Genomic DNA, 115343 nt, shown 5'->3' with positions numbered 1-115343 from the left:
AATATGGTGGGATCTTTTTATCAGCCTCAAGCTGTATTTTATGACTTGAATTTTCTTGAGTCCCTTCCTCCAAAAGAGGTGCGCTCAGGATTTGCAGAAGTAATAAAGCATAGCTTGATACATGATATGAGCTTTTATTTGAGTCTTAAAGACAACATCCGCTCGCTTGATGGGCTTCCTTCTGATGAATTAAGCGGGATGCTTACAAAGGGGATAGAAATCAAAGGCATGATCGTTGCTGAGGACGAAAAGGAAGCTGGTGTTCGTGCATTCTTGAATTTGGGCCATACATTGGGTCATGCAATCGAAGCAGAAAAAGGCTATGGAGTATGGACACATGGAGAATCTGTTGCAGTAGGGATGCTATTCGCACTCCATTTAAGTAAAAAATTGCTTGATCTGCGATTTGATGTTAATGAATTCCGGTGCTGGCTTGATCAGCTTGGCTACAAAACGGATCTCCCGGAAGATTTATCACATTCAAAACTGCTGGAACGGATGAAGCAGGATAAAAAATCAGAAGGCCAGAATGTCCGCTTTGTTCTTTTAAAAGAAGTGGGCAAGCCCGTTATACACCAGGTTTCTGATGATTTTATTCTGCAGGAGCTCGAAATATTTTTAAAATAAGCAAGGAACACTTTATTACCAAGAGATAAAAAGGCTGGTGAATCAGCTTTGGGAGGTGCTGCAAGTGATTCGAGGGGTGAGGGGAGCCGTCACCGTAGATAAGAATCGTGAATCTGAGATATTAGAGGCAACTGAGCTGCTGATCAGACAAATGATTTTGGAGAATAAGATTAATTCTGAGGATGTTGCTTCTGTATTCATATCCGTTACGGAAGAATTAACAGCAGCCTTTCCCGCAAAGGCAATGCGTTCAATAGAGGGCTGGACTTATGTTCCTGTCATGTGCATGAGGGAAATACCTGTTGAAGGGTCACTTCGTAATTGTATTAGGGTAATGATGCATGTGAATATAGATGTCCCTCAGCAGAATATCTGCCATATTTATTTGCGTGAAGCCATCCAGCTCCGGCCAGATCTAAAGACCACAGACTCTCCTTAATGGAGAGTTTTGTGATAATATAGGAGCAGATCAAATAATACTTTAATACGATAATAAGTAAAAGTGATGACAAAGAGGTGGATTTTAATGAAATGGAAGGAACAGCTGTTGAATTTAACTCCTTACCAGCCGGGAAAGTCAATTGATCAAGTAAAAAAGGAATACGGTCTGGATAAAATAGTTAAGCTTGCTTCAAATGAAAATCCGTTTGGGTGCTCTGAAAAAGTTCTTTTTACTATGAATCAGTCACCATCATTTTTTGCGCTGTATCCCGATGGCTATGCTTCTGAACTGCGGACGGCTCTGGCTGGACACCTAAGTATACAGGAAGATCAGCTGATTTTTGGCAACGGCTCGGATGAAATTATTCAAATGATATCCAGAGCTTTATTAAGTCCAGAAACAAATACTGTTATGGCTGCGCCAACATTCCCTCAATATAGGCATAATGCTGTAGTAGAAGGGGCAGAGATCAGGGAAATTCCATTAGTTGATGGGGGACATGATCTTGATGGAATGCTGGCTGCTATTGATGAAAATACAGCTGTAGTATGGGTTTGCAGTCCAAACAATCCGACAGGCAACTATGTTAATGAATCTTCATTGCTTTCCTTCCTGCAAAAGGTGCCTCGTGATGTATTGATTGTCCTTGATGAAGCTTATTATGAATATGTTATTGCTGAGGATTACTACAATGCATTGGATTTGATCCGGAAATTCGAAAATTTGATTGTCCTACGGACATTTTCGAAAATTTATGGCTTAGCAAGCCTTCGGGTAGGCTATGGAATTGCAAACCCTCAAACTATCAAAGCTCTTGAGCCGGTTAGGGAGCCATTCAATGTAAACAAGTTTGCTCAGGCTGCAGCTGCTGCAGCCATAGAGGATCAGAACTTTATCGAAGAGTGCAGACAGAAAAATCGGAAAGGTCTGGAACAATTCTATGCTTTCTGTGAAGCACATGGACTGGAATACTATCCTTCACAGGGAAATTTCATTTTAATCAACTTTAATGCCGATTCAAATGAAGTGTTTCAATTTTTGCTTGAAAAAGGGTATATCGTCCGTTCCGGCAAAGCACTTGGCTTCCAGGGGTATGTCCGTGTCACAGTAGGTTCCAAGGAACAGAATGATGGAGTGCTTGCCGCCATGGATCAATACCTTGCAAAGCAGGCTGCAGCATTGTAGGCAATATGGGTTCTTAGTATTAATACTTTTTGATATCCATTCAGAGGCATATAGATGCCTCTGAATTATTTTTAATAAGGCGGTGAGAGGATGAGAGGGAAAATCTTTATTATCGGTCTTGGTTTGATCGGCGGTTCTTTGGCATTATCGATAAAAAGAAGCCATAGTGAAAGCATGGTCATCGGCTTTGATGTAAATAAAGAGCAGGGACGCCTTGCTGAAATGCTTGGGGTCGCAGATGGAGTTTCTGCTACAATTGAGGATGGGGCAAGGGACGCCGATTTAATTTTAATAGCTGCACCTGTGCAGGAAACACAAAAAATTATACATATATTAAAAGAGTGTGAATTAAAAAGCACGGTTATCATCTCGGATGCAGGAAGCACTAAAAAGGAAATTGTCAGCTGCGCTAAGGTACTGAAGGAAAAAGGAATTACGTTTATCGGAGGACACCCGATGGCTGGCTCTCATAAGAGCGGTGTTACTGCAGCAAAAGAATTGCTTTTTGAAAATGCCTTTTATCTGCTCACTCCCGAAGAGCACATTTCCCCGGCAGAGGTTGAAAGCTTAAAAGAATGGCTCAGAGGGACGAAAGCAAAATTTCTAACCTTATCGCCTGAAGAACATGATTATATAACTGGTGTTGTGAGTCATTTCCCGCACTTGGTGGCTGCTTCTCTGGTGCATCAGGCAGAAAAAACAAGCCGTTCACAAAAGCTGATTCCAAGACTGGCAGCTGGCGGATTCAGGGATATTACCAGGATTGCCTCGAGCAGCCCTGCAATGTGGAGAGATATCCTGCTTCAGAATAAAGAAGTGCTTCTTAAGTTAATGGAGGATTGGCAGGAGGAAATGGAGAATGTTAAATCAATCCTCAGGCAAGAAAACAGCGAGGGCATTTTTGAGTATTTTTTCCGTGCGAAATTGTTCAGGGATGAACTGCCCCAAAAAGAAAAAGGCGCAATCCCGGCATTTTATGATCTCTTCGTGGATGTGCCGGATTACCCTGGTGTCATTTCAGAAATCACTGGATATTTAGCCAAGGAAGAAATCAGCATTACGAATATCAGAATTCTGGAAACAAGAGAAGAAATTAATGGAGTTCTGGTTATCAGCTTTCAAACTGAAGAGGACCGGGAACGGGCCATTAATTGCTTAGAACGATATACAAGCTATGAAACAACCATCGGTCTATAGTCAGGAGGAAAGACCTTTATAAACCAGCAAAGGATGATTAATATGATTCCGGCAAATTTGAAGACGAATCTTAAAGGATTAAGCGGAGAAATTGCGGTACCAGGTGATAAATCCATATCTCATCGATCTGTAATGTTTGGATCAATTGCAAAGGGAAAGACTGTTGTAACCAATTTTCTGCTTGGTGAGGACTGCTTAAGTACGATAGCCTGCTTTCGAAAGCTGGGAGTATCTATTGAACAGGAAGGCAATAAAGTTACAATTATGGGGCAGGGGATGGATGGATTACAGGAACCCGAAGATATTCTGGATGTTGGCAATTCCGGTACCACCATACGCCTTATGATGGGGATCCTGGCTGGCCGTCCATTCCATTCAGTCCTTGTCGGGGATGAATCAATTGCAAAAAGGCCAATGACAAGAGTTACCGCACCGCTTAGTTTATTTGGAGCGAAGATTAATGGCAGGAGGAATGGAGAATTTACCCCTTTATCAGTAATTGGCGGACCATTGGCCGGGGCAGCGTATGAGCTTCCCGTAGCGAGCGCACAGGTAAAATCATCGCTGCTCTTTGCCGGCCTGCAGGCCAGTGGGGAAACAGTCATTATTGAACCTATGAAGACGCGTGATCATACCGAAAGAATGATTAAGCAATTTGGCGGGGAAGTTATGTCAGATGGGCATACGATTCGGATTAAAGGTGGACAAACGCTAACAGGGACGGAAATTCATGTACCAGGCGATATATCTTCTGCTGCCTTCTTCCTGGCTGCAGGAGCCATTGTACCTAACAGTGAGATTAAGTTGAAAAACGTTGGGCTCAATCCTACAAGAACCGGAATCATTGAAGTATTGCAGCAGATGGGTGCAAATATTAGCATTGAGCCATATGAAAATGGCTCAGCCGAGCCCGCGGGAGATATTACGATTAGAACATCCGCCCTTAAAGGAACCGTTATCGAAGGGGCGCTCATTCCCCGGCTTATCGATGAAATTCCGATTATAGCCCTGCTCGCAACACAGGCAGAGGGAGAAACAGTAATCAAGGATGCAGAAGAACTTAAAGTCAAGGAAACGAATCGCATTGATACCGTTGTCAAGGAACTGTCAAAGCTTGGAGCCGATATTACGGCTACGGAGGATGGAATGGTAATCAAAGGGAGGTCATCCCTTTCAGGAGGTACTGTTTCAAGCCATGGGGACCATCGAATCGGCATGATGCTTGCAGTTGCCGCTGCCATCTCAAAGGAGGAAGTTCAGCTTCATCAGAAAGAAGCTATTTCTGTATCCTATCCGTCGTTTTTTGAGCATTTTGAAAGCCTGATTTCAGAGTCGTAAGAATAGCACAAGCGCCTTGCCTGCGAAGGAACGCAGACTAAGAACACCGCGTCCTGTGGCAACGTCTGCATGACTCCCATCCTGGGGGCCTCACCTCGGGGAGGTAGGCTGCATGCGTCAGGCAGTTATCTAACTTTAAAAGTTGTACATTTAAAAAAAGAGCTGTTTTCCTGCAGCTCTTTTTCTATTCAATCAGTCATATTTGTGTGAAAAATTCATAGCTTGTCATAAGACCGTTTTAGAGGGTGGTTTTATGACTTATATTATTGAGAATGCAAATATTTTAAAGGAAGACAAGCTGAAAAAAACATCACTGCTGATCAAGAATAATGAGATTTCACTGATGCAGGCAGAAATGAAAAGGTTTCAATATGCCAGAATGGATGCTGATGCATTTATTATGGCTGCAGGATTTGTGGTTCTGGATACATCTATACCGCTGGGAAAGCCTTTTTTTGAACTTAAAAAGTATTATATAAGGGAGTTCCTATTAAAAGGCTGTACAGCCTTCCTGACAGCCGCACCTGTAAAACATGAATATTCCATGAAGAGTGACCTGAAATGCTTTAAGGCAAGTTTGTTAAGCAGCCCAATCGATTATATTATTGGTGTTAAGATTCCTGTCCGCCTCCTCACACCTTCTTTTATAAGAAGATGCAAGAGGGAAAGGGTTCCTGTTGTCTTTGTTGAAATTCAGGATGCAATGGAGCTTGAAGCTGTACCTTGGGGATGGCTGCGGGAAGCCATGTTTCCTTATAATTGCCCGCTTGCCCCTATCTTTGCAAGCAGGAATGAAAAGGAGAAAAGCAGAATTAATACATTGTGGAAAAAATTGATGCAGGAGCAGAAAATCCCTTCCATGCCAAATGAGCTGATCGAACACGAACCGCTATCCCGGTCAGTCCTATCCAAAGCAGGAATTTACCCATTAAAAGGAAATATCCATCAGGGTGGTGAAATCAGCTATAATTTATATGAAAAACCTGGTGAAGGTCTTACCGTTGAAGAATCACAGCTGTTTCATTATCATAGAGATAAACTTGCTGTCTCTGTACTGAGAGGGAAAGTGATACGTGCCGGGCAAGAAGTGGTTTTTCGTTCAGGGTCCGGCGAACATGTTAAAATCAGTACACCAGCTTACTTTAAAATAGCCGATTAGCATTCGAAAGGAATTTAGTATGGATAAAGTAAATAAAATCATTACTCTTTTAGAAAACGGTCATCACGAAGAAGCATTAGAGAGCTATCAGCTAATACTGCTGGATGGTTCACATGAAGAAAGATTCCTGCTGGCAGAAGAACTGTTCCAGTATGGGTTCCTTGAGGAATCAAAAGCATTATATGAACGTCTTCTGGAAGCATATCCGGAAGAAGGGGAACTGCTCGTTCTGTTAGCTGAAACACATATTGATCTGGGAAATGAAGAGGAAGCCATCCTCGTCCTTGAAAGAATAAATGAGCATGATCCAAGCTTTCCGCAGTCACTTCTCCTATTAGCAGACCTTTATCAAATGGATGGTCTATTTGAGGTCAGCGAACAAAAGCTGCTGAAAGCAAAAGAAATATTGCCTGATGAAGTAATTGTAGATTTTGCTTTGGGAGAACTTTATGCAGAGCAGGGAAGATTCCTGGAAGCAAAACGGATTTATGAAAATGTTCTCGGGAAAGAGGAAGTCATTGCGGGGATAAATGTAAATCAGAGAATGGCGGATGTTCTCAGCGCAGGAGGAGCATTTGAAGAAGCTCTTCCATATTATGAAAAAGCCCTTGATGATAAACTAGAGATTAATACCCTTTTCAGCTATGCTTTTACAGCGCTGCAAGCGGGCTTTAACCGTACAGCAATTGATAAGTTGACAGAACTGAAGGAATTGGACCCCGAGTATCATTCATTGTATTTATATCTTGCCCAGGCATACGAGAGGGAGGAAGAGGCAGGAAAAGGACTTGAAGCGGTAAAGGAAGGCATAAAACAGGACGAATTTAACAAAGAACTGTTCTTCTATGGCGGTAAGCTTGCCCTGAAAAATGGCAATGAGAAAGAGGCTGAAGATATGTTTAGACAGGCTCTTGCACTTGATCCCGAATATGTACAGGCTGCCATTTATATAAATAGACTGCTTCTCCAGCAGGAAAGATATGAAGATGTACTCGAGATCACTGATATTTTGAACGAGCTTGAAGAGCCGCAGCTTATATGGGATTCAGCTGTCGCATTTCAGCATACTGAAGAATATTCAGAGGCATTAAACAAATACCAGCTTGCATATACTTTCTTTAAACAGCAGCCTGATTTTCTTTCAGATTACGGATATTTTTTAGCAGAGGAAGGAAAAAGGGAAGAGGCTGCCGAAATTTTTAATACATTAATCAAACTGGAGCCAGGCAATGAAGAGTACCTCGATGTTCTGGAAAGACTCACTGATGATTTTCTTGCTTAAATAAGGAAGCCGTTTTTAATAAGCATATGGTGCCCTTATTGTAATTTCAGTTAGGCCAAATTTGTCTGTAAGCAGAGGAGGGAATCAAAAATGGCGACCCCTGTATCTGTCAACGAGAAGAAAGATTTTATCCGCTGGTTTTTAAACCATTATCAGCTCAAAAGAAGAGAATGCGTATGGATTCTCAATTATTTAATGAGCCATGACCAGCTTATGGAGAAAGTGCATTTTGTGGAGCAGGCTCAGTATTGTCCAAGAGGCCTGATCATGTCCGCCCACTGTGTGGATGAAGTTCCTTTCCGTTTTTATAAAGAGAATGTAATGACCACAGATGCGGAGAAGTCCTTCCATGATATCCGATTAAACAGGGATGAAGAGATTTACATTCAGCTTAATTTCCATGCTTCCAACAAGGCCCATCAGTATGCAGCTGTCATGGAGGAAAATCCGTTTATGCCTAAAACACTTCAGATTAATGAGAAGGACCGGCTGATCGCGGAAAGGTTCCTGACAGAAAGCCTGGAGAAGTTCAGAAGAGAAAAACTGCTTGAGCTGATTGATGAGGCACTGGATAAGCAGGATAAAAAAGCTTTCAACATATTGACTCAGCAGCTGAATAAATTAGAAACAACCTAAGCCTTGCTTTTATAAAAGCAGGGCTCTTATTTTGTCTGCGCCCTTATAGCTTAATCTGATTTGAAGCACTCTAATCATTAATGATATATTAAGGAGGCAAATATATGTAATGGAGTGAATGATATGAAATGGGTATCACAGGATATCGAAATGTTCCTTAAAGAAAAGCAATATGTAGACACTGCAGTTCTGCCGCTCCTTCCAGTATCATTTGGCGATGACATCAAACAGTCTGTAGCAATGACTGAATTTATATCGCTTCTAAGTGTCCAGCTTGAACGGCAATTCAGAGGCCGTCTGATCATGCTTCCTGGATTTGCCTATCTGAGATCAGCAGGGGAAGACAGTCTGCTCAGCGGCTTGGGCAAATGGGAAACAGAATTGAAGGCACAGGGATTTAAGCACATATTCCTTCTAACTTCAGATAGCATGTGGAAATCCCTTGAAGACCGCTTGGAAGGAGGTTTGATTTGGCTGCCATCCCTGCCTCTTGAGCATATGGATGAAAACTATCGAAATTCCATTCTGGATGACCAGGTGAAGCAGCTGTTGAATTTATTCGTGCAAAAGTGGCAAAATGGTGAATAGTGTGAATGTTGAGTCTCCCTATTTACATGTTTCGCCAAAGGATTATATTGACCTTACATAAAGATTGATATATCATTGTTATGTCCTAGTTTTATATTGTGTTGAATTTTGTCCGTTGGACTTAACTTCATAATAGAGGGGGGAAAAGTATGAGCAAAAATCGAGTTTCTAGACGTCAATTCCTAAACTATACACTTACTGGTGTAGGCGGTTTCATGGCAGCTGGCATGCTGATGCCGATGGTTCGTTTTGCGGTCGATCCTGTATTGCAGGCAGCTGGTGAGAGTGATTTTATCCCAACAAAGCAAAAAGTGGCTGAAGTTACTGAAACGCCAACTAGGGTTGATTACACATTTGAACAGCAGGATGCTTGGTACACATCCGAAGTTACCGGCACTGCTTGGGTTTATAAGGATGAAAAAGGTGAAATTGTAGCGTTGTCTCCAGTATGTAAGCATTTAGGGTGCGTAGTTGACTGGAATACTGACAAATCAAACCCTGATCATTTCTATTGTCCTTGTCATGGCGGCCTTTATACAAAGGATGGGACAAACGTTCCAGGTACACCGCCTGCTGCACCATTGGATGTGTATCCTTACACTGAAAAAGACGGCTTTTTGTATTTAGGTAAAGCTGAACCGCGAAAGGAGGCGTAATAATTGTTAAACAAAATTTATGATTGGGTAGATGAGCGTTTAGATATTACGCCAATCTGGCGGGATATTGCTGACCATGAAGTGCCTGAGCATGTAAACCCTGCGCATCATTTTTCTGCGTTTGTTTACTGTTTTGGCGGTTTGACGTTCTTCGTTACAGTAATTCAAATTTTATCCGGTATGTTCCTGACAATGTACTACGTTCCGGATATTAAAAATGCATGGGAATCTGTGTATTATCTTCAAAACCACGTAGCATTCGGACAGATTGTCCGCGGAATGCACCACTGGGGAGCAAGTTTGGTAATCGTAATGATGTTCCTACATACGTTACGTGTTTTCTTCCAGGGAGCTTATAAGAAGCCACGTGAACTTAACTGGATTGTCGGAGTGCTTATTTTCTTCATCATGCTAGCACTTGGACTAACAGGTTACTTATTGCCATGGGATATGAAAGCCCTATTTGCAACTAAAGTTACAATGCAGATTATTGAATCTACACCGTTAATTGGCGATTATTTGAAAATACTGATTGCCGGTTCTTCTGATATTGTTGGTGCCCAAACCATTGCCCGATTCTTTGCAATCCATGTTTTCTTCTTGCCGGCTGCACTATTCGGATTAATGGCTGCTCACTTTATTATGATTCGTAAACAGGGTATTTCAGGACCGTTGTAAGAAATAATTTTTTGATCATTGCAAAAGGAGGGGAAATCGCCCAATGCATCGTGGTAAAGGTATGAAATTCGTAGGTGACTCTCGTGTTCCTGCAGAACGTAAACCGAATATCCCGAAAGATTATTCGGAATATCCAGGAAAAACAGAAGCATTCTGGCCAAACTTCCTGTTAAAGGAATGGATGGTAGGGGCTGTATTCCTTATCGGTTTCCTATGCTTGACAATTGCGCATGAGCCGCCATTAGAAAAAATTGCTGATCCTAGTGATACAGCTTATATCCCGCTGCCAGACTGGTACTTCCTGTTCTTGTACCAGCTTCTGAAATACAGCTATGCTTCTGGACCTTATAATGCTATCGGTGCTTTCATTATTCCGGGTCTTGCATTCGGAGCTTTGCTGCTTGCACCATTCATTGACCGCGGACCTGAACGCCGTCCGTCTAAGCGTCCTTTAGCGACTGGCTTCATGTTATTGGCTTTAGCCGGCATTACTTTCCTAACTTGGGAATCTGTTGCACACCATGACTGGGAAGCTGCGGCACAGCAAGGTAAGATTGTTGCTGAAGTAGAGTTTGATAAAGAGGACGAAGGCTACAAGATTTTTGAAGCGAATGGCTGTATTTCCTGCCACGGAGGCGACCTTCAGGGTGGTGCAGGTTCTCCTGCGCTTGTTGACACTGGGTTAACACCTGAAGAAGTTGCTGAAATTGCTAAAAATGGTAGAGGCGCTATGCCTGCAGGAATGTTCAAAGGCACTGATGAAGAACTTCAAAAGCTTGCTGAGTTTATTTCTGGCCTTGAAAGCAAATAATTTGTAAAGAAGCTGGCATTGCCAGCTTCTTTTTTATGTACATAAATTATTCGTTTTTTTTACAGGCATGTGGTGTGGTAAAATAATGAAATAATCCTGTACATAGAGAAGGAGAACAAAATATGAAATGGATCTATCCTTTACTAGGCAGCAAAGCTATGCTGATACTGCTTCTGATTATTAACACGGCAGGTACAATTTATGGGTATATATGGTATAAGTGGCAGCTTGTCGATACACCGCTGATTTTTTTGCCTTTCGTACCGGACAGTCCTACAGCGAGCCTGTTTTTTATGTTTGTGCTAATCGCCTTCCTATTGGGCAAAAATTGGCCGCTGTTTGAAGCATTAGCTATTGTAACCCTTATTAAATACGGAATTTGGGCTGTGGTTATGAATTTGCTTGTTTTTCAGGTGACAGGTGAATTGGATCCTGTAGCTCTCATGCTGATCTTCTCGCATGGTGCCATGGCAGTCCAGGGTGCTCTGTATGCGCCATTCTACCGTTTTAAACTATGGCATCTGGTTTTAACAGGGATTTGGACTCTTCATAATGATATAATTGATTATGTCTTTTTCATGCTGCCGCGCTATCCTATTTTAGATCTTTACACACCGCAAATTGGCTATTTTACATTTTGGCTCAGTATTTTTTCATTAGGAACCGCTTATTACTTCGTCTTAAGAAAGAATCGGTTCAGTTTGGATATAGTGAGTTAGTGCTCCGAATATCTTAATTCAAACCGTTAAGTGTTTTGATTTGAAAGAAATAACCTGGCTGGCTGAATTATTTTCTGGTCTAACCTTGTCCCTCTTTTCATATTTATCTAATAGTAATTTGAGGGGGGACAAGGTTAATGAGGCGAAAAGTAATCGCATTCTTATTCATTATTATGTTATTGCCTGGAATGGTGTCTGCAGATAAGACAACACAAATAGATAAATTAGATCAATTATCTAATGAAGCCTTACAGATGGTTAAGCTCCATAGGTATGAGGATGCCAAGAAGCTTTTGGAGTATTTTTCCGAGCAGTTTGTTGCTGTGAATGGCAAGGAAAGGCCATTTACAATGGACGAACTCCGGATAATTACAGTCTCTCATGATGATGCTGTACAAGCTGCTGTCAATACATCAATGAGCCATGAAGAACGGCTGAATCATGCAACTAAATTCCGCCTGGTTATGGATGCAATCTCTTCAAAATATCAGCCTTTATGGACTGAAATGGAGAAGCCGATTATGACGGTATTTGGAGAAGTTAAGGAAGCCGCATACAGAGGCAATAACGAGAACTTTCATTCACATTTGAATTCCTTTTTATCTTTATATGAGATTATTTATCCCAGTTTAAAAATTGATGTTGATGCCGAAAAGGTACAAAAACTGAACGCACGCATTAATTTTATCGATCATTATCGGCCGCAGGTGCTTTCTCAGCAGGCAAGCCAGCAGGAACTTGCTGCATTGGAAAATGATCTGCAGACAATCTTTGATGAAATGACAGAAGATGAAACGGACCCGTCCCTATGGTGGGTAATCATTTCAACAGGGAGTATTATCATCATTACATTATCTTACGTAGGCTGGAGAAAATATAAGGGCGACAGGGCAAGACAAAAAAACAGATCGTGATAAGAAAGCGGAAGCACATACGAAGGACGCAGACTAAGAACGCCACGTCCTGCGGCAACGTCTGCAAGAACCCATCCTTGTGACCTCAAGGGGGTAGGTGCTGGAGCTAGGCTGTCCTCGAAGTTCAAAAAACTCTACACCTTTATTGAACAAAAAGAATAATTGAGCGTCTTTCCCGTTTTGCAATAAAGGAAAGCGGGAACAAGATAGCTAGAACTACTCGTATGCTGGAGATAAGAAAGACAGCGGTTAAAATTCAACATGATCAGCTTGATGGGAGGTAATAAAATGGGAGGATATCTCATTTATTTTGCAATAATTATTCTTGTTCCGCTCTGGGCGCAAATGAAAGTAAAGGGAGCTTACAGCAAATATTCAAAAATTCCTTCATCTACGCAGATGAGAGGTGCTGAAGTAGCCAGAAGAATTCTGGATGAAAATGGATTATTTAACGTTGCCGTAGAGGAAACCAGGGGACATTTAACGGATCATTATGATCCGCGTTCTAAGACGGTCAGGCTTTCAGCAGCAAATTATCAAGGCCATTCAGTGGCAGCAGCTGCCATTGCGGCCCATGAGGTTGGCCATGCAATTCAGGATAATCAGGATTACGCTTTTCTGCGTTTTCGCCATGCGCTGGTGCCTGTTGCGAATCTTGGTTCAAACTTCTCCTGGATTCTGATCATGATCGGTTTTTTTGCAGGGTTGAGCGGAATGGTGCTGCTGGGAATTATCTTTATGGCAGCTGCAGTGGTATTCCAGGTCATCACTTTACCGGTGGAGTTCAATGCTTCTAATCGTGCGATGGATCAGGTAGTGTCCCTCGGAATTATCAGAAACGATGAAGAACGGGAAACAAAAAAAGTTTTAAATGCAGCTGCATTGACATATGTCGCGGCAGCAGCTGTTGCTGTGCTGGAATTGCTGCGTTTAATCCTTATTTACACAGGTATGACAAGATCGGAGTAAGAAAAGCCTTTAACGCGTGAAGCCAGATAGTTATTTAAAAAAAGCCGGCTAGCTGGCTTTTTTTGCTGAAAAAAAGAGATGTCTTTTATGACACCTCCTGGATCTATTCTTTAGCGTTCAACCGGCTTTTTATTTTCATCTAAAGTAAAGCCTTCCCCCAGTACATCATGGACAGCTGTCACCGATACAAATGCATGCGGATCAACAGCTATGATGACATTTTTTAAACGCACAATTTCATTACGGCCTACAACACAATAGAGCACTTCCCGCTCTAACTTGGTGAAGGAGCCGTGGCCTTTTAACACAGTGACACCCCGGTCCATTTCTTTCATGATTTTATCGGCGATCGCTTCGTTTTGTTCTGAAATGATCATCGCTCCCCTTGCTGCATAGGCGCCCTCTTGCATAAAATCAATCACTTTGGCACCGACAAAAACAGCAACAAGAGTATACATTGCCTCCCTGTAATCCAAATATGTAATTAAAGAAAGTGCTATAACAAAAAAGTCAAAAATGAACATCGTTTTTCCCATGCTGACGCCTGCGTACTTATGGGTAAGCCTCGCGATGATATCCACTCCGCCTGTTGTGCCCCCATACCTGAAAATGGTCCCAAGGCCAATCCCGATAAAGACTCCGGCGAAAAGAGAAGCAAGAGTTAAATCCTCTTTTAAAGGCATTTCAATCTGGTACCGCTGAAAAATCCATAAGAAAATGGATACACCGACAGTTCCGATGATCGTGTAAACAAAAACATTCCTGCCAAGAAGTTTCCACCCTATAAAGAAAAGGGGTATATTCAGCAGCAAGTTTGTATAAGAAGGGTCCCACTTGAACAGGAAATATAAGAGCAGCGTTATCCCGGTGAATCCGCCTTCAGCCAAATTATTCTGCATATTAAAATGAACAAGGCCCCACGAAAAAATGGCCGCACCAAGCAAAATGAAAAAAATATTCTTAAACTTTAATCCAAAATGCATATTATCCCTCCACTGCCTGAATATCACAATACCAAAGCGTATCTAATTATATAAGATACAGAATATAAGAGCAATGACCTTTCCAAGGACAGGAAGGCACAGGTGAATCAATTAGGCTCGATGATAAAAAATATTTGTAAAATAGCCGATCTTTAGCTTAACATGAAAAGTGATAATCTCCGTATATAGATGCACCTATTAAAAAAAGAGGTGAAATAAATGCAAACAGCAAAATCAATGAAAGATATGCAAACAGAAGTAGACACATACATAAGCCAATTTAAAGAAGGCTATTTCAGTCCATTGGCCATGCTTGCAAGAATGACTGAAGAACTTGGAGAACTATCCAGGGAAGTGAACCATTACTATGGTGAAAAACCCAAAAAATCCACTGAGGAAGAAAAGGCGATTGAAGAAGAGCTTGGAGATATGCTTTTTGTTCTAATATGCTTTGCTAATTCCTTAAATATTGACCTGGAAGAAGCGCACGATCGTGTTATGAAAAAATTCAGCACACGAGATAAAGACAGATGGACAAGAATTGAAGAATAGAAGGAGAGAAGACAATGGATAAAGTTAAAATTGTTATAGCGGGACCGAGGGGACGAATGGGAAGTGAAGCCGTCCAGCTTGTTAATCGTACAGAAAACTTTGAAATAGCTGCTGTGATCGACCATAAAAATGGGGGAGGCTTTCTTGGTGATTTTGAAGGATTCTCACAGTTTGGCCAAATTCCGGTTTACACAGATCTTGCCTTATGCTTTCAGGAACTAAAACCGGATGTGCTTATCGATTTGACCACTCCGGAAGTAGGAATGTTCCACACAAAAACAGCCTTGGAGTATGGTGTAAGGCCAGTCGTTGGAACAACAGGCTTTTCGAAGGAAAATTTAAAAGAGCTTGAAGAACTTTGCCAGGAAAAAGGAATCGGCTGCATTATTGCCCCAAACTTTGCACTTGGTGCTGTATTAATGATGAAATTCTCACAATTAGCAGGAAGATATTTTAATGATGTGGAAATTATAGAGCTGCACCATGACCAAAAATTGGATGCTCCATCTGGAACTGCAGTGAAAACAGCAGAAATGATTGCTGATGTAAGAGCGAAAAAAGAGCAGGGCCACTCACAGGAGAAGGAAACGATTCCTGGTGCAAGAGGCGCGAATTTTGATGGCATGCATATACACTCTGTACGGCTTCCAGGCCTGATTGCTCATCAGCAGGTTATGTTCGGTTCGGAGGGACAAACATTGACCATCCGTCATGACTCTTTTAACAGGGCTTCCTTTATGTCTGGAGTAAAGCTTGCTGTCGATACAGTTTTAAAAATTGATACTCTCGTCTACGGCCTCGAAAATATTATTGATTAGAAAGGGGTGCCAACATGAATATTGCCTTAATTGCCCATGATAAGAAAAAGGATGATATTGTAAGATTTGCAATCGCCTATAAATCAATTCTTGCTGAACATACCCTTTACGCTACCGGAACGACTGGTTCACGTATCATGAAAGAAACTGGCCTTTCCATGCATCGCTTTCAGTCTGGACCACTTGGCGGGGACCAGGAAATTGGTGCTTTAATTGCCAACAATAAAATGGATGTTGTATTTTTCTTCAGAGATCCTCTGACTGTTCAGCCTCATGAGCCTGATGTTTCCGCTTTGGTGCGCCTCTGTGATGTATATGCCGTCCCATTGGCGACTAATATGGGCACTGCTGAAATTATTATAAAAGGCCTGGAACGAAATGATTTATCATGGAGGAATATTGTAAGTGAAAAAGGTGACATAAATGAACCTGGAAAATCTTGATATTTTGGCATTTGGTGCGCATGCTGATGATGTTGAAATCGGCATGGGAGGCACAATTGCCAAATTTGCCTCTATCGGAAAAAAAATTGGAATATGCGACTTGACCCGGGCCGAGCTTTCTTCTAATGGGACGGTTGAAATCCGTAAAGAGGAATCATTGAAAGCAGCTGATATACTGGGGGTTAGTGTGCGGGAGACTCTTAGTCTGCCTGACAGGGGTTTATATTATAATCAAGAATACATAAAAAAGATTGCGGAAATGATCCGTAAATACAAGCCTGTTCTTGTGTTTGCACCTTACATGGAGGACAGGCATCCTGACCATGGACATTGTGCCCGGCTGGTGGAAGAAGCCGTCTTTTCGGCCGGAATCAGGAAATATGAAACAGGGGGTAATTTTGCTCCGCATAAGGTGAAAAGCCTTCACTTTTACATGATAAATGGTTTCCATAAGCCTGACTTCCTAATCGATATCTCATCTTTTATGGATAAAAAAGCTGAAGGACTGCAGTCTTATCAAAGTCAATTTGCAAAAAAACCTGGTTCATTTGATACTCCGCTTGTCAACGGTTATATTGAAACTGTTGCAGCGAGGGAAGGCCTATTTGGGAAACAGGCAGGGGTGGAATATGCAGAGGGCTTTAAAGTCAATAAACCCTTAATGGTAAATCTGGATATATTCGGTGGAGAATTATGAGAAAAAAATTAAAAATAGGTATCACCTGCTATCCCACGGTGGGAGGATCAGGTGTTGTTGCAACAGAACTGGGTAAAATGCTGGCTGAAAAAGGCCATGAAATACATTTTATTTCATCAAGCCTCCCTTTTAGACTGAAAAGGATGTACCCAAATATTTTTTATCACCAGGTAGATGTAAATCAATACTCCGTGTTCCAATATGCTCCTTACGATATCGCGCTCGCAAGTAAAATGGCAGAAGTGATAAAACGCGAAGGACTTGACCTTCTTCATGTGCATTATGCAATCCCGCATGCAGTTTGTGCGATTCTGGCTAAGCAGATGAGCGGCACGGATATTAAGATTGTTACCACCCTTCATGGAACAGATATTACAGTTCTCGGGTATGATCCATCCCTGACAGATGCGATCCGTTTTGGAATCGAAAAGTCTGATGGCGTGACAGCGGTATCCAATGCGCTCATTTCGCAAACTTATGACCTGATAAAACCTGATAAATCAATAAAAGCAGTTTATAACTTTATAGATGAAAGAATATACAAGAAAACCGACTCTGCTTATCTTAAAGAAGAATATGGCATAAAACCGGATGAGAAGGTTATCATCCATGTTTCCAATTTCCGCGGTGTAAAGCGGGTGCCTGATGTTGTTATGGCTTTTGCAAAAATCACGGAAGAAGTTCCTTCAAAGCTGCTATTAGTAGGAGACGGACCCGAAATGACCGTTATATGCAGGCTGGTGAATGATCTGCAGCTTAAAGATAAGGTCTTGTTTCTGGGAAAACAGGATAATCTGGAGGAGCTATACAGCATCAGTGATTTAATGCTCTTATTATCCGAAAAGGAAAGCTTTGGACTTGTTGCTCTCGAGGCAATGGCATGCGGAGTGCCATGCATCGGCACTAATACTGGGGGAATTCCAGAAGTAATCAGCGACGGTGAGACAGGTTATATTTGTAATCTGGGGGATATAACTGATATCTCAAAAAAAGCAATTAAACTGCTTAATGATGAGCCCCTGCTTGAAAGGTTTGCTTCCCAATCCATTTCACTCGCAAAAGGAAGATTCAGTGCCAGTCAGATTGTCATTCAATATGAAGAATTTTATTATGAACTTTTGGAAAAAGGTGACCTTCGATGAATGAAGCTTTTTTAAAGGCAGTTCCTGTCCTCGAGAATATAGAAGCGGCAGGTTATGAGGCTTATTTTGTAGGAGGCTCTGTCAGGGATTATATCCTTGGCAAGGAAATTGCGGACGTCGATATAGCCACTTCCGCTGCTCCTGAGGAAGTCAAAACCATATTCCCAAGAACACTTGATGTGGGCATCGAGCATGGTACTGTGGTTGTTCTGCATAATGGCATACCCTATGAAATTACAACATTCAGGTCAGAGGCTGAATATCTGGATTTTAGGAGGCCTTCAAAAGTTCAATTTATCAGATCTCTGGAAGAAGATTTGAAAAGAAGAGACTTTACAATGAACGCGATTGCCATGGATAAGGAAGGGCATCTTATTGATCCTTTTAACGGCAGGGGAGCAATAGAAGAGAAAAGAATCTGCACCGTTGGACAGCCTGCTGAAAGATTTACTGAAGATGCACTTCGAATGATGAGAGCAGTCCGTTTTTTTAGTCAGCTTGCATTTGAAATTGAAAAAAAAACTTATAATGCTTTAGCATCTTTGGCTCATTTACTTGAAAATATTGCAGTAGAAAGAAAGCTGGCAGAATTCGAAAAACTATTAGCAGGAACCAGCCGGATGAAAGCCCTTAAGGTCATTGGGGAAACCGGCTTGTCTAAGTATCTGCCAAATATGTCTGGCTTCCAAAAGGAATTAATGAAGGCAGAAGATTATAATGCAGCTGAACTGACGGTGGATGAAATGTGGGCCTTTCTTGCATGCATCTTTGATTTGGACGAGTCGAAGGCGGGAGCCTTTTTTAAAAGCTGGAAACTGCCTGTAAAGAAAATAAAAAAGTTATTGGCAATTAATAAATGGATTCGGTATAGAGCCAAAAACAAGTGGGATGCCTATTCCCTTTACCAGGCAGGATGCATTTCACTAAACGCCGAGCGGGTCCTCAACGTAATCGTGCACGAGGACTCAAGCAGGGGGATCGATATCCTGGTGAGTCAATATAATTCCCTGCCGATTAAAGAGAGAAGCGATCTTCAGCTTACAGGAGATAACCTGATGAATTGGTTTGGCAAACCTCCTGGCCCCTGGATCAAAGCAGAGCTTGAAAAAACGGAGAAGGCTGTCTTGGGTGGCGAGTTGAATAATAGCAATGAATCCATAAGGGAGTGGCTCATAAATTGCAATCAGAAATTAGGAAAAAATTGATTGATGCTTTTACGAAAAGCAAGGGGGAATATCTTTCAGGCCAGTATTTAGCCGACCTGATAGGCTGTTCAAGAACGGCTGTATGGAAGCATATTGAAGAGCTGAGGAAAGAAGGTTTTGAACTGGAAGCGGTCAGAAGAAAGGGATATCGGATTACGAAAACACCTGAAAAGGTTACTCCTGATGAAATCAGGCTGGGTCTGCAGACTGAAACACTTGGCCGTCAAATTCATCATGAAGAAAGTGTTGACTCAACACAGAAGATTGCCCACCGCCTTGCGTACGAAGGTGCGCAGGAAGGAACGGTTGTAATCGCGGAGGAACAGCTGTCAGGCAGGGGAAGAATGGACAGGAGATGGCATTCTCCAAAATCAACAGGCGTATGGATGAGTGTAATCCTAAGGCCGAATATTCCACCTCCCAAAGCACCGCAGCTAACGCTCATTACAGCAGTGGCTGTTGTACAGGCGATTGAAGTTCTGACAGATTTAACACCGCAAATTAAATGGCCGAATGATATACTAATGAATGGGAAGAAAGTTACGGGAATCCTGACTGAACTGCAGGCTGATGCAGACCGCATTATTTCAATAATCATCGGCATCGGAATCAATGTTAACCAGGAGCTTGATGATTACCCAGATGAACTTAAAGACATTGCCACTTCTATATCCATTGAAAAAGGAGAAAACCTTTCAAGAGCGGAGCTGATTAGAGTATTGCTGGGCAAACTGGAAAACCTTTATAAACTATATTTAGATAAAGGCTTCTATCCGATTAAGCTTCTTTGGGAAAGTTATGCTGTCAGCATTGGTAAAAACCTTACTGCAAGAACTATTACCGGCAGTATATATGGCAAGGCTCTTGGAATTACAGAAGATGGAGTCCTGATGATTGAAGACAGCAGTGGAAAGGTCCATCACGTCTATTCTGCGGATATTGAGCTGGATGTCTAAATTGCCCGCCTAAAATTTTTATAGCCAATTCTTTCGCCTTTTTGATATACTTTTTATGGGCAGTATCCTTAAAAGAACTGCACCTTTTTTGAAAGAACCATAAAATAAATAGATATCTGCCTAGATCCAAAAAAATGGACCGGGACAGAGGGATGAACTGATATATGAGCTATTGCAAAATCCTTCTGCCTTCAGAAGGATTTTTTTGATGTTCTGTTTTTTAACTCATTTGGAAGTTTTATTGCCTCTTCCTGCATAAGGAGGACGAATGATGAAGCAAACAACTGATTTTCTAAAAATGAAGGAAAGTGAAGAGAAAATTGTAATGCTGACAGCTTATGATTTCCCTGCTGCCAAACAGGCTGAAATGGCCAATGTGGACATGATTCTTGTGGGGGACTCACTTGGAATGGTAGTGCTGGGCTATGATTCAACTGTTCCAGTTACAATGGAGGACATGATTCATCATGGAAAAGCTGTTAAACGAGGAGCAAAAAATACATTCATTGTGATTGATATGCCGTTTATGAGCTATCACTTGTCCGCAAAAGATACACTTATAAATGGAGCAAGGCTCATTCAGGAAACAGGGGCACATGCTGTTAAGCTTGAAGGCGGTGATGAAGTCGCACAACAAATTGGAGCGTTAACAAAAGCAGGCATTCCTGTTGTTGCCCACCTGGGCCTGACACCACAATCTGTGGGGGTCCTGGGCGGATATAAAGTCCAGGGGAAAAACGCTGAAGCAGCCAGAAAGCTGATTGATGATGCCAGGGAATGTGAGAGTGCTGGAGCTTTCGCTCTTGTCCTTGAGTGTGTTCCAAAACAGCTGGCAAAGCAGATCACTGAGGAATTGACGATTCCTGTCATTGGGATCGGTGCCGGCAAGGATACAGATGGACAGGTTCTTGTTTACCATGATGTATTGGGATACGGTGTAGAGCGTGTTCCCAAGTTTGTGAAACAGTATGAAAACCTGAACCCTATTATCGGCGATAGTCTTGCTGCTTATTCTGCAGAAGTGAAGAACGGATCGTTTCCTGATGATTCCCATTCTTTCAAGATGAAAGAGGAAGAGCTGCTGAGCTTGTATGGAGGAAAAGCATGAGAACAATTACTGATATAAGAGAAATGCAAAGTATTGCTATACAGCTTAAGAGGGAAGGAAAGACAATCGGCTTCGTCCCGACTATGGGTTATTTGCACGAAGGCCATCTCTCCTTATTAAGTGCCGCCAGAAAAGAAAATGATGTGACAGTGGTAAGCATCTTTGTCAATCCGCTTCAATTCGGTCCTAAAGAAGATTTAGCGACATATCCCAGGGATTTCGAGCGTGACAGCAGCCTTGCAGAGAAAGAGGGGAATGACTACATCTTCTTTCCTTCAGCAGACGAAATGTATCCTGAAACTCCGTCTGTAACAGCCAAAGTGCAGGACCGTACAGATGTGTTATGCGGAAAATCCAGACCGGGACATTTCGATGGTGTTGCAACGGTCCTTATAAAACTTTTTAACATTGTACAGCCTGATAAAGTATATTTTGGGATGAAGGATGCTCAGCAGGTGGCCGTTGTTGATGGGCTAGTAAGAGATTTCAATATTCCAGTGGAAATTGTTCCTGTTCAGACGGTCAGGGAAGAAGATGGTCTGGCTAAGAGCTCAAGGAACGTGCACCTTCTTCCTGCAGAACGCGACCAGGCAACAGCTCTCCATCAAAGTCTCAAGATGGCGGAGTCCGCTATAGATGAAGGGGAACAGGATCCTCAGAAGATTCTAGCCCGCATGAAGGAATTCATTAAAAAAAATACAAGCGGGGAAATAGATTATATTGAAATTCTATCTTATCCCAATCTTAAACAGATTTCCCGCCTGGAAGGTAAAATCATCATCGCAATGGCCGTTAAATTCTCAAAGACCCGTTTAATAGATAACGCTATAATATCCGTAAAAAAAGAAAGCTAAGGGAGGAAGGCAGCATGTTCCGCACCATGATGAATGGTAAGATCCATCGTGCAACAGTAACAGAAGCCAATCTTAATTATGTTGGCAGCATCACTATCGATACAGACATTATTGAAGCAGTAGGAATGGCTCCCAATGAGAAAGTGCAAATCGTTAATAATAACAATGGGGCAAGATTTGAAACCTATATTATACCCGGTGAAAGAGGGAGCGGCGTTATCTGCGTTAATGGTGCAGCTGCACGCCTTGTACAGGAAGGGGATATTGTCATTATCATTTCATATGCTCTCGTTCCTGATGAAAAGGTGCCTTATCATGAACCAAAGGTAGCGATAATGGACAGCAGCAATCGGATCGCTGACATGATACATGCAGAGCCGGAAAGTACAGTATTATAAATAGAGTTTTATAAAGTGCTGAACTCCTTTGGAGATTCGGCTCTTTTTTATAAACAGCCTGAATAACGGCATGGTTCAAGTGGAAGAAAAATTATAAGGGGAAAAGCTATTTACCTTTTTCTTTTTCCGTTTTTATGATACCGTTTGAATGACTGAATATAGAGGTGTTAGCCATGGGTAATAAATATGTTGTAGTGGATTTGGAAACAACCGGGAACGCCCCGAAAAAAGGCGATAAAATGATACAGTTTGCTGCTGTGGTGATTGAAAACGGAAAAATCACAGAGGAATACTCCTCCCTTGTAAACCCGGAGCAATCCATCCCCCCTTTCATAGAAGAACTGACAGGATTGTCAGATGAAATGGTCGAGAATGCCCCGCTCTTTTCGGAAATTGCCCCTAAAGTCTTGACTTTGCTTGAGGGTGCTTATTTTGTGGCTCATAATGTTTTATTTGATTTATCTTTTTTACAGGAAGAATTGATTGAGGCAGGATATAACGGGTTTTACGGTCCTGTTCTTGATACAGTTGAGATGGCCCGTATTCTTTTTCCGACTGCAGATAGCTTCAAATTATCTGATCTTGCACTCCGTGAAGGACTTAATCATGAACGTCCCCATCAGGCAGACAGTGATGCGTATGTGACCGCTGAGCTCCTGTTAATATTATTAAACAAGCTTAAAAACCTGCCCCATAACACCATTGAGCTGCTGCATAAGCTGTCTGGAGGCTTAAAGAGTGATCTTGATTTATTATTGGACGAGCTTATTGCGGTTAATGAAAGTAAAATTGGTTTGCTAGCTGATGGTATTGAAGTACATAGAGGGATTGCCCTGAAAAAAGAAATGAAACCACGGGAATTTGAAGGGGCCGAATTTCAGGGCTTTCCTTTCCGTGAAGAGGAAAAGCAGGAAATGTTCATTAAAGCCTTCCCTTCTTATGAAAAAAGGGAAGGCCAGCTTATCATGATGGATTCGGTTTATGGAGCGTTCAAAAATAAACAGCATGCATTAATAGAGGCAGGCACGGGTGTTGGGAAGTCCTTGGCATATCTTGTTCCATCAGCTGTTTATGCAAAGGAAAGAGGAAGAACTGTCATTATCAGTACATATACAACACAGCTTCAGGAGCAGCTGCTCAGGAAGGATGTTCCTCTTCTTCAAAAAATGCTTCCATTCCCGCTTAAAGCTGTATTGCTGAAGGGAAGAAGCCACTATATCAGCCTTGCGAAGTTCGTTCAAACGTTAAGCGATGATGAAGATAATTATGATACAACCCTCAGTAAAATGCAGATTCTTGTCTGGCTGCTGGAGACTGACACTGGTGATATTGATGAGTTGAACCTATCAAGCGGCGGAATGATTTACTGGAGCAGGATAAAGAATGATGAAACAGCTTTTTTGCAGGATAAGTCCTGGATTTCCAGAGATTTTTATCTGAGGGCAAGAAAGGATGCTCAAAAGGCAGATATCATTATTACGAATCACTCCCTGCTTTTAACGGATCTAACAGCTGATAATGTTATTTTGCCTGAATTCAGCCACGTGGTTATCGATGAGGGACATCATTTTGTTAAGGCCTCCGGGAAACATTTTGGCAATAAGCTTGATTATCTATCAGTGCGGCTGATGCTTGGGCAAATCGGATTATTTGAACAGAAGCAGCTATATTATAAGCTTGAAAAGCTGGTGGAAGAGAAAGCAGCGACTCCGGAGGATTTCATGCATTCATTTGAAATCAACCAAATAATAGCTGGCATTATTCATGAAATGGATGAGTTGTTTAGGGTTATAGCGATTTATGCTAAGAAATATACAAAAGCAAAAAAAAGCGTAAATCGAATTACGGTCCGATTTAATAAGATTGCTGCCAACAAGGAAACGAATGCTGTATTAGCGAGTGCCGAACGTTTTGGATTCATGCTTAAGGAATTGATTCAGGGCCTGGACAGCCGTATAGGCGCAGTTTCAAATATTAAATCAACTCTATCGCTTGACGAGAAGGCATTAATGGAGGAAGTGGCTTCCATTCTGGATGATTTGAGGGGAATGTGTGAGGATGTAAACCATATCTTTCACTTGCCATCCCGGGAATTCGTTGTCTGGATTGAAATGGATACGCGCTCTGCACAAAATGCCACAACTGTTTATGCACAGCCTGTATCAGTTTCTGAATATCTTAATGAACAATTCTTCAGCCAAAAGGAAAGTGCGGTCATTACATCTGCCACTTTATCTGTAAAAAATTCTTTCAGTTTTATCCTAAAGGAACTAGGCCTTGAGGAACAGCAATGCACTTTGAAGCAAATTCAATCTCCTTTTGATTATAAGAGGCAGGTTAAGCTCGTGGTTTCTGATGATTTGCCTGAAGTTAATGCAGTACCGCTCGAGGAGTATGTGGCATCTATTACCGAGCATATAATTTCAATTGCGGAAGCAGCGAAAGGAAGAATGCTGATTCTTTTTACTTCGCATGAAATGTTAAGAAGGACCTATGAGCTTATAAAGGAGTCAGGGTTCCTGGAGGACTATGCTCTCATTGCCCAGGGCGTTACAAGTGGAAGCCGATCAAGACTTACGAGGAATTTTCAGCGATTTGATAAAGCCATTCTTTTAGGGACAAGCAGCTTTTGGGAAGGTGTGGATATACCAGGTGAGGATCTTTCCTGTCTTGTAATTGTCAGGCTGCCATTTTCACCGCCAGATGAACCGATGGCACAGGCGAAAAATGAGCAAATTGCAAATGAAGGGAAAAACCCGTTTTCCGAGTATTCATTGCCCGAAGCAGTTATCCGCTTTAAGCAAGGTGTCGGGAGATTAATCAGAACAAGTTCGGATAGAGGAGTCATCGTAATATTTGACCGGAGAATTATCACCGCAAGGTATGGAAAGGCATTTCTGGATTCCATTCCGCCTATTCCTGTCCAGAAAAGTAATATTGATGAAATTGTCGAATTAATTTATACTTGGCTGTAAAAAATCCGGGGATTTACACCGGAATCCTTCTATGATGAACAAGGCATCTGGTTTTTATAGGATAAATTTAGATGATTAACGCATTATAAATTTGTTGGGTTTTTTATTATAAATCCTCAGTCTGCTTTTGTTCATATGTAGGAGGAATGGGAAGATGAACGTGCTGTTCGCCTTTATGCTACTGTTCACAAATTGGTATTACATACCTAAGGATTCACCAGCTGTTCCTGTCAAAGTGGAAAGCATTGACCTAAAACTAAAAAGTGATGAGCTGGCTTTTACGTTTTTTTCCTTATCTGATGGCGAGGCTTCCTTGATTCATCATGGAAATGACGAAAAAGTCCTTATTAACACCGGCGGTCCAGGAACAGAGAATGAGTTAAAGAAGCTTCTTGAATTATATGGCGTTAACCGGATTTCAGCAATTATCCTGACAGATGAGGAATTATATAACATGGCCAGTCTTAAATGGCTGATAGAAGATTTTGGGGTTAAAGAAATTATAGCGAATGATTCTGCAGTTTCTGAGTTGAAGGGTGAGGACGGAATCGATCTTAATCTGCATGCCTGGAACCAAGATTTTAAGCAGCAGCTTTTTCCGGGGTTGCTTGCAGAAGTTCTTTACGCAGGTAAAGAATCGGGGGAAGGAATGGATATTTCCTTTACATTTGCAAGGCATCGAGTATTATTTATGAACTCGACAAGTCCAAAATCTAAAGATTTTCTCATGGAAAAAAAGTTATCCAATGTTAATATTGTAAAGCTTCCTGCGTTTGGCAGGCACGATTCCATATCCGAAGAGATGATCAAACATTTGGATCCTCAGATCGCCATTCTTTTTTATAAACCATCCATAAAACATGATTCGAATCTGTTCGGGCTGTTAAATGATGCCTGGGTTGATGTATATTATACAAGAAAGCACGGAACCGTTACCATTAAATTTACAGACATTAACTATGAATTATTCACAATTTTCCAGGGCGAGGAGTTCAAATAAACATACACCTTCACCATAATTTCAAAGGGAAATATTTTGTGAAAGTAATTAATATTTGAGGGGAAGTTTATCACTTTCAATGGGCCAAATAATAGGCAAATAAATATTCAAAATTTAAATGCCTAATGAAGAAAGCTGCGCTTGCGGCGCAGCTTGACGTGTTGGACCAGAAGAAAATTTGTAGTTGTTTTAATACCAGTTAATCAATTCTGCTGTTATACTGTTACTGTGATTTATTTCTTTGTAAAATTAGTTTAACCTTAACGGTCGGGTATATAAGTAACAAATATTGTAGAGGCTGAGGAGGAATTCCAGAATGGAAAGCAAAATTGAGGTTTTATCTACCGTGAAGATCCAGCAAAGCCCGGATCTGTATAAAATTGTTGATGCACTGAACAGAACTTTAAAAGAAAAAGATTTGATGTTCGGTTTGGCGCTTGATCAGGAAGACCAAAATAAAGCGATTTTTACAATTTATCGTACATAAAAGAGTGAGTGAGACATGAAAAAAGCAATATGGGGTATCATTATTCTGCTTGTCATATGCATTGGAGCAGGCTCTTTAATTTATTTCAACAGCATGAAGCCCGTTAGAGCGGCAGAATCAAAGGCTGTAGAGCTTGCGAAAAAGGAAACAGATCTTGCTGAAACTGAAGATTTCTATTTATATCATGGCACTGAGACCTACTATGTTATCGAGGGTAAAGACCAAGAGGGGACAGGCATATATGTGTGGGTTCCAGAAAAAAAAGGGAAAATCGTTACACTGAACCAATCTGATGGAATTTCCAGAAATGAAGCCATTTCCAGACTTAAGCAGGAGAAAAATGCTGCTGAAATCATGTCTGTGCGGCTTGGAATGGAAAAAAATATTCCATTATGGGAAATTCATTACCGTTCCGGCAGTGATTTAATAAATTATTATTATATAGATTTTAAAACAGGAGAATGGCTAAAAAAAATTGAAAATCTATAGCCTGAGGCATTACAGCGCCTTAGTGCGGGAAAATCGGGAGGAAGCAAGCAAATGGAGATTCAACTGGCACAAAGAGTAAAAGCGTTGACACCTTCAACAACTCTGGCAATCACAGCAAAAGCAAAAGAGCTAAAAGCCCAGGGACATGATGTTATAGGATTGGGAGCAGGCGAGCCGGATTTTAATACGCCGCAGCATATTATCGATGCAGCAGTGAAATCAATGAATGAGGGACATACAAAATATACACCTTCAGCAGGTCTTCCAGCATTAAAGAAAGAAATCGCAAACAAGTTTAAAAAAGCCCAGGGACTTGATTATGACGCTTCAGAAATCATCGTTACCAATGGTGCAAAGCATGGCTTATATACACTGTTCCAGGTTTTGCTCAATGAAGGGGATGAAGTCATTATCCCGACTCCATATTGGGTCAGCTATCCTGAACAGGTTAAACTGGCAGAGGGTATTCCTGTTTATGCAGAGGGAAGAGAAGAGAATGATTTTAAGATCACACCAGAACAGCTGGCTAAAAGCATAACTGACAAAACCAAGGCAGTGATCATTAACTCACCAAGCAACCCGACGGGCATGCTTTATTCGGCGGACGAATTAAAGGAGCTTGGGGAGGTTTGTTTAAAGCATAATGTCCTTATCATTTCTGATGAGATCTATGAAAAACTGGTATATGGCGGCCATAAGCATACTTCGATTGCCGAAATTTCACCTGAACTTAAGGAACAAACCATTATCATTAATGGGGTATCCAAGTCTCATTCCATGACAGGGTGGAGAATTGGATATGCCGCAGGTAATAAGAATATTATTAAGGCCATGACCAACCTTGCCAGCCATAGTACATCCAACCCGACAACAACAGCACAATATGGTTCAATCGCTGCATATGCCGGACCACAGGATACACTGGAGGAAATGAGAGAAGCATTCGAACATCGGCTAAATGTTATCTATGATAAATTAATCAGCATTCCAGGCTTTACTTGTGTAAAACCACAAGGAGCATTTTACCTGTTTCCTAATGTGAAAAAGGCAGCAGAATTGACTGGATTTGAAAGTGTCGATGAATTTGTGAAGGCGCTTCTTGAGGAAGCGATGGTTGCAGTAATTCCAGGTTCTGGTTTTGGCTCTCCGGATAACATCCGTTTATCATATGCAACTTCTCTTGAATTATTAGAAAAGGCTGTGGAACGGATGCATGGTTTTGTAGAAAAGAACATGAAGTAAAGAAAAGCGGAAACGCCTTGCCCACCCCCGACACCTCGAGGGGGTAGGCTGTTTGCACTATTCAGTTATCGACGTTCAAAATTTTGAACTTTCTTATTTTGTGAAACAGGAGCGCTGGGATTATATCCGGCCTCCTTCTGTATTTATTATCTATATAAGAGCGCTTAAAATATTACTAATATTGCTTGTCAATGTCCTTGAAGGTATAATATATAGCGATACATAAGAAGTGAGTGCTTAGATTTTTTTGGAGGGACCATAAATTGATAAAAACAACAATTTCTCAAGTTCATAAATATGTTGATCAGGAAGTTACGATTGGAGCTTGGATAGCCAACAAGCGCTCAAGCGGAAAGATTGCATTTTTGCAGCTGCGCGATGGAACTGGTTTTATTCAAGGTGTTGTAGTGAAAGCGGAAGTGCCGGAAGAGATTTTCCAGGGTGCAAAATCGGTTACTCAGGAATCTTCCGTTTATGTTACTGGTAAGATTCAAAAGGATGAGCGTTCTCCATTCGGATTTGAAATGCTGGTTACAGGCCTGGAAGTTATTCATCAGGCTGTTGATTATCCGATTACACCTAAAGAGCATGGAACTGAATTCCTGATGGACAATCGTCACTTATGGCTGCGTTCCCGCCGGCAGCATGCAGTCATGAAAATCAGAAATGAAATTATCCGGGCAACTTATGAGTTTTTCAATGAACAAGGTTTTTCCAAGGTTGACCCGCCAATTCTGACGGGAAGTGCCCCAGAAGGTACTTCGGAACTTTTTGCGACAAAGTATTTTGATGAAGATGCTTATTTATCACAAAGCGGCCAGCTTTATATGGAAGCAGCTGCTATGGCACTTGGAAAAGTATTTTCATTCGGGCCGACCTTCCGTGCTGAAAAATCCAAAACTCGCCGTCATTTAATCGAATTTTGGATGATTGAACCTGAAATGGCTTTCTGTGAGTTCGATGAAAACTTAAAAATACAGGAAGAATATGTCGCTCATATTGTACAATCTGTTCTTAAGAACTGTCCAATTGAACTTAAAACACTTGGCCGTGATACGGAGAAGCTTGAAAAAATCACAGCACCATTCCCGCGCATCACGTATGATGAAGCAATTAAGTTTCTTCAGGAAAAAGGCTTTGATGATATCCAGTGGGGAGACGACTTTGGTGCACCGCATGAGACAGCAATTGCAGAAAGCTATGATAAGCCAGTCTTTATCACACACTATCCAACTTCACTGAAGCCATTCTATATGCAGCCTGATCCATCAAGAGAAGACGTTGTATTATGTGCCGACTTGATTGCACCTGAAGGATATGGAGAGATCATCGGAGGCTCTGAGCGTATTCACGACTTTGACCTTCTCAAGCAGCGCCTTGATGAACATAAGTTAGATATGGATGCTTACAAATGGTACCTGGAGCTTCGCCAATATGGGTCAGTACCGCATTCCGGATTTGGTCTTGGGCTTGAAAGAACAGTTGCCTGGATAAGCGGCGTCGAGCATGTACGTGAAACAATTCCGTTTCCTCGTTTATTAAACCGTCTATATCCATAATTTAAAAAAGAATTGATAGATAAAGCAAAAATCCGCCTTCCGCGGATTTTTTGCTTCTTCCGATCTCCGCAACATCTTCCAGAGGAGAGCAGTCAAGCTGAATCTTTATGGAAAAGTTACCGGTTATTCATCTCACTTTGGCCACTATGTTCATGATATACTGAGAAGGAGGTGTCCCGAATGTCTAAAAATAGTTTATTAAAATGGCTTCAGGAAGGAAATATTTCAATACCTGGAGTCCTGCTTTCACAATATAAAGAAATGAATTTGAATGAGCATGAACTCGTCTTAATTCTTCATGTAATTTCCTATATTGAAAATGGGAATGAATTTCCCACCCCTGTAGAATTATCTTCCCGCATGACCATTTCTGTGGCTGAATGTACGGATATGCTAAGAAAACTAATCCAAAAAGGATTTTTTGATATTAAAGATAGCTACTCTGCTGATGGCATCAGATATGAAAAATACCATCTTGATCCGCTTTGGGAGAAGCTTATTGACCAGTTTCTGCTCAGCGGCAAGAAAGAGGAAGCTATTAAGATACAGCAGGAGGAAACAGATCTTTATACTTGCTTTGAAAGGGAATTTGGCAGGCCGCTTTCACCTTTTGAATGCGAAACACTTGCGCTCTGGATGGATGATGATCACCATGATCCCCATATTATAAAAGCCGCATTAAGAGAATCTGTCCTGTCCGGCAAACTGAATTTTAGATATATAGACAGGATTCTTTTTGAATGGAAAAAGAATGGCATAAAGACGATTGAACAGGCTAAAAGCTATGGAAAAAAATTCAGGCAGAACCAGGCACAGCAAAGGACAAAAAGGGAAGACACTCCGTCACAGACGACGAAATCTGTTCCCTTTTATAATTGGCTTGAACAATAAGAAGGCTAAAACAGCACTTAAAATATAGAAGACAGTAAGTTGGTGATTTCTTTGTTAAATAAAACACAAATAAGATACTGCCTTGATGCAATGGGGGAGATGTTCCCGGAAGCACATTGTGAATTAAATCATTCCAATCCATTTGAATTAGTCGTAGCTGTAGCACTATCGGCACAATGTACTGATGCACTGGTAAACAAAGTGACAAAAAACCTGTTCCAGAAGTATAAAACACCCCAGGATTACCTCGATGTTTCCCTTGAGGAACTGCAGGAGGATATCCGCTCAATTGGTCTTTTTCGCAACAAAGCTAAAAATATCCAAAAGCTGTGCAGATTGCTTCTGGATGAATATGAGGGTGTAGTGCCGCGCGACAGAGATGAGCTGACAAAACTTCCTGGGGTAGGACGCAAAACTGCCAATGTCGTTGTCTCAGTGGCTTACGGAGTGCCTGCTATTGCAGTCGATACTCATGTTGAACGAGTAAGCAAAAGGCTTGGCTTCTGCCGCTGGAAGGACTCTGTACTGGAAGTTGAAAAGACATTAATGAAGAAAGTGCCGATGGATGAATGGTCAATTACCCATCATCGTATGATCTTTTTTGGAAGATATCACTGTAAGGCACAGAATCCTCAATGTGAGGTTTGCCCTCTGCTGGATTTATGCCGTGAAGGCAAAAAACGAATGAAGGTGAAGCAAGCAAAATGACCGGGGAGATAGCCATACCTGTTTCAGAACAATTATGCCATTCCCTGTTTTACAAAATGAATGATTCATTGGCTGTAAAAGAAGGATCCCTTTCCGCTTATCAGCCTCTCCCGCCATTTTTATATGAAGCGGCTTTTTATGCGGGGATTCATGCTGTAAGGCCTTGGGAAACCAGCGATAAATATATTCCGGTCTTAATGAATGAGTGGGCAGGGCAGAAACATCTTCTGGGTATCCACTTTTCAAATCGGGACCAGAAGGCAGCCTTAGATCCGATGAAAGTATCTTTGGCAGTATTTTTACAGCTGTTGTATTGGGCAAACAGCAAGCCGGTAAACCTTCAGTCAAATCCTGGAGAATTGCCGGTTAAGCCAGTGAATCTTAAAGAACGGCTTAATTTCATTTTTGCACGACCTGCTTTTTATCATTCTTACATACAGCTATCTGAACTAATGGCTGAAATGGAAAAACAATATAGGAAGCTGCTTGCATTGGAAAAAATGAAGAGAAAGCGCCTTTAAATGATAGGCGCTTTTTTCTATGGCTAGAGAAAAAGTTCATCAGACTCAATAGGGCCGCACGTACTACAAGTCCCGCGCAAAATCCTATTAAGCCGCGCAAAAGGAAGGAAAGCGCGCGCAAAAGACCGAGACCCGCGCATCCAAAGTCCAGCGCAGACCCAAAAGGATCGCGCACAACTCCAAAGAATCCAAGCGTAAAAGGAGAAAGTATGCCTGCAATCACGAATAACCCGACACAAATGAACTAGTACCGCTGATTCCGTAAAAGCTCACGCAGGACAAAGACAAAAAAGAGCTGACTCAACACCGAGCCAGCTCTTCATTTTATTTAGTTATGTGCCAGATCCATTTCCGGAACCGCTCGATCCGGGAGTGCCACTGCCAGTGCCGTTTCCGCCGCTGTCAGTGCCTCCAGTACCTCCAGTACCTCCAGTACCTCCAGTACCTCCAGCACCAGTTCCATTTCCTTCTCCAGTACCGGTATCCCCATCACCGGAACCATCACCATTACCTTCACCGTTTCCGGAATCATCACTATTTCCGGTGCCGTCTTCGGAACCATCACCATTTCCAGAACCGTCGCCACCTTGGTTTCCGTCCTGGCTGTCTTCACCATTTTGTCCTTCTTGACCTTCCTGTCCTTCTCCGCCAGTTCCATCTTGTCCGTCACCTTCAGTTTCATCTTCTTCGATGACGCTTGGATCAGGGATTTTTACTTTTACAGAAGCAGGATCACTTTGCTGATCACCATTAAATGCTGTTACTTTAAAGGTATAAACAGCTCCTGGCTGAGGGTTGGCAATTTTTAAGCCTTTTTCAGAAGTGACGCTAAGCTGCTGATCTCCGCCTTCATTTACGGATACAGTGACTTCAAATTGGGTGCCTTTTGCATCTTCTGGATATTCCCATGATAATGTAATTTCATTTGTCTCCTGGTCAAAGTTCGCTGACAGGCCAGAAGGGGAGTCGAGTTTATCAAACTTCTCAGACACCTGTGTCGGAGCATTGCCTTTTACAGCATACTCATAAATGATTTGATCCTTAGGTGTATATTGGCTTGCCCGTTTGGCAGGGTTGCTTCCTTTTTCAATGGCAACCTCCTCCACAGAGTTAGGGACCTTGAAGTCTTCAGTTTCTTTTCCTTCTGAAACATGTGCCATTAGGCTGCTGAATAGTCTTTGCGCAATTTTTTGCTCATCGCCTGCAGGGATATAGTTTTTTCTATCCTGATAACCGGTCCAGACAGCTGCTGTATAGTTCGTCGTATAACCTGCAAACCATGCATCAGGCACAGCACCACCAGGAATTCCCCATTCCTGTTCCTGTTCATCAGTGTAGTTTGTAGTTCCTGTTTTTCCAGCTACAGGCAATCCTTGAACATCTGCCTGTCGGCCAGTTCCATATGAAGATTTGACTACACTTTTCAGCATGTCACTAATCATAAATGCTGTATAATCTTTCATCACTACTTCAGACTCTGGTTTCAAGTCAAGCTTCGTCCCGTCACGCATTTCAATTTGCTTGATGGCATGAGGCTCAGTGTAAAAGCCATTATTTCCAAATGCACTGTATGCGCCGGCTACCTGCAGAGAGGAAACCTCATATGCGCCGATAGAATACGACTCATACATTTCTTCCATTGGGATGCCTAATTTATTGGTAAATTCCAAAGCTTTATCAGTTCCTACTTCCTGAAGTGTTTTCAGGGCCGGGATATTACGCGAACGGGCGAGGGCTTCACGCATGGACATAGGGCCCATATGTTTTCCGTCCCAGTTATTGATTTTTGTTCCGCCGGAGTATGTGTGGGGTTCATCAACAATAGTATGGTAGGTTCCCCATTTAAGATACTCGATTGCTGGTCCATAATCGACAATTGGTTTAAAAGTTGAACCAGCATGTCTTTTTTGATCTACAGCATAGTTAAAGCCGCGTTTTACTTCCTGGTTGCGACCGCCGCCAATTGCTCTTATTTCGCCAGTTTTTGTATCCAGCAGAGTGATTCCTGCCTGGAATTCGTCATCTGGATACGCTACCGCTGCATCAGTGTTTAAGATGTCTTCTACGTGCTTCTGTGCATCCGGATCCAGGGTCGTATAAATTTTTAGTCCATCAGAATATGGGTTAAGATCCGGGTATTTCTTCTCTACTTCATCCAAGACAACATCGATGAAAGAATCATATTTTGATTCGTTTGTTTCTCTTTTCTCTTCAGCCACAAGTGTAGATTCCACAGGAACTTTTTGGGCCGCTTCCATTTGTTCTTTTGTAATGAAACCATGCTGATTCATCAGTGAAAGGACAATATTTCTTCTTTTCTCTGCCTTGTCAGGATGATCAAAAGGATTATAATTGTTCGGACTTTGCGGCATGCCGGCTAAAAGGGCGGCTTCATGCAGCTCCAGCTCATCCAGTTCTTTATCGAAAAAGATTTTCGATGCCGTTAAAACTCCATGCCCCTCTGACATGTAAATCTTGTTCACATACATCTCAAAGATTTCCTGTTTTGTATACTTGCGTTCAAGCTGGAATGCGAGCCAGGCTTCCTGGGCCTTCCTGCTTAGCGTTTTTTCATTATTTAAGAAGGAGTTCTTTACCACCTGCTGGGTAATCGTACTCGCCCCTTCAGAACCAAATCCGCGAGTTACGTTGGCTATTACTGCACCGCCTAATCGTATTAAGTCCATGCCATTATGTTTGTAAAAGCGAACATCCTCAGTTGCCAAAAAAGCATCTTCCACTAGTTTGGGTATGTCTTCATAGGCGACATAATCACGGTTTTCGGAGCCTACATCTGTAATGAATTCGCCCTCCATATCGTAAATCTGTGAAGAAATTGGATCCTTCAGCAATTTTTCATCAAGTTTTGGCGCGTCTTTCACCATAAAAGCAAAAGCGCCTGCTCCTATAAGCATTCCAGCAATTCCGAGGGCAATTAAAATAAGGAAAATACGTTTAAAAGTGCCTGTGCCTTTTTTTCTGCCCTTCTTTTTAGGCTTGGATTGCTGTTTGCGGCGCTCCTCTCTTGATTGATATTTTTCAGTCATATCTATGTTCATCCTTTCTTGACAATGGAACTGTAAAAAACTTATTTAAGGGTATAAAGATAATCTATTATCTTAATATAGTCAATTCTGGGCTGAAATCCAAGCGGAATGTGGTGGCCATGCATTTCGATTTCACCCTTGGTAATTGATTTTCTTCCCCCGGCCTTCATTCTCTCCCAGTATGAGAGCAAATAATGTGCCTCAAAAAGAAAAACTTCTTCGGTGGCAGAAAAGCGGAGAAGAACAAAACATATCCCTTGCTGGGCTAATACCTTCTCCATGTGCTTCACCTGGTGTTCATGAAAATTCTTTAGAGGGAAGGAGGTAGTATTCTGAGTTTCTTTTGCTTCAAAATCAATATATCTCCCTTTATACACACCATTATAATCGGTTGTTGATGCTTGTTTGAAATATGCTTCTTTAATAACGGCCGCACTTCTCTTTGGATAATCGACCTGGACGATTTGAACAGGCGTTGGCTTTTTATGAATAGTGGCTATTCCATGTTCCAGATAGAATTCATTGGTTTCGTTTATATCTTCCTCCAGTGTCATTCCGCGATTGCTGTAGGTCCATTTCTTCTCTGGTGTTAATTTTTTGGCGCTATTAGCAGGTGGAGTATATCTCCTGCCATTAGGATAATGGAAATTCATGCATTCACCTCGTTTTAAACTACTCCCTATAATAACAAAAGTAAGCATGATTTGGTTGAATAAAAAGTTCTAAATAACAAAGTATATAGGTAACTTCATTCGAGCGATACTTTCCGGTTTTATTCGTTTTACAGAGTCATTTGGCGTGTCTGCCTGCTGGCCAAAAACAGACCATTCATTTTCTGAGGTGAAATGCGATGTTTCTTCCTGGGAAATTCTTGAACAGCCATGAGAAAAAGGAACAGGCAATAATGAATCATATTATGAAGATGACAGCAAAATATAACCTGGACAATATTTCAAGAACGGAAGCATATTTCCGGTTTTATAAAAAGCATCCTGAGATACGCTGGGCGTTTCTTGCCTCCATGGTGTCTCGAAATGCCGGCTGGAATATGTGTGATCTTGAAGGAAGCTGTTTTCCTAAATTGATAGGAAAGAAATTACGGGACATGCTTTATATTACATATGAAAGGGCCAATTGGCTGATTTTTCAGGATGCATTTCCACAATTGCTCCTCTATCATTATTCGACGAAAATAAATAGGCCAATGTTTCATTTATTAAAGATTTTTCGTGTATCAGCATTTATGGAACAGGAATGGTATTCTTTCTGGAAAAATAGAAATGAAAAGAGGTTAATGATTTCCCTGATTATTAATGAACAAAATGTTATCCAAGAACCTGTAATGGAACATGAAATTTATAAGAATAAAGTTTTTCAGACATTGCTTTTTTCCTTTCAGGACTATCTTCATTTTAGTTCTGTAATCTTCCCTACTTGTAAAGGGGAATTATACGGGGCAAGTGTAAATGGTTTCCGCTCGGTGTCCAAAAGAATTGATCTTGGAAAACGGCTGGCAGAAATCTTATTTGACACCAGCTATTATGGGGACGTGTATGAATTTGCTTCAGGCACAATTCATACTGGTTCAAGGCATGATTATGAGAAATACTTTAAGGGAAGACAACGGAGAACGACCCCTTTCTTACGCTGTACATACCCGATAATCACACATCACATTCATCATTTTAATGATTGGTCTTCAAAAAAACGCATTAAGAGTAAATGGGCATCAGAATCTATTGTCCTAAAACACCCTGTCCATATTACAACATGGTATTTGCATAAGCAGAAACAGCTTAATACTGCTGCGAAGCTGGGAAAGTTAATTCGCTTGCTTTGTTAGCAAAACAGTGAAAAAAAGCAAGGAGCCCCTTGCTTTTTACATTTTAAGTTGAAGGGCGGTCAGGACCTTCAAGCTTCTTATTGCCATAGCCTGTTTTTGTTTCTTCCAGCTTTTTTGGCTGTGCTTTATTTTGTTTTTCTTTTTTTGCCATTACTCTACACCTCCGTTAATTAGTTTGTTCAATGACGCTATTTTCATTCTTCCAGGGGCTGTCGAAACCATGTTGTTCCCATGCAAATAAGTACTTTCTTTGACGAAACACTTCTAGTTTTGTCATGCATGGAGGAAACCTACAAGCGAAATAGAATTATGTAGGCACAAAGCAAAATTTTCACTGTATCCTTCGTCGTATTTATTGCAGGAAGCAAGAAAAAAAATCGGGAGGTCTTTTGTATGCAGGGAAAAATGGTAGAAAAAGATGAATTGCTGGCCATGCTTACAGAAATATATGATCAGCTGGAAGAGCTTGAAAATGTACTGGAGTCTAATTTGTCGGGACTTCGCCAGGATTGGTATTATGAACAGTCAGAAAAACTGGAGGTTTGCGAGAGCAGGCTGGAAGCGATTGAAGAGGATATGACGGTAATCAAGTCTGAGGCAGACAATATAGAAGACGCAAAAAGGTCAGCGGGAATGAAGCTTGAACTTGGCTTCTAAGTGGCATAGAATAGCAGTATCCTTCAGTAGCTAATGTTGACTAGCTACTTTTATTTTAAATAAAGCGTATAATCTGAAGTTAGATAACTGTCTAGCTCCAGGCGCCATCGGCTCTCGGGTCTAAGCCAATCCGTCCAAAAGGTTAAAGAACAACCTTTCCGCCGGCTCGTCTTATGCTTGAGGCCCACAGGACGTGGCGTTTTTAGTCTGCGTGCCTTCATTAAGCGGGCGCCTTCCGCTTTTCTAATTGGAGTTGATGTTGAATGGTTCATGAAAATTCCCTGCTGCAAATGACAGAACAGCTGCTTGAATGGGTGGAAATCTCAGACAGCAGGTTTAAAAAGGTTAAGGAATCAGGTGAAAAGGGTGATTTTTATAATGAAGTTAAACCTTTTGCTGATGATGTTAAATCCATAAATGATAAATGGAAAGAAGAAGCCCTTGAGTGGATTGGCATTCATAAACCCCGAAATCTTTATCCTCATCAGATTGAATCTGCTGCTGAACATATTGAAATGGTTTCCATTCAGGCATTTTTCCCTGAAACAAGCAAAACCAGATTCATTAATTATGTTAATTCCGCCGTGTATGTCCTAAAGCAATTGATAAAATTAGTAGGTGAAGAAAAAAAGGGAACCTGAATAGGGTCCCTTTTTTAAAAAATTCTTATGCATTTACTGAATCCTGGAGGGTGTTATCTTTGTAGCTTTCAGGAACGGCCGCTCCTTGAGCTTCAAGCTCACGAACGAGATTTCGATAATCTGTACTGGAAATTTCATTATGGATATAAGCCTTTTTAGCAAAATCCAATAATTCATTAACATTTTCAGGAGTATACTCCCTCAGTTGATGAAACTTCATTTTTAGTTCGTGAACATTCATGATATTGCCTCCTCTGAATATAGATTCGCGGAGAAATACTTTCCCCGCAGCCCGGTAAATGAAAAGGGGGACAAGAAACTGTTTTGTTTTTTATATCCTAACATGAAAATCTGTTTTTCATCGTTTTTAAAAAAATCAAACTTCCGACACCATTCTTCATAGTTAGACAAAAACGGAAACCGCTTCCATTTTTAAAATTAATTGATTCTTTCACATTCTGGGCAAATCTTTCATATATTATATTGGTGATAATTAGAAGGCTCTTGCCTGGAATTATTGCTAATATACTTATATTTTTTGAATGGGGAGGATGTTTGCCCATGTTTGGCCGATTAATGAATAGAGCGAGCCATCTGCAGCCATACGGCCATTTAAATCAAAGTATATACATGGATCCATTTTATATGGGGGCGAATGGCCAATTTTATATGAGGCAGCAGCCAATGCAGAATTATACTAATTCTGCCGGACAGTACAGCCCTTATTATTTGCCTTATAATATGGGGTATCATCAGCCGCCTCAGATGACAGGATTGCAGCAGCAAAATTATTCACCACATCCTTATCCGCAGCATAACTATGACCAAGGATATTACGCAAAGACCGGTTCGAAAAATGCTGGTGTTTTTCAAAATCCATTAGAATCTGAAGATTATTACGGAACTCAGGCCAGCAACTCCGCGGCGCAGCAGATGCCGTATATGAATCCGTATCCTAAACAATCATTCATTCCTAAACAGCCTTCCGGAGTGCAAAGCATTATGAATTCCTTTAAAGCCCAGGATGGTTCGTTCGATCTTAATAAAATGGTGGACACCGCAGGTCAGATGATGTCAGCTGTAACGCAAGTGTCATCAATGGTAAAAGGGATTGGCGGAATATTTAAAGCTTAATTGCTCATGGCCGAATAGGCCTTTTTTTTGTCTCTTATTTTAATGGCATGAAACGTTTTTTAAAAATCAGACTTGAAAAAAAATTAAATATATTCGAAAATAAAATAGCCAGTCTATTTTTTGGCGACTCCCTTTGTATAGGCATTATTATCCAGGGAAATTTAAACGTACGATTGACAAAATTTAGATAAAAGTGAAAAAATAGAAAAATGACTCATGGTCATTAAAGGGGGATTTGTATGGTTCGTGCTCTTCAGCAAATATTTATCATATTTATATTAATTTTGCTTCTTGCGGCAGTGCCAAAAATTATTTCTGTTGATCCATCAAGCGGGAGTCTTGATTGGAGCTTTGAAAGTTTACCGCAGATTTATGGAGATTTTATTAAAGAATTAAGCGGAGGCAGCCTGGGTTCCTATCAGCTCGGCCGGCAAACTCGTCCTATAGCCGGGGATATTGCTGATAACTTTACTACCAGTCTGCTAATTGTATTGATTGCTGTGAATGCTTCCTTAGTTATAAGTCTTATTTTCGGGTTATTTATCAGCCGTTTCAAGCTTACTAAGCTTTTTGGGGCATTCTTGAATATCCTTGCGTCCATTCCCGATTTTATTATCATTGTAATGTCTATGATTCTCGCCGTTAAAATATATAAAATGACGGGAATCCGAGTGATTTCACTAAGGCCGGATGGTGGAGCACTTAACATCTGGTTTCCAACAGTGCTCGCAAGCTTAGCTCCAACTCTATATCTATTTAAGCTTGTTTCGGTAAAATATTATCAAACAAGCGGGGAGGACTATATTAAGACTGCAGTTGCTAAAGGAATGAGCTTGAATTACATAAATTTTCAGCATGTATTTAAAAATTTGGAGCCATTTATTAAATCTGAGCTAATCAAAGTGATTTCCCTGGCTATTGGCAATCTCTTCATTATTGAACATATTATGAATGTCTCCGGTATAACAAAATTTATTTTTCAGAGCACTGAGGTCCAGCCGATCGCAATTGGCTTGTTTGCCATGCTTTTGATTTCTCTAATTGTCTATATTTCTAACAGACTCATATTCTATCTGTTTAAACGGGGTTTTATCTATGAATAAGCTGCTAAAAATAAATTACTCCTTGATTATCGGAATTCTTATGGTTGCAGGCTTGCTTTTTTTCAGCATATTTGGGCCTTATCTTGCACCGCATTCATTGACTTCAGCACTGGAAACACAATACACAAACGGGAAGGTTTTGGCCCCTCCATTGGAGCCCTTTGAATCACCCTCCTATCCGCTGGGGACAGACAAATGGGGCTACGACCTTTTTTCCATGATTTTAAATGGATTAAGGTACACTGTTTTTATTGCAGCTGCTGTTACGATGATTAAAATGGCTTTCGGAGCAATCATCGGTTTGTATGCTGGCACATTGAAACGGACACCAGGCTGGCTGATTGCTTTTGAAAATGCATGGAGCTATGTTCCGCTGTTTCTGATCCTGTATTTTTTTCTGGCGCCAATAAGCTTCAACAGCAGCCTTAAGCAAAATGTATTAATAGCCTACTTTATAGTTATTGCGTCAATCATCAGTATTCCTAGCATCGTGTCATCTGTAAGGCTTAAAACCGCTGAATTATATAAGTCCGTTTATGTTGAAGCGGCCAAAGCCCTGGGAGCTGGAAAACACCGTGTGATTTGGAAGCATATATTCCCTCAGTTAAAGGAAACTTTCCTTGTTATGTTTATACTTGAAATTGTGTATGTGATCGCTCTTATGGGCCAGCTGGCGCTTTTGAATATTTTTGTCGGCGGAACCATTATGAGATTTGACCCCATCATATACCTATCAGCAACAAAAGAGCTCTCAGGTCTTGTTGGGCAGGCAAGATTGAATATCTATGGGAACACTCATATATTAGTTGCGCCACTTGCGGTCCTTTTATATACAACAGTATCCTTCAGCCTGCTGGCAAATGGATTGAAGAATCGATTTCAGTCAAATTATCAGCGTACACCATGGATCAGGACAGGGCATGAACCATTTATTCAGCCTTCCAGAAAACAATATGGCCGAAAAAAGAAATTTTGGTCATTTTCTGCCCAAAAAGCAGCCTTTTCTGCATTAGTTATTGCTTTTGCTGGTGCTGGAATCTATGTAATTGCAGCAAAAGATGCCAATATTGGCGTTAAAAGCGGCAGCCGCGCGGATTATAACATTGATCTGAAAATGAATGGCGATGGCTATTTCACTGCCAATGCTAATATCCAAGTAAAAAACCAATCAAATAAAGAATGGGAAGAGCTTGTATTTTATTTCATTCCAAACGTTTTTGCAGATGGACATACATTTGATTCCGTCGAGGGCACATCTGAGGCAGTTATCGGGAAGGTGACAGTGAACGGGCAAAAAGCGTCCTTTAAGCTAAAGGGTGATACGTTAACCATAAAGTTAAAACCTGAAATGAAAGATAAAAGCAGACATAATGTAAAGATCGAATATGGATTTACAGTCCCTGACAAAGGCAGCCGTTTTTCAAAAGTAGACACAAACTATTATCTTGCTCAATGGTACCCTATGGCTGCAGTTTATCAAAAAGGCAAATGGAATAAAGAGCCTTATATGGAGGGACTGGAAACATTTCATACAGGCTTCTCAAATTTCAAAGTTTCCTATAAGCTTCCGAAAGGATATACCTTGGCTTCTACAGCTGACAAAGATCCTGCAGAAGGGAAGAATGAAGGGCATATTAAAGCCAAGAAGGTCAGGGACTTCTTCATTGCTGTCATGAAGGATATGGAAGTTCATGAAACGGAAGCCAGAGACGGCGTGAAGATCAGATTATTCTCAAAAAGCAATCATGACAAAGACCCTGAAGCTTCATTGACACTGGCCAAAAATGCATTAACATTCTATCAGGATCATATTGGAGACTACCCGCATGAGCAGCTTGACATCGTTTTGGATGATGGACAATTTATGGAATACCCCGGTATTGTAACCATTAATCCTTATGGTGATGATAAGAGGTTTTATGATATATCTATTGTTCATGAAATTGCTCATCAGTATTTTTATGGAGTAGTGGCAAATGACCCTTACAATAATGCGTGGATTGATGAAGGAATTACTGAATTTGCCACCTCTATGTATTTCTATGCAGGTCAAAATCAGGCTGAAAGACAGGCATTTGGCCTTTCCCATTTTCGAATGGAGGCGATTGAAGAAGCTGGCCTTGGCAGGCATTATTCAAATGTGCCGGTTAATGAGGTAAAACATTCAGGCTATATCTATGGGCAGCCTGCTCTGGAGATTTTAAAGATGATTCAGGAAAAATATACCCTAAAAGGGGAATCCCCTAAAGAAGTGGGGATGCAGTTCCTGTCAGATTATTATCAAAATTTCCGTTATAAAGAGGTCGATACCAAGGAGTTTATATCCTACACAAAAGATTACTTCAGTGTTCCGACCGGCTATTTCAATAATTGGATTGATACATCTAAACTAAACAGCTAATAAGCACCTTGGTTTCATTCAAACAAAAACAAGCAGCCATTGATACTGCTTGTTTTTGTTTAACCAGACCGTATTAGTGAGTTAATTTTACCCGGCTTGCAGGCAGGATCAGCTTTCATCGATTACGATTCTTTTTCCCTGCTGCTTTGGCACTGTGATTTGCAGAAGGCCATTTTGGTAAACTGCCTTTACTTTCTTTTCATTAACTGGCTGGGGAAGAGGAACGGTCCGGCTGGAACGCTGCATGCTTTGCTGTCTTCCAAAAATTTTATTTTTCTCATCCTCTTCTGTCACTATCTCAGAGGACTTGACAGAAATGGTTATATAATTGTCCAGGATGTCAATTTGTATTTGCTCTCTATTTATTCCTGGAAGTTCTGCACTAATGATATGTTCTTTTTCGGTTTCCGCAACATCGACATGAAAGGAAGAAGAAATTGGGAAGGGATTCTTAAAGAAATCATCCATGGTCTGCAGAAATCCTCTAACGGGTTTTTCATGAAAAAGCTGATTCATCGATTTCATTAAATCACCAAAAGGCTCATTTCGGTTTTTTTTCTTTGGATCCTCCATATATACATCCATCCCCTCTCAAACAGGATTTTTCAACATATCCTATGCTGCCCATTGGGTGGATGTTCCTTTTGAGCAAATAAGGTCACAGAAAACAGAAGCTCATTCGGGACTTGTTCCTGTGAAAAACCTGCAAGGAAGCTTTCCTTGGTGCTCACGACCGACACATCGAGGGAACAGGCGCTGGAGCTAGACAAAGAAAAAACCGCATAGGCGGTTTTTAAAAGATTGTCTCTAAGAGCTGATCAGGGTTTATGATTAAATGTCCATCCTGATCTGTTTCAATTAACTTTTCTTTTTTCATTTTTGTTAAAGTCCTGCTGACTGTTTCCCTTGTAGTGCCAATCATATTGGCAAGGTCTTTATTGGTGAAGTCCCCTTTTAAAAGAAAGCTGCCGTTTTCAAGCGTTTTTCCATGCATTTTGGCTAGACGGACAAGCAATTTGATAATTTGTTCATAAGTATTGTTTAAAATTTGCGCTTCCAGCCGTTCCTGCAGATCGACAATCTTCTCGCCCAGAACTTTAAACACCTTAATGCATAGCTCGGGATTCTCAATTAGTACCTTTTCAAATTGCGAAATTGGCACAACGACGAGCTGAGCATTTTCAAGCACCTCCGAAAAAGCCGGATACCCCCCTTTTCTGAAAAATCCTACATGAGGGAACATCTCGCCTTTTGTTAAGATGGCAACAATCTGCTCTTTACCATTAATATCACTTCTGTATATCTTAACTCTGCCGTTGTTAATGAAATAAACATTATCCAGCGGGTCGTCCTGAAGAAAGACATGACTTCCTTTTTTCCATTCCCGTGAAATTGATATCTCTACCACTTTATCCAGCTCTTCATTGTTCAGTTCTTTAAAAAGAGAGAACTGGCAAAGAACTCCCTTAATTTCTTCTGCTCTCATAATCCACCTCTTGCGTCTGTCCTATTAAGCTTATTGTAACAAAAAACATTCATAACGTTTAGATTAAGAAAAGCTTATTTTGAAATCAGGCACTTAAAGAGGCGGGCTGGAACAGCTAAATATATCGGACCTTCTTGGTGAAAAATGTCTTTAATCCCTGAGCGAATATATTAAAAGTTAAGATGGCGCAGGTCATTGCAAATGCTGGAAAGAATGGAATCCAAATCGGGCCTCTTATATCCTCAAAGGCTTTCATTAGCATCATAGGCCAAGAAATCGAATTATTGACCAATTGCCAATCTCCTCCCATGGATAGAACCAAACCCTGGGAAATAAAAATGCCGACAAACCCTAATTGACCAAGTAAAAACATGACTTTTCCAAGGTCTGTAACCATATATACAAGAAGCTTACTAAATAGAAAAGGCAGATAGTATGTTCTGAAAAGCCTGTAAGGTGAGGCTCCGGCAGCAATCCCTCCATATATATATTCCTTAGAAGAAATCTGATCAAATTCCAGCTTTACCATTTCTGCAGCACGAGGCATTTCTGCCAGACTTATAATTAGGAGCAGGAATATGGGACGGTGTTCAGTTAACAAAAATGGCGGAAGCATGGAAAAAAGCATGACAATGATGAGGGTTGGAATATATGACAGCATTCCATTAAGCCATTTAAGGAAGAGGTGAGTACCCATCCATTTTTTGTGCGCAAGAAAGGAGAGCGGAATGGCTAGTGCATATCGCAGGACAGTTATACAGGCGACCAGCATAATGGTTTCTTTTGCTCCCAATATAATCAGGCTGAGTAAATCCCTTCCGCTTTTGTCAGTGCCGAATATGTAATCCTCTGATGGCGGATAAGGCGGTATAACGGGCCTTTTATCCTCATTAAGGATGTAAGTAATCTTTGATAACTCGCGGTCTACAAAAGGTAGATAAGGTCCGGCAAACGTTATTGCCAATAATATCATTAGAAAAAATGTTCCTGTGCAGAATAAGGTATGTCTCCTAAACCATATAAAAAAGCGCATACTCCATCACGGCCTTCCTTTTAGTCTGCCAATTATTGAAAAGCTGGCTGGCTATAATGGGGCAGGCAAAGAGCTTCTATTCAGCATTACATCTAATGATGAAATTAAGGCACTGTCCCTGATGCTCCCTTTCCTCTTTATCATGTTTATCACTATTATCCTTTCACAGATAGCAAAAATCTGGCTGGTGCGGATAAGATATAGAGCATCACCAGCTGCGCCTGATTCAAAATGGGGGACCAGCAATTCCAGAGCATATGCAGGAGTGCTTTAAGGTCTCCAAGCCCTTTTGCATAGGTTGTGCGCACATACTCTTCGCCCATTTCATTTTCAAGTGCAGCCGAGGTAAAACGAGACATGTGAAGAAATGGAAACACGGATAAAGACAAGAGAGGCAGTAAAAAGCTATACCAATGTTCATGCCCATATAGTTTAAAGTGCGGAAGCCCTTGCTGCATCAACAGAATCAGAAGATATTGAATGGCAATAAAAAGAAAAAAATCTGGTATGGAAGAGAACAGCCAGGAAAGAAAGTTCTGCAGCTTCCCGGTAAACTTTTTTCTCCTGTAAAATTGGAGTGCACCCATCAGTGTGCCGAGCAGCATACTTACCATGAAGGCTGGTAAAATTATCTTAATGCTACGCAAAACAAATATCGCTGATTCCTCCCTGACTGTGCGTCCGCTCCTTGCATCACCCAAACCTTTTTCAGTTAATATATAATTAGTGAAATCTCGTATTCTCTTTTTATATAATTCAAAGCTAAAGGGATAATCAGCTTCAACATGAAACGCCGAAAAAACAGTTATTTCCTGTTCCCGGGGAAGAAGAAGAATCAGGACAAATCCGACTAGAATTAACAAAAACACTGCTGCAGATTTTAAAATGCTGTGCAGCATGGCTTCACCTCTTTTTATAATAAATGAAAAATATATATAATATTGTCCTATATTTAGAACTTTCAGTCAATTTTTCCCATGAAGTCTGGTTAAGTGGAAATGCGGTCGAAGGATCTTAAAGTTTAATAGAATATTTCCATAAAAAGTTAATGAGATTTAAGAGTTTGCTCTGTTAGAACGAACGTTTATTCGCTAGAATAGGTGTATGAGGTGAAATAGATGAAAGTGCGCAAAAATCTGCCTGAAATCATGAAAGAACTTATATCTGAACAGAAATATAAAGATAATATTGTCCATTGGCATACAATAGAAGAAAAAGAGGCTAAGACTGCCGGCCTTCCGGAAGACATACATCCATCTTTAATAGAGGCATTTCAAAAGAGGGGCATTACAAGGCTTTATACACATCAAAAAACATCCTATCGGACAGCCATGAATGGGGACAGTCTTGTAGCAGTTACTCCAACAGCCTCTGGAAAAACACTTTGCTACAACCTTCCAGTCCTGCAGACGATTGTCAATGATCCAGATGCAAGGGCGCTTTATATGTTTCCGACAAAAGCCTTGGCTCAGGACCAAAAAAGCGAAATCAATGAAATCATCCAGGAGTCGGGATTGGATATCAATTCCTATACATACGATGGGGATACACCAGCAAACATTCGGCAAAAGGTACGCAGGGCTGGGCAAGTGGTTATAACAAACCCGGATATGCTTCATTCTGCAATATTGCCCCATCATACAAAATGGGTGTCTTTGTTTGAAAATTTGAAGTATGTGGTCATAGATGAACTTCATATTTACAGAGGGGTATTTGGAAGCCATGTAGCCAATGTCATACGCCGCCTTAGACGCATTTGCCGTTTTTACGGGAGTGACCCCATTTTTATATGTACTTCTGCAACAATTGCAAATCCATTGGAGCTCGCAGAAAAGCTTACAGAAAAGCCGATGAAACTCGTAGATAATAATGGAGCCCCGAGCGGGAAAAAACATTTTGTATTTTACAATCCACCTATTGTCAATAAACCGCTGAATATTAGAAGAAGCGCTACTCTAGAAGCGAGAAAACTCGCAGGTGAACTTCTGAAAAATAAAATCCAGACCATTGTGTTTGCAAGAAGCAGAGTCAGAGTCGAGATTCTGCTGACCTACCTCCAGGAGCTTGTAAAGCATAAATTGGGACCTAAAGCCATTCGGGGTTATAGAGGCGGTTATCTGCCAACCCAGAGGCGGGAAATTGAAAAAGGACTTCGTTCAGGGGAGATTTATGGAGTTGTCAGCACAAATGCGCTTGAGCTCGGAGTGGACATCGGACAGCTGCAGGTTTGTATCATGACCGGATACCCTGGTACAATTGCCAGCTCATGGCAGCAGGCTGGACGTGCAGGCAGAAGGCATGGTGAATCGCTTGTCATCATGGTGGCAAGCTCCAGTCCGCTCGACCAATATGTTATTCAAAACCCTGACTACTTTTTTAATAAAAGTCCTGAAACAGCCAGAATTAATCCAGATAATCTTATTATTCTGGTGGATCATATCAAGTGTGCAGCCTATGAGCTTCCTTTTAATGCCGGGGAGCGTTTTGGCACCTTTGAAACTGAAGAGGTATTGGAATACCTGGCAGAAGAAAGGGTCCTGCATCAAAATGGAGATAAATTTTATTGGATGAAAGACTCATTTCCTGCCCACAACATCAGCCTCCGTTCAGCATCACAGGAAAATGTCGTTATAATCGATCAATCAGATACCGCGAATGTGAAAGTTATTGGCGAAATGGACCGCTTTTCAGCTATGACTCTTCTGCATGAAGAAGCAATCTATCTCCACCAGGGAACCCAGTTTCAGGTGGAGATGCTTGATTGGGAAGAGAAAAAAGCCTTTGTCCGCGAAGTGGACGTAGACTATTTTACAGATGCTAACCTGGCAGTTGAGCTGAAGGTGCTGGAACAGGATAAACTCAGAACATCTACCATTGGGGAAGTAGGGTTTGGTGATGTAAGTGTGGTGGCAATGGCTACGATCTTTAAGAAAATTAAGTTTGAAACACATGAAAATATCGGATCCGGTCCAATAACACTTCCGGAAGAAGAACTTCATACAAGCTCAACTTGGCTTTCGTTTAACAAGGAATCCTTAAATTATAAGCAAGACCGGCTTGAGCAGGGACTAATCGGAACCGCACATGCGCTTAAACATATTGTACCGCTATTTGTTATGTGTGATCCCCAGGATGTTCATGTTGTCCCTCAGGTAAAAGCGGCCCATAATGAAAAGCCGACGATCTTTTTTTATGACAGGTATCCCGGCGGGGTAGGGCTAAGCGAGAAAATTTTTGGGGGAATAGAACATATCATGCACGAAACGATGGAAATGGTCAGCAGATGTTCATGTGAGCATGGGTGTCCTTCCTGCATTGGAACTGATACCTCTTCAGAAACGGGGAAAAAAGACGTACTCAGGATTCTCGGCTCTTTTAAAAATGGAGTTAATCAAGCAGGTGATAAATTTGTCCATTAAAAACAAGCTGAACAGGCTAAAGGGCCATCTCGGTACAGAGAAGGATAAACAGCCAACACCCGCTAAGGTGTCAAAGAATAATATCAATGTGCCATTCAAAGAAGTATGGGAAGCCGAAAGTGTCTATCCATATTATTTTGAAGACTCCTATTGCCTTGTAAGGGAAAAGGAATATAGCCTTGATCAAATGCATGGAATCTACTCTTTTGGACAGTTTACAGCGGCGGTGGAGGCCTGGAATTCTTCAGACATCAAGCATCCGCTGTCTGCTGCCGGGCATCGGCCGGAAAATCTTTTCTTCTTTGATACAGAAACAACAGGCTTGGGCGGAGGGACTGGAAACACTATTTTCCTGCTTGGCCAAGCCAGTCTGCACGGAAATAAAATAAAGCTGAAGCAGCATATCCTTCCTCATCCTGGAGCCGAGGTTCCATTGTATAAAAGCTTTCTTGAAAGCATTGATTATTCAACAATGGTGACATACAACGGTAAGGCTTTCGACTGGCCGCAGGTAAAAACGAGGCATACTCTTCTGAGGGAGCATGTCCCAAAACTTCCTCCATTTGGCCATTTTGATTTGTATCATGCAGCAAGGAGAATGTGGAAGCACAAACTCGAGAGGATAAAACTTGCTGCAGTAGAAAAAGATGTTTTAGGGATTGAAAGAAAGGATGATATTCCAGGTTTTCTGGCACCGATGATCTATTTTGATTTTGTGGAAAGAAAAAATCCTGAAGGAATGCTGGGAATCATTAAACATAATGAAATAGATATTTTATCCCTGATCAGTCTGTATACACACCTTTCTTTCCAAATAATGCAGCTGGATAAAAAACAGACTCCCCGTGAGGTCTATGAAGTAGGAAGGTGGCTATCAACACTGGGAGAATCTTCACAAGCGAAGACAGCCTTTAATAAAATATCAGAAGGAGAGTCTTCTGAAGCTCTGGATGCCAGGTTTGCACTGGCTTTTGAGCATAAGAAACATAAAAACTGGGATGAGGCGGCAAAATTATGGAAGGATATAGCTGAAAAAGGCTTGATGAATATGAAGTTAATATCATGCATTGAACTGGCCAAGATCTATGAGCATCGGTTAAAGGATATAGGCCAGGCTATTATGTATGCGAAAAAAGCTTCTAACATGATGAAAGATAACTCAGGTGGCGAAACAGAAAAGCTAAAAATAAAACAGGAAGACTTGCATCGGCGGATTGTACGGCTTGAAAGAAAGTTTAATCGAAATTAAATTCCCCTGTAACATAATTTTAATATACCAGACAAAAAAATCCACTATTTCCTAGTTGTATGTACTTCTTCTAACAGGTAAAATTATAACTTGTGTGGTACTTTTTTAGGAATTTTATATAGTGAGGCTGGTAAAATGTATAAAGCAATCTTATTTTTATTCTTCCTTGTGATTTTCACTACAGCAATCGTTTTCTCCAATTTAAAAGACAGTTTCTACAGCATGCTCTAAGGCTAGTACCTAAAAAATAGGTATTTTCATTAGTACAAGATTACTCTTTCTCACATAGGTTGTTAATGTAAAAACAATTTAGAAAGGGGATCTTTACATGTATTGCAGACCAAGACCTTCGCAGGTGATGCCTGCTGTTGTTCATCCGACAAAATGCTGTGTAACTCATTCGTTCCAGAACATTGTGGTTCCACACATTCATCCTACACATCATACTCATGTAAACCACATTAACTATGAGAATCAGCATTCTTTCCCGCAAACGCAGTCAAATGTGAACCAGGTGACACAATCGAATGTTAATATGGGGCCAAGACCGGGCGTGGCAGGTGCATATAGCCCAGGAATGGGACCAGGAATGGGAATGGGACCAGGAATGGGAATGGGACCAGGAATGGGAATGGGTCCTGGATATGGCGGACCAGGTACTGGCGTAGCAGGAGCATCAACCGGCATGGGTCCAAAACAAGGGCCGAGTTTCTCCGGCAGATAATCAACAAGGGCTTTATGCCCTTGTTTTATTTATATAAATATCAAATGGAAACTTAATGAGTCCCGGCCAGATTTCTTTAAGGAGTTTTTGCAATTGACAAAAGTAGCAGTTATTTCAGGGTATAAGCCTTTTGAAGTAGGGATTTTTAAAAATGATGATCCGGCAGCTGGCTATATAAAAACCGCCATAAGAAAAAGCCTGCTTTCGCTGATGGATGATGGGCTCGAATGGGTAATCATCAGCGGGCAGCTGGGTGCCGAGCTTTGGGCTGCTGAAGTTGTATCTGACCTTAAGCAGGAAGGTTACGAAGACCTGAAGCTTGCATTCATAACTCCTTTTCTGGAGCAGGAAGCGTCCTGGAAGGATGTGAACAAAGAGTGGTATGAATCCATACTGCTTCAGGCTGATTTTGTTGATTCAGTATCAAAAAAACCTTATGAAAGTCCTCAGCAATTCAGGGTGAAAAATCACTTTTTTGTAAGCAAAAGTGATGTGCTGCTTCTTTTTTATGATTTGGAAAAAGAGGGAAGCCCTAAATATTTGTATGAAACCGCAAAAAAATATCAGGAAGAAAATGAATATGACATTAGACTAATCACCTTTTATGATTTACAATTGATTGTAGAAGAAGAACAATTCTCTCAGAGAGACATATTTGAATAATGCTCAGATAAATTGACAAATGTACATATCTCTGGAAAAATAGTATTAATTATGATTGGCGATATACTGAGGTGAGTATCATGCTATCCGATAAAATTAAATTAACTGCAAAAGATATTTTGGAAAAAGAGTTTAAGACAGCTATGAGAGGCTATAAGCCTGAAGATGTTGATAAGTTCTTAGATTTGGTCATTAAAGATTATGAAGCGTTCCATCAGGAAATTGAAGATCTTCAGCAGGAAAATATGAGATTGAAAAAACAGGTTGACGAAGCGTCACGAAGACCCGCAGCACAAACTGCAGGTACAACCAATTTTGATATTCTAAAAAGATTATCAAATCTTGAAAAACACGTTTTTGGCAGTAAATTGTATGATTGACAGGAATTATCACTTTTTCCTGTTTAAAACCATTGCTATTCCATCACAGATTACATATAATATTCTTTGTGATCATTAATAGCGTTCGGGTAATCGCTGCAATATCTTTTATATTGTAGAGGAAAGTCCATGCTCGCACAGGCTGAGATGCCTGTAGTGTTCGTGCCTAGCGAATTCATAAGCTAGGGCAGTCTGAGCTAGCTCGGGCTGACGGCAGGGAAAATGCCTAAGTCCTTCTGGATATGGCATGAATACCTTGAAAGTGCCACAGTGACGTAGCCTTTTCAGAAATGAAAAGGGTGGAACGAGGTAAACCCCGCGAGCGAGAAACCCAAATGATGGTAGGGGCACTTTCCCTGAGGAAATGAACAACGGGAAGGACAGGCATATGCCTGTAGATAGATGATTACCACCTGAGTACGAGACATTTGTCGCTTGCAGTACTACGGTACAAAACATGGCTTACAGAACGTTATTAGTGAGACAGTATGAGTGTTATAAATTCAAGCTCTCCTTTTTGGGAGAGCTTTTTTACTTTGCTGCATGCTGGTACAAAATAAGGAACCTAACATGCCTTCGTTGCGGCTAAGCATATAAACAGATATACTTTATGTGTTGTTGCCAAGCAGAGATAGGGGAATACATAAAAGAAATAAGAATTAGGTTAGGGTGAAAATATGTCTAAATACGATTTAATCGCCACTACGGCCATGGGGCTTGAAGCACTCGCTGCCAAAGAAGTGCGCGATCTCGGATATGAATGTGAAGTTGAAAACGGCAGAATAACATTTAAAGGCGATGAAGCTGCGATTGTCCGGTCGAATTTATGGCTGAGAACTGCAGACAGAATTCGCATAAAAGTGGGAGAATTTAAAGCAACAAGTTTTGATGAGCTTTTTGAGAAAACTAAATCGCTGCCCTGGGAAAAGTATATGCCTGAAAATGCTGAATTTCCTGTTTCAGGAAAGTCTGTGAAGTCCAAACTTTTTTCAGTTTCTGATTGTCAGGCTATTGTCAAGAAAGCAATAGTGGAACGCATGAGAACAAAGTATCATAAGACTGGCTGGCTCGAAGAAAATGGGCCGTTATTTAAAATAGAAGTTGCTCTTCATAAAGATGTAGCCCTTTTGACCATCGATGCCAGCGGAAGCGGACTCCATAAACGGGGATATCGTGCAGGGCAGGGGGAAGCACCCCTAAAGGAAACCCTTGCAGCTGCCCTGGTTATGCTGACTAATTGGAACCCGGATAAGCCATTTGCAGATCCTTTCTGTGGATCTGGCACTATTCCGATAGAAGCAGCGTTAATCGGCCAGAATATTGCACCAGGTTTTAATCGTGAATTCGTTTCAGAAGGATGGTCATGGATTCCTGAAAAAGTCTGGGAAGATGCAAGAAATGAAGCTGAAGATCTGGCGAACTATGATCAGCCTCTGGATATCACAGGTGCTGACATTGATCACAGGATGGTGAAAATAGCTGAAGAAAATGCTTTTGAAGCTGGATTGGGAGATTTAATAAACTTCAAACAAATGCAAGTGCGCGATTTTACGACTGCTAAGGAATATGGTGTCATTGTCGGAAATCCTCCATATGGGGAGAGACTTGGTGAGAAAGCTGCGGTACAGCGAATGTACGCTGAAATGGGGAGGGCCTTGGCCCCCCTTGACACGTGGTCCATTTATATTCTGACTTCAGACGAAGAATTTGAAACTCACTTTGGAAAAAAAGCAACTAAAAAACGCAAGCTCTTCAATGGTTTTATTCGCACAGACTATTACCAGTACTGGGGCAAAAGATCTCCAAGAAATAATTAGTATTTAAAAACAAAAGCATAATTCCTCCTGAAACTGTATAGAATATTTCTATCTGATTCTTTTTCAGGAGGGGTGGCAATGAAACATTCAAGCATCGATTTTAATAAAATTTCCCAGGCGCTTAATGGAACACTTGAAGCAATACAGGGAGATGGTGATCCATCAGCAGAAGCACTGGAGAGTCTAAAAAATGCACAGGACGAATTGCAGCAGGCATTGTCATTTTCTATGTCACGTGTCAACTAAACGTCAATATTGAGCAGGGGCTGCCTTTAATAGCACCCCTGTTTTTTTATATTTGATTTTTTATAAATCTTGACAGTTGCAGTATTTGAGATAAAATTATATGATGTTCATTTGATTATTAACAATCTAAATATGAAATAATGATATAACTGAAATCAAAGCGTCTGGCTAAAAAGGCGCTTTAACTTTTTAATTACGGAGGGGTAGCATGTCTAACCGAATGCCTTTTGCCGTATCCAAGAGCGAATCTTTTTACGAAAAGCTGAGCGAGTGGATCGGAGATGTTTTTTACGATATATTGCCTGAAGCAGGATTTGAAATTCGGGATGAGCAAATATTTATGGCCTTTCAGCTGGAGAAGGCATTTAAAGACAGAAGTGTTATTTTTGCTGAGGCTGGTGTAGGGACGGGGAAAACGATTGTTTACCTTTTATATGCAATTAGCTATGCAAGGTACATAAACAAACCTGCTATTATCGCCTGTGCGGATGAGACATTAATCGAGCAGCTTGTGAAAAAGGAAGGAGATATTGCCAAACTGGAGAAAGCATTAGGGTTGAATATTGATGTCAGGCTGGCAAAATCACGTGATCAGTACCTATGCTTAAATAAGCTGGATAAGCTCGTAGCGAATGATGTTCATGATCATTATAACCGTATTTTTGATGATCTTCCGGATTTTGTTCAAACAGGCTCTTCCATGCAAAAGTTTGAGAGATATGGTGACCGGAAAGATTATCCTGATTTGCCGGATGAGCATTGGAAGAATGTCTCGTGGGATTCAATCCAGGATTGTTTTACTTGTGAGAAGCGCCATCGCTGCGGTCAAACCCTCCATAGGGAATACTACCGAAGCGCAAAAGATTTGATTATTTGTTCGCATGATTTTTATATGGAACATATCTGGACAAAGGAATCAAGAAAACGTGAAGGGCAGCTGCCTTTGCTTCCTGAGAGCTCCTGTGTGGTTTTTGATGAAGGCCATTTGTTGGAATATGCATCCCAAAAGGCTCTGACTTATCGTTTTACTGAGCAGATACTGGAATCCATTTTAACAAGGCTCATGGCTAATGATGTTCGTGAAAAAACGTTAAATATAATTGAGGATGCTATTTACCAGAATGAGCATTTCTTTTTAACGCTTGCCATGTCTGCTTCTGGTGACGCAGGCTCTGACAAGAAAACGATTGAAAAAACTGCTGATGTAATGAGAGAAGGCCGTAAACTGCAGAGCTTAATCAATACACTTGAGGAAGAATTGGTGTTTGATAGCGAAATGTACGTTATTAATGAATATGACTTAAAAATTGTCGAAGAATATCTTGAGCAAATCGCATACTCACTTTCGCTGTTCCTAAAGGATTTAAAAGGGATTACCTGGTTTGAAGAAACGAATGGTGAAAGAACCCTGGTCATCATGCCAAGAATGGTGGAAGATATTATGCGGGAAGAAGTATTTTCCCAGAAGAAGCCGTTTGTATTCTCTTCAGCAACATTGTCAGAGAATAAATCCTTTGATTATATGGCAAAGAGCCTTGGAGTAGATAATTATTTATCTTTTAACGTAGATTCTCCGTTCGACTATGAAGAAAATATGGTTATTCGCATGCCGGAATTTGAAGAGGAATCAGCCACAGCGAAGATGGAATATATTCTTGAACAAATTATTCTGACAGAAGGCAGGGCTTTAGTATTATTCAATAGCGCTTCTGAATTGGCAGAATTTAAAGCCTTTGCATCAGGAAAATGGAATGTGCCAGTCTTTTTTGAAGGGGATGCAGAAATAAGTACCCTCGTGTCAAATTTCCAAAATGATGAGCATTCAGTCCTCTGTTCTGTCCATTTATGGGAAGGTCTAGATATACCGGGAAGATCTCTGGAAAATGTGCTTATTTTTGGTTTGCCATTTCCTCCTCACGATCCGGTCTTTACAGCAAAAAGGGAAGGTTCATCTGATCCTTTCAGAGAGGTTGATCTGCCATATATGATTCTGCGGTTAAGGCAGGGCATTGGGAGATTAATTAGGACACATGAAGATAAGGGTACAGTTCACATTCTAATGAATAAAAATGAAAACCAAGAAGTGCGCGAAACGATAAAAAAGGTTCTGCCGGCAGAGCCATCCATAAAAAGTTAAACAAAGGCAGTGCTCCAAGCGGGCACTGCCTTTGTGTTAACCTCTCAAAAGCTGGTTTGCTTCAGGTGTCATACGTGCAGGGGTCCATGCAGGCTCCCAGACAAGGTTAACCTCAACAGCAGAAAATTGCTTCAGATCTTCAATGCAATATTTCACTCCGCTGATGATACTGTCATGGAGCGGACATCCGGGTGTTGTCAGGGTCATGGTAATAACTGCCTTGCCATCCTCGGAAAAATCAATATCGTAAATAAGTCCTAAATCAACCACGTTTATATTTAATTCAGGATCCATAACTCTTTTTAGATTGCTGAGAACTAATTCTTCTGGATTCATGTTCATTCCTCCTATTTTTTTATAACAGAAATAATTAAATAACAGAAAACAAGGCTTGCGCCAACCGTTAAAATCTGGCCGGATAGGAACATGACCATGTGTTCATTTGCAATGGAGACTGTCATACTGAGTATACCGAGAATGAAAGCGGAAAGAACCGGAATGGATGCCTTGTCATTCATCATTTCCTTGAGCGAAGGTACATTGCGTTTGCCGATCTCTTTGCTGTATTTCCAAGTCCACCATAAGAATGGAATAATTTTAAATAAATAACCCATAATGCTCAATGCTACCCAAAGCAGGAGGTATGCAAATGCCAGATATCCAATAGTACTTTCAAAGCTGCCGGTAAGAGAGCATAAGAAAGCTCCCAGGTGGATGGCCAGTCCTGCAGGTATTGCGAGGAGAGCAAAGCGGAATGAATAATCAAGCTTTTTCTTTACTCTTCTCTTCAGGATTTGCAGCATGTGCCAGGTGAAGAATGCAAATCCGCCTGCCAGAAACATTAATGCAATGGTAAGAAGCGAGTTTTTTTCTGTGAAAAAAGAAATAACTGCCGCAGACAGCCCTGCTGCATAAAACGTAAAGACGTATTTGGCCGGCTTCATGCTGTAGCCATGAGACAAGGAAAACATGGGAACCATTTTATAGGAAAATCCAAAAATCAAGAGGGTAAACCAGCCCGCTGTTCCGAGCAGTATGTGGCTTTTAAAGACTGCTTGATAATAATCAGAAATAAATCCGGTTTTCATGCTGAAGACCATAATGATTCCCAATAGAATTGCAGTTAACAGGCTAATTAGTGCAGTTCCCACGAAAAGAGTCAATACATTGGGCTTCGCCTGTTTCCTTAAAGTCATGAACATTTGCAGCAGAAACATTAAGATCCCTGTTAAAGTAATAAGCCCAGGCACCAGTGCGCTCTCTGGATTATGAAATAAACTATGAGCAAAAAATAATATTCCAAAGGCAGTAACTGCAAATTGGATAAAGCCAAACCTTTCATTCCATATTGGTGTTAGAAAGGCCACTGGAACGAGCTGATACATGGCTCCCATTGCTGTCATCAGCGCCCATCCCAATATAAACAGATGAGCGGCTGACCAAATTGCGGGTACACGAAATTGGCTGTTAATGATGGAATCCCCTTGAAAAAGAATGAGGGCCATAGAACCTATTAAACAGAGCAGGCTGAAAAGTATAAATGAAAATGGAAGTTTGATATTGGTCTCATTTTTTGTATTGCCGAGCATTGGGATCACCTGCTTATTTCTTAATTTCTATTAAAAAGCTTCCATCTTCCTGTTCGGCAGTTATATGCCTGCAGCCCATTTCATCCAGTTGTTCATAAAGAAACATGGGCCGCCTGTCATTAATGATTGATAAGGTTTCTCCTTCTGGAAGGCTTTCAAGAGCTGCAAGTGTTCTGAGCATCGGCTGCGGCGGCTCCAGCCCCCGGTTATCCAGCTTCATTTTGACGCCCCTCTCTTAGTAAAGATCACTTTCCAATGCTTCTTGTCAATTTCTTCAGCTTTATATTCAAACCCTTTTGCCGTTAATATTCCAAAAAGAGGGATGGGCTTAAATGGGGCATGCAGAATAAAAACATCTTCGGCATCCAGTCCCGATACCGCAGACATGATTTTCTGAAACGGCTCCAATTTGTTTTTTATATCTTCTCTTACATCAAGTTCAACGACTTTGTTTTCCATTTTGATCTCTCCTTTAATTGGCTGATAGATTAAATTAGTTGCCAATAACAGTGAATCAATTGCAGTGAGAATAGTTATTAATTGCTTTAAGTTTAACAGCGGCATCTTTTCAAATAAGTGATATATATCATATTTGGAAGAACATTTTTCATAAGGCATTATAAAGTTATAAAAAATTCATTGGAACAAAAAAATCCGCAGATGCTTACTCTGCGGATTCTTCCTGTTCTTCAATACATTTAAAACAGATTGTTTCATTTTTTTCGTTTTGGACTCCGTTGAAGAATCCATCAAGGCAGAATAGGTCTTTGCCGCAAACAGAGCAGCTGCCAACAAATTCTTTCATTTTCGGTCACTCCTGGCTCTTTAATAATTGGGAACTTCGCTTTTTAAAGTATATGAACATCCCGCATACCGTTAGCAGTAAAAGTGCTGCGGCGATCAAGAAACCTATATTGAAAGTTACTCCCAATAAACCTAATAGGGTGGAGCCAGCTACAACGCCTAACGAAAAAAAGGCATAGAAGAGGCCAAACGCCTTTCCTCTTGTTTTTTCAGTTGTATGGCTGGCTATAAGGGCATTAATGGAAGGGAATAAAAGAGCAAACCCGGTGCCGTATAGAACCATGCATAAAAACATGAATGCAAGAGAATAAGCTGAGCTCAGCAGAATGAGAGCAATTCCAATAATCAGCATTCCTGAAAGCATGCTATTGTGATGTTTATATGTATCAAAAATTTTATTAATGGGCAGCAGAAAAATAAGGATTGCAGTTATTCCAAATGTGCTTAATAAGATCCCGCTGTACATCGAATCAAATTGCAGAGCTTCTACCTGAAGGGGAAGAAGATAAGCAAGTGCTCCCTGGGCAAACATGAGTGAAAAAGCTCCTAAATAGCTTGCTGCGAGCATAGGACTCTTTAATAATGAAAGCATTTTTTCAGAATGAGAGCTTTCTTCTTTAACTTTTTTCAGATTCCCTGAGGGCAAAAACACAAAGGCGAGGACTGCACTGCTGATCATCGTTGCTGCTATAATTAAAAAGACCCAGTTAATGCTGTAATTGGAAGCAACCACAGCGCCAAAAGCAGGCCCGATAATGGCAGAACAGCCAACCGCAGCGCCTGATACAGCCATTTTCTTGCCTTGTTTGTCTGATTTTCCGCGGTCTGCGATGACTGTAAAAGCTGCAGGTACCAGAAAGCCGCCAAATAACCCATGAAAAAATCTTACTGTAATTAAATGCAAAGGTGTCTCAGCAAATACATACAGGACTAAAATGGTGCCAGTTAAGGAAAGGCCCGAGACCAAAACTTTTTTTGCTCCGTTTTTATCAATCCAATAGCCGGCTAAAATATTGCCTATCATATTCGAGAAGGAATACATCCCAACAACTAATCCCACAAAGGCTGGTGAAGAGTCAAAGGTTTTGGCAAAAGGGCTCATTATAGGAAGCTGGGAAAAGGTATCAATAAATGCTGCAATTATGATGAAGTAAATCAAATATTTCATGCTATCTCACTTTCTCGCGTCCAACGGGCAGTAAGACCTTCACTTTATGACTCAGAGGAATCAAAAGAGGATAAGTGGGGGCCAACTGCCCGTAAGGGCCCGATAAGTTCAACTAACAATCAGCGGGGTAAAGCGCCCCGCTAATTGAAGTTTCACTTTATGGTTAGTTCACTTTCCACCATTATAACTCTTTGGCCGGCAGGTTAAAAAGAAAAACAGCAAAGGGAAAAGGATTATGTTGACTGCCTTTTCAGAAAAATATGATAAAATGATAATGTAAAAGATTTATATAGGGGGGTAAAATTGTGGCAGAATCATTTAAACAGACAGAACAGCAATTCCTTGATTATGTCAAAAAAATGACGGCATATAATGAAGCCATCGGGCTGATGTATTGGGATATGCGGACAGGGGCACCCAAGCAGGGTCTGGAACAGCGTTCCGAAGTGATTGGAATGATCTCTTCAGAAGTATTCAAAATGTCTACTTCTGAGGAAATGGCTGCATACATAGCGAAACTTTCAGGCCAGGAAAATCTTACAGAAGTGACATTGAAAACTCTTGAAGAATGCAAAAAGGATTATGATCGGAATAAAAAAATTCCTGCAGAGGAATATACGGAATATGTCATCCTGCAATCCAAATCTGAAAGCATTTGGGAAGATGCAAAGTCAAGATCGGATTTCGAGATGTTCCAGCCATATTTGGAAAAGCTTGTTGAAATGAATAAACGATTCATTTCTTATTGGGGATATGGAGGTAACAAATATAATACTCTGCTGGATATGTATGAACCTGGTGTTACTGTTGAAACACTTGATCAGGTTTTTGGGCAGCTGAGGGAAAAAATTGTCCCTCTGGTTCACCAAATTTCCGAATCACAAAATAAACCGGACACCAGCTTTTTATTTGAACACTTTGCCAAGGACAAACAGCGGGATTTCAGCCTTAAAGTACTTGAACAAATGGGCTATAACTTTAAAGCAGGACGCCTGGATGAGACTGTTCATCCTTTTGCAACCGGTTTAAATCCTGGTGATGTCCGGGTGACAACCAAATATGATGAAACAGATTTCCGAACTGCTGTATTTGGCACGATTCATGAAGGCGGGCATGCTTTGTATGAACAAAATATTTCTCCCGACCTGGTGGGAACCCCGCTATGCTCTGGAACATCCATGGGAATTCATGAATCACAGTCATTATTTTATGAAAACTTTGTTGGAAGACATTTTTCTTTCTGGAAAAGGAATTATGACCTTCTTAAAGAATATGCCAGCGGTCAATTTGATGATGTGCCAATAGATGCCTTTTATCGTGCCATTAATGAATCAAAGCCTTCTTTAATCCGTATTGAAGCAGATGAACTAACATATCCTCTTCATATCATCATCCGATATGAAATTGAAAAGGGCTTGTTCAATGATGAAATTGAAGTTAAAGACCTTCCTGCAATCTGGAATGAAAAATATGAACAATACCTGGGAGTAAAGCCTGAAAATGACGGAGCAGGAATTCTGCAGGATGTTCATTGGGCCGGAGGAAGCTTCGGTTATTTCCCTTCCTACGCTTTAGGGTATATGTACGCAGCACAGCTTAAAAACACCATGTTAAGGGATTTGCCAAACTATGATGAATTACTTGAAGAGGGCAATTTGCTTCCAATCAAAGAGTGGTTTACCCAAAATGTGCACCAGTTCGGCAAAATGAAAAAACCGCTTGAAATCTTAAATGACGTAACTGGGGAAGGATTGAATGCCCAGCATTTAATTGACTATCTGTATGATAAGTACGGTAAGGTGTATCAGCTGAAATAGATAGTTTTTAATAATTTGAGTAAGAGGGTGGCCTCAGCCATCCTCTTACTTCTTGGAGAGAAATAATGAAGAAAATACTTCCATTCATAATGATTGCTTTAGGAGCAAGTCTATGGGGAATTATTGCTGTATTTGTTAAAGGGCTCGGAGAATATGGATTGACGGCTATGGAAATTGTGGCCGCGAGAGTTTTCTTTGCAGCAATATTTCTTGTCCTTATAGGAATTATGCGTTTCCGGAACTGCTTTAAATTGGAATCTGCCTCTGACATCAGACTTTTTGCCGGAACCGGAATACTAAGCATTGTCTTTTTTAATTATTGTTATTTCACAGCAATGAACCAAATCAGCATATCAATGGCTGTCGTTTTGCTTTACACAGCTCCAGCATTTGTTACTATATTATCTTACTTGTTTTTAAAGGAAGGAATAAATCTGGGAAAGATTGCAGCTGTGGCAGGCACAATTTTAGGCTGCATTCTAATTGCCGGAGTAACAGCAGGCAGTAGTGATATCACTTTGTTTGGAATTCTGACGGGATTGGGTTCTGGGTTTGGCTATGCGCTTTATACGGTATTCGGAAAATTTGCATTAAGAAAATATCATCCGTTTACAGTTACGCTTTATACATTCCTGATTGCATCGGTATTTCTAATCCCGGTAACCAGACTATGGACAAAAGCTGAAATCTTTTTAAACACTGAGGTTTTGCTTCTTAGTATAGGTCTTGGATTTGTGCCTACGGTTCTCGCCTATTTTGTATATACATGGGGACTAGAAAAAACGGATGGAAGTAAAGCGGCTGTTATCGCTACAGTTGAACCAGTCGTGGCCATGCTTCTGGGAGTAACACTCTATGGGGAAAGTCTCGGTGCAGTCCAGATTGCTGGTGCTTTGCTGATACTCAGTTCGGTAATTATTGTGAATTTGCCTGCAAGAAGGAAAAATGCGGGAATGGTTGATGACTCAAGCAAGCTTGAACACTAAAACACTCCGTCCTTCTCGTAACGGAGTGTTATTTTCTTAAAATAAGTCCAGCGCCTACCCCCTCGAGGTCACAAGCTTGACTAGTTGAGGCTCCCAGGGACTCGAGACATAAGGCGATATCTTCCAGAAGGAAAGTGCACCTTCTTGCAGGGCTCATCTTATGCTTGTCGTCCCTGGGCAATCGCCTCCCAAAAAGGCAAAGAACGCCTTTCCGAAAGGCCCGTCTTGTGCTTGAGGCCACAGGACAAGGAAGGCTTCGTTAGCATAAACATCACACGACCGAAAGCGACAGCTTTTGGGAGGATGTGGGTCATGCAGACGTTGCCACAGGAGGTGGCGTTCTCAGTCTGTGCTCCTTCATGGGCAAGGCGCTTCCGATTTTCCTTTCTACCAAAGCTTATATCCTTTAGCCCCGGGAGGTGCATTTTGAATTAAATCTATAAATGGAATGGTGTAGGCAAATAGAATAAGAACAACCGTAATTCCAAGCCAAAGCTTCCAATTTTCAAATACCATTGGAGCTTTTTCGGCTTCATCAGCAGCTTCTCCGACAGGGAATTCCTGCTCTCCCTTTGGTGCGAAAAAGGCAAGGTTTATGAAGATATAAAGCATTAAGATGATGCCTATAAATAGGATAGTACCGCCGATTGCCTGTGCAACCTGGTATGGAATCCATTCTGCTGCTTGTGCTGCTCCGCCATATTCAGAGTATGATGAACGGCGCGGAGCTCCCAGAAGACCGGCAGCATGCATGGCACCAGACATGAATGTCATTCCGATTGCCCAGATAACTGCTTGGATGATCCCTAATTTATTCATCGCTTTTGTTAATGTTCTTCCTGTAAGATGAGGGATCAGCCAGTAAGAAACTCCAAAGAATGTAAGTACTACAGATGTTGCCACTGTTAAGTGAAAGTGGCCGGTTACCCAAATCGTATTATGAACAACCTGGTTCATCTGGTGGGACGCATTAACGATACCGCCTGCACCCGCTGGGATAAAGGCAACCATCCCGATGAAAGGAACAGTAAATCGCGCATCTCCCCAAGGCAGTTTTTTTACCCAGCCGAATAATCCTGTGGCTCCTTTGGAACGTCCAAAGCTTTCAAAAGTGGCAAAAAGAGAAAATGCAGTCATAAGAGATGGAATGACCACCAGGAATGTTAGGATAACCTGTAAGAATTTCCATGCTGGGTCAATTCCCGGCTCCATTAATTGATGGTGAAATCCGACAGGGATTGAGAACAGCAGGAATAAAATGAAAGACATTCGTGCCAATGAATCAGAAAAAATCTTTCCGCCGATGACTTTAGGAATTACAACGTACCAGGCCATGTAAGCGGGCAATAGCCAAAAGTAAACAAGCGGATGTCCGAAATACCAGAATAGAGTACGGCTGACTCCGATATTTACTGTTTCTACAAACCCCAATGACCAAGGAAGAAGCTGGAAAAGAACAGTAGACGCTACACCAATTGTTGCCACAATCCACATCATCGTGTTGACCAATGACATAAAGGTTAATAGCGGACTTGGCTGCCCCGGATTTTTTCTTCTCCATTCTGCATACTTCATAATGATGGCTGCCCCGTCAATCCAGCTTCCCACTATAACAAGTGTTAAACCAATATAGTACAATGCATGTGCCTGAAGAGGGGCATAGAAAGTATAAAGAACAGTAGCTTCATTCAACAGGATCATGACAGCTGCAAGAACAGTTCCTGCTGTCATCAGCCAAAAACCGGTCCAGCCGGCAATTCGCTGTTTATTGGTAAGGGTTCCTGATGTTTTGCTTGTTGCTGCTATTTGGAAGCCCATTATAAAAAAGGTAGTTAGTACAAGTCCCAGTACAACACCGTGAACCGTGAGAATTTGGTAATACCCGATGCCTGCTGGAAGCTCAAATTTACCGGAGCGGACCAAAGTCTGCAATAAACCAGCAAGGCCGCCTATTGCTAAAGCTGTAAATGCTACGAAAAAGTGAGCCATTGCCAATTTTCCGTCACGGCGGTCAACTTTTAATTTTGCTGAAGGATTAAACATTATTCCACCACCTTAATTTTAGACGACATCATGTGGTGACCAACACCGCAATATTCATTACATACAATTAAGTATTCGCCTGTTTTATCAAATGTTGTAACATGTTCACTGATATATCCGGGTTCAAGCATCATGTTAATATTTGATCCTGCAACTTCGAAACCGTGGACAACGTCTTTGGTTGTTGTGATAATTTTCACTTTAGCACCATATGGAACCTCCACTTCAGCTGGGCTATAGGAAAACGCAGATGCTACGTATACCAATTCGTAATCCCAATCTTTCCCTTCTACTTTTTTCAGTCCCGGCTCATTAAATGGAGCGGTAGTATCGACCTTTTCAGGGTCGATTGTTGCCAAACAGCTTGGGGGCTGATTGCCCAGGTAAAATGCGCTGACTCCCAAGACTGTTAAAAAAACAAGCAGCGATCCGATTCCAAAAGTGAGCCAGGCCTTTTCAAATTTATGCATATGCATGGCTATTTCCCCTTTCTAACTCTAAAAGCGGCTGATAAATAATGAATAAACACCTACCCATGTAATGATCAGGAAGAATCCTAATAAGAAAACGGAAGCTAGCGTTCCCTTTAAGGAAGAGCTATCCTCTATTTCAGTTTTTGTTTTTCGGCTGAGTTCCGTTTTCGCCATTGTCCTTCACTCCTTTCGAATATTTGGAAAAAGTAAATGATTACACTTTCATAATACAAAACATTTAGGAAGATTCTAGATGCTTTCAGTGAGTTCACAAATTGTTCATTCGTAACTTAAACACTATGATAATAGTGAAAAATTGATATTTAAGTGATTTATGTCACAAAAAACTCCTGTAAATTGTGAAAAAACTGTGAAGGTTTAATTGAGCCTCAGAAGAAAGGCTAATTATTTGCATGAAACATACGGAAGAGGGTGAATTATCAGATTAGCGAACAATTTTCTGATAATATATTGTTTAGTTCGTATTTAGTTAAAGTTTTGATTGAAGTATTAGTAAATGATGTTATAATGTTAATAAATTAATAACATTCACTCATATAATCGCGAGGATATGGCTCGCAAGTTTCTACCGGGTTACCGTAAATGATCCGACTATGAGTGAGCAATGTACAGGACGTTTTTAGTCATCCTTGTTTGCCTGCAGCTTAGTTCATTAGCCTGAAGGCCATTGCTTCACTCATTTTTATGTTGTGAATGCGATGGGCTTCAGGCTTTTTATATGGCTGGAATGAGTAATTGAAGGCTATCTATCATAGAGGAGGATGCAAAATGGATATGCTTATAGAAAAAATAAAGAGCGAAGGGGTTGTTTTATCACCGACAGTTTTAAAAGTGGATTCTTTTTTGAACCACCAAATAGATCCTCAGCTAATGCATGAAGTCGGCAAAGAATTTGCAGATAGATTCTCCAGCAGCGGAATTACAAAAATATTGACTCTGGAATCTTCGGGGATTGCGCCAGCTGTAATGGCGGGGCTCCATCTGAATGTCCCAGTTGTGTTTGCGAGAAAAAGAAAATCTCTCACTCTGGTAAATGATCTGATTACAGCCTCTGTCTATTCTTTTACTAAGGAAGAAACTAGTGAAATCTCTGTTTCAAAGAAATATCTATCAGAAAAAGATAATATTCTTATAATAGATGATTTTCTCGCGAATGGACAGGCTGCACTAGGTCTTGCAGATATAGCAAAAAAAGCGGGATCAGGAATTGCAGGGATTGGAATCGTTATCGAAAAAGGCTTTCAAAATGGCGGTCAGCTGTTAAGGGAAAGGGGATTCCGGGTCGAGTCCTTAGCTATTATTGACTCACTTGAAAAAGGCACCATCAGCTTTGATAAAACAGCAAAGAATATGGAGGAATTGATACGATGAATCAGAATCCGCTTAAAATTGCATCTTTGGGAATTCAGCATGTCCTTGCCATGTATGCAGGTGCGGTAATTGTACCGTTGATTGTAGGAGGTGCACTTGGCTTAACAGGTGAACAGCTTACTTATCTAGTTTCCATAGATATATTCATGTGCGGAATTGCAACACTTCTTCAAGTATGGCGCAGCAAATTTTTTGGGATTGGCCTTCCTGTTGTTCTGGGCTGCACATTTACGGCCGTTGGACCGATGATTGCGATCGGAGGTCAGTATGGAATACCTGCTATCTATGGGTCTATTCTGGTTTCTGGTATTTTCGTTGTAGCTGTTTCAAAGTATTTTGGAAAACTAGTTAAATTTTTTCCGCCTGTTGTAACAGGATCTGTAGTTACCATTATAGGGATTACGTTAATTCCTGTTGCAATGAATAATATGGCTGGAGGTGAGGGAAGCCCTGACTTTGGTTCCCTGACGAACATAGCATTGGCTTTTGGAACTTTGCTGTTCATCATAGTACTATTCCGATTCTTTAAAGGCTTTGTTCGAGCGATTGCCATTTTGCTGGGGCTGGCTGCCGGCACCATTACGGCGTTTTTCATGGGCATGGTAGATTTCTCTGCTGTTGGGGAAGCTTCCTGGTTTCATATGCCATCCCCTTTCTATTTTGGCATGCCGACATTTGAGGTGACAGCGATCCTTACTATGATTCTCGTAGCAATGGTCAGTTTAGTTGAATCTACAGGCGTATATTTTGCCCTTGGTGACATCTGTGAAGAAAAATTGGAAGAAAAAGATCTGTCAAATGGTTATCGTGCCGAAGGAATTGCAATCATCCTTGGTGCTGTTTTTAATGCTTTTCCATATACAACATATTCGCAAAACGTCGGACTTCTTCAGATGTCTGGTGTTAAAACAAAAAATGTCATTTATACAGCAGGAGCTTTTCTTGTACTGCTTGGGCTGGTTCCGAAAATCGGTGCATTGACAACCATTATTCCAACTCCCGTTTTAGGAGGCGCAATGGTAGCCATGTTCGGTATGGTAGTCGCCTATGGAATAAAAATGCTCAGCAAAGTAGAGTTCTCATCTCAGGAAAATTTATTAATCATTGCCTGCTCTGTCGGGATGGGATTGGGAGTAACAGCGGTTCCTGAACTATTCGCGCAAATGCCTTCCAGTGTACGCATCCTGACTGATAACGGTATAGTGGCTGGCAGTGTGACGGCAATTCTTTTAAATATCGTATTTAATGTTGCTAAAGGAAAAAAAGCAGTACATCCTGCATCTTTTGCGGAGCAGAAGGCTTCATAATTCTTCTTGCGGCAATCACAATAATTCAGGCAATCAATATAATATTCTATCGGTATTTTACATTTCCGAAGCGATTGTTTCTCGCAAGAAAGAGAGTGGAATGTGATGGAGAAATATTATTGTGATAACTGCCGGCTTTTATATAATGAAGAAGAGGTTTGTACTGCTTGCGGTATCCTGGTTACGAAAAAAATATTTATAGAAGTACAAAAGCATCACAAAACCAATATTGGATTGGATGCATCAGAATAACTATGCCATGGGCCAGCCCTTTTTTTAAAAGGGCCCTAGAGCTAATTGGAAAAGATTTAGTAATGCTATTCATTTAGCTATTCCTTTATAATAAAGAGGCACAACAACTCCTTCAAAACACATTGCTTCCTCCTAATGGGGGAAGCTTTTTTTTTGCTTGATTATCCAATTTTGAAACATAAATTGCTTTTTTTTGGAAAAAATAAAAGAAAGCAAGCGGAGGAGAGTCATGTATGCCAGCAATTGTATCAGTTGCAGAAGCAATACCTGAACATGTTCTGACACAGGATCAGGTAATGGATTTTGCCAGAGATTTATTCTCAGAGTCCTTTAAGGATATTGAACGCCTATTGAAAGCTTTCCACAACGGCCAAATTGAAAAGCGCCACTTCGCAAAGGGACTTGAATGGTTTAAAACAGATAAATCATTTGAAGATCGAAACAATGCTTACATTGAACAGGCTATTGAACTGGGAACAAAGGCAATAAAATGCTGTCTGGAGAATGACATTTTCCTGAGCAAGAATCTCCAATACGAAGAAATCGATGCCATCTTTACTATCTCAAGCTCAGGAATCGCCACACCGAGCCTTGAAGCAAGAATCATGAATAATCTTCCATTTTCTGAACATACGAAGCGAATACCGATGTGGGGACTGGGTTGTGCAGGCGGCGCATCAGGCCTTTCAAGAGCCTATGAATATTGCCTGGCTTTCCCAGAAGCTAAAGTACTGGTTTTAACCATAGAATTATGCAGTTTGACCTTTCAGCGCAATGACAGGTCAAAGAGCAATCTTATCGGGACCTCACTTTTTGCTGACGGTGCAGCATGTGCGCTGATAACGGGTGATGAAGTCCAAAGGGATTTTCAAAAGGTGTCATCCATTCCAAGAATTTTGGGAACCCAATCAACAACGATGCGCAATTCATTGGATGTAATGGGATGGGAAGTGAAGAATGAGGGTTTATATGTGGTTTTCTCAAAGGATATACCATCCATAATAGAGGGCTGGCTGAAGCCGAATGTAACGGAATTTCTAAGGGGAAAGGGCATGGAAATGGAAAAAATAAGCCATTTTGTTGCCCATCCTGGCGGGAAAAAAGTCATTGATGCTTATCAGAAAGCATTGCAATTCGATCCTGATATGACAAAAATTTCACTTGATGTATTAAAGGAGTTCGGGAATATGTCATCAGCAACCATTCTTTACGTGCTGAAAAGGTTTATGGAGATCGGCAGAAAGGGAGATACCGGGCTTGCAACAGCCCTCGGCCCTGGATTTAGCTCCGAATTACTGCTGCTGGAATGGGAGTGAAAATATGCTGTTCAAACTATTTATTTCCATCATTATTTTGCAGAGGGCAGCAGAGCTTGCTATAGCTCGAAATAATGAAAAGTGGATGAAAGGCCGGGGCGCACTGGAATTTGGCCAGCGGCACTATCCCTGGATCGTTGCAGTTCACGCTTCCTTTTTTATTTGCTATCTGCTTGAAGTATCCATCTTTGAAAAAGGCCCGTCCCCTATTTGGCCCATTCTTCTGATTCTTTTCATTCTTACCCAGACAGGAAGAGTATGGGCACTGTTCTCTTTAGGGAAATACTGGAATACCAAAATTATTGTCTTGCCGGGGGCCAAGGTCGTCAGAAGGGGGCCATACCGCTTTATAAAGCATCCTAATTATGTAATTGTAGCTGCTGAATTTCTCGTGATACCTTTAATGTTTCAGGCTTACATCACAGCCGCTGTATATACCCTGCTAAACATAATGGTACTTTCGGTCAGGATACCAGCCGAAGAAAAAGCACTGAAAGAATTGACAGAATACGAAGAAGCTTTTTTACGAATAAGACCTGGTCTGAATAGAGATATTAAAAAAGTTTGACAATATTTATATCCCTATTGAAAATGATTATCGTTCGTGATAAACTTCTAATTGAATTTGAAAATTATTCTCAATATCATTCCAACAGGAAGGTGTTGCTACATATGACAATTCTATTTGTTGCAGGTACAATTGCTGCCTACTCGCTTGTTATGAAACATGTATTAAATAACGTAGCTAAACCACATACAAGATAATAGTCATTTTTGAAACCAGGCGCGGGATGCCTGGTTTTTGTTTTATTAACGACTGTTTAAAGAAGGATTGTTTCTTAGAGGCTAAAAATATTTATGCACTGAGCTGATTGTAACTGCGGGAAATATTATGAATTAAAAAAATTGAGGTGAGAACTAATAAATTAATCATAAAATATTAGTAAGCTAAAACCTAAATAGATTAATTTCCTTTGAGAAATATTAGAAAAATCAAAGAATAAACCATCTTATATAGGAAAATAAACGAAAATCATTTAAAATAGGAAGTAAATTAAAGTTACAAGGGGATTATTGGAAATGGCTGACACGATTTTGCAACCAGGATTGCAGCAAACTGAATTAATGAACAGAATAACTGCTATATATACATTCGCCCAGAGAAATGGGGATAGCCAGACAGCTAAAAGAGCTAAAGATCTCTTAATTAAGCTAAGAGACCAGGAATTTGCCATTGCTTTTTGCGGACATTTTTCTGCTGGGAAATCGAGCATGATTAACAAGCTTGCAGGAGAGGACCTTCTTCCATCCTCGCCGATTCCAACAAGTGCCAACCTGGTAAAAGTCAAATCAGGTGAGGAAGATTATGCAAAAGTAATTTTTAAGGAAGGAAAGCCAAGGCTTTATCCTGCTCCTTATGATTACGGACAGGTAAAATCCTATTGCAAGGATGGCGATTCAATTCATTCCATTGAAATAAGTCATTCCGCCACCAGTTTGCCCAGGAAGGCAGTAATTATGGATACACCTGGAATCGATTCTACAGATGATGCGCATAGAATTGCTACGGAGTCTGCTCTTCATTTGGCTGACCTCATTTTTTATGTTATGGATTATAATCATGTCCAGTCGGAATTAAATTTTCTTTTTACAAAAGAACTGGCGGCTGCAGGAAAAGAAGTTTATCTTGTTATCAATCAAATTGATAAACATCGGGATGAAGAGCTCAGCTTTGAACAATTTAAAGAAAGCGTAAAGGAATCATTTGCATCCTGGGGAGTAAAGCCTGCGCGGATTTTTTACACCACCTTAAAAGACGAAAATCACCAGGCAAACGATTTTAAGGCACTTCAGGATTTTATAAACAGCAGCATTGATAACCGTGAAGAGCTTCTGCCACAATCTGTTTTTAACTCTTTAAAGAAATTAACAGAGGATCATCTGGCCTTTTTAGGAGACGCACATGCAGCTGAAAAAGATAAATGGGAAGAAAAACTGGCTGATTTAAATCAGGATGAACGGGATCAGCTCGGAAACAGGCTGCAAGAGTTAGAGAAGCAGTTGAGTAAGCTAAAGTCTTCCATACATGAAGCAGATATTGAGTTAACCGGAAAGATTGATGAGATTTTAAAAAACGCTTATTTAATGCCTTTCCAGACGAGGGAACTGGCTGAATCTTATCTTGAGTCGTGCCAGCCTTCGTTTAAAATTGGCCTATTTTTCAGCAAGCAGAAAACGGAGCAGGAAAGGTCCGTGCGACTTGACCGCTTTTATCAGGATTTTTCCGAAAAGGTTAAGTCTCAGCTGGAATGGCATATAAAAGAGCTGTTTTTACAGCAGTTCAAGCAGCATAATATCCATGACTCAGAAATTCTGGCACAAGTTCAGAGCTTCAAGCTTTCCTTTGAACCAGCCGTTTTAGCCGAAACAGTAAAGCCCGGCGCCATGGTTTCAGGAGATTATGTACTTCAGTATACGAACGATACCGCAGAGGCTGTAAAGAGAATTGCCAAAAAGAACGCAGCTTTCCTGAAAGATGCACTTCTGGAAGCGCTTGAAGAAAATAACAGCCAGGATCAAACGGTATTGGAAAATGAAATTCGCAAGCTTACTGCCTATGCTGAAGCCTTTAATGCAATTAAAGCTCTCAGTGAAAAATTAATTAAGGCATCTGCCGAGATGAAAGTCTATCTGACAGGTAACTTTGCTTATGATGAGTTTCAGGAGCAAGCCAAAATGCTTGCAGCGGAAGATGCCGATGAAGCTGAAGTTGTTTTCCTGCATGAAGATAAAATTGAGAAGGAAAAGGTGATCAAGAAACCTGAAAAATCTGCTGAGGAAGAGCAGACAGGGGAAACTGTTCCTGCGGTTTCCGTTCAGCCTGTTATTCAAAAGCTTCAATTCACCGCTAATGAAGTAAAAGATATCCCAGGTTTCAGAAAGCTTGCAGCTGATTTGGCAGATAAAGCTTCAAGGCTTGAGAGCAAAGAATTCACAGTTGCCCTTTTTGGTGCATTCAGTGCAGGGAAGTCCTCTTTTGCCAATGCTTTAATCGGGAATAAACTGCTTCCGGTTTCACCAAATCCGACGACAGCTGCAATCAACAAAATTAAACCTGTTACGGCAGAAAATGTGCATGGAACCGTTCTTGTAAAAGTAAAGGATTCACAGACTCTCTTAAATGATATCAATCATTCATTGAAGGTCTTTGATTATTCTGCAGGAAACTTCAGCGATGCTGCTGCAGCGATTAAGAAGATCACTGGGGAAAACCAGGATTTCGATGCGAATGAGAAGACACACTTTGCATTTCTTAAAGCATTTATGAGAGGTTTTGATTTCTTCACAGATCAGCTTGGGAAAGTCATAAAAGCTGATTTGGAAGAGTTTCGGGATTATGTTGCCAATGAGGAAAAATCATGCTTCGTTGAGACGATAGAGGTTTACTTTGATTGTGAACTGACAAGGCAGGGAATTACCCTGGTTGACACACCTGGGGCAGATTCGATTAATGCAAGGCATACCGGGGTCGCATTTGAATATATAAAAAATTCGGATGCAATCCTTTTTGTCACTTATTATAATCACGCCTTTTCGAAAGCCGATAGAGAGTTTCTTATTCAGCTTGGAAGGGTCAAGGATACCTTCTCCCTTGATAAAATGTTCTTTATCGTCAATGCCATTGACCTTGCCAACAATGAAGAAGAAAAGGATTCGGTATTAGAGTACGTTGAAGAGCAGCTGGTGCAATACGGAATCCGCCGGCCGCATCTGTCTGGCATTTCAAGCCTTCAGGCTCTGGCTGAGAAGCTGGATAACAGCAAAGAGGAAGTTTCCAATATCAGCTCATTTGAAAAAAGCTTTTACTCCTTTATAAATCAAGAACTGCTAAATATTTCCATTTCATCAGCAGAAACAGAGTGGAGGCGCCTATTAGCCCAGCTGAGGTCTTACATTTCTTCCTCACAGGAAAATAAAGAGGTCAGGTTTGAAAAGCTGAAACAGCTTGAGGAAGAGCATCAAATGGTTGCTGAGATTATCCGTGGACAAAAATCCGAACTGCTGTCCCAAAGGCTTGAACAGGAAACGGATGAGCTTGTCTTTTACATCAAGCAAAGAGTATTTCTGCGTTTCTTTGACTTTGTCAAGGAGGCTTTCAACCCTTCAGTCCTGAAGGATGATGGCCGGAATTTAAAGAAAATGCTTAAAATTGCTCTTGAAGAATTCCTTGCCAGCTTTGGATTTGATTTTGCCCAGGAGCTTCGTGCAACAACGCTAAGGCTTGAATCCTATATATCCAAGCTGATCGGTCAGCAGCAGGAGGCTATTTCGAAAAGAGCTGCCAATGTGAATAGTGATTTGTCTTTTAGCTCATATGAGCCGCTAAAAATGGAAAGTATTGAATTTGATTCAGCCTTTTCCAATGCAGACCCGAATCAATTTAAAAATGCTCTATCCTACTTCAAAAATCCAAAAACGTTTTTTGAAAAGAATGAACGCAAGCATTTAGCGGATGAACTGGAGAGGAACCTGCAGGAGCCTGCAGACCGTTACCTGCAAGCCGAAAGCACCAGGCTAAAATTCCATTACAGCAGCCTGCTGAAGGCTGAATTTGAGCGGCTGCTCAATTCATTGAATGAACAGAATAATGAATATTATGAAGGAATTACGGCTGCTTTAAAAGATGATTTCCCAATTGAAGAGCTGAAAGAGATTGAGAGGAACATTGCACAGTACGAATAATAGGTATTGAAAGGTTGCTGCTTTTCTTATGGAAAAATGGCTTTCCGCTGCTGAAGAAAAATACAATATTGACATCCTTTTTGCATGTGAAGCAGGAAGCAGGGCCTGGGGGACAGATGATGCGGAATCAGATTATGATATCCGCTTTATCTTTAAACATAAGGATCTGAAAGCATATCTTTCCCTTGAACGTGCAAAAGAGGTTATTGATGCAGATACCCCTTATGATGTTCATGGCTGGGATATTTTTAAAGCATTTGACCTTATGCAAAAATCCAATCCAAGTATTTTCGAATGGGCATACTCACCCATTATCTACAAGGATAAGGATGGCTTTTCAAATAGGCTAAGGAGTATCGCAGAAAAAGAGTTCTCACGATATAAGTTATTCCAGCATTACACCCAGCTATTTTCCCGCAATCTTGGGGAAGCGGCTAAAAAAGAGGGAATTACAATTAAGAAACAGAAGCTGCTAATTCAAGCGGTAAGAGCCTGCCTCATTTCAAGGCAGCTGCTTCAGCAAAGCAGTATAAACGGAGACTTTTTGTATACAGGTCTCTTTTGCTTAAAGGAAGAGGATGAAATTGCCCGCTTTTATCAGGCCCTGGCTCATGCAAAACAAAGCGGGGATCTTATTCAGGAGCATTCAGCAAAACAAATAGCTGAGACACTGGAGTCAGAAAGGGAAGTCCTTTATACAGCCGGTGAATCAATGCCTAAAGGAAAAGGTAAAGTATCCGGACTGAATGAATGGCTTTGGGAACTGCTGAAAGTTTAAAATCATTCTGAGAAGAAAAGGGAGAGCTATGGGAAAAAATTCTTTTCATGCATGTGCAACCTGCGTAAACTTCCAGCCTGAGAGGCGTAAAGAAGGAATGGTTTATTTTTGCAGCAGACTGGGCTATGAAACAAAACCTGACTATCAATTTAACTGCTGGACACCAAAGGAACATATAAAACGCCTGATGGAAAAGAGAAAAGGGGAGAACCTTAAATGAAGTATCAAGTAGAAAAGGAATGGGTATTAACCAAACTGGATGATCCCAATATCCGAATTGCCGACTGCCGTTTTAAACTTGGGTCACCGGAAGAAGGGCGCAGCTTATTTAATCTCAGCCATATTCCCAATGCCGTGTATTTTGATTTAGAGAAGGATCTGTCAGGCCCTGTGAGAGAACATGGGGGCAGGCACCCGCTTCCAGATCCCTCTCAATTTAGTGAAGTACTTAAGAAAGCTGGTATCAGCAGAGATACCACAGTAATTGCCTATGATGGAGGAGAAGGGGCTTTTGCTGCAAGGTTCTGGTGGCTGCTCAGGTATTTGGGACATGAAAAAGTTTATGTATTGAACGGCGGATATAAAGAATGGGCTGAAAGCGGCTATCCTTTGAATAATAAGGTTCAAAGCTTCGGGCCAGCTGAATTTAAAATCGAACTGCAGCCTGACATCCTTGCTTCATACGAAGAAGTTAAAGAATTTACAGATCATCAGGATACTGCTGTAATAATTGATTCGAGAGAGGCAAAGAGATACCTGGGACTGGAGGAGCCAATTGATAAAAAAGCCGGCCATATCCCGGGAGCAATCAATAGAGTTTGGCTTGAGGCGTATAAAAACGGCAGATTTAAAGAAGCAGAGGAACAGGAAAAACGGTTTGCAGACATCGATAAGAATAAACCTGTAATTGTTTACTGTGGATCTGGGGTAACAGCAGCACCTAATTTCCTGGCATTAAAGGAAGCTGGCTTCCCTAATGTTAAATTATATGCTGGAAGCTTCAGTGATTGGATCTCTTATGACGGGAATAAAATAGAAACTGTCGAAAAATAGAGAAATCCCTTTTCAAAAAAGGGATTTTTTTACTGTTTAAATTATTATATAATTTAAAAGGTTTGATAGATTTTGAAAATGGAGGGGTTAAATGAATACTTCGGGCTACACGATAACAAAAAAACAAAGAACTGATACAAAACAAATATTGGTAACGACTGCAATCATTCTAATATTGTCAGCAATTTTTATTCCTATATTTTTACTTTCGCCATTTCAGGCACAATTTTACAGACCTGAAGGGACCTGGGTTTTTGAAGCTCCTAAAGATGCTTATGTTACATTTAGCATAGCGCTGGCATCGATGGGGATTTTTATCTTAGCTGGAGTTTGGCTGCACAGTGCTGAAAAATTCGGCAGGATTGCGAAGTTTATTACAGGAGCATGTTTCTTTTTTTCACTGGCAACAGTGATTCTCAGTTTTGATTATTACCACTATATTGATAAGAATGGAGTCCATTTTAATACATTATTCAGTTTGAAGGAGAAGCATTATGATTGGCCGGAAATCAAACAAGCCAGGCAAACAGTCATAAACAAAATGGGTGTTATGTCTGATGGTGAATTAATCTTCACCTTTAAAGATGGAAGTACATATGCGTATCCATTAAATACTAATATCCGTAATGCGCGAATCGCTACTTACTATGAACTGGAAGAACATGGAGTTGAATTAATAAGGGAAACAGAATAAGGCTGTAAATCTTTTCAAGAGAAACGGAGAGTTTCCCATGTTATAATAGTAGTTATGATTATAATCAGGAGGCGAAAAAATGAACGAGAATAAACCCTCACTGCTGCTGGTTGACGGAATGGCTCTGCTGTTCAGGGCGTATTTTGCAACAGCAATGTCCGGTCAATTTATGATAAATTCAAAAGGAATACCTACAAATGGAGTTTACGGATTTGTAAAACACTTCTTAACGGCTGTTTCTTCCTTTAACCCGACACATGTTGCCGTATGCTGGGATATGGGAAGCAAAACCTTCCGTACGGAAATGTTTGATGCTTATAAAGCAAATCGTCCTGAAGCTCCGATTGAACTTGTGCCTCAATTCGATCTGGTAAAAGAAGTCGTTGAAGCTTTTGATGTTCCAAATATTGGCCTTGAAGGATATGAAGCTGATGACTGCATTGGCACCATTGCAAGAAAAGCAAGCCAGGAAGCGGAAGTCCTGATCCTTACTGGCGATCAGGATATTCTGCAGCTTCTGGATGACAATATTTCTGTTATTTTGCTGCAAAAAGGCTACGGCAATTATCTTGTGCATACGACAGAAACCTTTTATGAAGAAAAGGGAATAACACCAAAGCAGATGATTGATTTGAAAGCCTTCATGGGGGATACAAGTGATAATTATCCTGGAGTAAAAGGGATTGGCGAAAAAACAGCTCTTAAGCTCCTGCAGCAATTTGAGCATATTGAAGGTGTATTAAAAAACCTGGAACAGCTCACAAAAGGACAGCGTACTAAAATCGAACAGGATCTTGAAATGCTGCACTTGAGCAGACAGCTCGCTGAAATAAAATGCGATGTACCTGTTGAATGCCCTCTAGACCTGGCGCAATTCACAATGAACCGTGAAAAGGTCATGGAGAAATTCACTGAAATTGAATTCCGCGGCCTTCACAGATTTCTTGATTTTAAAAAGGAATATGCATAATAGAAGCTCCAGGCGGCTGCCTGGGGTTTTTTTATTGTTTTCATGATTAAACAACCCCGTCTGACCCGCGGGTGAAAAAAAAGACTGAGCGCATAAAACGAGAAAGCCGCACGAAAAAAGTTTTGGTGCGACCATATACAATCCCTGCGTGCATAAGAGAGAGAAACCCGCGCGCACAAGGAACAAGCGCGCACATCCTCGTCAATCCCGCGCAGAAAGAATGAGCACACAAACAAGAGAAATCAAATCGCACACACACGGAACACGCGCGCAAAACCGAAGAAAACCCGCGCACATCCTCGCCAATCCCGCGCAGAAAAGGAAAGACTGCGCGCACGAACAAGAGAAACCCGCGCACACAAAGAACACGCGCGCAAAACCGAAGAAAACCCGCGCACATCCTCGCCAATCCCGCGCAGAAAAGGAAAGACTGCGCGCACGAACAAGAGAAACCCGCGCACACAAAGAACACTCACGCAAAACCGAAGAAAACCCACGCACATCCTCGCCAATCCCGCGCAGAAAAGGAAAGACTGCGCGCACGAACAAGAGAAACCCGCGCACACAAAGAACACTCACGCAAAACCGAAGAAACCCCGCGCATATCTTCGCCAATCCCCCGCTGAAAAGGAAAGACTGCGCGCACGAGCAAGAAAAACCCGCGCAAAACCGAAGAAAAACCCGCGCATATCCTCGTCATACCGCACAGAAAAGGAAAGTATGCAAGCGCAAATAAGAAAAACCCAAGCCCAGAAGGTTTATGCACGCATAACCGAAGTGAAATGAAGCATCCCGAGCTTTCCCCTAAACAAATCATTAAAGCCGCCCTATAGGCGGCATCCAATTTATTTAGTATTCTTCTTCTTCGCTGCATTCTCCAGTTTGCTTTTAGGCTCTTCTGAAAATTCAGCATCCTGCCCGTATCCTTGAGGGTTTACGCCAGGTGCTTTTTTTCCTCTGCTTGTATGTCCATTTTTGCTCATGTGATTCACCTCCCCAGTCAGCAATTTCTCCGTTGATAACCTTATTATTGTTAAAGTCTTTGGGTTTTAATCATGTCCATCGAGGGTACAATTTAGCAACTGATGCGGTGAATTTTACTTCTGTTTTGGGTTTAATTACTCCATTTAGACAAGCCTAATTGGCATTTGAAGGAGGAATAATAAGAGTCTGCATACTTCACAATAAAGAAGAGGTGAGTTGTTATGAATAAGGGAGTTTATATCGCTCTTTTAAGTATAGGGCTGGCACAGGGCCTGAAAATCCCCATCCATTATGTGAAAAAGGGAGAACTTCGTCCGGATTTGTTTTTCCAGACAGGGGGTATGCCGAGTTCTCATTCGGCAGGTGTTTCGTCTTTAACTACTTTTATAGCTTTAAAGCGCGGAGTACCGACGGTCGACTTTGCACTATCGCTGGTCTATGGCCTGATTGTTATGTATGATGCTCAGGGAATTAGGCGCCAGACCGGTGAGCTTACCCTAAAGGTAAACAGCCTTGGGGAGCTGGTAGATAAAATTCACAAAGATGAGACAGTAAAGTTTGAGGAGGAAGGCCCAAAGAAGCTGAAGGAAATGCTCGGCCACCAGCCTGCTGAAGTACTGGGCGGAGCTATCCTCGGTGTATTAACCGGAACAATTGGCTACCTTCTAACTAAGAAGAAATAATTGATGTAATTGAGCTTACAACTCCCCTGTTTCATGCAGAAAAAGGTAGATAATTGTCGAAAAATCAGGTAAGATTTAGGAGAACGCAGGAGGGAGCAGGGGAAGAGGGTAAGTGAAATGAAGACAGTTGAAGAGTATTTGCACTTTTTGCAAAGTAAAGGTTTTCAATTTCGGGAAGACGCGATTGGCTTCATTTACTTTGGCAAAAATTATACCAATGCTTCTGACGAGCTTGCCAATGCAGCAATAGAACTCACATTAAAAGCTCAGAAATCATTTGACGGCAGTTTTTACGTATCATTGCTTGAAACATTGGTTTCAAAGAATATTACCAGCAGGCGGGAAGCAATAAAATTTGTAAAAGAAAAAGAAATCATTTAAAAGGCGTGTCTTTTTAGAGAACACGCCTTTTTCTAATTATTAAGCTGTTTTTTTCCTAAAGATCGACAATGTTTTCTTAGCAGGTATTTCTGCAAAGATCATACCTGCAAAAATAAGCAGACAGCCAGTCAGAGCACTAAAGGAAAGTCTCTCATTCGCCCACATAAATCCTGCAGCAGCTGCAAACACAGGTTCCATGGCAAATATGAGGGCCACTCTTGTTGGTGTTGTGTATTTTTGAAAAGCCGTCTGTGCAAAAAATGCGAGCGCGGTCGCAAATAGTGAAGTTACAATAAGAGCAGTCACCACATTGGTCTTAAATAATACCCCAGTTTCAAATGCATGCTGCCAATTTTCTGTAAAAAACGCAAAAATGCCTGATAGTAATGCCACGGTACCTACTTGAATAATCGTTAATAGCAGGGCCGGATATTTGCTGCTGTATTTCCCTGTGAAAATAATATGAAGGGCAAAACCGACTGCACAGATTAATACATATGCATCACCGATATTCAGCGAGACTTTATCGGTCATTGTAAGAAAGTACAATCCCGCTGTTGCAATTGATACACCTATAATAGCATTGAATCCCGGCTTAATTTTTAAAAGCATAAAAGATAGGACCGGGACCATTACTACACTTAACCCCGTAATAAAGCCAGCTTTTGAAGAAGTTGTATAAAGCAGTCCGATTGTCTGGAGAGCATATCCTAAAAATAGAAACAGGCCCAAAATAACTCCAGAAATCAAAAGCTTTTTGTTAATTTTCTTTAACTGTTCTCTTTCAAAAATAACAAGCCAGCCTCCCAGTAAGAAAGCGGCCATGAAAAAGCGTACGCCATTAAAAGAAAATGGCTCAAGAAAAGCGATGGCGTTTTGGACAAGCACAAAGGTGGTTCCCCATACAAAGGCTACCAGCAAAAGGCTTACATCTGCAAATATAACCGATCTATTCATTATCTCATTGACCTTTCGTTCTATTTTTGCGAATGGCAGCTCTGGCTAATTCATCAGCGCCTTTGTTTTCCGAGCTGGGCACCCATTTCATAAAAAACAAATCAAATTGACTTGTAAGCTCCAAAGCATTTTCAAGCAAGGGAGCAAACTTTTTATTTTTAACGAATTCCTTTTCAACGGCCCGGTTAACCAGCTGTGAATCCGTTCGAAAGGAAACTGTTTTGTATCCCTTTTCTATACATATTTCCAGAGCATGAATAAATGCACGGTATTCGGCTTCGTGATTTTCCATATTCCCTAAAGGAATGGAATAGCGTTCAACTTGGCCATTATTTTTAATGAATATGCCTGCACCGCTGGGACCCGGGTTTCCGGCACTTGCTCCATCGATATATACTTCAATCAATTAAACTGCCTCCTGTTTTTAACCGCATAATAGGGTAAACTAAGTGTAGTTTATCATAAAAATATTCGATAAAGTGAAACTTCAATCAGTGGGGGCGCTTTCCCCCACTAATTGTTAGTTGAACCAATCGGGCCTTTTCGGGCAGTTGGATCCCCACTTATCCTCCATTGATACCTCTGAGTCTTGAATTGGGAGGACTTACTGCCCGTTAGACTGTGATAAAGCAGAAAAGGATACCAAAACGGCATCCTAATCTTTTACTGGAAAACGTTTAGCGATATAGCCAAACGGGGTATCAAGTATAGCTACTATAAATTTCAGCAAATAAGTCGTGATGAATATCTGAATCCATTCTTCCATTGGAAATACACCGAGGAAAGCAATGCTTGTAAAAACAAGGGTATCCAATAGCTGGCTGATCATGGTGCTGCCATTATTTCTGATCCAAAAATGGCCATCTTTTGGGAATTTCTTTTTTAAATAGGTAAAGATATAAACATCGGTAAATTGGCTGACTAAATAGGCAGCGAGGCTTCCGGCAGCAATCCGCGGAAGAATCGAAAAAAGAGTGCTGAGGGGCTCCTGTGCAAAATCTGTTTCATGCGGTTTAAATAATAGGACCATCTGCATGATGAGAGTCATGGAGAGAAGAGTAAAGAAACCAAGCCATACAGCTTTTTTTGCTTCTTCTTTTCCGTACTTTTCATTTAGGATATCCGTAACGAGAAAAGCGGTACCGTACATAGCGTTTCCTAAAGTAGCCGTCAGGCCGAACATTTCAATGGTTTTTACGACTTGAAGATTGGCCATGACAGTGGAGAAGCCAATCCACACGAATAAACCAGTCTTTCCGAACATGCGGTACATAGCCAATACTAATGTGAAATTAATAATTGCAAAGAGCAATCCAAACCATTCATTAAACATCATATTCCTCCTAGTTTTGTTAATGCGGGAGTTTGCGAACCGCAGGAGATATAAAATTGTCATTGACCATTATACCTTGAAATATACTCAGTTAGTAATAAACTAAGTAAAGTATAATAAGTTCAACTATTGCAAACAGTTCTAATAATGATGACCAGCTAATAAAGTACAGAAAGGCTGACCTTGATGAAATATAAATTGGAATGGAAATATAAACTTAAAGGTAATGAGGATATATTATTTTCTTCAGACTGGATTGACGGTGAATCGGCCATGCAGGCTGGTGAAGATATTGAAAAATCAGGGAAGGGCAAAGAAGTAATTTACTATGATGAAGCTGGCACTTCATGGAGCACAAAGGAAATGAGAAAACTTCTAATGGAAGTTGAAGAGGATCCCCACGATATTACCGTATTTTTTGATGGGGGATTTAATATAGAAACCAGTCAGGCAGGGCTCGGAGCGGTAATATATTTTAAACAGGGCAAAAAAAAGTATCGTGTTCGGGCAAATGAGCTCTTTGATGAGATGGATAATAATAATGAGGCAGAATATGCGGCCATTTATTACACTCTCAACCTGCTCGAAGAAATGGGCGTTCATCATATGACCTGTGAATTCAAAGGTGATTCCCAGGTAGTATTGAAACAGCTTGAAGGTGAATGGCCATGTTATGAAGAAAATTTAAACCGCTGGCTTGACCGAATTGAAGAAAAAATTAAAAAGCTTGGCATTCTTCCAAGATATAAACCCATTCCGCGCAATGAAAATAAAGAAGCAGATAAATTGGCAGGCCAGGCACTGCAGGGGAAGTTTATTAACAGCAAAATGCAGATCATATAATCGGGTATAAGGAGGCGTGAATCGTTTGAGCAGAAAGGAAATTATTAATGAAGTGGAGGAGCTGATGATCAGTTACTGCAAAGACTGCTTCCTTCATAAGCATCATAAAGAGGAAAGAGGGCGCAGATATGCCCATCGATTTTGCATTACAGAGTGCACTGTAGGTGAGAAAATTAAATCAATCGGCAGCAAGCTTTCATAAATTCAGGACAAAAATAAAAGGCTGGCAGGTGCCAGCCTTTTTATCGTTATATTTGAATTATAGTTTTACAACGTTTGCAGCTTGAGGTCCGCGGTTTCCTTCAACGATTTCAAAAGAAACTTCCTGGCCTTCTTCTAAAGATTTGAAACCTTCACCTTGGATAGCAGTGAAGTGAACGAATACATCGTCTCCGCCTTCAACTTCGATGAAACCGAAACCTTTTTCATTGTTGAACCATTTTACTTTACCGTTTTGCATGTTTACTTTTCCTCCTAAGCCTGTCAAGACACATCTTGTGCCTTAGATGAATATTACCACCTAACAAAACATAGAGCAGATATTTTTATCTAATAACGGAAATATATTCTGTTAAATGATGATTATAATATACACGAATGGGCACTTTCCGTCAAGGAATTGAAACGCTTTTTTACAAAAAACAATAAAATATTTTAAATATTTTAACTTTTGTTTATTTGAAGGCGTAATACAATGTTTTCGAGTGAATTGATAACATAAATTATAGATTTTCTCATATTAATTATTAATTATCTTGTTGCCAAAGGGTGAGGAAAATGTATCGGTTTTCCATTGAGAATCAAGATTGGATCTTGAGGTTTTCACCCAACATCCAAATAGAAGCAGAAGAGAAGCAGGCCATCATCAGCTCGATCCTGCAGCTTGGCAAGGACCTCCCTCTATACTCACATGGAGAGTCATTTCTTATTATGAATGACCAATTAGGCATCATTGTATTTAATGTTGAGAAAATTCCATCCATGATTTTGACGGTCTCTAACATTGTCACAGAAAATAAATGGTACATCCAAAAAAACCTTACAATAAAGCGCTATCTTAAAGAATGATCGGCAAAAGCCGATTTTTTTTTTGAAGGATAAAAAAGTATAAAATTATGAACATTGATAACTGTAAAGCTCCACAAGGAATGCCACGACAGCTTTATCAACGCACGACTTAATAGCGTTAGCTTATAAGGCCTGCCACCTCGAGGTCACAAGCCTGTCTAGCTGCGGCTCCTAGGGAAGAAATACTAGCCAATCCCTGCAAGAAGGAAAGTGTACACCATATTGCAGGGCTCGTCTTATACTTGTCGTCCCTGTGAAGTCGCCTCCACATTGGGGGCAACCCTCCCAAAAAGGTTTTCTGTGCGACCGTCTTATGCTTGAGGCCCACAGGACAAGGAAGGCTTGATCAGCATTAACATCGCACGACCGAAAGCGGCAGCTTTTGGGAGGACGTGGCATATTAGTCTGCTTCCTTTGAGGGCAAGGCCCTTGCGCTTTTCTTATTGCAAGCAGGTATGATAGGTAAAAATTCACAGGGTCTTCCGCCTTATGCAAACGCTTTCCTTTATGGATTAATATATAATTGCAGGAATCTTTAAATAATTTACGAAGGAGGACTTAGGTTGAAACGGTATAAACAGTATATTTTTCTGGCCGCTGCCATAATATTGGCGGCATCCAATTTTTTATCCCCATTTATGCAAACGATTGCATCGGCCGAAAAAACGACAACAAGGATCGATCAGACTACAGCGGTCACTATCCATTATCAGCCTGCAGAGGGCAATACGAAGGATTGGAATTTATGGGTATGGCCTAAAGATGGCGAAGGGCAGGCTTTTGAATTCACTGGTGAAGATGAATTTGGACTTACTGCAGAGGTTGTACTCCCGGGAATCCATGATGAAGTTGGCTTCATTGTCCGCACTGACAGCTGGGAGAAGGATGGGGGAGACCGATTCATCAATGTACAGAGCGGCAATGATGAAGTATGGGTGAAAGCTGGCGATGAACATACATATATATCACCGCCTGATGGTGAATACAGGGACTTTCCGGCATTTGAAAGGGTGAAGGTAAAACTCCACTACTTTCGATATGACGGTAATTATGAAGGCTGGAATTTATGGACTTGGCCAGAAGGCAAGGATGGAAAAAGAGTTGATTTTACAGCAGAAGATGATTTTGGGAAAGTTGCTGAATTTGAGCTTGAAAATCCGGAAAGTATGAAAAAGGCCGGATTCATAGTCAGGAAGAGCACGGAAGGAAATGATTGGGCCGGCAAGGAATTTGGTGATCGCTTTATTACAAGGTTCGATGAAAATGGGAATGCAGAAGTATGGATTGTTCAGGGAACAGAAAGAATTTATTACAATCCAGCCTATATTGAAAAAGATCCAAAAATAGTGAATGCTTCTATGGATACTTTTAATCAGATTACGCTCGAAACCAATTTTCCTTTCCAGTGGAGGGATTGGGAATCCATAATTGAAATTGACAATGCAGATATTAAAGAAGTTGTTCCTTATGACGGGGACGAGGAAAAGGATTTTATAAATAAAGTAAGAGTGATAACTGAAGATAAACTGGATTTCAGGCAATCATATAAAATCTCTGCAGTTTCATTCGGAGAGGCAGAGGTGAAGATTGGGAATATTATCAGATCAAAGGAATTTGATGATGCTTTCTATTATGATGGGAGGCTGGGAAACCAGTATACGAAAAATCAAACCTCCTTCAGACTCTGGGCCCCTACAGCAAGTGAAGCATCGATAGTGCTTTATGACAGCTGGGATGATCAGACCGCTGAAGAACTTCCGCTTAAAAGAGGTGAAAAAGGAACCTGGACAACTGTTCTAAAAGGTAATCAAAATGGGCTGATTTACAATTATAAAGTTAAAATCGGAGGGAAATGGACAGAAGCGACTGATCCCTATGTACGGGCTGTAACAGTGAATGGCGACAGGGGCGTTGTGATGGATCTGGATTCAACCGACCCTGAAAAGTGGAATAAACAGAAGCCGAAGTTAAAGAATCCAGAGGACTCCATCATTTATGAAGTTCATATACGGGACCTTTCGATTCATGAGGACAGCGGCATTAAGCATAAGGGGAAGTTCATTGGGGCTGCTGAGAAAAGCACTTTAAATTCAAAAGGTGAAAAAACAGGTTTAAATCATATAAAAGATCTTGGAGTCACACATGTTCAGTTCCTTCCGATTTATGACTACCGGACAGTTGACGAAACAAAACTGGACGAACCACAATATAACTGGGGCTATGATCCTAAAAACTATAATGTGCCGGAAGGCTCGTATTCTACTGATCCTTATGATCCAGCTGCAAGAATTACAGAATTGAAGACAATGATTCAGGAATACCATAATGAGCAGCTGCGGGTTGTAATGGATGTTGTGTATAATCATGTGTTTGCAGTAAATGAATCCAGTTTCCATAAGCTTGTTCCAGGCTACTATTTCCGCTATAACGAAGATGGAACACTTGCCAATGGCACAGGAGTCGGCAATGATACAGCTTCGGAAAGAAAAATGATGCAGAAATTTATTGTCGACTCTGTTGCATATTGGGCTGAGGAATATAATCTTGATGGATTCCGCTTTGATCTGATGGGCATTCATGACACTGAAACAATGAATAAAGTAAGAAAGGCATTGGATAAAATTGATCCTGCTATCATTATCATTGGGGAGGGATGGGATTTAAACACACCACTGGCAGCTGAAAGAAAGGCCAATCAGAAAAATGCAGAAGATATGCCTGGCATTGGCCATTTCAACGATGGCATCCGGGATGGTTTAAAAGGCAGTGTGTTTGATGAACTGGATAAAGGTTTTGTAAATGGCAAACAAGGCATGGAAAACTTTGTTCAGCAAGGAATTGCAGCAGGATTGGATTATCCGGGCACAATGGCCACATACAAAGATCCTGAACAGGCGGTTACATATGCCGAGGCACATGATAACCACACTCTTTGGGATAAGCTTGAACTGACCAATCCAGATGCAACGGAGGAAGCAAGAAAAAAAATGCATAAATTGGCTTCTTCCCTTATACTCACATCCCAAGGAATCAGTTTTGTTCACGCAGGCCAGGAATTCATGCGGACAAAATACGGGGATCACAACAGCTATAAATCCCCTGACAGTGTAAATCAGTTAGACTGGAACCGCCGAACTGAATTCAGCGGGGAAGTAGACTATTTTAAAGGTCTGATTAAGCTCAGAAAGCATTATAAATCGTTTAGAATGACAACAGCTGAGGATATTCAATCAAAGCTTGAATTTATGAATGCCCCAGATAATACGGTGGCTTATAGACTGGATGCAAAAGGCCTAAAAGATAGAGCGAAAGAGATTGTTGTAATCCATAATGCAAATACAGAATCAGCAAAAATAACCCTTCCAGCCAGGGGACCTTGGCATTTGCTTGCAGACGGAAAACAGGCAGGGATAAGAACCCTAAAGATATATCAGTCAAAAACAATTGAAGTACCCGCCCAAACAAGCTTTATTCTTAAAAGATAAGTAACGGAGGAGAATCCTGTCAGGGGGTTCTTCTTTTGTTTTGCTTGCGGAACACGATTGTTTTAAAAATTTCATAACTATATAGGTATTTTAACTCCCTTTGCTAAATTTTTAGGTTAATATTAAAATAGATGTCTACAATTTGTTCTAAATGCAAAGGGAGCTAAAGTATGAAACTGATAATCGCGGAAAAACCCGATCAGGGTATGACGCTGGCTTCTATTTTTAAAATGAAGAAACACCAGGGATATATTGAGATCCTTCCGAACGATATATTTCCCCAAGGGGCTCATGTTACTTGGGCTATAGGCCACCTATGCCAGCTGTCTGCCCCTGAAAAATACAATAAGGATTGGAAAAAATGGTCATTGGATACATTGCCCATAATTCCCGAGCAATTTCAATATGAAGTGACAAAGGATAAAGCAAAACAATTTAATATAATCAAACAGCTTGCTTCTAATCCAAAATTAACAGAAATTATCCATGCTGGTGATGCAGGGAGAGAAGGCGAGCTTATCATCCGGAATATTCTGAGGCTTACCGGTACAGTAGTGCCCATGAAAAGGCTCTGGATCTCTTCCTTGACTCCTAAAGCTATAAAGGAAGGGTTTCTTGCCCTGCTGGATGAAAGTGACACAAGGAACTTATATTATGAAGCCTATACGAGAGCATGTGCCGACTGGATCGTTGGCATGAATGCTTCCCGATTGTACAGTCTTCTTCTGCAGCAGAAAGGCTTCTCGGATGTTTTTTCAGTAGGAAGGGTTCAGACTCCCACTTTAGCTTTAATCGTAAAAAGAGAACAGGAGATCCAGAATTTTGTTTCCGAACCTTTCTGGGAGGTAACTGCACAGTTTAAAGTAAACGGGAAAAAATATATCGGCAAGTGGGAAAAAGATGGGGAGTCAAGAATTAAGACGAAAGAGCTTGCCGAAAAGATTGCGGCATTCTGCAGGGACAAAGATGCACAGGTAGAAGAAGTGCAGGCCGAAAAAAAAGAATTCCTGCCGCCCATGCTTTATAACCTTTCTGCACTGCAGGCAGAAGCCAACCGCAGATTCAAATTTCCGCCAAAAAAAACACTTGATGTAATGCAGAAGCTTTATCAAAAAGGAATCGTATCATATCCTCGTTCAGATTCCAGGCATGTAACAGAAGGAGAAGCGGAAATGTTTCCGGAGATTCTCAGAAAAATAGAAACAAAAGATGAGTATAAGGAATTTTTCCCTCTGCCTTCAAGCTCGATTTTGAAGAATAAACGGTATGTGAATGATAAAAAGGTAACTGATCACTATGCCATTATTCCGACCGAACAGGTGCCCGACCTGGTAAGATTATCTTCGGATGAAAAAATTCTCTATGACCTGATCGTAAGGAGCTTAATAGCTGCACATTATGGAAAAGCTGTAACAGAATATACAACTATTAAGACCCTTGCAGATGGAAGAGCTTTGTTTTTATCCAAGGGAAAAGTACAGCTTGAAGAAGGCTGGAGAAAAGTGATTCCGCAGCAGGAGAAGGAAAAAGAACCGATTCTGCCTTTATTGCAGGCGGGTGATCAAGGTACAGTGATAAAGGCGGATGTAAAAGAAAGCAAAACCCAGCCGCCCAAAAGGTATACTGAAGGCCAGCTGATTACACTGATGAAAACGGCCGGGAAGCAAATCGAAGATAAGGAACTTGAGAAGGTCCTGATGAAGACGGAAGGCCTTGGAACGGAAGCCACAAGGGCGGGAATCATCACAATGCTGAAGGAGCGCAAATACATTGATATAAAGAAGAATCTTGTATATGCAAACTCAAAAGCAAAAATCCTGATAGAGGCAATAGGCACAGAAATACTGGCTTCTCCAGAAATGACGGCCAAATGGGAACAGCGGCTGAAGGATATTTCGGATGGTCAGGCATCCCCCAAACAATTCATGGAGCAAACCAATAAAATGGTTGGCCATTTGATTTCCGCCTCCATTGAACATGCGGGAAAGTGGACATTTTCTGAAGAAGATAAAGAGGGGTTCACGCCGGGGAAATTCAAGCAAAAAAGAGCAGCCAATCTGGGCAAATGCATGCTGTGTGATGGTAAAGTTATTGATAAGGGGAGCTTTTATGGCTGCTCCAATTATAATAAAACAAAATGCACCTTTACTATTTCCAAAAGCATTATGGGCAGGACGATGACTCAGAAACTGATCAAACAGCTATTAAAGGATGGGGAAACAGAATTAGTTGAAGGTTTTACAAGCAAAGGAAAGGATAAAACATTTTCAGCTAAATTAACCTGGGACCGACAGGAGAATAGAGTCAAATTTCTCTTCCCGCAAAAGACCTGAATTTGCTTGCTGCAGCGTATTTCCTTGTCTCCATTTTCCAACTGTAGTAAAATCGTTAAAGTCTTATAATTATTTATAAATGATATAAAGTGGACATGGCGCTCTGCGCTTTTATAATTGGCAGGAGGTTGCGTAATGCCAACACCAAGTATGGAAGATTACATTGAACAAATATATATGTTAATTGAAGACAAGGGATATGCCAGAGTTTCTGATATTGCCGAGGCTCTCTCTGTTCATCCCTCTTCAGTGACAAAAATGGTTCAGAAGCTTGATAAGGATGAGTATCTGGTTTATGAAAAGTATCGAGGGCTTATTTTAACGCCAAAAGGGAAAAAAATCGGCAAGAGGCTTGTATATCGGCATGAACTTTTAGAACAGCTCCTGCGTATTATTGGAGTTAAAGAAGAAAATATTTATGAAGACGTGGAAGGCATTGAACATCACCTGAGCTGGGATGCCATTGACAGGGTTGGCGACTTGGTTCAGTTTTTTGAAGAAGATGAAAGCCGCATTGGAGTGCTGAGGGAAATCCAGCGTAAAAATGAAGAAGAACAGTAAAAACCTGACCGCTTTGCGTCAGGTTTTTTTCATGTACTGGCACTATTTTAATAGAAGCTGGGAAAATCATCAAAAGATGGCGCAAAGGAAGGATTCAGATACATAGAACCATCTTCGTTTTCATAAATTTGAATACCCTCAATCAAGCCCTCTTCAGCCTCCAATAGTGCTTTCCGATAAGAAATGATTCTTCCACCGGAAGTCTGGAATGAAATAATCTCATCATTGTTGTTTCGGTAGACTGCTGTCAGCTGTTCGCCGTTCATATAAACTCTCCTTATTCATTTTCTATCAATATTGTTGACTTTTTTAACATTTTATAATCAGAGGTATTTATGATAATCTTAGCGAATTTAAAATATTGGGAACTTTTTTTAATGAACAATCGTATGCATACACGGGGGGATATGATGAGCACTTTTAACTGGTCTGCAGAAGCAGAGAAGCTTTGGGATGAAAATTCGGAATCATGGAATGCAAAGAGCGCAGCAATGTGGGAGGAAGGGAGCCGGAAGGATATCATCTCCTTCTTCGAAAAGCATGTCAAAAAGGGATCTGCCGTATGTGACCTTGGATGCGGAGATGGGTATGGTTCATACAAACTTGCTTTGGCTGGATATAGGGTTATCGGGATTGATGTCTCTGAAGAAATGATACATAAAGCAGAAAAATTGAACGAAAAAACAGGTGTGGTATTTAAGAAAGAAGACATATCAGATCTTACCTTTGAAGAGAATGCACTTGATGCGGTCCTTGCCATCAATTCACTGGAATGGACAGAGAGCCCGCTGGATGTTTTAAAAGAAATTCGGAGAACTGTTAAACCGGGCGGAAGGGCGTGTATAGGCATTCTTGGTCCAACAGCTGCACCCCGGGCTAACAGCTACCGCAGACTATATAAGGAAAAAGTTATCTGTAATACCATGATGCCGTGGGAATTTGAACGGCTTGCAAAAGAAAACGGATGGTTAAAGATTGATGAACTTGGTGTTTATAAAAAAGCATCAGACCAGCTTTCAAAAGGCTCGCTCACGGATGAGCTAAAGCAATCATTATCTTTTATGTGGATCTTTATGCTTGAAAACAAGAAAAATGAAGGGATGGGAAAAGAATGAGCAGATATTCAATTGAAGAGTTTGTAAATCAGACAAAACAGCAGGATAAAGGAGAAGGGTTATTTGAACTTGAAACACCAAGGATGCTCGAAATTAATTTAACCAGCCAGGTTTGGGCTAAAGCTGGCGGGATGGTCTCCTACCGCGGCCAAATTAAGTTTGAACGCGAAGGGATACTCGAGCATGGCTTAGGAAAAATGTTCAAAAAGGCACTTACTGGAGAAGGGGCAGCTTTAATGAAAGCTACGGGCAACGGAAAGCTGTACCTTGCAGACCAGGGAAAGAAAATTTCAATCCTGAATCTAGATGGAGATGCCATCTTTGTAAATGGGAATGATCTGCTTGCATTTGAGCCTTCCATCAGCTGGGACATTAAGTTAATGAAGAGGATGGCGGGCATGCTCGCAGGAGGTTTGTTCAACGTCCGTTTAGAAGGAACAGGAATGGTGGCTATCACTTCTCACTATGAGCCGCTGACACTCTTGGTTACTCCTGATAATCCGGTATATACCGATCCGAATGCGACAGTTGCATGGTCAGGTACACTGCAGCCCGAATTTGTGACAGATATCTCTTTTAAAACGTTCCTTGGAAGAGGAAGCGGAGAGTCAATCCAAATGAAGTTTTCAGGTAACGGTTTTGTAGTAGTTCAGCCATTTGAAGAAGTGTATTATGCTCAGCAATCATAAGGAAAAGCGGAAGCGCCTTGCCCACCCCTGACCTCGAGGGGGTAGGGGCCGCAGTTAGACAGTAATCGAAGTTCAAAATTTTATACTTTCTTATTTAAAGGATAAGCCGGTTTTTGAGTGGGGAACTCCTCTCAAAGACCGGGCTTTTTTCATGCTTTTTGCTGCAAATTAAGTTATCCGTTCACTGCACTATTAATCCCAATCATAAGGTGTTTCCTGGTAAACATAGTAGTTCAGCCAGTTGGAAAACATTAGATGGGCATGTGACCGCCATTTATTATGGGGGTTTCTGCCGGGATCATCATTCGGGAAATAGTGTTTTGGCACGGGAACCTGAAGGCCTCTGTTTCTGTCTCTAGAGTATTCTTCCGCAAGTGTGCCTGCTTCATATTCCAGGTGTCCTGTTACCATGATTTGTCTTCCGCGGTTCGCACTCATAATGAAAGGACCCGCTTCCTCAGATGATGACAGGAGCTTGACTTCCGGGTGTTCAATCAATTGCTCTTTATAAACATCCGTATTGCGCGAATGCGGAGCAAAGTAGATGTCATCGAATCCTCTCAATAATTTTTCGCTTCGGTCATGGACTTCATGAAGATAAACACCAGAGCATTTTTCAGGCAGCTCATATTTTCCGATCCCAAAGTGATAAAATAAAGCTGCCTGTGCCCCCCAGCATATATGCAGGGTGGAAGTAACATTGGTTTTCGTCCACTCCATGATTACGGTTAGTTCCTCCCAATAGTCCACTTCCTTAAAGTCGAGAAGCTCTACAGGTGCTCCAGTTATGATCATCCCGTCAAATTTACGGTTTCGAACTTGCTCAAATGTAGTATAGAATTGTTCGAGATGCATAGGACTGGTATTTTTTGATTGATGTGTGGCCGTTTTTAAAAACGAGATATTCACCTGTAAAGGTGTATTTCCAAGGAGTCTTAAAAGGTGTGCTTCGGTTTTTTCTTTTTCAGGCATCAAATTCAGGATGAGGATATTTAGTGGGCGAATATCCTGCTGTTTGGCACGGTCCTCATCCATGATAAAAATATTTTCTTCCTCTAAGATCTCCCTTGCAGGAAGCAGCTTAGGAATTTTTATTGGCAAGTGATCATCTCCCTGTGCAAAAATTCAATTAAACTTATTATAAAGACGATTCGAAATTGTATCAATGCTTTACTGTGTGAAAATGCGAAAATATCAAAAGTAAATGACAATATTTCGATTCAGGGATGGTACAATATAGCTGTAAGGAACCTATACATATTGGATTCTAGGGGGATAAAAATGAATGTGAAACCGATTGTGAAATCAGACATTGAAATTGCCCAGGCATCTGCAATGAAGCCCATTGCGGAAATAGCTGAAAAAATCGGGCTCTCAGAGGATGATCTGGAGCTTTTCGGCAAGTATAAAGCAAAATTATCCGCAGAAACCTTAAAGAGATTAAGTACGAAAGAAAGCGGAAAAATAATTCTTGTCACTTCCATTAATCCGACACCTGCAGGAGAAGGAAAATCCACAGTAACAGTTGGCCTGGCCGATGCTTTTAACAGACTTGGCAAAAATGCTATGGTCGCGATGAGGGAACCTTCGCTTGGGCCAACAATGGGAATCAAGGGCGGAGCAACCGGCGGAGGTTATTCGCAGGTCCTGCCGATGGAAGACATCAATCTGCATTTTACCGGTGATCTTCACGCAATCACTACAGCCAATAATGCATTGGCTGCCCTGATTGATAATCACCTCCAGCAGGGGAATCTGTTAAATATTGACCAGAGAAGGATTGTATGGAAGCGTGCCCTGGATTTGAACGACCGTGCATTAAGAAAAATCGTTATTGGCCTTGGAGGGCCTGTACAAGGTGTTCCGAGAGAAGATGGATTTGATATCACTGTGGCTTCAGAAATTATGGCCGTCCTATGCCTTGCATCCGACCTTCAGAACTTGAAGGAAAGACTGGGGAAAATGGTGATTGCATACAATTATGATAAACAGCCAGTAACAGTGGCCGATCTTGGAGTGGAAGGAGCTCTTACCTTGCTTCTTAAAGAAGCAGTCAAACCTAATCTGGTGCAGACAATTGAACATACACCGGCATTGGTCCATGGCGGCCCGTTTGCCAATATTGCTCATGGCTGCAACAGTGTGATTGCAACTGCCGCAGCCTCCAAGCTGGCTGATTATGTAGTGACAGAAGCCGGTTTTGGCGCTGATCTTGGTGCTGAAAAGTTTTTAAATATTAAAGCCAGAACCGAAGGCATTGACCCTGAAGCAGTGGTGATTGTAGCTACAATCCGTGCTCTGAAAATGCATGGCGGCTTGTCAAAAGCTGAATTGGGCAAGGAAGATACAGAAGCACTCACTAAAGGCTTTGCTAATTTAAAAAAGCATATTGAAACAATTGAAAGCTTTGGGCTTCCGTATGTAGTGGCCATTAACCGGTTTATTTCCGATAGCGAGAATGAGATAGAGGTCCTTACAGAACTTTGCAGAGAGGCCGGCATGCCAGTGGCGCTGACAGAGGTTTGGGAAAAAGGCGGGCAGGGAGGAATTGAGCTGGCTGAGAAGCTCCTGGGAATTTTGGATAAAAGAGCAGCGAAGTTCAGCCACCTATATGATTTATCTTTGCCTCTTGAGGAGAAAATTCTAACAGTAGCCCAGACGGTTTATGGAGCAAGTAAAGTGGAATACTCAACCAAAGCCAAAAAGCAGATAAGAGACTTTGAAAGCTTTGGCTGGGGCGTACTGCCGGTTTGTATGGCTAAAACACAATATTCATTATCTGATGATCCTGCAAAACTTGGAAGGCCATCAGATTTTACCATTACTATACGTGAGCTGAAGCCATCCATTGGTGCAGGGTTCATTGTAGCACTTACCGGAGATGTGATGACTATGCCTGGTTTGCCTAAAGCACCTGCAGCCATGAATATGGATGTAGATGATGATGGAAATGCAGTCGGCCTATTTTAAGGGGGATTAGCCCATGTTTGATCCAACGGCCTTTGAAAATATGAAGGTTGTTATGGAAGGCGGATTTTATGACCGGGATCTTGACGGTGAAATAAGAATTGTTGATCGAAATGATATTTTAAACTCAGCTAAAATGAGCCGAAGGTATGACATTACTTTTACAGACAATGCAGAAGGCTTGGCGGAGATTTTCTGTACCTTTACAATGGAAGCGGGACTTGATAATCTTGCAGCTGAGCTATTGCCTCAAGGGAAATCTGAGAAGCTGGCAGGCTGCCGGATTTATGTGAAATTTACAATTAAGCATTTAAAAGATTCCAATGCATCTCTGCAAATCTGTAAAGTTCTGCGTCATATCTGGGGCAGCGGACGGAAGGTCGAACAGACTGTGAAATACAATCCTGAAAATATGAAGGCCATGGCCGAAACAGAAACCGTCATTTCTTTTAACCGGCTTATTCATGAAGAACAGATAGATGATCTGAATGAAATGATCATTTATATGACCTCTTCGATGAAAGCTTTAAGAAAAATCCATTTTTAATATGAATGCGTCTTGCCGAAAATAGCAAGGCGCTTTTTTTGTATGGAATTTATACGGAAGATTCAAAATTATATTTACAATCACTTACTCTGATAATACGATTAAGAAGGTATGGAAAAACATTCCGGACAAATCCAAAAGGAGGAGAGGCAAATGGTTATGATTATTGAAGGAAAAGGAATTGAGAAGGGTAGACAAGACGTGACTTAGTCAGGAGGACAAAGGTATGATTCCAAGTACAGACAAAATAGTCATTGCAGAGTATCATGAGAGCTTTGCGGCAGGAATAGCAAAAATGTGGAACTTGAGCAGAGACAGCTGGGGCGGAGATACCAGTGTAATGACTGAAGAACAAGTAAAAACGAAGGAAGCGAATAATGGCAATATTACTTTATACTTAGCGCTGGATGGTGAAGAGGTCGTAGGCTATTGCGGGTTATCGGAATATAAAGAAGATACGGGTTCCCTATATATTCCTCTTCTAAATGTAAGGCCGGATTACCATGGACGGAAAATAGGAAAGATGCTTGTTATGAGAGCGCTTCAAAAAACAATTGAATTGGGCTGGCCGCGCCTTGACTTGTATACATGGCCAGGAAATGTGAAAGCTGTCCCGCTTTACAAAAAATGCGGATTCTTCTGGGAAGACAGAGATGATACAACACACTTAATGAATTTTATTCCGGCTGTTCACCATACACAGCTCTTGAAACCTGCCTTTGAAAAGCTTGATTGGTATAGCAGCAGCATGAGAGAAATTGACGTAAAGCCAGATGGAATCAAAGAAAACGGCTTTACATTTTACGAGTATATTTGGGAAAGCGGGGAAGTGTCTGCAAGAGTCAGATTTGAAAGATCCGGCAGAGGAATCAGTTTAATAGAAACGAATGATTACCTTCTGGAACTATCCATGGATCATCATGAAGTAATCGAAAATGAAATCCAAAATTTCCAGCTCAAACTCATAAATAAGACGGGAAGTCCTGTTTCTTTTAAGGCTGATGGAAATAACCAGGGAAGAGTCGAAGCTGTTTTCGAGCATGACCTGATGGCCGAGAGTGACGAGACAATAACCGGACAATTCATAGTGCATGAAGGTGAAGAGCCTAGTATTTGGAAAACGCATCCTTCATTAGGCGTTAAGGTATGGGTTAATGGTGAGGAGTGTGAATTGCGCCTTGGTCTGCTGCCTAAGCAGCCAGCCAGGATTACAGGCGGTTCAAAGGGGAATCTCAGATTTATAAATCAGGAAAATGAATTGGAAATTGAGGTAGAGAACAACCTGGAAGAAGACGCAGTATTTCACCTTTCTTTTCCCGTAAGTGATCTTGTTGAATTAGAAGAGCGGGAGTTTCGAATAAATCTTCACAAAAAAGGGCGTAAGCTGCTGAAGGTGCCTTTCATTGTTAAAAAATATGGCTTCTTTCAGCCGGAAATGGCGGTAGTGGCTACAAAGGAAAATGGAGACGAACTCGCTTTTACATGCAGCTCGATGGGCATCCCACTTAAAAGCTTTGGTCAAAAGTTTGGAGGAGAGTCAAAGGATTATTGGCATATCTGCAATGGAATCTGCCAGGTGAATATCCGGAAATTGGATTATAAAATAACGGCTGGCAGAAACGAAAGTGTTAACCAGCCTTTCGCGTTTTTTGCTCCTAAACTTGGGAAACCCTTTTCAACTGAATTTTCAAAGGCAAAGCCGGCGGCAGCAGAGTGGTTCGCAGATGATACTGCGATCACCTTCAAATTGGTATTCAAATCTGAAGCATTTACAGGAATTCTTGTATCATTGTATACGTCCCTATATGGTGAAGGCTTAGTAAAAGTATGGGCTGAATTGATAAACGAAGGGGCTGAAAGATATGAGAATCTGTTTTTCAGCCAGCCGTTATATTATGACATGCAGCAGCCATATTTTCCGCTGGATAATGAAGTAATCGAGTTTTCTGACATAAAAGAATTGGGGTTCATGGAGTTATCAGGTATAACCGAAAATTGGTTCTTCGCCGATCATAATGGCGAGCCGGTTGGATTCTGCTGGCCGAAAAATGCGAAGTCCAATCCGGATGGGTGGCAATTTTACTATCAGCAGGAAACTGGCTTCTTTGAATCGGGAGATCAGATAATATTGGCACCTGGCTATTTATCAATAGGAGCTTTCCGGACATGGGAAGAAATGCGGCATTTTGCAGGTGTGGAGTCAGGGTATGAAAAAAATGTTCAACATGAAAAAGCACTAATTATCAATAGGGGAAATCCAGTTGCAAAAGAACAGGATACAGCAGAATTCACTATTAAAACATATCGTTCAAGTTATCTTAATGGCACTATTGATTTTTATTTAAATACAGATAAAAATCAAACCTCAAATTTTAGTCAAGAACAGGAATTAAGAGTATTTAAATCCAATTTTCCTATTAAGGATACGGAGCCTTTATCTATTATAAATGCTGAAATTACCCTTGACAGTGAAAAGAAGCAAGTAAGAGAACTTCTGCTTGTGCAAAGGGGTAATGTCCGTATGTTTACGGAAGAGCATGGCGGCAAGACTGTTTATATCATGGATAATGGCATTATTAGCTTAAAAGGAGCACCGGATTTTTATCCTGGCTTATTCTCATTAACCTATAAAAAGAGGGAGTGGCTTGATTCATCCTTTCCCGAACCGGTGGCCAAAGGATGGTGGAATCCATGGACTGGCGGCATGAAAACTGTGCCATCGCAAATGAGTGTGTTCTCGCTATTAAAGGAGACATCTTCTGCTGAATTTACCAGTGTTAAAGATTCGTATGGAAACGAATGGTCTGCATTGGCCATCCATACGAAAATTGTCCATCACTCCATATGGAAAGGCCTTGAATATACACAGTATTTCGCGTTATTGCCGGGGGTCCCGCTCCTTGCCCATTGGGTAAAAGCGGAAAATGCAGGCGGGAAATATCTGTTAAATGAAAAATGGATTACAGATATATTTATATCCGGAGGCTCATTAAAGGATCTTACTCTTACAGTAAGTGACAAAGGAGCAGAATCAGCATATCAGGCCGGAGTTGAGGAGCAGTCATTTGTACTTATTGATGGATCCCGTATTTCCAGCTGCCGGTCTCCTGAAAATATGTATGTAGTGAGAAGCAAAGATAATGAATTCCTTGGAGCATATATGAATAAAGAAGCATTCGAAGTTATTTCGGAAAGAAATGCAGGCCTATTGGCCAAACCGGGCTTTATTGCATTTGATGAAAGAAGCATCGAGGGCAGACTGCTTAATAGACTCCACAACCTGGAATTCCGCTAAAGGAGAAATTATGAAAGTCATAGATGCACATATTCATTTTTCAGATATTAAATCATTTCATCGTACTGCCAATGAACTCTCCTTTGTAGATTATTCATATCCTGGGCATCAGCAGGAGTTCCAAAAAGCTAATGTAGTCTTGAGCATTGCAATGGGGCTTACAGAAACCGAAAATATGGGCTTTCCGGATTATGAAGCAAGAACGCCTATGGGGCTTGACCTGGATGATAAGATACCGGCTGATGTTGTTTACTGTGCTGGCATCAATCCATATGATCTCAATGATGGAGCTCTTCAAAGGCTGGAGGATGATCTGCAAAAACCAAACGTGGCAGGGATCAAGATTTACCTGGGGTATTATCCTTTCTATGCCTATGATGATGTCTATGAACCTGTGTATGAACTCGCTGCAAAATACGGAGTTCCTGTTGTATTTCATACAGGGGATACCTATTCAGAAAGGGGATTGCTTAAGTATTCTCACCCCCTGGCTATTGATGAGGTGGCTGTTAAACACCGGAATGTCAATTTCGTGATTGCTCATTTTGGAGACCCATGGACATTGACAGGAGCTGAAATCATATACAAGAATCCTAATGTTTATGCCGATCTTTCAGGCTTGATTGTAGGTACAGAAAAAGAATTGAAGAAACGCAGCAAAGGAAGATTTTTGGATCATCTGAGGCATGCTTTAGTGTTTGCGGATTCTTACGATAAATTGCTGTTTGGAACCGATTGGCCTCTTGCTCCAGTGGGTCCTTATATTGAATTTATAAAAGAACTCATACCTGAAGAGCATCATGAAGATGTATTTTACAATACCGCGATAAAGGTTTTTCCTAAAATCAAGCCTTTTCTGCCATAGAACCTGCGGCTGGGAGAGAAATCTTTCACTTCCAGCCTTTCAAATAGTCTTATTTACATACATACACGTATAAATATCTTAAAAGGGGGCGGCTACAGTGGATAAAATTGCATGGGTAACAGACAGCACTGCTTTTTTAAATAACGAGTTAAGAAACCATCCTCACATATACCAGATTCCGATGACCATCATTATGGATGGCAAAGAATATACTGATGGGGTTGATTTAACACCGGAAGAACTTTATGCGAGCTTAAAAACCCTGGATACTCCTCCAAAAACTTCCCAGCCATCCATTGGCGCTTTTCGGGAGTTATATGAAAATCTGCAGAAGGACTATGACTGTATCATCGCAGTGCTGGTATCGGCAAAACTCAGCGGGACCGTTTCTTCCAGTGAACAGGCCGCCCAGCTGGTTGATATACCAGTATACAGCATAGACTCCAAGATATTATCATACCCTTTAACCAGGTTAGTCCTTAAGGGGATGGAATTGGCAGAAGCCGGACTGGATATAAAAGAAATTATCCGGAGGCTTGAGGCACTTCGTGATACGGGTGAAACATATGTCCTCATTGGGAGTCTTGAACAGCTTCATAGAAGCGGCAGGATGTCCGGAGTTCAGTTTTTTCTGGGCAGCATGCTAAATGTAAAGCCGATCATTTCAGTTCGTGATGGGGAATTAAGCGTAAAAGAGAAAGCCAGAAGCGAAAGAAAGGCAAAAGACAAAATTGTGAATCTGCTAAGGGGTGCACATGAGAGAAAACTGCTGAAGGAAGTATTCATCCTATACGGTTTGCATCCGGAAGAAGCGGAGGAATGGAAGAGGGAACTCCAGGAAGAATTTAATGGAGTTAAATTTGGATGCTATTCTTTGGGGGCTACGATTGGAGTCCATGCAGGAGAAAATACACTTGGCATCAGCTGGCTGAATGGCCTTGAATAAAATAGCTTAGGGACATGGTGCAGGAAATCAAATACTGGTTTTCTGCACCATTTTTTTATCAGTGCCGTCTGTAATAATGAATCCATTTAATAGTTCTATAGATATGGCATTACCTTGCCATCGTTTCTTTTTGAGACTAATGTTAAAATGGAGTGTGGAGTTTGAAAGCGGGTGAAATAATGAAGGAAAAAAATATACATTTAACAGAAAAATTCGTCCGGAATACACTCGGAGAAGATTCAACCGGGCATGACTGGCATCATATTGAGCGGGTGAGAAAAAATGCCCTTTACATAGCCAAAAAGGAACAAGCAGGAGATCCTTTTTTAATTGAAATGGCAGCGCTGCTTCATGATATACCCGATGCTAAGCTGAACACTTCAAAGGAAGCGGGAGAAAGGAAGCTATCTGATTTTCTGCAGGAAATTGAGATTGCAGAAGAAGCTTCCAGCAGCATTAAGACAATAATTGAGTCAGTTTCTTTTAAAGGCGGCAATAACAAAAAGGTGTTAAGCGTGGAAGCTAAAATAGTCCAGGATGCGGACCGATTGGATGCGATTGGTGCTATGGGGATTGCACGAGCATTTGCCTATGGCGGCAAAAAAGGGCAGCCTATTTATGATCCCGGCCTTGAAATCAGAAAAGTAATGACTGAAGATGAATACCGGAATGGAAAGTCATCATCCATCAATCATTTCTACGAAAAGCTATTGAAGCTGAGAGATCTGCTAAATACTGACACTGCCAGGGAAATGGCAGAAGCGCGGCATCAAATTATGGAGCAATATCTGCATCAATTTTTTATAGAATGGAATGGTCAAGCATGAAGATGATTTCTGTGGAGAATGTTACAAAATCATATGGAGAGAAAGAACTTTTTAATGATATATCTTTTACAATCGCTGAAAAAGAAAGAGCAGGACTGATCGGAGTAAACGGTACGGGGAAATCTTCCCTGCTTAAAGTGATTGCCGGTGTTGACCTGCCAGACTCTGGAGAAATAGTCACTCCTAGAGATTACACCATTTCATATTCAGCACAGCAGCCTGAACTCAACTATGAATTAACAGTTCTCGAGCAGGTTTTTGCAGGAGATGCACCAGTTCTTGTACTGCAGAGAGAATATGAACAAGCCCTGCTGGAGCTTAGCATGCACCCTGAAGATTCAGACATTCAGCAAAATCTTTTCGAACTTCAAAAAAGAATGGATACCCTTGATGCCTGGGAAGTGAACACAGATGCCAAAACGATACTCACTAAGCTGGGTATCGAGGAGTTCAGCAAAAAGATTGGAGAGCTTTCTGGCGGGCAGAAAAAACGGGTTGCCCTGGCGCAAGTACTGATCCAGTCACCTGACTTGCTGATTCTTGACGAGCCGACAAATCATCTTGATTTTGAATCGGTGAAATGGCTGGAAGAATATCTGGGCAGATACAGGGGGGCGCTGCTCCTTGTAACACATGATCGTTATTTCCTTGACCGGATTACAAATAGAATGTTTGAACTTGAAGGCGGAAATCTATACAGCTATAAAGGGAATTATGCTGCATTCCTTGAAGCAAAGGCGGTAAGAGAGGAAAATGAGGCAGCTGCCATTGATAAGCAGAAAAATCTGTTCAGAAGGGAACTGGAATGGATCAGACGAGGTGCAAAAGCCCGTACCACCAAGCAAAAAGCCAGAATTCAGCGGTTCGAAACCCTTGATAGTCAGCTTGCTTCAGTTAAATCCTCGGAAAAATTGGATATGTCCCTAAGCGGCAGCCGCCTCGGAAAACAGGTATTTGAACTCGAAGCTGCTTCAAAAAAGTATGGCACTCAAACGGTTCTGGATCATTTTGATCTTCTTGTAAAACCAGGGGATAGAATAGGGATTATCGGAAGAAATGGAACGGGGAAATCTACTCTGCTTAACATACTGGCAGGCAGGATTCCGCTTGACTCGGGTAAGCGAATTATTGGGCAGACGGTAAAAATCGCTTACTATACACAGGAAAGCGAAGATATGGATGAGAACAAGCGCATGATCGAATACCTCAAAGAAACAGCAGAAGTAGTTGAAACTTCCGATGGCAAAACGATTTCTGCAGCTCAAATGCTGGAGCGCTTCCTATTTCCGGCGTATTCTCACGGCACTCCTATCCGCAAGCTTTCCGGCGGGGAAAAACGCAGACTGTATTTATTGAAAATCTTAATGTCAGAGCCTAATGTTCTTCTGCTTGATGAGCCGACCAATAACCTTGATACCCAAACCCTGACGGTTCTCGAAGATTATCTTGAAGATTTTCCCGGTGTAGTCATTACAGTTTCACATGACCGCTACTTCCTGGATAAAGTGGCTGAGCAGCTTCTTGTATTAAAAGGCGAGGGCAAAATCGAATCCTACTATGGAAGTTACAGTGAATTTCTTGAAAGCGAGAATGCCAAGCCTGTTCAGGAAGTTGATGCTGCCCCCAAAAAAGCGAGGGAAACTAAGCCAAAAAAGAAGAGAATGAGCTACAAAGAAAAAAAGGAATGGGAAGAAATCGAGGGAAAAATTGAAGCGGCTGAAACCCGTCTCGAAGCGATTTCCTCAGAAATGGCCAGTATCGGCAGTGACTTTGAAAAGGGTCAGGCCTTAGTAGAAGAAGAAACAAAGCTGAATGAAGAGCTTGAATACTTGATTGAGAGATGGAGCTACCTTTCAGAAGCAGCTGAAAATGAATAATTCATACCCGGGGAATTTCTCCCGGGTTTCTTTGCATATTCAGAAACAACTAAAATGCCTCGAAAATCTCCTTATGTTAAAATAATACAAGTTACCATCGTGAATATATAAAAAAGGGTGATACTTTTGAGAATCAAAGCAATCGAACCAACACCAAGTCCAAACACTATGAAGGTTATTCTTGATGAAGAGCTTCCGATGGGGAAGGCCAATAATTATAAAAAGGATAAAAAAGAAGGAGCTCCAAAGATTATTCTGGATATACTTGAAATTGATGGAATCAAAGGGGTTTACCATGTTGCCGATTTCCTTGCTGTCGAAAGAAATGCGAAATATGACTGGAAAGAGCTTCTCCCGCAAGTAAGATCCGCATTTGGCGAGGATGTGGAAAATGAGGGCACAGAAGACAATGGCATCGATGAACATTATGGTGAAGTCCAAGTGTTAGTCCAAATGTATAAAGGAATTCCCATGCAGGTTAAACTGACTGACGGCACGGAGGAAAAGCGCTTTGGACTTCCTGAAAACTTTATTAAAGCTGTTTCAGAGGCGCAGGATCCTGCTGATAATGTTGTCATGGTCCGCAAGTGGAAAGAATTTGGTGTCCGATATGGAGACTTTGACCAGGTTGGCCATGATATTGTAGAAGAACTAATGGCTGCCTATCCAGAAGGAAGACTCCAGATACTTGTTAATACGGCAAAAAGCCCGGATAAAACGGAGGAAAAACACACACGTTCCCTTCTTAAACTGTCTGTAGAAGATCTGGATTCCCCGGATTGGCGTGAGCGCTATCAAAAACTCGAACAGATGAATGATCCTGAACTGGAGGACCTGTCTGTTCTTGAAAAAGCGCTTAATGATGAGAAGGCGTCAATCAGAAGACTTGCGACAGTTTATCTTGGGATGATTGAGGATAAGAGTGTCCTTCCTCTCCTGTACAGAGCATTGAAGGATAAAACGGTCACTGTAAGACGTACAGCAGGGGACTGTTTGTCTGACCTGGGATTTGAAGAAGCAATGGACGCCATGAAGGAAGCGCTGCAGGACGACAGTAAACTTGTGCGCTGGCGTGCGGCCATGTTCCTTTATGAAGTGGGTGATGAAAGTGTGCTTCCTGCTTTAAAAGCAGCAGAAGACGATCCGGAATTCGAAGTCAGCATGCAAATCAAATTGGCTATTGAAAGAATTGAACATGGGGAAGAAGCAAAAGGGTCAGTTTGGAAACAGATGACTGAATCCCGGAAACAGGGCAAGGAATAAGTTTCTGGGAAAAAACCGCTCACAGAATAAAAATCTGGAGCGGTTTTTTTGTTGGACATATAAGGAATCGTTCCCGGCGACTTAGGAAAGATGGCAGCAGTAAGGTAACGACTGAAGTAAAATTATGCGGCCGGATTTTTATAGAATGTCCCCAATTATTGAATTTCACAACTTGCACACACTGCTGTTTCACCCATTTAAAGCGAAAAATTATAATAAATTTGTAAAAATTATTGAAATTATCCGAAAAAGGGTCTATATTGGAAAGAAAATATTTGGGGGCAGGAGGCTTAACAAATTATTCCCCATAGAATAAGAGATTATGAATCTAGGGTAAACGGAGGTATTACATACTATGACTGGCTCACAGATGAGAAGTGATATGATCAAAAAAGGAACAGACCGGGCTCCGCACCGCAGTTTGCTGCGTGCTGCCGGGGTAAAGGAAGAGGATTTCGGAAAACCATTTATTGCTGTGTGCAATTCCTATATTGATATCGTACCAGGCCATGTGCATTTGCAGGAATTCGGTAAAATTGTTAAAGAAGCAATCCGTGAAGCAGGAGGAGTTCCATTTGAATTTAATACCATCGGAGTAGATGATGGTATTGCCATGGGCCATATTGGCATGCGCTATTCTCTGCCAAGCCGCGAAATCATTGCAGACTCACTTGAAACAGTTGTTTCTGCACACTGGTTTGACGGAATGGTCTGTATCCCGAACTGCGATAAAATTACGCCTGGAATGATGATGGGGGCCTTAAGGGTTAATATTCCAACTGTTTTTGTCAGTGGAGGCCCCATGAAAGCTGGTGTTGATTCAAGCGGAAAACCTTTATCTTTAAGCTCTGTCTTTGAGGGTGTAGGTGCCTTTGAATCAGGACAAATTGATGAACAAAAGCTTCAGGAAATCGAACAGGTTGCATGTCCGACTTGCGGATCATGTTCCGGAATGTTCACTGCAAATTCCATGAACTGTCTGGCAGAAGGACTGGGTCTTGCACTTCCTGGCAATGGCACAATTCTGGCAGTATCAGAAGAGAGAAAAGAATTTGTTAAACGTTCAGCCAAGCAGCTGATGGAATTAATAAAAAAAGACATCAAGCCGCGCGATATCGTTACAATTGATGCAATTGACAATGCATTTGCCCTGGATATGGCAATGGGCGGGTCAACCAATACAGTTCTTCACACATTGGCACTTGCGCACGAAGCCGAAATTGAATATCCGATTGAACGAATTAATGAGATTGCCAACCGGGTACCGCATTTAGCAAAAATTGCTCCTGCTTCAGATTATCATATTGAAGATGTGCATAATGCGGGTGGAGTCAGTGCTATCATCAATGAATTGCTTAAAAAGCCGGATGCCCTGAATGGAGATTGTCTCACAGTTACCGGTAAGCCGCTAAGAGAGAATGTAGCAGGCAGTGAAATTCTGGATGGAAATGTAATCCGAAACCTCGAGAATCCGCATTCTGAACGCGGAGGGCTGGCAGTTCTATTTGGAAATCTTGCTCCTGAAGGCTCAATTATAAAAGTCGGTGCTGTTGATGAGTCAGTAGGCGGATACCATAGAGGACCAGCCATCTGCTTTGATTCGCAGGAAGAGGCATTATCCGGAATCATTACCGGCAAAGTGCAGGAAGGCCATGTTGTAGTCATTCGATATGAAGGTCCTAAAGGAGGACCTGGAATGCCGGAGATGCTTGCACCTACTTCCCAGATTGTCGGCCGTGGACTTGGGGCAAAAGTCGGCCTGATTACAGATGGCCGTTTCTCAGGGGCTTCCCGGGGAATCAGCATTGGGCACATCTCTCCAGAGGCTGCTGAAGGCGGGCCTATTGCATTCGTGGAAAATGGGGATATCATTGAATTGGATTTGAATAACCGTACAATCAACCTGGAAATCTCAGATGAAGATTTTGAAAAACGCAAAGCCAATTGGCAAGGCTTCGAGCCAAAGGTCAAAAAAGGGTATCTTGCCCGTTATTCGAAGCTTGTAACCAATGCCAGCACAGGCGGCGTTATGAAAATTTAATAAGGTTAAGAAAGCCGGTCATTTATGACTGGCTTTCTTGCTTATAAGAGACTTTGGCCGATATATATTTGATTTAGGGCAATAGCATATCATAATTGGACGATAAAAAGGACTGCAGAGTAATTCCCGGCATAGAAAAATTGCATAAAGATCATACGGTATAGTATGCTTACTTTACAAACTGCAGCTTAAGGAGGAGGCAAATCTTATGTCTATGGCATATGAGGAATATATGAAACAAATGGTAAAGCCGATGCGTGAGGAGCTTGTACAGGCCGGTTTTAAAGAGCTGACAGCTTCAGAAGAGGTAGAGCAGTTTATGGAAGGTCTTGAAGGAACAGCACTTGTTGTTGTCAATTCAGTTTGCGGCTGTGCTGCTGGACTGGCTCGGCCGGCAGCAACACAGGCCGTTTTGCGCAGTGAAAAGAAACCTGAGCATTTAGTGACGGTGTTTGCAGGACAGGATAAAGAGGCAACAGCTAAAATGCGCGAGTACTTTGATGGATATGAGCCTTCATCTCCTTCTATGGCGCTCTTAAAAGGGAAGGAAGTTGTACACTTCATTCACCGCCATGATATTGAAGACCATTCCATGGAAGCGATCATGGAAAATCTTCTTGCTGCTTTTGAGGCGAATTGCTGAGAATATAAGGATTAAACAAAACGGGGTGTCTGCTGGCACCCTTTTCTTATAGCAAAATTAAGAAATTCAGGTGAACACAATGATTATTACAACTGCCGGACGAACCAATGAAGCAATGAAAGAAAAAGCAAAAAAAATTGCCGAACAATTGGGAGCAGAATATATCAGCAGGAATAAAAGGTCTGTAGGAATGATCCAAAAACAAGTTCCTGAAGACTGCATAGTAGTTGGAAAAGAACGTTTGGAGCTTTTTCCGATAGGTGAAAGCCAGCCATTCTTCTTTCATCCCAGTTCAGCGATGTTCAGAGTAAAACGTCTCCTAAAAGGAGAGGGGGATCCTTTTCTTCAGGCTGCGGTGCTTAAAGAAGGCAGCAGTATTCTCGATTGTACCCTTGGACTTGCCTCGGACAGCATAACAGCCAGTTATGCTGCAGGGAGTAAAGGCAAAGTTACAGGACTGGAAGGAAATAAATATCTTTCCTTCCTGGTGGCGAATGGCCTTAGACAATGGGACTCCGGGCTTGATAGTATGAATCAGGCAATGAAAAGAATAAAGGTGGAATCGTCAATGGCCCTTCCTTATTTGAAAAAATTGCCCCCGGACAGTTATGACGTTGTCTATTTTGATCCCATGTTTGAAGAAAAAATCCTTGAGTCAGAGGGGATTAAAGCACTAAGGAACTTTGCTGTTTATGAGGACCTGTCAGAGGAAGTTATTTTTCATGCAAAAAGAGCAGCCAGACAGAGAGTGGTTCTGAAGGATCACTTTAAAAGTTCCAGGTTTGACCGATATGGCTTCAAAGTAATTGAAAGAAAGTCATCGAAATTTCATTTTGGGGTAATTGAAAAATAAGAAAAGGTGCCTGAATACCAGGCACCTTCTTCTTTAATCTGCGATGGCCAGATAAACAAAGTAAGCCATCAGCAAAAGGCTGGCAATAACAAAGAATACAGACCAATCCATCTGAATTTCCCCCTTTTTATTCTCCTCGGCTTGAAGAACGCGATTTGTTCTTATTATTCCCGCTTTGCTGCTTTATAATCCGGCAAATATATTATTCACTATATATCTATTGTTCTTTTTAACGATACATGAAATCAATTTAAATTTGGTTCGAAAAGAAGTATAATAGAAAAATAGAATTGAGATACATAGCGAGGAAGGATACTATGGAATTTCCTATTTCAAAAAGAATGGCTTCTTTTCCGGAAAGTGTGTTTGCTGAATTGTCCCAAATCAAGAATTCGAAACTTTCAGACGGATTTCCGGTGATTGATTTGAGCATTGGCAGCCCTGATTTGCCCCCTCCCGCTTTTGTTATGGAGGAGTTAGCAAGAGGAACCCGGGAACCAGAATTATATGGGTACTCGTTAACAGGTACAAATGAATTTCATTCCGCAGTCTGCAGCTATTATAAACGAAATTTTGAAGTGGATCTTGAATCTTCAGAGGTGCAGCTTTTAATGGGCTCCCAGGACGGGCTGGTTCATTTGCCAATGGTTCTATGTGACCCTGGAGAGTATATCCTTGTCCCGGACCCAGGATATACTGCTTATGCTGCAGGTGCAGCATTGGCCGGGGCCCAGATGTACGGCTTGCCCTTAAAAAAGGAGAATAGCTTCCTTCCGGATTTGGATGAAATCCCTGAAGAAATACTTACAAACACGAAATTAATGATCCTGAATTTCCCCGGCAATCCCGTTCCTGCAATGGCGACAGAAGAGTTTTTTCTTCAGGTGATCCATCTGGCAAAGAAGTACAGCTTTGCTGTATTGCATGATTTTGCTTATTCAGAACTTTATTATGAGAAGAAGCCTATAAGCTTCTTGTCTGTTACAGGGGCCATGGATGTAGGGATTGAAATGAATTCACTATCGAAAAGTTTTAATATGGCAGGATGCAGGGTGGCATATGCTGCCGGTAATCAGCAGCTTATTGCGCTGCTGTCCAACTTCAAATCCAATTTGGATTATGGGGTATTCTTGCCGGTGCAGTCAGCTGCAGTGAAAGCATTGAATGATCAATCCTCTTTTTTGCAGGACTTGAGAGAAACATATAAAAAAAGAAGAGATGTATTATTAAAAGAGCTGAAAAATATCGGTTGGGATATCAGCAAGCCAGCGGGGTCAATGTTCTTGTGGGCAGAGATTCCATGTGGATACAGCACATCCAGGGATTTTGCGGTTGACTTGATTAACCGCGCCGGCGTAGTCGTAACCCCTGGAAGTGCATTTGGCCAATGGGGTGAGGGATATGTTCGGATTGCACTTGTTCAGCCCGAAGATGTATTAAGGCAAGCTGCCGCAAATATTGAAAAAAGCGGTATATTGAAGAAAATCCTTGCTTAGCAGAAAGGAAGGCGAAAAAACATGCCGAATTGGCTGAGAAAATCCTTTGTCGTACTGGTTACCATTTTAACCTTTGGCCTCGTCACACCTTCTCAGGCATTTCTATATGAAAATACCAGCCAGTTAAAAGCCTCTAGAGCTTCCGATGTGGAAAATTCGGAAAACAGTGCAGAACTTGCTGAAGAGGAAGACACTAATTTTGATAAAGATGACTTCATTAGGCAGATGCTTATAGAAGCTGAGGTACAATCGTATGAGAAGTTTGGTGCAAAGATTGGCCCTGTTATTGAAGATGAGTTTAACGATGTAATACTTCCAAATATTGAGAAAGCCATCCAGGAGGTGGCGGTGCAATTTCCCGAAGAAAGCCTTGCTCAATTAAAGGTTACAGAAACTCCGGGGGGCGGATTGTCGGAAAAAATCTTCCATATCACCAATAGCAAGGCGAATGAAGACGTCATTCGCTTCCATGTAAGAAGGGACCATCCTCCACAGCAGGGATACTGGTTTAATTTTCATTATCACACACATCATGATAATTTTCAGGCCCACCATGAACTTGGATCAATTTACTGGAATAAAAACACTCCGCCGAAATGGATGAGTTAAAGATTGAAATAAATCCTGGAATATGAAAAAATATTTTTATGGATTATGAAACTTTTCATGATTTATAGCGTAAATACATTTATTCTACATAATGGAGGTTTGAGTTGAAATGGCAGTAAGCTTATCAAAAGGACAAAAAGTTGACTTAACAAAAACAAACCCAGGTATGACCAAGGTAATAGTTGGACTTGGATGGGACACAAATAAATACGATGGCGGAAATGACTTCGATTTGGATTCTTCCGTATTCCTTCTTGGAGACACTGGGAAGGTAACTTCTGAAAGCGACTTTGTTTTCTATAACAATACAACAGGTGCTAATGGTTCCGTTGTACACACTGGAGATAACCGTACTGGTGAAGGGGATGGCGATGACGAGCAGGTGAAAATTGACCTGGCTAATGTACCTGCAAGCATTCAGCGTATAACGTTCACAATCACGATTCATGACGGAGAAGCACGCAGTCAGAACTTTGGACAGGTATCGAATTCTTATGTGAGGATCCTGAATGAAGATACAGGCGAAGAATTGATCCGCTATGACTTAGGTGAAGATTTCTCTATCGAAACTGCACTTGTAGTCGGAGAACTATACAGACATAACGGAGAATGGAAGTTCAGTGCAATCGGAAGCGGATATCAGGGCGGATTGGCTGCACTGGCAAAAGATTTTGGTTTACAGGTTGGATAAATAAGAGGTATATTTTTTAAATAAGGCTCGGCAATGCCGGGTCTTTTATATGAATAAAATAGTCATCATCCGGGGGGAATAAATTTAAAATGGAAATCTTAGAATCTATAATGCATACATATTCCCAGTTTTTTAACTGGGAAATGTGGGTTGAAGCTTTATCAAAGCCGGAAAGCTGGGCACTGATAGGGACACTTGTCATTTTAGAAGGCTTATTGTCTGCTGATAATGCACTCGTACTTGCTGTAATGGTAAAACATCTGCCGGAAAAACAGCGCAAGAAAGCACTTTTTTATGGTCTGTTAGGTGCTTATTTCTTCAGGTTTATTGCCATTGGAATCGGTGTATTCTTAATTGAATTCTGGTATATTAAGGTATTGGGTGCAGCCTATTTAGCCTGGCTTGCAATCAAGTATTTTATTGATAAGCGGAAAGCCGAGCAAGATGGTGATGAAGAGGCAATAGAAGGGATTAATCAGAAAGGCTTATTAATTCGCCTTTTTGGTACTTTCTGGGGAACAGTCATTGCAGTTGAATTAATGGATATTGCTTTTTCAATAGACAGTATATTGGCTGCGCTAGGAGTGAGTCAAGAGATCTGGGTACTGTTAATAGGAGGCATGCTTGGAATAATCATGATGCGTGGTGTAGCGGGAGTATTCTTAAAGCTGATTGACAGGGTTCCTGAACTGGAAACAAGCTCATATATTTTGATCCTTCTTATTTCTGCTAAGATGATTGCCAGCGCCGCTGGAATTCATATAGACCATATTTACTTCTTTATTGTATTGATTATCGTGTTTGCCGTTACTTTTGTCATCCATGCAAGGAATGCCAAAAAGGAAGCTGCAGATCAGGGCTGAATTTAAATAATATAACTGCATTGAGTTAAGAAGGGAACAGACAAATGTCCGCTCCCTTTTATTTTTATCTTTTTTGGATGAAAAAGGAAGAAAGTAGTATTTAAGTGAAGGAATGGAGCTGCAAAAATGAGACTATTTTCCGATCTTCCGGATGAAAAAATAAATCAGGTGTTTTACAAAAAGCCGGGCCATTTTAACAAGAGGTCTGGCAGGGAGCTTTTAGCATATGCACTTGGAGCAACTTTATATATGCCGGCTACAAGGCCTCATATTCATCAGGATCTGCTCTCAAAAAAGCATGCAGGCCTTACATCCATGGTCATATGCCTTGAAGATGCAATTGGTGATGATGAAGTGGAACAGGCAGAAGACCTGCTGTCTTTGGAATTGGAAAATTTGAGATCGGACCTTGCGAAGGGGCTTTGTGAAGAAGAAGATCTCCCTTTGCTTTTCGTCCGGATCAGAAGCTATGATCAGCTTATTAGACTCAAAAGCAGAATTCCCAATGGCATGCATCTTCTTACTGGTTTTGTCCTGCCAAAGTTCTCTCCGGCTGAAGGATGCAAAATTCTAACTGAAATTGAAAGGCTTAATTCTTATGGTTATTGTTTATATGCCATGCCGATTCTGGAAACTAAAGAAATCATTCAAAAAGAAACAAGGCTTGATGAATTAATCGGCATTAAGAAGGTGCTGGACCAATATTCTGATCTGATTCTGAATGTGAGAATTGGAGCAACGGATTTTAGCGGCTTGTATGGGATACGGAGAAATTCAGATACAACAGTTTACGACATTGCTGTAATAAGAGATTGTATATCAGATATCATTAATATTTTCCTGCGTGCGGACCAGCCATACGTCATCTCAGGCCCGGTATGGGAATACTTCTCCTCAAAGGAGCGTCTTCTGAAGCCTCAAATCAGGCAGACGCCATTCAGGGAACGTCTTGGGCAGGATGGGCTCAAAATGAGGACGGACTTGATTGATCGGCATATGGACGGATTAATAAGAGAAATCGCGATGGATATTTCAAATGGCTTAACTGGAAAAACCATTATCCATCCCACACATATTAAACCTGTACAGGCATTGAATACTGTAACCCTTGAAGAGTATTTGGATGCACAGAGCATTGCCGGTCAGGCCGGCGGAAAAATAGGGGTTATGAAAAGCGATTACCAAAACAAAATGAATGAAATTAAACCCCATTTATATTGGGCTAAAAAAATATTATTAAAATCAGAAGTATACGGGGTGCTGCAGGATGAGATCACATACATTGACCTACTCAAAAACGAAACATTCAATTCAGATACTCAACTCGTTAACCGTTGATATTCAGATAACCGATAACCCTTATGAGCTGGCGCCTGAAGATTTGTTTGTCATGGCCGCAAGAATAAATAAAAAAAGATCCTTTTTATTTGTCAGCAAAGTACTCGGAAAACATATTCCGATTAATCCGCAAATCGGACTCCTGACAGGGGAACTGCTTGCCAGCCGTTATATGGAAAAGGTAAAGAAGGTGGAACCAGGAAAGACCGCTGAGCTTCTATCTGCTTTTAAAAATGGCTTAGGCATCATAAACAGCAGCCCTTTTATTCATGAAGACTATAACCCTGTCATTATCGGCTTTGCCGAAACAGCAACGGCACTTGGACATGCTTTCTTTCAATCATTTAAACGTGCCGATTACTTTCACACAACAAGAGAGCAGCTGATTGATAGGAATTCTGTCATAACATTTGAAGAAGAACATTCCCATGCTACTTCCCACAGATGTTACACAGATGAAAGCCTTTTGGATAATAAGAGAGAGATCATTCTTGTTGATGATGAAATGACAACAGGAAAAACAGCCATTAATATCATCCGATCCATTCATGAACGCTTTCCCAGAAAGATTTATACAGTCGTCTCCATTCTGGATTGGCGTTCCCCGAAAAACCAGGCTCTGTTTGATGATCTTGAAAAAGAATTGGGCATTATTATTCACAGTGTGTCTCTTCTAAAAGGGGAGATAGACGTTAAGGGTTACCCTGAAGTGCAGGAAAGCCAGTCTGAGGATGAACTGAAAGGAAATGATGCGCTAATTTCCTATATTCATATAAATAATGAATTCCCTGAACTATTAAGCCGGATGAATGAGCCTTCTGCTGCTCTAAGCGGTGAAATCAGAACTACTCCTTATTTAAAAGATTCTGGCCGTTTCGGGCTGGATGCAAAAAGCCAAGCCAGGTTAAGCGTGTCATTAGCTGAGATTGGCCAATACCTATCAGGTAAACGGGATGGCAGGAATACGTTATGTCTTGGAACAGGGGAGTTTATGTATATCCCTATGAAACTTGCCTCATTAATGGGGGAAGGCGTAAAATTCCACTCTACAACACGCAGTCCCATTTTTGTAAGAAATGATAATGAATATGGAGCCAAATACGGCATTTCCTTTCAAAACCCTGAAGACACTGAAATGGCACAATTTGTTTATAACATTCCAGAAGACTATTATGAAGAACTATTCCTGTTTTTCGAAAGAGAGCCAGAAGAAGATTCACTTATGCCTTTTATCAATCAATTAAAGAAATATATAAAGAATATAAAGATAGTTTCCTTTAATGGGGGTGAAAGAAATGAATAGAATTGCAGATAAATTTGGTTCATATAGTAAAGATGACGTTGTATTTTTACTGAAGGATTTAAGCGGATATTCACTTGAAGGATCCATTGAGCAAAGGGAAAAAAACATTCAGTCCGGTCAGCATTATAGTGAAACACTTCCTATTGAATACCAGCCTCCTGAAAATTACCTTTCCCTGTTTTGGGAAACGCTTGATGAATACAAACGAAAGGCAGCATTGTCTACCGGAGTGGTTTCTGAACAAATCTGGAAGAAAAAAGGAAAAGAAACAGTTTTAGTTTCCCTGGCAAGAGCTGGGACGCCTGTCGGTATTCTGATAAAACGGTATCTTTATGAAGTATATGGAGTAAGATTGCCGCATTACAGCATTTCCATTATCAGAGACCGGGGGATTGACGAAAATGCGATAAAGCATATATTAAACTCACATCCTGGCTGCAATATTCAGTTTGTGGATGGATGGACAGGCAAAGGGGCTATTTCTGTTGAATTAACCAAGGCCTGCAGACAATTTCATCAACTTTATGGTGTTCTTCTCGATGACACTTTGGCCGTTCTTGCGGATCCAGGTTTTTGCACAACACTTTATGGAACAAGGGAAGACTTTCTGATTCCAAGTGCCTGCCTCAATTCTACTGTTTCAGGATTGGTCAGCAGAACAGTATTAAATGAATCCTTAATTGGGCCGGAAGATTATCATGGCGCCAAATATTACAGGGAGCTGGAGGAAGCAGATGTTTCAAACCATTATCTCTCAGCGATTACAGAGGAGTTCTCGGCTATTAAACAGGAAGCAGCTGAACTTGCGGCCAAGATTATGGAAAACCCGGGGGGAGCAAGTTTTAAAGGAATGAAAGAAGTTCAGAGAATACAAGAGGAATTTAAAATTGAAT

Annotated in this window: 113 protein-coding genes, 1 other RNA gene and 1 riboswitch (2 of these 115 cut by a window edge); of the genes, 90 read left to right on the top strand and 24 right to left on the bottom strand. The window is 41.1% G+C overall.

Translation table 11 applies throughout. The features are described from left to right. From aroB to ACR42H_RS19355, 15 genes are all read left to right on the top strand, one after another. Nucleotides 1-627, top strand: the 3' portion of a protein-coding gene (aroB, locus tag ACR42H_RS19425) for a 3-dehydroquinate synthase (protein ID WP_436372681.1). 450 nt of this gene lie to the left of the window's left edge; only the last 627 of its 1077 coding nucleotides appear in the window; the start codon falls outside the window, past its left edge; it ends in the stop codon at nucleotides 625-627. A 64-nt stretch (nucleotides 628-691) separates the two neighbouring features. Then, nucleotides 692-1066, top strand: coding sequence for a chorismate mutase (aroH, locus tag ACR42H_RS19420; protein ID WP_436372679.1), 375 nt, complete (start codon nucleotides 692-694; stop codon nucleotides 1064-1066). 87 nt (nucleotides 1067-1153) lie between these two features. Further along, nucleotides 1154-2254: a histidinol-phosphate transaminase gene (gene hisC / locus ACR42H_RS19415; RefSeq protein ID WP_113884556.1), complete on the top strand. Its 1101-nt coding sequence runs from the start codon at nucleotides 1154-1156 to the stop codon at nucleotides 2252-2254. Between the two features lie 90 nt (nucleotides 2255-2344). After that, the gene (locus ACR42H_RS19410; RefSeq protein ID WP_436372675.1) at nucleotides 2345-3451 is read left to right on the top strand and encodes a prephenate dehydrogenase; all 1107 of its coding nucleotides are present in this window, start codon (nucleotides 2345-2347) and stop codon (nucleotides 3449-3451) included. 42 nt (nucleotides 3452-3493) lie between these two features. After that, nucleotides 3494-4789, top strand: a complete 1296-nt coding sequence (gene aroA / locus ACR42H_RS19405) for a 3-phosphoshikimate 1-carboxyvinyltransferase (protein WP_436377017.1) — start codon at nucleotides 3494-3496, stop codon at nucleotides 4787-4789. 253 nt (nucleotides 4790-5042) lie between these two features. Next, the gene (locus ACR42H_RS19400; RefSeq protein WP_113884558.1) at nucleotides 5043-5948 is read left to right on the top strand and encodes a hypothetical protein; all 906 of its coding nucleotides are present in this window, start codon (nucleotides 5043-5045) and stop codon (nucleotides 5946-5948) included. A 19-nt stretch (nucleotides 5949-5967) separates the two neighbouring features. After that, nucleotides 5968-7230: a tetratricopeptide repeat protein gene (locus ACR42H_RS19395; RefSeq protein WP_113884559.1), complete on the top strand. Its 1263-nt coding sequence runs from the start codon at nucleotides 5968-5970 to the stop codon at nucleotides 7228-7230. A gap of 90 nt (nucleotides 7231-7320) precedes the next feature. Further along, a complete protein-coding gene (locus ACR42H_RS19390; RefSeq protein WP_009332739.1) occupies nucleotides 7321-7866 on the top strand; it encodes a ReoY family proteolytic degradation factor in 546 nt (181 codons plus the stop codon). 123 nt (nucleotides 7867-7989) lie between these two features. Further along, complete coding sequence (locus ACR42H_RS19385; protein ID WP_113884560.1) at nucleotides 7990-8454, top strand: YpiF family protein; 465 nt, start codon at nucleotides 7990-7992, stop codon at nucleotides 8452-8454. A 149-nt stretch (nucleotides 8455-8603) separates the two neighbouring features. Then, the gene (locus ACR42H_RS19380) at nucleotides 8604-9110 is read left to right on the top strand and encodes a ubiquinol-cytochrome c reductase iron-sulfur subunit (protein ID WP_113884561.1); all 507 of its coding nucleotides are present in this window, start codon (nucleotides 8604-8606) and stop codon (nucleotides 9108-9110) included. Between the two features lie 3 nt (nucleotides 9111-9113). After that, nucleotides 9114-9788 carry a menaquinol-cytochrome c reductase cytochrome b subunit gene (gene qcrB, locus ACR42H_RS19375; protein WP_113884562.1) on the top strand — a complete coding sequence of 225 codons (675 nt, stop codon included), beginning with the start codon at nucleotides 9114-9116 and terminating at the stop codon, nucleotides 9786-9788. A gap of 43 nt (nucleotides 9789-9831) precedes the next feature. After that, nucleotides 9832-10599, top strand: a complete 768-nt coding sequence (locus ACR42H_RS19370) for a menaquinol-cytochrome c reductase cytochrome b/c subunit (RefSeq protein ID WP_113884563.1) — start codon at nucleotides 9832-9834, stop codon at nucleotides 10597-10599. A 122-nt stretch (nucleotides 10600-10721) separates the two neighbouring features. Next, entirely contained in the window at nucleotides 10722-11318 is a 597-nt protein-coding gene (locus ACR42H_RS19365) for a DUF1405 domain-containing protein (protein ID WP_436372670.1), read from the top strand. A 137-nt stretch (nucleotides 11319-11455) separates the two neighbouring features. Further along, nucleotides 11456-12232: a sporulation protein YpjB gene (gene ypjB, locus ACR42H_RS19360; protein WP_113884565.1), complete on the top strand. Its 777-nt coding sequence runs from the start codon at nucleotides 11456-11458 to the stop codon at nucleotides 12230-12232. Nucleotides 12233-12520: 288 nt separating this feature from the next. Next, entirely contained in the window at nucleotides 12521-13201 is a 681-nt protein-coding gene (locus tag ACR42H_RS19355) for a zinc metallopeptidase (RefSeq protein WP_436372667.1), read from the top strand. A 110-nt stretch (nucleotides 13202-13311) separates the two neighbouring features. Here the strand turns inward: ACR42H_RS19355 and ACR42H_RS19350 are convergent, their stop codons facing one another. Beyond that, nucleotides 13312-14184 (bottom strand): YitT family protein, encoded by an 873-nt coding sequence (locus ACR42H_RS19350; RefSeq protein ID WP_113884567.1) that lies wholly within the window; start codon nucleotides 14182-14184, stop codon nucleotides 13312-13314. Nucleotides 14185-14403: 219 nt separating this feature from the next. Between ACR42H_RS19350 and ACR42H_RS19345 the strand changes: the two genes are divergently transcribed. The 19 genes from ACR42H_RS19345 (at nucleotide 14404) to ACR42H_RS19255 (ending at nucleotide 32229) form a co-directional block, all read left to right on the top strand. Next, nucleotides 14404-14736 carry a nucleotide pyrophosphohydrolase gene (locus tag ACR42H_RS19345; protein WP_113884568.1) on the top strand — a complete coding sequence of 111 codons (333 nt, stop codon included), beginning with the start codon at nucleotides 14404-14406 and terminating at the stop codon, nucleotides 14734-14736. A gap of 14 nt (nucleotides 14737-14750) precedes the next feature. Beyond that, on the top strand, nucleotides 14751-15554 hold the full coding sequence (gene dapB, locus ACR42H_RS19340) for a 4-hydroxy-tetrahydrodipicolinate reductase (RefSeq protein WP_113884569.1): 804 nt from the start codon (nucleotides 14751-14753) through the stop codon (nucleotides 15552-15554). Between the two features lie 14 nt (nucleotides 15555-15568). Further along, nucleotides 15569-15997: a methylglyoxal synthase gene (mgsA, locus tag ACR42H_RS19335; protein WP_113884570.1), complete on the top strand. Its 429-nt coding sequence runs from the start codon at nucleotides 15569-15571 to the stop codon at nucleotides 15995-15997. Beyond that, the gene (gene bshB1, locus ACR42H_RS19330) at nucleotides 15978-16694 is read left to right on the top strand and encodes a bacillithiol biosynthesis deacetylase BshB1 (RefSeq protein WP_113884571.1); all 717 of its coding nucleotides are present in this window, start codon (nucleotides 15978-15980) and stop codon (nucleotides 16692-16694) included. Before mgsA ends, bshB1 begins: the two co-directional genes overlap by 20 nt. Continuing rightward, nucleotides 16691-17836 (top strand): N-acetyl-alpha-D-glucosaminyl L-malate synthase BshA, encoded by a 1146-nt coding sequence (gene bshA / locus ACR42H_RS19325; RefSeq protein WP_436372663.1) that lies wholly within the window; start codon nucleotides 16691-16693, stop codon nucleotides 17834-17836. The genes bshB1 and bshA overlap by 4 nt, the downstream gene beginning before the upstream one ends. Further along, nucleotides 17833-19041, top strand: coding sequence for a CCA tRNA nucleotidyltransferase (locus ACR42H_RS19320; RefSeq protein WP_436372660.1), 1209 nt, complete (start codon nucleotides 17833-17835; stop codon nucleotides 19039-19041). Before bshA ends, ACR42H_RS19320 begins: the two co-directional genes overlap by 4 nt. Further along, on the top strand, nucleotides 19014-19997 hold the full coding sequence (locus tag ACR42H_RS19315) for a biotin--[acetyl-CoA-carboxylase] ligase (protein WP_436372658.1): 984 nt from the start codon (nucleotides 19014-19016) through the stop codon (nucleotides 19995-19997). The genes ACR42H_RS19320 and ACR42H_RS19315 overlap by 28 nt, the downstream gene beginning before the upstream one ends. 271 nt (nucleotides 19998-20268) lie before the next feature. Beyond that, the gene (gene panB / locus ACR42H_RS19310) at nucleotides 20269-21105 is read left to right on the top strand and encodes a 3-methyl-2-oxobutanoate hydroxymethyltransferase (protein ID WP_436377015.1); all 837 of its coding nucleotides are present in this window, start codon (nucleotides 20269-20271) and stop codon (nucleotides 21103-21105) included. Next, nucleotides 21102-21959, top strand: coding sequence for a pantoate--beta-alanine ligase (panC, locus tag ACR42H_RS19305; protein WP_436372656.1), 858 nt, complete (start codon nucleotides 21102-21104; stop codon nucleotides 21957-21959). The genes panB and panC overlap by 4 nt, the downstream gene beginning before the upstream one ends. A 14-nt stretch (nucleotides 21960-21973) precedes the next feature. Beyond that, a complete protein-coding gene (panD, locus tag ACR42H_RS19300) occupies nucleotides 21974-22357 on the top strand; it encodes an aspartate 1-decarboxylase (protein WP_113884577.1) in 384 nt (127 codons plus the stop codon). A 173-nt stretch (nucleotides 22358-22530) separates the two neighbouring features. Continuing rightward, nucleotides 22531-25332, top strand: coding sequence for an ATP-dependent DNA helicase DinG (gene dinG, locus ACR42H_RS19295; protein ID WP_436372654.1), 2802 nt, complete (start codon nucleotides 22531-22533; stop codon nucleotides 25330-25332). A gap of 154 nt (nucleotides 25333-25486) precedes the next feature. Next, entirely contained in the window at nucleotides 25487-26332 is an 846-nt protein-coding gene (locus tag ACR42H_RS19290) for an ATP-dependent DNA helicase (RefSeq protein WP_436372652.1), read from the top strand. A gap of 316 nt (nucleotides 26333-26648) precedes the next feature. Then, nucleotides 26649-26819, top strand: coding sequence for a YpmA family protein (locus tag ACR42H_RS19285; RefSeq protein WP_009332715.1), 171 nt, complete (start codon nucleotides 26649-26651; stop codon nucleotides 26817-26819). 15 nt (nucleotides 26820-26834) lie between these two features. Further along, nucleotides 26835-27308 carry a cell wall elongation regulator TseB-like domain-containing protein gene (locus ACR42H_RS19280; protein ID WP_436372650.1) on the top strand — a complete coding sequence of 158 codons (474 nt, stop codon included), beginning with the start codon at nucleotides 26835-26837 and terminating at the stop codon, nucleotides 27306-27308. Nucleotides 27309-27365: 57 nt separating this feature from the next. Then, the gene (locus ACR42H_RS19275; protein WP_436377013.1) at nucleotides 27366-28550 is read left to right on the top strand and encodes a pyridoxal phosphate-dependent aminotransferase; all 1185 of its coding nucleotides are present in this window, start codon (nucleotides 27366-27368) and stop codon (nucleotides 28548-28550) included. A 263-nt stretch (nucleotides 28551-28813) separates the two neighbouring features. Further along, complete coding sequence (gene asnS / locus ACR42H_RS19270; protein WP_436372648.1) at nucleotides 28814-30109, top strand: asparagine--tRNA ligase; 1296 nt, start codon at nucleotides 28814-28816, stop codon at nucleotides 30107-30109. A 180-nt stretch (nucleotides 30110-30289) separates the two neighbouring features. Beyond that, nucleotides 30290-31000 (top strand): DnaD domain-containing protein, encoded by a 711-nt coding sequence (locus ACR42H_RS19265; protein ID WP_113884583.1) that lies wholly within the window; start codon nucleotides 30290-30292, stop codon nucleotides 30998-31000. A gap of 51 nt (nucleotides 31001-31051) precedes the next feature. Then, on the top strand, nucleotides 31052-31708 hold the full coding sequence (gene nth / locus ACR42H_RS19260; RefSeq protein WP_436372646.1) for an endonuclease III: 657 nt from the start codon (nucleotides 31052-31054) through the stop codon (nucleotides 31706-31708). Then, the gene (locus ACR42H_RS19255) at nucleotides 31705-32229 is read left to right on the top strand and encodes a YpoC family protein (RefSeq protein ID WP_113884584.1); all 525 of its coding nucleotides are present in this window, start codon (nucleotides 31705-31707) and stop codon (nucleotides 32227-32229) included. The genes nth and ACR42H_RS19255 overlap by 4 nt, the downstream gene beginning before the upstream one ends. 332 nt (nucleotides 32230-32561) lie before the next feature. Here ACR42H_RS19255 and ACR42H_RS19250 read toward each other — a convergent pair whose 3' ends face one another. Together ACR42H_RS19250 and recU are read right to left on the bottom strand one after the other, a co-directional pair. Continuing rightward, nucleotides 32562-35276 (bottom strand): PBP1A family penicillin-binding protein, encoded by a 2715-nt coding sequence (locus ACR42H_RS19250; protein WP_436372644.1) that lies wholly within the window; start codon nucleotides 35274-35276, stop codon nucleotides 32562-32564. Nucleotides 35277-35317: 41 nt separating this feature from the next. Further along, nucleotides 35318-35929, bottom strand: a complete 612-nt coding sequence (gene recU, locus ACR42H_RS19245) for a Holliday junction resolvase RecU (RefSeq protein ID WP_113884586.1) — start codon at nucleotides 35927-35929, stop codon at nucleotides 35318-35320. Nucleotides 35930-36126: 197 nt separating this feature from the next. Here recU and ACR42H_RS19240 point away from each other — a divergent pair, with 197 nt between their 5' ends. The 3 genes from ACR42H_RS19240 (at nucleotide 36127) to ACR42H_RS19230 (ending at nucleotide 38417) form a co-directional block, all read left to right on the top strand. Then, nucleotides 36127-37119, top strand: a complete 993-nt coding sequence (locus ACR42H_RS19240) for a DUF2515 domain-containing protein (protein ID WP_113884587.1) — start codon at nucleotides 36127-36129, stop codon at nucleotides 37117-37119. 393 nt (nucleotides 37120-37512) lie between these two features. Next, nucleotides 37513-37776: a hypothetical protein gene (locus ACR42H_RS19235; protein WP_113884588.1), complete on the top strand. Its 264-nt coding sequence runs from the start codon at nucleotides 37513-37515 to the stop codon at nucleotides 37774-37776. Between the two features lie 263 nt (nucleotides 37777-38039). Next, complete coding sequence (locus ACR42H_RS19230) at nucleotides 38040-38417, top strand: YppE family protein (RefSeq protein ID WP_113884589.1); 378 nt, start codon at nucleotides 38040-38042, stop codon at nucleotides 38415-38417. A gap of 25 nt (nucleotides 38418-38442) precedes the next feature. Here the strand turns inward: ACR42H_RS19230 and ACR42H_RS19225 are convergent, their stop codons facing one another. Further along, nucleotides 38443-38658 carry a YppF family protein gene (locus ACR42H_RS19225; RefSeq protein ID WP_009332703.1) on the bottom strand — a complete coding sequence of 72 codons (216 nt, stop codon included), beginning with the start codon at nucleotides 38656-38658 and terminating at the stop codon, nucleotides 38443-38445. Between the two features lie 335 nt (nucleotides 38659-38993). On the opposite strand from ACR42H_RS19225, the gene ACR42H_RS19220 reads away from it, so the two are divergent. From ACR42H_RS19220 to ACR42H_RS19210, 3 genes are all read left to right on the top strand, one after another. Next, entirely contained in the window at nucleotides 38994-39551 is a 558-nt protein-coding gene (locus ACR42H_RS19220) for a YppG family protein (protein WP_436372640.1), read from the top strand. A gap of 239 nt (nucleotides 39552-39790) precedes the next feature. Beyond that, nucleotides 39791-40654: an ABC transporter permease subunit gene (locus ACR42H_RS19215; RefSeq protein ID WP_436372638.1), complete on the top strand. Its 864-nt coding sequence runs from the start codon at nucleotides 39791-39793 to the stop codon at nucleotides 40652-40654. Beyond that, a complete protein-coding gene (locus ACR42H_RS19210; RefSeq protein ID WP_436372636.1) occupies nucleotides 40647-43055 on the top strand; it encodes an ABC transporter permease subunit in 2409 nt (802 codons plus the stop codon). Before ACR42H_RS19215 ends, ACR42H_RS19210 begins: the two co-directional genes overlap by 8 nt. Nucleotides 43056-43163: 108 nt before the next feature. On the opposite strand, the gene ACR42H_RS19205 is transcribed toward ACR42H_RS19210, so the two are convergent. From ACR42H_RS19205 to ACR42H_RS19190, 4 genes are all read right to left on the bottom strand, one after another. Further along, on the bottom strand, nucleotides 43164-43628 hold the full coding sequence (locus tag ACR42H_RS19205) for an Hsp20 family protein (RefSeq protein WP_113884594.1): 465 nt from the start codon (nucleotides 43626-43628) through the stop codon (nucleotides 43164-43166). A 220-nt stretch (nucleotides 43629-43848) separates the two neighbouring features. After that, nucleotides 43849-44541, bottom strand: coding sequence for a Crp/Fnr family transcriptional regulator (locus ACR42H_RS19200; RefSeq protein ID WP_113884595.1), 693 nt, complete (start codon nucleotides 44539-44541; stop codon nucleotides 43849-43851). 115 nt (nucleotides 44542-44656) lie between these two features. Further along, the gene (locus ACR42H_RS19195; RefSeq protein WP_436372632.1) at nucleotides 44657-45514 is read right to left on the bottom strand and encodes an ABC transporter permease subunit; all 858 of its coding nucleotides are present in this window, start codon (nucleotides 45512-45514) and stop codon (nucleotides 44657-44659) included. A 215-nt stretch (nucleotides 45515-45729) separates the two neighbouring features. Then, complete coding sequence (locus ACR42H_RS19190; RefSeq protein WP_436372630.1) at nucleotides 45730-46473, bottom strand: ABC transporter permease subunit; 744 nt, start codon at nucleotides 46471-46473, stop codon at nucleotides 45730-45732. A gap of 219 nt (nucleotides 46474-46692) precedes the next feature. Here ACR42H_RS19190 and ACR42H_RS19185 point away from each other — a divergent pair, with 219 nt between their 5' ends. The 9 genes from ACR42H_RS19185 to ACR42H_RS19145 all read left to right on the top strand — a co-directional run bounded on the left by ACR42H_RS19185 (nucleotide 46693) and on the right by ACR42H_RS19145 (nucleotide 56209). Then, nucleotides 46693-48993: a DEAD/DEAH box helicase gene (locus ACR42H_RS19185; protein WP_436372628.1), complete on the top strand. Its 2301-nt coding sequence runs from the start codon at nucleotides 46693-46695 to the stop codon at nucleotides 48991-48993. Continuing rightward, nucleotides 48983-50242 (top strand): ribonuclease H-like domain-containing protein, encoded by a 1260-nt coding sequence (locus ACR42H_RS19180; RefSeq protein WP_436372625.1) that lies wholly within the window; start codon nucleotides 48983-48985, stop codon nucleotides 50240-50242. The genes ACR42H_RS19185 and ACR42H_RS19180 overlap by 11 nt, the downstream gene beginning before the upstream one ends. Before the next feature lie 328 nt (nucleotides 50243-50570). After that, nucleotides 50571-50966 carry a CotD family spore coat protein gene (locus ACR42H_RS19175; protein WP_113884600.1) on the top strand — a complete coding sequence of 132 codons (396 nt, stop codon included), beginning with the start codon at nucleotides 50571-50573 and terminating at the stop codon, nucleotides 50964-50966. A 93-nt stretch (nucleotides 50967-51059) separates the two neighbouring features. Further along, nucleotides 51060-51629, top strand: a complete 570-nt coding sequence (locus tag ACR42H_RS19170) for a DUF1273 domain-containing protein (RefSeq protein WP_113884601.1) — start codon at nucleotides 51060-51062, stop codon at nucleotides 51627-51629. 80 nt (nucleotides 51630-51709) lie between these two features. Beyond that, nucleotides 51710-52009, top strand: a complete 300-nt coding sequence (gene gpsB / locus ACR42H_RS19165; RefSeq protein ID WP_113884602.1) for a cell division regulator GpsB — start codon at nucleotides 51710-51712, stop codon at nucleotides 52007-52009. A gap of 81 nt (nucleotides 52010-52090) precedes the next feature. Continuing rightward, an RNA gene (gene rnpB, locus ACR42H_RS19160) (RNase P RNA component class B) lies at nucleotides 52091-52479 on the top strand. 207 nt (nucleotides 52480-52686) lie between these two features. After that, a complete protein-coding gene (locus ACR42H_RS19155) occupies nucleotides 52687-53826 on the top strand; it encodes a THUMP domain-containing class I SAM-dependent RNA methyltransferase (RefSeq protein WP_436372621.1) in 1140 nt (379 codons plus the stop codon). A gap of 78 nt (nucleotides 53827-53904) precedes the next feature. Continuing rightward, nucleotides 53905-54072: a hypothetical protein gene (locus tag ACR42H_RS19150; RefSeq protein WP_166672401.1), complete on the top strand. Its 168-nt coding sequence runs from the start codon at nucleotides 53905-53907 to the stop codon at nucleotides 54070-54072. Between the two features lie 208 nt (nucleotides 54073-54280). Next, nucleotides 54281-56209 carry an ATP-dependent DNA helicase gene (locus ACR42H_RS19145; RefSeq protein ID WP_436372618.1) on the top strand — a complete coding sequence of 643 codons (1929 nt, stop codon included), beginning with the start codon at nucleotides 54281-54283 and terminating at the stop codon, nucleotides 56207-56209. A gap of 36 nt (nucleotides 56210-56245) precedes the next feature. On the opposite strand, the gene ACR42H_RS19140 is transcribed toward ACR42H_RS19145, so the two are convergent. The 6 genes from ACR42H_RS19140 to ACR42H_RS19115 form a co-directional block, all read right to left on the bottom strand. Continuing rightward, the gene (locus ACR42H_RS19140; RefSeq protein WP_436372615.1) at nucleotides 56246-56545 is read right to left on the bottom strand and encodes a metal-sulfur cluster assembly factor; all 300 of its coding nucleotides are present in this window, start codon (nucleotides 56543-56545) and stop codon (nucleotides 56246-56248) included. A gap of 11 nt (nucleotides 56546-56556) precedes the next feature. Continuing rightward, the gene (locus ACR42H_RS19135; protein WP_436372613.1) at nucleotides 56557-57798 is read right to left on the bottom strand and encodes a hypothetical protein; all 1242 of its coding nucleotides are present in this window, start codon (nucleotides 57796-57798) and stop codon (nucleotides 56557-56559) included. A 13-nt stretch (nucleotides 57799-57811) separates the two neighbouring features. Further along, nucleotides 57812-58018, bottom strand: coding sequence for a DUF2249 domain-containing protein (locus ACR42H_RS19130; RefSeq protein ID WP_436372610.1), 207 nt, complete (start codon nucleotides 58016-58018; stop codon nucleotides 57812-57814). After that, nucleotides 58015-58257 carry a DUF2249 domain-containing protein gene (locus tag ACR42H_RS19125; protein ID WP_243856037.1) on the bottom strand — a complete coding sequence of 81 codons (243 nt, stop codon included), beginning with the start codon at nucleotides 58255-58257 and terminating at the stop codon, nucleotides 58015-58017. The genes ACR42H_RS19130 and ACR42H_RS19125 overlap by 4 nt, the downstream gene beginning before the upstream one ends. Before the next feature lie 205 nt (nucleotides 58258-58462). After that, on the bottom strand, nucleotides 58463-58603 hold the full coding sequence (locus ACR42H_RS19120) for a hypothetical protein (RefSeq protein WP_166672400.1): 141 nt from the start codon (nucleotides 58601-58603) through the stop codon (nucleotides 58463-58465). 6 nt (nucleotides 58604-58609) lie between these two features. Next, complete coding sequence (locus tag ACR42H_RS19115; protein ID WP_436372607.1) at nucleotides 58610-59770, bottom strand: MFS transporter; 1161 nt, start codon at nucleotides 59768-59770, stop codon at nucleotides 58610-58612. A 305-nt stretch (nucleotides 59771-60075) separates the two neighbouring features. Here ACR42H_RS19115 and ACR42H_RS19110 point away from each other — a divergent pair, with 305 nt between their 5' ends. Together ACR42H_RS19110 and ACR42H_RS19105 are read left to right on the top strand one after the other, a co-directional pair. Further along, nucleotides 60076-61587 (top strand): carboxypeptidase M32, encoded by a 1512-nt coding sequence (locus ACR42H_RS19110; protein ID WP_436372605.1) that lies wholly within the window; start codon nucleotides 60076-60078, stop codon nucleotides 61585-61587. A gap of 65 nt (nucleotides 61588-61652) precedes the next feature. After that, nucleotides 61653-62573 (top strand): DMT family transporter, encoded by a 921-nt coding sequence (locus ACR42H_RS19105; RefSeq protein ID WP_113884611.1) that lies wholly within the window; start codon nucleotides 61653-61655, stop codon nucleotides 62571-62573. Between the two features lie 387 nt (nucleotides 62574-62960). On the opposite strand, the gene ACR42H_RS19100 is transcribed toward ACR42H_RS19105, so the two are convergent. From ACR42H_RS19100 to ACR42H_RS19090, 3 genes are read right to left on the bottom strand one after another with little or no spacing between them, the layout of a single operon-like run. Next, nucleotides 62961-64616 carry a b(o/a)3-type cytochrome-c oxidase subunit 1 gene (locus tag ACR42H_RS19100; RefSeq protein WP_436372603.1) on the bottom strand — a complete coding sequence of 552 codons (1656 nt, stop codon included), beginning with the start codon at nucleotides 64614-64616 and terminating at the stop codon, nucleotides 62961-62963. Beyond that, the gene (locus ACR42H_RS19095; protein WP_436372601.1) at nucleotides 64616-65092 is read right to left on the bottom strand and encodes a cytochrome c oxidase subunit II; all 477 of its coding nucleotides are present in this window, start codon (nucleotides 65090-65092) and stop codon (nucleotides 64616-64618) included. The genes ACR42H_RS19100 and ACR42H_RS19095 overlap by 1 nt, the downstream gene beginning before the upstream one ends. Before the next feature lie 21 nt (nucleotides 65093-65113). Beyond that, a complete protein-coding gene (locus tag ACR42H_RS19090) occupies nucleotides 65114-65263 on the bottom strand; it encodes a cytochrome c oxidase subunit 2A (RefSeq protein WP_113884615.1) in 150 nt (49 codons plus the stop codon). 359 nt (nucleotides 65264-65622) lie between these two features. After that, nucleotides 65623-65724: riboswitch (purine riboswitch) on the top strand. A gap of 154 nt (nucleotides 65725-65878) precedes the next feature. Between ACR42H_RS19090 and ACR42H_RS19085 the strand changes: the two genes are divergently transcribed. From ACR42H_RS19085 to ACR42H_RS19035, 11 genes are all read left to right on the top strand, one after another. Beyond that, the gene (locus ACR42H_RS19085; RefSeq protein WP_436372599.1) at nucleotides 65879-66481 is read left to right on the top strand and encodes a xanthine phosphoribosyltransferase; all 603 of its coding nucleotides are present in this window, start codon (nucleotides 65879-65881) and stop codon (nucleotides 66479-66481) included. After that, complete coding sequence (locus ACR42H_RS19080; RefSeq protein WP_113884617.1) at nucleotides 66478-67788, top strand: nucleobase:cation symporter-2 family protein; 1311 nt, start codon at nucleotides 66478-66480, stop codon at nucleotides 67786-67788. Before ACR42H_RS19085 ends, ACR42H_RS19080 begins: the two co-directional genes overlap by 4 nt. 105 nt (nucleotides 67789-67893) lie before the next feature. Next, entirely contained in the window at nucleotides 67894-68040 is a 147-nt protein-coding gene (locus tag ACR42H_RS19075; protein ID WP_436372597.1) for a hypothetical protein, read from the top strand. A gap of 233 nt (nucleotides 68041-68273) precedes the next feature. Beyond that, a complete protein-coding gene (locus ACR42H_RS19070) occupies nucleotides 68274-69356 on the top strand; it encodes a type III polyketide synthase (protein WP_436372595.1) in 1083 nt (360 codons plus the stop codon). Nucleotides 69357-69360: 4 nt separating this feature from the next. After that, nucleotides 69361-69924, top strand: coding sequence for an isoprenylcysteine carboxyl methyltransferase family protein (locus tag ACR42H_RS19065; RefSeq protein WP_113884619.1), 564 nt, complete (start codon nucleotides 69361-69363; stop codon nucleotides 69922-69924). 512 nt (nucleotides 69925-70436) lie between these two features. Continuing rightward, on the top strand, nucleotides 70437-74099 hold the full coding sequence (locus ACR42H_RS19060; protein ID WP_436372593.1) for a dynamin family protein: 3663 nt from the start codon (nucleotides 70437-70439) through the stop codon (nucleotides 74097-74099). A 28-nt stretch (nucleotides 74100-74127) separates the two neighbouring features. Beyond that, nucleotides 74128-74877: a nucleotidyltransferase domain-containing protein gene (locus tag ACR42H_RS19055; RefSeq protein ID WP_436372591.1), complete on the top strand. Its 750-nt coding sequence runs from the start codon at nucleotides 74128-74130 to the stop codon at nucleotides 74875-74877. Nucleotides 74878-74905: 28 nt separating this feature from the next. Further along, nucleotides 74906-75097 (top strand): hypothetical protein, encoded by a 192-nt coding sequence (locus tag ACR42H_RS19050; protein WP_113884622.1) that lies wholly within the window; start codon nucleotides 74906-74908, stop codon nucleotides 75095-75097. Next, a complete protein-coding gene (locus tag ACR42H_RS19045; RefSeq protein WP_113884623.1) occupies nucleotides 75094-75930 on the top strand; it encodes a sulfurtransferase in 837 nt (278 codons plus the stop codon). Before ACR42H_RS19050 ends, ACR42H_RS19045 begins: the two co-directional genes overlap by 4 nt. Nucleotides 75931-76021: 91 nt before the next feature. Further along, nucleotides 76022-76624 carry a hypothetical protein gene (locus ACR42H_RS19040; RefSeq protein ID WP_436372588.1) on the top strand — a complete coding sequence of 201 codons (603 nt, stop codon included), beginning with the start codon at nucleotides 76022-76024 and terminating at the stop codon, nucleotides 76622-76624. A gap of 79 nt (nucleotides 76625-76703) precedes the next feature. Beyond that, the gene (locus ACR42H_RS19035; RefSeq protein ID WP_113884625.1) at nucleotides 76704-77594 is read left to right on the top strand and encodes a 5'-3' exonuclease; all 891 of its coding nucleotides are present in this window, start codon (nucleotides 76704-76706) and stop codon (nucleotides 77592-77594) included. 845 nt (nucleotides 77595-78439) lie between these two features. On the opposite strand, the gene sspL is transcribed toward ACR42H_RS19035, so the two are convergent. Beyond that, nucleotides 78440-78577 carry a small, acid-soluble spore protein L gene (gene sspL, locus ACR42H_RS19030; protein WP_436372586.1) on the bottom strand — a complete coding sequence of 46 codons (138 nt, stop codon included), beginning with the start codon at nucleotides 78575-78577 and terminating at the stop codon, nucleotides 78440-78442. Nucleotides 78578-78799: 222 nt separating this feature from the next. Between sspL and ACR42H_RS19025 the strand changes: the two genes are divergently transcribed. Beyond that, complete coding sequence (locus tag ACR42H_RS19025) at nucleotides 78800-79261, top strand: divergent PAP2 family protein (RefSeq protein WP_113884627.1); 462 nt, start codon at nucleotides 78800-78802, stop codon at nucleotides 79259-79261. 117 nt (nucleotides 79262-79378) lie between these two features. Continuing rightward, entirely contained in the window at nucleotides 79379-79642 is a 264-nt protein-coding gene (locus tag ACR42H_RS19020) for a DUF6123 family protein (protein ID WP_436372583.1), read from the top strand. A 39-nt stretch (nucleotides 79643-79681) separates the two neighbouring features. Here the strand turns inward: ACR42H_RS19020 and ACR42H_RS19015 are convergent, their stop codons facing one another. The 3 genes from ACR42H_RS19015 to ACR42H_RS19005 form a co-directional block, all read right to left on the bottom strand. After that, entirely contained in the window at nucleotides 79682-80599 is a 918-nt protein-coding gene (locus ACR42H_RS19015) for a DMT family transporter (RefSeq protein ID WP_436372581.1), read from the bottom strand. 4 nt (nucleotides 80600-80603) lie between these two features. Beyond that, on the bottom strand, nucleotides 80604-81005 hold the full coding sequence (locus ACR42H_RS19010; protein ID WP_113884630.1) for a reverse transcriptase-like protein: 402 nt from the start codon (nucleotides 81003-81005) through the stop codon (nucleotides 80604-80606). A 249-nt stretch (nucleotides 81006-81254) separates the two neighbouring features. Continuing rightward, nucleotides 81255-81932 (bottom strand): queuosine precursor transporter, encoded by a 678-nt coding sequence (locus ACR42H_RS19005; protein ID WP_113884631.1) that lies wholly within the window; start codon nucleotides 81930-81932, stop codon nucleotides 81255-81257. Nucleotides 81933-82118: 186 nt separating this feature from the next. Between ACR42H_RS19005 and ACR42H_RS19000 the strand changes: the two genes are divergently transcribed. Together ACR42H_RS19000 and ACR42H_RS18995 are read left to right on the top strand one after the other, a co-directional pair. Beyond that, nucleotides 82119-82775, top strand: a complete 657-nt coding sequence (locus tag ACR42H_RS19000; RefSeq protein ID WP_436372577.1) for a reverse transcriptase-like protein — start codon at nucleotides 82119-82121, stop codon at nucleotides 82773-82775. A 25-nt stretch (nucleotides 82776-82800) separates the two neighbouring features. After that, nucleotides 82801-82977 carry a zinc-finger domain-containing protein gene (locus ACR42H_RS18995; RefSeq protein WP_113884633.1) on the top strand — a complete coding sequence of 59 codons (177 nt, stop codon included), beginning with the start codon at nucleotides 82801-82803 and terminating at the stop codon, nucleotides 82975-82977. A 57-nt stretch (nucleotides 82978-83034) separates the two neighbouring features. Here ACR42H_RS18995 and cspD read toward each other — a convergent pair whose 3' ends face one another. Continuing rightward, nucleotides 83035-83235: a cold-shock protein CspD gene (gene cspD / locus ACR42H_RS18990; protein ID WP_009332654.1), complete on the bottom strand. Its 201-nt coding sequence runs from the start codon at nucleotides 83233-83235 to the stop codon at nucleotides 83035-83037. A 317-nt stretch (nucleotides 83236-83552) separates the two neighbouring features. Here cspD and ACR42H_RS18985 point away from each other — a divergent pair, with 317 nt between their 5' ends. The 4 genes from ACR42H_RS18985 (at nucleotide 83553) to mntR (ending at nucleotide 90222) form a co-directional block, all read left to right on the top strand. Continuing rightward, nucleotides 83553-83843, top strand: coding sequence for a hypothetical protein (locus ACR42H_RS18985; protein ID WP_113884634.1), 291 nt, complete (start codon nucleotides 83553-83555; stop codon nucleotides 83841-83843). Nucleotides 83844-84406: 563 nt separating this feature from the next. Then, complete coding sequence (gene pulA, locus ACR42H_RS18980) at nucleotides 84407-87328, top strand: type I pullulanase (RefSeq protein ID WP_436372572.1); 2922 nt, start codon at nucleotides 84407-84409, stop codon at nucleotides 87326-87328. Nucleotides 87329-87498: 170 nt separating this feature from the next. Beyond that, on the top strand, nucleotides 87499-89661 hold the full coding sequence (locus tag ACR42H_RS18975; RefSeq protein ID WP_436372570.1) for a DNA topoisomerase III: 2163 nt from the start codon (nucleotides 87499-87501) through the stop codon (nucleotides 89659-89661). A 135-nt stretch (nucleotides 89662-89796) separates the two neighbouring features. Further along, the gene (gene mntR / locus ACR42H_RS18970; RefSeq protein WP_113884637.1) at nucleotides 89797-90222 is read left to right on the top strand and encodes a transcriptional regulator MntR; all 426 of its coding nucleotides are present in this window, start codon (nucleotides 89797-89799) and stop codon (nucleotides 90220-90222) included. A gap of 47 nt (nucleotides 90223-90269) precedes the next feature. Here the strand turns inward: mntR and ACR42H_RS18965 are convergent, their stop codons facing one another. After that, the gene (locus ACR42H_RS18965; protein WP_113884638.1) at nucleotides 90270-90488 is read right to left on the bottom strand and encodes a DUF3892 domain-containing protein; all 219 of its coding nucleotides are present in this window, start codon (nucleotides 90486-90488) and stop codon (nucleotides 90270-90272) included. Nucleotides 90489-90632: 144 nt separating this feature from the next. Here ACR42H_RS18965 and ACR42H_RS18960 point away from each other — a divergent pair, with 144 nt between their 5' ends. Both ACR42H_RS18960 and ACR42H_RS18955 read left to right on the top strand, forming a co-directional pair. Beyond that, a complete protein-coding gene (locus tag ACR42H_RS18960; protein WP_436377011.1) occupies nucleotides 90633-91337 on the top strand; it encodes a class I SAM-dependent methyltransferase in 705 nt (234 codons plus the stop codon). After that, complete coding sequence (locus tag ACR42H_RS18955) at nucleotides 91334-92026, top strand: AIM24 family protein (protein ID WP_113884640.1); 693 nt, start codon at nucleotides 91334-91336, stop codon at nucleotides 92024-92026. Before ACR42H_RS18960 ends, ACR42H_RS18955 begins: the two co-directional genes overlap by 4 nt. 192 nt (nucleotides 92027-92218) lie before the next feature. Here ACR42H_RS18955 and metA read toward each other — a convergent pair whose 3' ends face one another. Then, nucleotides 92219-93127, bottom strand: coding sequence for a homoserine O-acetyltransferase MetA (gene metA / locus ACR42H_RS18950; protein WP_436372567.1), 909 nt, complete (start codon nucleotides 93125-93127; stop codon nucleotides 92219-92221). Nucleotides 93128-93307: 180 nt separating this feature from the next. On the opposite strand from metA, the gene ACR42H_RS18945 reads away from it, so the two are divergent. From ACR42H_RS18945 to ACR42H_RS18860, 18 genes are all read left to right on the top strand, one after another. Then, complete coding sequence (locus tag ACR42H_RS18945; RefSeq protein WP_436372565.1) at nucleotides 93308-94996, top strand: formate--tetrahydrofolate ligase; 1689 nt, start codon at nucleotides 93308-93310, stop codon at nucleotides 94994-94996. A gap of 13 nt (nucleotides 94997-95009) precedes the next feature. Continuing rightward, complete coding sequence (locus ACR42H_RS18940) at nucleotides 95010-95540, top strand: hypothetical protein (protein ID WP_436372563.1); 531 nt, start codon at nucleotides 95010-95012, stop codon at nucleotides 95538-95540. Between the two features lie 226 nt (nucleotides 95541-95766). Beyond that, complete coding sequence (locus tag ACR42H_RS18935; protein ID WP_436372560.1) at nucleotides 95767-98835, top strand: GNAT family N-acetyltransferase; 3069 nt, start codon at nucleotides 95767-95769, stop codon at nucleotides 98833-98835. Between the two features lie 10 nt (nucleotides 98836-98845). Continuing rightward, complete coding sequence (locus ACR42H_RS18930; protein ID WP_436372558.1) at nucleotides 98846-99700, top strand: amidohydrolase family protein; 855 nt, start codon at nucleotides 98846-98848, stop codon at nucleotides 99698-99700. Nucleotides 99701-99797: 97 nt separating this feature from the next. Beyond that, nucleotides 99798-100646 (top strand): DegV family protein, encoded by an 849-nt coding sequence (locus ACR42H_RS18925; protein ID WP_113884646.1) that lies wholly within the window; start codon nucleotides 99798-99800, stop codon nucleotides 100644-100646. A gap of 176 nt (nucleotides 100647-100822) precedes the next feature. Beyond that, nucleotides 100823-101473 (top strand): HD domain-containing protein, encoded by a 651-nt coding sequence (locus ACR42H_RS18920; RefSeq protein WP_436377009.1) that lies wholly within the window; start codon nucleotides 100823-100825, stop codon nucleotides 101471-101473. After that, the gene (locus ACR42H_RS18915) at nucleotides 101470-103350 is read left to right on the top strand and encodes an ABC-F family ATP-binding cassette domain-containing protein (RefSeq protein ID WP_436377007.1); all 1881 of its coding nucleotides are present in this window, start codon (nucleotides 101470-101472) and stop codon (nucleotides 103348-103350) included. Before ACR42H_RS18920 ends, ACR42H_RS18915 begins: the two co-directional genes overlap by 4 nt. 126 nt (nucleotides 103351-103476) lie before the next feature. Beyond that, on the top strand, nucleotides 103477-104613 hold the full coding sequence (locus tag ACR42H_RS18910; protein ID WP_436372556.1) for a conserved virulence factor C family protein: 1137 nt from the start codon (nucleotides 103477-103479) through the stop codon (nucleotides 104611-104613). A 370-nt stretch (nucleotides 104614-104983) separates the two neighbouring features. Then, nucleotides 104984-106654, top strand: coding sequence for a dihydroxy-acid dehydratase (gene ilvD, locus ACR42H_RS18905; protein WP_113884714.1), 1671 nt, complete (start codon nucleotides 104984-104986; stop codon nucleotides 106652-106654). Between the two features lie 208 nt (nucleotides 106655-106862). Next, nucleotides 106863-107297 (top strand): BrxA/BrxB family bacilliredoxin, encoded by a 435-nt coding sequence (locus tag ACR42H_RS18900; RefSeq protein ID WP_436372554.1) that lies wholly within the window; start codon nucleotides 106863-106865, stop codon nucleotides 107295-107297. 79 nt (nucleotides 107298-107376) lie between these two features. Then, on the top strand, nucleotides 107377-108150 hold the full coding sequence (locus ACR42H_RS18895) for a class I SAM-dependent methyltransferase (protein ID WP_436372552.1): 774 nt from the start codon (nucleotides 107377-107379) through the stop codon (nucleotides 108148-108150). 317 nt (nucleotides 108151-108467) lie between these two features. Beyond that, the gene (locus ACR42H_RS18890) at nucleotides 108468-109646 is read left to right on the top strand and encodes an LL-diaminopimelate aminotransferase (RefSeq protein ID WP_436372549.1); all 1179 of its coding nucleotides are present in this window, start codon (nucleotides 108468-108470) and stop codon (nucleotides 109644-109646) included. A gap of 21 nt (nucleotides 109647-109667) precedes the next feature. After that, entirely contained in the window at nucleotides 109668-110255 is a 588-nt protein-coding gene (locus ACR42H_RS18885; protein ID WP_436372546.1) for a YpjP family protein, read from the top strand. A 109-nt stretch (nucleotides 110256-110364) separates the two neighbouring features. Continuing rightward, nucleotides 110365-110946 carry a TerD family protein gene (locus ACR42H_RS18880; RefSeq protein WP_113884655.1) on the top strand — a complete coding sequence of 194 codons (582 nt, stop codon included), beginning with the start codon at nucleotides 110365-110367 and terminating at the stop codon, nucleotides 110944-110946. 89 nt (nucleotides 110947-111035) lie between these two features. Next, entirely contained in the window at nucleotides 111036-111809 is a 774-nt protein-coding gene (locus tag ACR42H_RS18875; RefSeq protein WP_113884656.1) for a TerC family protein, read from the top strand. Nucleotides 111810-111935: 126 nt separating this feature from the next. Then, a complete protein-coding gene (locus ACR42H_RS18870) occupies nucleotides 111936-113147 on the top strand; it encodes an HpcH/HpaI aldolase/citrate lyase family protein (protein ID WP_436372543.1) in 1212 nt (403 codons plus the stop codon). Continuing rightward, nucleotides 113077-114450 (top strand): phosphoribosyltransferase family protein, encoded by a 1374-nt coding sequence (locus tag ACR42H_RS18865; protein ID WP_436372541.1) that lies wholly within the window; start codon nucleotides 113077-113079, stop codon nucleotides 114448-114450. The genes ACR42H_RS18870 and ACR42H_RS18865 overlap by 71 nt, the downstream gene beginning before the upstream one ends. Then, nucleotides 114443-115343, top strand: the 5' portion of a protein-coding gene (locus ACR42H_RS18860) for a cysteine protease StiP family protein (protein WP_436372538.1). 206 nt of this gene lie beyond the right edge of the window; 901 of the gene's 1107 nt are visible here — the first part of the coding sequence; its start codon is at nucleotides 114443-114445; the stop codon falls past the right edge of the window. The genes ACR42H_RS18865 and ACR42H_RS18860 overlap by 8 nt, the downstream gene beginning before the upstream one ends.

It is taken from the genome of Cytobacillus sp. BC1816 (assembly GCF_051353635.1).
Classification (GTDB): Bacteria; Bacillota; Bacilli; order Bacillales; family Cytobacillaceae; genus Cytobacillus; species Cytobacillus oceanisediminis_C.
Note: the sequence above shows the minus strand (reverse complement) of the source record. Positions and strands in the feature narration are given on the sequence as shown.

Bases quoted from the DNA above. Each gene is read 5' to 3' on its own strand.
- ACR42H_RS19390 (WP_009332739.1), top strand. From the start codon at position 7,321: ATGGCGACCCCTGTATCTGTCAACGAGAAGAAAGATTTTATCCGCTGG.
- ACR42H_RS18960 (WP_436377011.1), top strand. From the start codon at position 90,633: ATGAGCACTTTTAACTGGTCTGCAGAAGCAGAGAAGCTTTGGGATGAA.
- ACR42H_RS19050 (WP_113884622.1), top strand. From the start codon at position 74,906: ATGGGAAAAAATTCTTTTCATGCATGTGCAACCTGCGTAAACTTCCAG.
- ACR42H_RS19255 (WP_113884584.1), top strand. From the start codon at position 31,705: ATGACCGGGGAGATAGCCATACCTGTTTCAGAACAATTATGCCATTCC.
- ACR42H_RS19280 (WP_436372650.1), top strand. From the start codon at position 26,835: ATGAAAAAAGCAATATGGGGTATCATTATTCTGCTTGTCATATGCATT.
- ACR42H_RS18880 (WP_113884655.1), top strand. From the start codon at position 110,365: ATGGCAGTAAGCTTATCAAAAGGACAAAAAGTTGACTTAACAAAAACA.
- ACR42H_RS19355 (WP_436372667.1), top strand. From the start codon at position 12,521: ATGGGAGGATATCTCATTTATTTTGCAATAATTATTCTTGTTCCGCTC.
- ACR42H_RS18965 (WP_113884638.1), bottom strand. From the start codon at position 90,488: ATGAACGGCGAACAGCTGACAGCAGTCTACCGAAACAACAATGATGAG.
- ACR42H_RS19065 (WP_113884619.1), top strand. From the start codon at position 69,361: ATGCTGTTCAAACTATTTATTTCCATCATTATTTTGCAGAGGGCAGCA.
- ACR42H_RS19095 (WP_436372601.1), bottom strand. From the start codon at position 65,092: ATGCATATGCATAAATTTGAAAAGGCCTGGCTCACTTTTGGAATCGGA.
- ACR42H_RS18915 (WP_436377007.1), top strand. From the start codon at position 101,470: ATGAAGATGATTTCTGTGGAGAATGTTACAAAATCATATGGAGAGAAA.
- ACR42H_RS19145 (WP_436372618.1), top strand. From the start codon at position 54,281: ATGTCTAACCGAATGCCTTTTGCCGTATCCAAGAGCGAATCTTTTTAC.
- ACR42H_RS19240 (WP_113884587.1), top strand. From the start codon at position 36,127: ATGTTTCTTCCTGGGAAATTCTTGAACAGCCATGAGAAAAAGGAACAG.
- ACR42H_RS18875 (WP_113884656.1), top strand. From the start codon at position 111,036: ATGGAAATCTTAGAATCTATAATGCATACATATTCCCAGTTTTTTAAC.
- dinG (WP_436372654.1), top strand. From the start codon at position 22,531: ATGGGTAATAAATATGTTGTAGTGGATTTGGAAACAACCGGGAACGCC.
- ACR42H_RS19035 (WP_113884625.1), top strand. From the start codon at position 76,704: ATGAACGAGAATAAACCCTCACTGCTGCTGGTTGACGGAATGGCTCTG.
- recU (WP_113884586.1), bottom strand. From the start codon at position 35,929: ATGAATTTCCATTATCCTAATGGCAGGAGATATACTCCACCTGCTAAT.
- ACR42H_RS19370 (WP_113884563.1), top strand. From the start codon at position 9,832: ATGCATCGTGGTAAAGGTATGAAATTCGTAGGTGACTCTCGTGTTCCT.
- ACR42H_RS19345 (WP_113884568.1), top strand. From the start codon at position 14,404: ATGCAAACAGCAAAATCAATGAAAGATATGCAAACAGAAGTAGACACA.
- ACR42H_RS19205 (WP_113884594.1), bottom strand. From the start codon at position 43,628: ATGGAGGATCCAAAGAAAAAAAACCGAAATGAGCCTTTTGGTGATTTA.
- ACR42H_RS19045 (WP_113884623.1), top strand. From the start codon at position 75,094: ATGAAGTATCAAGTAGAAAAGGAATGGGTATTAACCAAACTGGATGAT.
- ACR42H_RS19125 (WP_243856037.1), bottom strand. From the start codon at position 58,257: ATGGAAAACAAAGTCGTTGAACTTGATGTAAGAGAAGATATAAAAAAC.
- panB (WP_436377015.1), top strand. From the start codon at position 20,269: ATGAAGCAAACAACTGATTTTCTAAAAATGAAGGAAAGTGAAGAGAAA.
- ACR42H_RS19285 (WP_009332715.1), top strand. From the start codon at position 26,649: ATGGAAAGCAAAATTGAGGTTTTATCTACCGTGAAGATCCAGCAAAGC.
- ACR42H_RS19385 (WP_113884560.1), top strand. From the start codon at position 7,990: ATGAAATGGGTATCACAGGATATCGAAATGTTCCTTAAAGAAAAGCAA.
- sspL (WP_436372586.1), bottom strand. From the start codon at position 78,577: ATGAGCAAAAATGGACATACAAGCAGAGGAAAAAAAGCACCTGGCGTA.
- bshA (WP_436372663.1), top strand. From the start codon at position 16,691: ATGAGAAAAAAATTAAAAATAGGTATCACCTGCTATCCCACGGTGGGA.
- ACR42H_RS18985 (WP_113884634.1), top strand. From the start codon at position 83,553: ATGTATCGGTTTTCCATTGAGAATCAAGATTGGATCTTGAGGTTTTCA.
- ACR42H_RS19075 (WP_436372597.1), top strand. From the start codon at position 67,894: ATGGAGAAATATTATTGTGATAACTGCCGGCTTTTATATAATGAAGAA.
- ACR42H_RS19215 (WP_436372638.1), top strand. From the start codon at position 39,791: ATGGTTCGTGCTCTTCAGCAAATATTTATCATATTTATATTAATTTTG.
- ACR42H_RS19320 (WP_436372660.1), top strand. From the start codon at position 17,833: ATGAATGAAGCTTTTTTAAAGGCAGTTCCTGTCCTCGAGAATATAGAA.
- ypjB (WP_113884565.1), top strand. From the start codon at position 11,456: ATGAGGCGAAAAGTAATCGCATTCTTATTCATTATTATGTTATTGCCT.
- ACR42H_RS18940 (WP_436372563.1), top strand. From the start codon at position 95,010: ATGTTTGATCCAACGGCCTTTGAAAATATGAAGGTTGTTATGGAAGGC.
- ACR42H_RS19060 (WP_436372593.1), top strand. From the start codon at position 70,437: ATGGCTGACACGATTTTGCAACCAGGATTGCAGCAAACTGAATTAATG.
- ACR42H_RS19090 (WP_113884615.1), bottom strand. From the start codon at position 65,263: ATGGCGAAAACGGAACTCAGCCGAAAAACAAAAACTGAAATAGAGGAT.
- ACR42H_RS19195 (WP_436372632.1), bottom strand. From the start codon at position 45,514: ATGATATTATTGGCAATAACGTTTGCCGGACCTTATCTACCTTTTGTA.
- ACR42H_RS19100 (WP_436372603.1), bottom strand. From the start codon at position 64,616: ATGTTTAATCCTTCAGCAAAATTAAAAGTTGACCGCCGTGACGGAAAA.
- ACR42H_RS19265 (WP_113884583.1), top strand. From the start codon at position 30,290: ATGTCTAAAAATAGTTTATTAAAATGGCTTCAGGAAGGAAATATTTCA.
- ACR42H_RS18885 (WP_436372546.1), top strand. From the start codon at position 109,668: ATGCCGAATTGGCTGAGAAAATCCTTTGTCGTACTGGTTACCATTTTA.
- ACR42H_RS19235 (WP_113884588.1), top strand. From the start codon at position 37,513: ATGCAGGGAAAAATGGTAGAAAAAGATGAATTGCTGGCCATGCTTACA.
- ACR42H_RS19395 (WP_113884559.1), top strand. From the start codon at position 5,968: ATGGATAAAGTAAATAAAATCATTACTCTTTTAGAAAACGGTCATCAC.
- ACR42H_RS19070 (WP_436372595.1), top strand. From the start codon at position 68,274: ATGCCAGCAATTGTATCAGTTGCAGAAGCAATACCTGAACATGTTCTG.
- ACR42H_RS19005 (WP_113884631.1), bottom strand. From the start codon at position 81,932: ATGTTTAATGAATGGTTTGGATTGCTCTTTGCAATTATTAATTTCACA.
- panD (WP_113884577.1), top strand. From the start codon at position 21,974: ATGTTCCGCACCATGATGAATGGTAAGATCCATCGTGCAACAGTAACA.
- hisC (WP_113884556.1), top strand. From the start codon at position 1,154: ATGAAATGGAAGGAACAGCTGTTGAATTTAACTCCTTACCAGCCGGGA.
- ACR42H_RS18935 (WP_436372560.1), top strand. From the start codon at position 95,767: ATGATTCCAAGTACAGACAAAATAGTCATTGCAGAGTATCATGAGAGC.
- ACR42H_RS19120 (WP_166672400.1), bottom strand. From the start codon at position 58,603: ATGAAAGAATTTGTTGGCAGCTGCTCTGTTTGCGGCAAAGACCTATTC.
- ACR42H_RS19085 (WP_436372599.1), top strand. From the start codon at position 65,879: ATGGATATGCTTATAGAAAAAATAAAGAGCGAAGGGGTTGTTTTATCA.
- ACR42H_RS19400 (WP_113884558.1), top strand. From the start codon at position 5,043: ATGACTTATATTATTGAGAATGCAAATATTTTAAAGGAAGACAAGCTG.
- ACR42H_RS19175 (WP_113884600.1), top strand. From the start codon at position 50,571: ATGTATTGCAGACCAAGACCTTCGCAGGTGATGCCTGCTGTTGTTCAT.
- ACR42H_RS19015 (WP_436372581.1), bottom strand. From the start codon at position 80,599: ATGAATAGATCGGTTATATTTGCAGATGTAAGCCTTTTGCTGGTAGCC.
- ACR42H_RS19410 (WP_436372675.1), top strand. From the start codon at position 2,345: ATGAGAGGGAAAATCTTTATTATCGGTCTTGGTTTGATCGGCGGTTCT.
- ACR42H_RS18945 (WP_436372565.1), top strand. From the start codon at position 93,308: ATGAATGTGAAACCGATTGTGAAATCAGACATTGAAATTGCCCAGGCA.
- ACR42H_RS19380 (WP_113884561.1), top strand. From the start codon at position 8,604: ATGAGCAAAAATCGAGTTTCTAGACGTCAATTCCTAAACTATACACTT.
- panC (WP_436372656.1), top strand. From the start codon at position 21,102: ATGAGAACAATTACTGATATAAGAGAAATGCAAAGTATTGCTATACAG.
- ACR42H_RS19105 (WP_113884611.1), top strand. From the start codon at position 61,653: ATGAAGAAAATACTTCCATTCATAATGATTGCTTTAGGAGCAAGTCTA.
- ACR42H_RS19185 (WP_436372628.1), top strand. From the start codon at position 46,693: ATGAAAGTGCGCAAAAATCTGCCTGAAATCATGAAAGAACTTATATCT.
- ACR42H_RS19000 (WP_436372577.1), top strand. From the start codon at position 82,119: ATGAAATATAAATTGGAATGGAAATATAAACTTAAAGGTAATGAGGAT.
- ACR42H_RS19130 (WP_436372610.1), bottom strand. From the start codon at position 58,018: ATGAAGCTGGATAACCGGGGGCTGGAGCCGCCGCAGCCGATGCTCAGA.
- ACR42H_RS19225 (WP_009332703.1), bottom strand. From the start codon at position 38,658: ATGAATGTTCACGAACTAAAAATGAAGTTTCATCAACTGAGGGAGTAT.
- ACR42H_RS19250 (WP_436372644.1), bottom strand. From the start codon at position 35,276: ATGACTGAAAAATATCAATCAAGAGAGGAGCGCCGCAAACAGCAATCC.
- ACR42H_RS19210 (WP_436372636.1), top strand. From the start codon at position 40,647: ATGAATAAGCTGCTAAAAATAAATTACTCCTTGATTATCGGAATTCTT.
- ACR42H_RS18900 (WP_436372554.1), top strand. From the start codon at position 106,863: ATGTCTATGGCATATGAGGAATATATGAAACAAATGGTAAAGCCGATG.
- ilvD (WP_113884714.1), top strand. From the start codon at position 104,984: ATGAGAAGTGATATGATCAAAAAAGGAACAGACCGGGCTCCGCACCGC.
- ACR42H_RS19080 (WP_113884617.1), top strand. From the start codon at position 66,478: ATGAATCAGAATCCGCTTAAAATTGCATCTTTGGGAATTCAGCATGTC.
- ACR42H_RS19200 (WP_113884595.1), bottom strand. From the start codon at position 44,541: ATGAGAGCAGAAGAAATTAAGGGAGTTCTTTGCCAGTTCTCTCTTTTT.
- aroA (WP_436377017.1), top strand. From the start codon at position 3,494: ATGATTCCGGCAAATTTGAAGACGAATCTTAAAGGATTAAGCGGAGAA.
- ACR42H_RS19150 (WP_166672401.1), top strand. From the start codon at position 53,905: ATGAAACATTCAAGCATCGATTTTAATAAAATTTCCCAGGCGCTTAAT.
- ACR42H_RS18865 (WP_436372541.1), top strand. From the start codon at position 113,077: ATGAGATCACATACATTGACCTACTCAAAAACGAAACATTCAATTCAG.
- ACR42H_RS18930 (WP_436372558.1), top strand. From the start codon at position 98,846: ATGAAAGTCATAGATGCACATATTCATTTTTCAGATATTAAATCATTT.
- dapB (WP_113884569.1), top strand. From the start codon at position 14,751: ATGGATAAAGTTAAAATTGTTATAGCGGGACCGAGGGGACGAATGGGA.
- ACR42H_RS18975 (WP_436372570.1), top strand. From the start codon at position 87,499: ATGAAACTGATAATCGCGGAAAAACCCGATCAGGGTATGACGCTGGCT.
- ACR42H_RS19155 (WP_436372621.1), top strand. From the start codon at position 52,687: ATGTCTAAATACGATTTAATCGCCACTACGGCCATGGGGCTTGAAGCA.
- mgsA (WP_113884570.1), top strand. From the start codon at position 15,569: ATGAATATTGCCTTAATTGCCCATGATAAGAAAAAGGATGATATTGTA.
- ACR42H_RS18870 (WP_436372543.1), top strand. From the start codon at position 111,936: ATGAGACTATTTTCCGATCTTCCGGATGAAAAAATAAATCAGGTGTTT.
- ACR42H_RS19365 (WP_436372670.1), top strand. From the start codon at position 10,722: ATGAAATGGATCTATCCTTTACTAGGCAGCAAAGCTATGCTGATACTG.
- ACR42H_RS19290 (WP_436372652.1), top strand. From the start codon at position 25,487: ATGAACGTGCTGTTCGCCTTTATGCTACTGTTCACAAATTGGTATTAC.
- ACR42H_RS19055 (WP_436372591.1), top strand. From the start codon at position 74,128: ATGGAAAAATGGCTTTCCGCTGCTGAAGAAAAATACAATATTGACATC.
- ACR42H_RS19020 (WP_436372583.1), top strand. From the start codon at position 79,379: ATGAAGACAGTTGAAGAGTATTTGCACTTTTTGCAAAGTAAAGGTTTT.
- bshB1 (WP_113884571.1), top strand. From the start codon at position 15,978: ATGAACCTGGAAAATCTTGATATTTTGGCATTTGGTGCGCATGCTGAT.
- ACR42H_RS19025 (WP_113884627.1), top strand. From the start codon at position 78,800: ATGAATAAGGGAGTTTATATCGCTCTTTTAAGTATAGGGCTGGCACAG.
- ACR42H_RS18955 (WP_113884640.1), top strand. From the start codon at position 91,334: ATGAGCAGATATTCAATTGAAGAGTTTGTAAATCAGACAAAACAGCAG.
- ACR42H_RS19220 (WP_436372640.1), top strand. From the start codon at position 38,994: ATGAATAGAGCGAGCCATCTGCAGCCATACGGCCATTTAAATCAAAGT.
- ACR42H_RS19350 (WP_113884567.1), bottom strand. From the start codon at position 14,184: ATGCATTTTGGATTAAAGTTTAAGAATATTTTTTTCATTTTGCTTGGT.
- ACR42H_RS19040 (WP_436372588.1), top strand. From the start codon at position 76,022: ATGAATACTTCGGGCTACACGATAACAAAAAAACAAAGAACTGATACA.
- mntR (WP_113884637.1), top strand. From the start codon at position 89,797: ATGCCAACACCAAGTATGGAAGATTACATTGAACAAATATATATGTTA.
- ACR42H_RS18895 (WP_436372552.1), top strand. From the start codon at position 107,377: ATGATTATTACAACTGCCGGACGAACCAATGAAGCAATGAAAGAAAAA.
- ACR42H_RS19115 (WP_436372607.1), bottom strand. From the start codon at position 59,770: ATGAAATATTTGATTTACTTCATCATAATTGCAGCATTTATTGATACC.
- ACR42H_RS19190 (WP_436372630.1), bottom strand. From the start codon at position 46,473: ATGCTGCACAGCATTTTAAAATCTGCAGCAGTGTTTTTGTTAATTCTA.
- ACR42H_RS18890 (WP_436372549.1), top strand. From the start codon at position 108,468: ATGGAATTTCCTATTTCAAAAAGAATGGCTTCTTTTCCGGAAAGTGTG.
- ACR42H_RS19230 (WP_113884589.1), top strand. From the start codon at position 38,040: ATGGTTCATGAAAATTCCCTGCTGCAAATGACAGAACAGCTGCTTGAA.
- ACR42H_RS19140 (WP_436372615.1), bottom strand. From the start codon at position 56,545: ATGAATCCAGAAGAATTAGTTCTCAGCAATCTAAAAAGAGTTATGGAT.
- cspD (WP_009332654.1), bottom strand. From the start codon at position 83,235: ATGCAAAACGGTAAAGTAAAATGGTTCAACAATGAAAAAGGTTTCGGT.
- gpsB (WP_113884602.1), top strand. From the start codon at position 51,710: ATGCTATCCGATAAAATTAAATTAACTGCAAAAGATATTTTGGAAAAA.
- ACR42H_RS19135 (WP_436372613.1), bottom strand. From the start codon at position 57,798: ATGCTCGGCAATACAAAAAATGAGACCAATATCAAACTTCCATTTTCA.